This is a genomic window from Rhodovulum sp. HP10, assembly GCF_047553435.1.
Lineage (GTDB): Bacteria > Pseudomonadota > Alphaproteobacteria > Rhodobacterales > Rhodobacteraceae > Rhodovulum.
Window position 1 is genome coordinate 960,285 of sequence record NZ_CP180201.1, and the last position, 110,786, is coordinate 1,071,070.

The 110,786-nt window shown below is 66.9% G+C and carries 107 protein-coding genes, 1 other RNA gene, 4 pseudogenes and 1 riboswitch (1 of these 113 only partly in view); of the genes and pseudogenes, 45 read left to right on the forward strand and 67 right to left on the reverse strand.

What is annotated here, in order from left to right:
• Positions 1-121: 121 nt before the first annotated feature.
• From ACK8CO_RS04330 to ACK8CO_RS04375, 10 genes are all read right to left on the reverse strand, one after another.
• Positions 122-268: a hypothetical protein gene (locus ACK8CO_RS04330; protein ID WP_155773955.1), complete on the reverse strand. Its 147-nt coding sequence runs from the start codon at positions 266-268 to the stop codon at positions 122-124.
• Positions 269-417: 149 nt separating this feature from the next.
• Complete coding sequence (locus ACK8CO_RS04335) at positions 418-1,404, reverse strand: ABC transporter substrate-binding protein (protein ID WP_414898274.1); 987 nt, start codon at positions 1,402-1,404, stop codon at positions 418-420.
• Positions 1,405-1,441: 37 nt separating this feature from the next.
• Positions 1,442-2,284: an ABC transporter permease gene (locus tag ACK8CO_RS04340; protein ID WP_414898275.1), complete on the reverse strand. Its 843-nt coding sequence runs from the start codon at positions 2,282-2,284 to the stop codon at positions 1,442-1,444.
• Positions 2,281-3,156: an ABC transporter permease gene (locus tag ACK8CO_RS04345; protein WP_414898276.1), complete on the reverse strand. Its 876-nt coding sequence runs from the start codon at positions 3,154-3,156 to the stop codon at positions 2,281-2,283. Before ACK8CO_RS04345 ends, ACK8CO_RS04340 begins: the two co-directional genes overlap by 4 nt.
• Positions 3,149-3,349, reverse strand: coding sequence for a hypothetical protein (locus ACK8CO_RS04350; protein WP_414898277.1), 201 nt, complete (start codon positions 3,347-3,349; stop codon positions 3,149-3,151). The genes ACK8CO_RS04345 and ACK8CO_RS04350 overlap by 8 nt, the downstream gene beginning before the upstream one ends.
• Positions 3,342-4,121 carry an ABC transporter ATP-binding protein gene (locus ACK8CO_RS04355; protein ID WP_414898278.1) on the reverse strand — a complete coding sequence of 260 codons (780 nt, stop codon included), beginning with the start codon at positions 4,119-4,121 and terminating at the stop codon, positions 3,342-3,344. The genes ACK8CO_RS04350 and ACK8CO_RS04355 overlap by 8 nt, the downstream gene beginning before the upstream one ends.
• A 104-nt stretch (positions 4,122-4,225) precedes the next feature.
• Positions 4,226-5,680, reverse strand: a complete 1,455-nt coding sequence (hydA, locus tag ACK8CO_RS04360) for a dihydropyrimidinase (RefSeq protein ID WP_414898279.1) — start codon at positions 5,678-5,680, stop codon at positions 4,226-4,228.
• Between the two features lie 16 nt (positions 5,681-5,696).
• Entirely contained in the window at positions 5,697-6,191 is a 495-nt protein-coding gene (locus ACK8CO_RS04365; protein WP_414898280.1) for a hypothetical protein, read from the reverse strand.
• Complete coding sequence (locus ACK8CO_RS04370; protein ID WP_414898281.1) at positions 6,188-7,438, reverse strand: Zn-dependent hydrolase; 1,251 nt, start codon at positions 7,436-7,438, stop codon at positions 6,188-6,190. Before ACK8CO_RS04370 ends, ACK8CO_RS04365 begins: the two co-directional genes overlap by 4 nt.
• Before the next feature lie 376 nt (positions 7,439-7,814).
• On the reverse strand, positions 7,815-9,143 hold the full coding sequence (locus ACK8CO_RS04375) for an aspartate aminotransferase family protein (protein WP_080615617.1): 1,329 nt from the start codon (positions 9,141-9,143) through the stop codon (positions 7,815-7,817).
• A gap of 241 nt (positions 9,144-9,384) precedes the next feature.
• Between ACK8CO_RS04375 and ACK8CO_RS04380 the strand changes: the two genes are divergently transcribed.
• Positions 9,385-9,999: a TetR family transcriptional regulator C-terminal domain-containing protein gene (locus ACK8CO_RS04380; RefSeq protein WP_080615616.1), complete on the forward strand. Its 615-nt coding sequence runs from the start codon at positions 9,385-9,387 to the stop codon at positions 9,997-9,999.
• 127 nt (positions 10,000-10,126) lie between these two features.
• On the forward strand, positions 10,127-10,465 hold the full coding sequence (locus ACK8CO_RS04385; protein ID WP_080615615.1) for a hypothetical protein: 339 nt from the start codon (positions 10,127-10,129) through the stop codon (positions 10,463-10,465).
• 1 nt (position 10,466) lies between these two features.
• Here ACK8CO_RS04385 and preA read toward each other — a convergent pair whose 3' ends face one another.
• Both preA and ACK8CO_RS04395 read right to left on the reverse strand, forming a co-directional pair.
• Positions 10,467-11,786: an NAD-dependent dihydropyrimidine dehydrogenase subunit PreA gene (preA, locus tag ACK8CO_RS04390; RefSeq protein ID WP_414898282.1), complete on the reverse strand. Its 1,320-nt coding sequence runs from the start codon at positions 11,784-11,786 to the stop codon at positions 10,467-10,469.
• Between the two features lie 3 nt (positions 11,787-11,789).
• Positions 11,790-13,130 (reverse strand): NAD(P)-dependent oxidoreductase, encoded by a 1,341-nt coding sequence (locus tag ACK8CO_RS04395; protein WP_414898283.1) that lies wholly within the window; start codon positions 13,128-13,130, stop codon positions 11,790-11,792.
• A gap of 372 nt (positions 13,131-13,502) precedes the next feature.
• Here ACK8CO_RS04395 and accB point away from each other — a divergent pair, with 372 nt between their 5' ends.
• Genes accB through aat form a run of 3 tightly spaced genes read left to right on the forward strand, consistent with a single transcriptional unit; the run spans position 13,503 to position 16,034 of the window.
• On the forward strand, positions 13,503-13,997 hold the full coding sequence (gene accB, locus ACK8CO_RS04400; protein ID WP_080615611.1) for an acetyl-CoA carboxylase biotin carboxyl carrier protein: 495 nt from the start codon (positions 13,503-13,505) through the stop codon (positions 13,995-13,997).
• A 13-nt stretch (positions 13,998-14,010) separates the two neighbouring features.
• Positions 14,011-15,360 (forward strand): acetyl-CoA carboxylase biotin carboxylase subunit, encoded by a 1,350-nt coding sequence (gene accC / locus ACK8CO_RS04405; protein ID WP_080615610.1) that lies wholly within the window; start codon positions 14,011-14,013, stop codon positions 15,358-15,360.
• A gap of 29 nt (positions 15,361-15,389) precedes the next feature.
• Positions 15,390-16,034 carry a leucyl/phenylalanyl-tRNA--protein transferase gene (aat, locus tag ACK8CO_RS04410; protein ID WP_414898284.1) on the forward strand — a complete coding sequence of 215 codons (645 nt, stop codon included), beginning with the start codon at positions 15,390-15,392 and terminating at the stop codon, positions 16,032-16,034.
• Here aat and ACK8CO_RS04415 read toward each other — a convergent pair.
• From ACK8CO_RS04415 to lepA, 4 genes are all read right to left on the reverse strand, one after another.
• Positions 15,998-16,549, reverse strand: a complete 552-nt coding sequence (locus ACK8CO_RS04415; protein ID WP_231119240.1) for a DUF2155 domain-containing protein — start codon at positions 16,547-16,549, stop codon at positions 15,998-16,000. The two genes, aat and ACK8CO_RS04415, sit on opposite strands and share 37 nt — an antisense overlap.
• The gene (mlaD, locus tag ACK8CO_RS04420) at positions 16,546-17,046 is read right to left on the reverse strand and encodes an outer membrane lipid asymmetry maintenance protein MlaD (protein WP_414898285.1); all 501 of its coding nucleotides are present in this window, start codon (positions 17,044-17,046) and stop codon (positions 16,546-16,548) included. Before mlaD ends, ACK8CO_RS04415 begins: the two co-directional genes overlap by 4 nt.
• A 2-nt stretch (positions 17,047-17,048) precedes the next feature.
• Positions 17,049-17,432, reverse strand: a complete 384-nt coding sequence (locus ACK8CO_RS04425) for an NADH:ubiquinone oxidoreductase subunit NDUFA12 (RefSeq protein ID WP_080615607.1) — start codon at positions 17,430-17,432, stop codon at positions 17,049-17,051.
• 261 nt (positions 17,433-17,693) lie between these two features.
• Positions 17,694-19,496 (reverse strand): translation elongation factor 4, encoded by a 1,803-nt coding sequence (gene lepA / locus ACK8CO_RS04430; protein ID WP_414898286.1) that lies wholly within the window; start codon positions 19,494-19,496, stop codon positions 17,694-17,696.
• 241 nt (positions 19,497-19,737) lie between these two features.
• On the opposite strand from lepA, the gene ACK8CO_RS04435 reads away from it, so the two are divergent.
• The 5 genes from ACK8CO_RS04435 to ACK8CO_RS04455 all read left to right on the forward strand — a co-directional run bounded on the left by ACK8CO_RS04435 (position 19,738) and on the right by ACK8CO_RS04455 (position 22,354).
• Positions 19,738-20,010 carry a hypothetical protein gene (locus ACK8CO_RS04435; protein WP_414898287.1) on the forward strand — a complete coding sequence of 91 codons (273 nt, stop codon included), beginning with the start codon at positions 19,738-19,740 and terminating at the stop codon, positions 20,008-20,010.
• Positions 20,003-20,803 carry a hypothetical protein gene (locus ACK8CO_RS04440; protein ID WP_414898288.1) on the forward strand — a complete coding sequence of 267 codons (801 nt, stop codon included), beginning with the start codon at positions 20,003-20,005 and terminating at the stop codon, positions 20,801-20,803. The genes ACK8CO_RS04435 and ACK8CO_RS04440 overlap by 8 nt, the downstream gene beginning before the upstream one ends.
• Before the next feature lie 65 nt (positions 20,804-20,868).
• On the forward strand, positions 20,869-21,147 hold the full coding sequence (locus tag ACK8CO_RS04445; RefSeq protein ID WP_414898289.1) for an acylphosphatase: 279 nt from the start codon (positions 20,869-20,871) through the stop codon (positions 21,145-21,147).
• Between the two features lie 117 nt (positions 21,148-21,264).
• A complete protein-coding gene (gene trhA / locus ACK8CO_RS04450) occupies positions 21,265-21,918 on the forward strand; it encodes a PAQR family membrane homeostasis protein TrhA (protein WP_414898290.1) in 654 nt (217 codons plus the stop codon).
• A gap of 130 nt (positions 21,919-22,048) precedes the next feature.
• Positions 22,049-22,354, forward strand: coding sequence for a hypothetical protein (locus ACK8CO_RS04455; protein ID WP_080615603.1), 306 nt, complete (start codon positions 22,049-22,051; stop codon positions 22,352-22,354).
• Positions 22,355-22,901: 547 nt separating this feature from the next.
• On the opposite strand, the gene aspS is transcribed toward ACK8CO_RS04455, so the two are convergent.
• The 4 genes from aspS to ACK8CO_RS04475 all read right to left on the reverse strand — a co-directional run bounded on the left by aspS (position 22,902) and on the right by ACK8CO_RS04475 (position 28,146).
• Positions 22,902-24,800: an aspartate--tRNA ligase gene (gene aspS / locus ACK8CO_RS04460; RefSeq protein ID WP_414898291.1), complete on the reverse strand. Its 1,899-nt coding sequence runs from the start codon at positions 24,798-24,800 to the stop codon at positions 22,902-22,904.
• Between the two features lie 305 nt (positions 24,801-25,105).
• A complete protein-coding gene (gene bchJ / locus ACK8CO_RS04465; RefSeq protein ID WP_080615601.1) occupies positions 25,106-25,702 on the reverse strand; it encodes a bacteriochlorophyll 4-vinyl reductase in 597 nt (198 codons plus the stop codon).
• A gap of 1 nt (position 25,703) precedes the next feature.
• The gene (gene bchE / locus ACK8CO_RS04470) at positions 25,704-27,341 is read right to left on the reverse strand and encodes a magnesium-protoporphyrin IX monomethyl ester anaerobic oxidative cyclase (protein ID WP_080615600.1); all 1,638 of its coding nucleotides are present in this window, start codon (positions 27,339-27,341) and stop codon (positions 25,704-25,706) included.
• A 127-nt stretch (positions 27,342-27,468) separates the two neighbouring features.
• Positions 27,469-28,146 (reverse strand): CPBP family intramembrane glutamic endopeptidase, encoded by a 678-nt coding sequence (locus tag ACK8CO_RS04475; RefSeq protein ID WP_414898292.1) that lies wholly within the window; start codon positions 28,144-28,146, stop codon positions 27,469-27,471.
• A 283-nt stretch (positions 28,147-28,429) separates the two neighbouring features.
• Here ACK8CO_RS04475 and carB point away from each other — a divergent pair, with 283 nt between their 5' ends.
• Positions 28,430-31,723 carry a carbamoyl-phosphate synthase large subunit gene (gene carB / locus ACK8CO_RS04480; RefSeq protein ID WP_414898293.1) on the forward strand — a complete coding sequence of 1,098 codons (3,294 nt, stop codon included), beginning with the start codon at positions 28,430-28,432 and terminating at the stop codon, positions 31,721-31,723.
• 63 nt (positions 31,724-31,786) lie between these two features.
• On the opposite strand, the gene dgt is transcribed toward carB, so the two are convergent.
• Entirely contained in the window at positions 31,787-33,112 is a 1,326-nt protein-coding gene (dgt, locus tag ACK8CO_RS04485) for a dGTP triphosphohydrolase (RefSeq protein WP_414898294.1), read from the reverse strand.
• Positions 33,113-33,350: 238 nt separating this feature from the next.
• A riboswitch (cobalamin riboswitch) is annotated at positions 33,351-33,545 on the forward strand.
• Positions 33,546-33,636: 91 nt separating this feature from the next.
• Between dgt and ACK8CO_RS04490 the strand changes: the two are divergent.
• The 10 genes and pseudogenes from ACK8CO_RS04490 to ACK8CO_RS04535 all read left to right on the forward strand — a co-directional run bounded on the left by ACK8CO_RS04490 (position 33,637) and on the right by ACK8CO_RS04535 (position 46,391).
• A pseudogene (locus tag ACK8CO_RS04490) lies at positions 33,637-35,847 on the forward strand (ribonucleoside triphosphate reductase).
• Entirely contained in the window at positions 35,840-36,493 is a 654-nt protein-coding gene (locus tag ACK8CO_RS04495; protein WP_414898295.1) for an anaerobic ribonucleoside-triphosphate reductase activating protein, read from the forward strand. Before ACK8CO_RS04490 ends, ACK8CO_RS04495 begins: the two are co-directional and overlap by 8 nt.
• 147 nt (positions 36,494-36,640) lie before the next feature.
• Complete coding sequence (locus ACK8CO_RS04500; RefSeq protein ID WP_414898296.1) at positions 36,641-38,941, forward strand: methyl-accepting chemotaxis protein; 2,301 nt, start codon at positions 36,641-36,643, stop codon at positions 38,939-38,941.
• 955 nt (positions 38,942-39,896) lie between these two features.
• Positions 39,897-40,562, forward strand: coding sequence for a GntR family transcriptional regulator (locus ACK8CO_RS04505; protein ID WP_080615593.1), 666 nt, complete (start codon positions 39,897-39,899; stop codon positions 40,560-40,562).
• Positions 40,563-40,739: 177 nt separating this feature from the next.
• A complete protein-coding gene (locus tag ACK8CO_RS04510) occupies positions 40,740-41,492 on the forward strand; it encodes an aspartate/glutamate racemase family protein (RefSeq protein WP_414898297.1) in 753 nt (250 codons plus the stop codon).
• 73 nt (positions 41,493-41,565) lie between these two features.
• The gene (locus tag ACK8CO_RS04515) at positions 41,566-42,555 is read left to right on the forward strand and encodes a TRAP transporter substrate-binding protein (protein ID WP_414898298.1); all 990 of its coding nucleotides are present in this window, start codon (positions 41,566-41,568) and stop codon (positions 42,553-42,555) included.
• Positions 42,556-42,608: 53 nt separating this feature from the next.
• On the forward strand, positions 42,609-43,103 hold the full coding sequence (locus ACK8CO_RS04520) for a TRAP transporter small permease (protein ID WP_414898299.1): 495 nt from the start codon (positions 42,609-42,611) through the stop codon (positions 43,101-43,103).
• A complete protein-coding gene (locus ACK8CO_RS04525) occupies positions 43,100-44,380 on the forward strand; it encodes a TRAP transporter large permease (RefSeq protein ID WP_080615589.1) in 1,281 nt (426 codons plus the stop codon). Before ACK8CO_RS04520 ends, ACK8CO_RS04525 begins: the two co-directional genes overlap by 4 nt.
• 2 nt (positions 44,381-44,382) lie before the next feature.
• Positions 44,383-45,744, forward strand: coding sequence for an amidohydrolase family protein (locus ACK8CO_RS04530; RefSeq protein ID WP_414898300.1), 1,362 nt, complete (start codon positions 44,383-44,385; stop codon positions 45,742-45,744).
• A gap of 440 nt (positions 45,745-46,184) precedes the next feature.
• On the forward strand, positions 46,185-46,391 hold the full coding sequence (locus ACK8CO_RS04535) for a TOBE domain-containing protein (protein WP_042459925.1): 207 nt from the start codon (positions 46,185-46,187) through the stop codon (positions 46,389-46,391).
• Positions 46,392-46,503: 112 nt separating this feature from the next.
• On the opposite strand, the gene ACK8CO_RS04540 is transcribed toward ACK8CO_RS04535, so the two are convergent.
• Positions 46,504-46,974: an SAM-dependent methyltransferase gene (locus ACK8CO_RS04540; RefSeq protein ID WP_414898301.1), complete on the reverse strand. Its 471-nt coding sequence runs from the start codon at positions 46,972-46,974 to the stop codon at positions 46,504-46,506.
• Positions 46,975-47,296: 322 nt separating this feature from the next.
• On the opposite strand from ACK8CO_RS04540, the gene ACK8CO_RS04545 reads away from it, so the two are divergent.
• Positions 47,297-48,082: a TOBE domain-containing protein gene (locus ACK8CO_RS04545; RefSeq protein ID WP_414898302.1), complete on the forward strand. Its 786-nt coding sequence runs from the start codon at positions 47,297-47,299 to the stop codon at positions 48,080-48,082.
• Between the two features lie 112 nt (positions 48,083-48,194).
• On the opposite strand, the pseudogene ACK8CO_RS04550 reads toward ACK8CO_RS04545, so the two are convergent.
• The 8 genes and pseudogenes from ACK8CO_RS04550 to ACK8CO_RS04585 form a co-directional block, all read right to left on the reverse strand.
• A pseudogene (locus tag ACK8CO_RS04550) lies at positions 48,195-49,186 on the reverse strand (transposase).
• A 107-nt stretch (positions 49,187-49,293) separates the two neighbouring features.
• Complete coding sequence (locus tag ACK8CO_RS04555; protein WP_414898303.1) at positions 49,294-49,818, reverse strand: DUF2478 domain-containing protein; 525 nt, start codon at positions 49,816-49,818, stop codon at positions 49,294-49,296.
• Between the two features lie 172 nt (positions 49,819-49,990).
• Complete coding sequence (locus ACK8CO_RS04560) at positions 49,991-50,767, reverse strand: cell envelope integrity protein TolA (RefSeq protein ID WP_414898304.1); 777 nt, start codon at positions 50,765-50,767, stop codon at positions 49,991-49,993.
• Positions 50,764-51,174 (reverse strand): ExbD/TolR family protein, encoded by a 411-nt coding sequence (locus ACK8CO_RS04565; RefSeq protein ID WP_080617954.1) that lies wholly within the window; start codon positions 51,172-51,174, stop codon positions 50,764-50,766. Before ACK8CO_RS04565 ends, ACK8CO_RS04560 begins: the two co-directional genes overlap by 4 nt.
• On the reverse strand, positions 51,174-51,548 hold the full coding sequence (locus ACK8CO_RS04570; RefSeq protein WP_414898305.1) for a biopolymer transporter ExbD: 375 nt from the start codon (positions 51,546-51,548) through the stop codon (positions 51,174-51,176). The genes ACK8CO_RS04565 and ACK8CO_RS04570 overlap by 1 nt, the downstream gene beginning before the upstream one ends.
• Entirely contained in the window at positions 51,541-52,197 is a 657-nt protein-coding gene (locus tag ACK8CO_RS04575; protein WP_080615582.1) for a MotA/TolQ/ExbB proton channel family protein, read from the reverse strand. Before ACK8CO_RS04575 ends, ACK8CO_RS04570 begins: the two co-directional genes overlap by 8 nt.
• Entirely contained in the window at positions 52,194-52,634 is a 441-nt protein-coding gene (locus ACK8CO_RS04580; RefSeq protein ID WP_414898306.1) for a hypothetical protein, read from the reverse strand. Before ACK8CO_RS04580 ends, ACK8CO_RS04575 begins: the two co-directional genes overlap by 4 nt.
• Positions 52,635-52,997: 363 nt before the next feature.
• Positions 52,998-53,288, reverse strand: coding sequence for a hypothetical protein (locus ACK8CO_RS04585; RefSeq protein WP_414898307.1), 291 nt, complete (start codon positions 53,286-53,288; stop codon positions 52,998-53,000).
• A gap of 208 nt (positions 53,289-53,496) precedes the next feature.
• Here ACK8CO_RS04585 and ACK8CO_RS04590 point away from each other — a divergent pair, with 208 nt between their 5' ends.
• Both ACK8CO_RS04590 and ACK8CO_RS04595 read left to right on the forward strand, forming a co-directional pair.
• On the forward strand, positions 53,497-53,925 hold the full coding sequence (locus tag ACK8CO_RS04590) for a VOC family protein (protein ID WP_080615580.1): 429 nt from the start codon (positions 53,497-53,499) through the stop codon (positions 53,923-53,925).
• Positions 53,926-54,087: 162 nt separating this feature from the next.
• Positions 54,088-54,294: a hypothetical protein gene (locus ACK8CO_RS04595; RefSeq protein ID WP_414898308.1), complete on the forward strand. Its 207-nt coding sequence runs from the start codon at positions 54,088-54,090 to the stop codon at positions 54,292-54,294.
• A gap of 458 nt (positions 54,295-54,752) precedes the next feature.
• Here the strand turns inward: ACK8CO_RS04595 and rpmG are convergent, their stop codons facing one another.
• The 7 genes from rpmG to gatC form a co-directional block, all read right to left on the reverse strand.
• Complete coding sequence (gene rpmG / locus ACK8CO_RS04600) at positions 54,753-54,920, reverse strand: 50S ribosomal protein L33 (protein WP_042459900.1); 168 nt, start codon at positions 54,918-54,920, stop codon at positions 54,753-54,755.
• Positions 54,921-55,066: 146 nt separating this feature from the next.
• The gene (locus ACK8CO_RS04605) at positions 55,067-55,783 is read right to left on the reverse strand and encodes a tellurite resistance TerB family protein (RefSeq protein WP_414898309.1); all 717 of its coding nucleotides are present in this window, start codon (positions 55,781-55,783) and stop codon (positions 55,067-55,069) included.
• 147 nt (positions 55,784-55,930) lie between these two features.
• Positions 55,931-56,312: RNase P RNA component class A (rnpB, locus tag ACK8CO_RS04610), an RNA gene on the reverse strand.
• A gap of 11 nt (positions 56,313-56,323) precedes the next feature.
• A complete protein-coding gene (locus ACK8CO_RS04615; RefSeq protein WP_414898310.1) occupies positions 56,324-57,103 on the reverse strand; it encodes an N-acetylmuramoyl-L-alanine amidase in 780 nt (259 codons plus the stop codon).
• Positions 57,045-57,698 carry a hypothetical protein gene (locus tag ACK8CO_RS04620; RefSeq protein WP_414898311.1) on the reverse strand — a complete coding sequence of 218 codons (654 nt, stop codon included), beginning with the start codon at positions 57,696-57,698 and terminating at the stop codon, positions 57,045-57,047. Before ACK8CO_RS04620 ends, ACK8CO_RS04615 begins: the two co-directional genes overlap by 59 nt.
• 46 nt (positions 57,699-57,744) lie before the next feature.
• The gene (gatA, locus tag ACK8CO_RS04625) at positions 57,745-59,226 is read right to left on the reverse strand and encodes an Asp-tRNA(Asn)/Glu-tRNA(Gln) amidotransferase subunit GatA (RefSeq protein WP_414898312.1); all 1,482 of its coding nucleotides are present in this window, start codon (positions 59,224-59,226) and stop codon (positions 57,745-57,747) included.
• Positions 59,227-59,230: 4 nt separating this feature from the next.
• Positions 59,231-59,518 (reverse strand): Asp-tRNA(Asn)/Glu-tRNA(Gln) amidotransferase subunit GatC, encoded by a 288-nt coding sequence (gatC, locus tag ACK8CO_RS04630; RefSeq protein WP_414898313.1) that lies wholly within the window; start codon positions 59,516-59,518, stop codon positions 59,231-59,233.
• Between the two features lie 223 nt (positions 59,519-59,741).
• Here gatC and purU point away from each other — a divergent pair, with 223 nt between their 5' ends.
• Both purU and ACK8CO_RS04640 read left to right on the forward strand, forming a co-directional pair.
• On the forward strand, positions 59,742-60,602 hold the full coding sequence (gene purU, locus ACK8CO_RS04635) for a formyltetrahydrofolate deformylase (protein WP_414898314.1): 861 nt from the start codon (positions 59,742-59,744) through the stop codon (positions 60,600-60,602).
• Positions 60,603-61,123: 521 nt separating this feature from the next.
• A complete protein-coding gene (locus ACK8CO_RS04640; RefSeq protein ID WP_080615572.1) occupies positions 61,124-61,342 on the forward strand; it encodes a hypothetical protein in 219 nt (72 codons plus the stop codon).
• A gap of 93 nt (positions 61,343-61,435) precedes the next feature.
• Here the strand turns inward: ACK8CO_RS04640 and ACK8CO_RS04645 are convergent, their stop codons facing one another.
• Positions 61,436-62,089 (reverse strand): hypothetical protein, encoded by a 654-nt coding sequence (locus tag ACK8CO_RS04645; protein ID WP_414898315.1) that lies wholly within the window; start codon positions 62,087-62,089, stop codon positions 61,436-61,438.
• 89 nt (positions 62,090-62,178) lie between these two features.
• On the opposite strand from ACK8CO_RS04645, the gene ACK8CO_RS04650 reads away from it, so the two are divergent.
• Entirely contained in the window at positions 62,179-62,871 is a 693-nt protein-coding gene (locus ACK8CO_RS04650) for a metal-dependent hydrolase (protein WP_080615570.1), read from the forward strand.
• A 70-nt stretch (positions 62,872-62,941) separates the two neighbouring features.
• Here the strand turns inward: ACK8CO_RS04650 and ACK8CO_RS04655 are convergent, their stop codons facing one another.
• Positions 62,942-63,394: a nucleoside deaminase gene (locus tag ACK8CO_RS04655; protein WP_414898316.1), complete on the reverse strand. Its 453-nt coding sequence runs from the start codon at positions 63,392-63,394 to the stop codon at positions 62,942-62,944.
• Between the two features lie 76 nt (positions 63,395-63,470).
• On the opposite strand from ACK8CO_RS04655, the gene ACK8CO_RS04660 reads away from it, so the two are divergent.
• The 11 genes from ACK8CO_RS04660 (at position 63,471) to pdeM (ending at position 75,199) form a co-directional block, all read left to right on the forward strand.
• On the forward strand, positions 63,471-64,370 hold the full coding sequence (locus ACK8CO_RS04660) for a pseudouridine synthase (protein WP_414898317.1): 900 nt from the start codon (positions 63,471-63,473) through the stop codon (positions 64,368-64,370).
• Between the two features lie 165 nt (positions 64,371-64,535).
• Positions 64,536-65,432 carry a 5-bromo-4-chloroindolyl phosphate hydrolysis family protein gene (locus ACK8CO_RS04665; protein ID WP_414898318.1) on the forward strand — a complete coding sequence of 299 codons (897 nt, stop codon included), beginning with the start codon at positions 64,536-64,538 and terminating at the stop codon, positions 65,430-65,432.
• Complete coding sequence (locus ACK8CO_RS04670; protein WP_414898319.1) at positions 65,429-66,610, forward strand: toxic anion resistance protein; 1,182 nt, start codon at positions 65,429-65,431, stop codon at positions 66,608-66,610. The genes ACK8CO_RS04665 and ACK8CO_RS04670 overlap by 4 nt, the downstream gene beginning before the upstream one ends.
• A gap of 7 nt (positions 66,611-66,617) precedes the next feature.
• Positions 66,618-67,559 (forward strand): DUF2927 domain-containing protein, encoded by a 942-nt coding sequence (locus tag ACK8CO_RS04675; RefSeq protein ID WP_414898320.1) that lies wholly within the window; start codon positions 66,618-66,620, stop codon positions 67,557-67,559.
• A complete protein-coding gene (locus tag ACK8CO_RS04680; RefSeq protein WP_414898321.1) occupies positions 67,556-68,239 on the forward strand; it encodes a DUF6338 family protein in 684 nt (227 codons plus the stop codon). Before ACK8CO_RS04675 ends, ACK8CO_RS04680 begins: the two co-directional genes overlap by 4 nt.
• Before the next feature lie 151 nt (positions 68,240-68,390).
• Complete coding sequence (locus ACK8CO_RS04685) at positions 68,391-69,515, forward strand: SPFH domain-containing protein (protein ID WP_414898322.1); 1,125 nt, start codon at positions 68,391-68,393, stop codon at positions 69,513-69,515.
• A gap of 7 nt (positions 69,516-69,522) precedes the next feature.
• On the forward strand, positions 69,523-70,623 hold the full coding sequence (locus tag ACK8CO_RS04690; RefSeq protein WP_414898323.1) for a TFIIB-type zinc finger domain-containing protein: 1,101 nt from the start codon (positions 69,523-69,525) through the stop codon (positions 70,621-70,623).
• A gap of 61 nt (positions 70,624-70,684) precedes the next feature.
• Positions 70,685-71,611, forward strand: a complete 927-nt coding sequence (locus ACK8CO_RS04695) for a carbohydrate kinase family protein (RefSeq protein WP_414898324.1) — start codon at positions 70,685-70,687, stop codon at positions 71,609-71,611.
• On the forward strand, positions 71,608-72,045 hold the full coding sequence (gene dtd / locus ACK8CO_RS04700; RefSeq protein WP_080615562.1) for a D-aminoacyl-tRNA deacylase: 438 nt from the start codon (positions 71,608-71,610) through the stop codon (positions 72,043-72,045). Before ACK8CO_RS04695 ends, dtd begins: the two co-directional genes overlap by 4 nt.
• 49 nt (positions 72,046-72,094) lie before the next feature.
• Positions 72,095-74,497, forward strand: a complete 2,403-nt coding sequence (locus tag ACK8CO_RS04705; RefSeq protein ID WP_414898325.1) for a ligase-associated DNA damage response DEXH box helicase — start codon at positions 72,095-72,097, stop codon at positions 74,495-74,497.
• A 39-nt stretch (positions 74,498-74,536) separates the two neighbouring features.
• Positions 74,537-75,199 (forward strand): ligase-associated DNA damage response endonuclease PdeM, encoded by a 663-nt coding sequence (gene pdeM / locus ACK8CO_RS04710; RefSeq protein WP_414898326.1) that lies wholly within the window; start codon positions 74,537-74,539, stop codon positions 75,197-75,199.
• 12 nt (positions 75,200-75,211) lie between these two features.
• On the opposite strand, the gene folD is transcribed toward pdeM, so the two are convergent.
• From folD to ruvC, 16 genes are all read right to left on the reverse strand, one after another.
• Positions 75,212-76,114: a bifunctional methylenetetrahydrofolate dehydrogenase/methenyltetrahydrofolate cyclohydrolase FolD gene (folD, locus tag ACK8CO_RS04715; RefSeq protein WP_414898327.1), complete on the reverse strand. Its 903-nt coding sequence runs from the start codon at positions 76,112-76,114 to the stop codon at positions 75,212-75,214.
• Positions 76,111-76,419 carry a chorismate mutase gene (locus ACK8CO_RS04720; RefSeq protein WP_414898328.1) on the reverse strand — a complete coding sequence of 103 codons (309 nt, stop codon included), beginning with the start codon at positions 76,417-76,419 and terminating at the stop codon, positions 76,111-76,113. Before ACK8CO_RS04720 ends, folD begins: the two co-directional genes overlap by 4 nt.
• A 74-nt stretch (positions 76,420-76,493) precedes the next feature.
• Positions 76,494-78,170 (reverse strand): formate--tetrahydrofolate ligase, encoded by a 1,677-nt coding sequence (locus ACK8CO_RS04725; RefSeq protein WP_414898329.1) that lies wholly within the window; start codon positions 78,168-78,170, stop codon positions 76,494-76,496.
• A 311-nt stretch (positions 78,171-78,481) separates the two neighbouring features.
• A complete protein-coding gene (gene ftsH, locus ACK8CO_RS04730) occupies positions 78,482-80,389 on the reverse strand; it encodes an ATP-dependent zinc metalloprotease FtsH (protein WP_080615556.1) in 1,908 nt (635 codons plus the stop codon).
• A gap of 79 nt (positions 80,390-80,468) precedes the next feature.
• Positions 80,469-81,737: a tRNA lysidine(34) synthetase TilS gene (tilS, locus tag ACK8CO_RS04735; RefSeq protein ID WP_414898330.1), complete on the reverse strand. Its 1,269-nt coding sequence runs from the start codon at positions 81,735-81,737 to the stop codon at positions 80,469-80,471.
• Positions 81,728-82,570 carry a tol-pal system protein YbgF gene (ybgF, locus tag ACK8CO_RS04740; RefSeq protein WP_414898988.1) on the reverse strand — a complete coding sequence of 281 codons (843 nt, stop codon included), beginning with the start codon at positions 82,568-82,570 and terminating at the stop codon, positions 81,728-81,730. Before ybgF ends, tilS begins: the two co-directional genes overlap by 10 nt.
• A 16-nt stretch (positions 82,571-82,586) precedes the next feature.
• On the reverse strand, positions 82,587-83,090 hold the full coding sequence (gene pal / locus ACK8CO_RS04745) for a peptidoglycan-associated lipoprotein Pal (RefSeq protein WP_080615554.1): 504 nt from the start codon (positions 83,088-83,090) through the stop codon (positions 82,587-82,589).
• 101 nt (positions 83,091-83,191) lie between these two features.
• The gene (gene tolB, locus ACK8CO_RS04750) at positions 83,192-84,520 is read right to left on the reverse strand and encodes a Tol-Pal system beta propeller repeat protein TolB (RefSeq protein ID WP_080615553.1); all 1,329 of its coding nucleotides are present in this window, start codon (positions 84,518-84,520) and stop codon (positions 83,192-83,194) included.
• On the reverse strand, positions 84,517-85,680 hold the full coding sequence (locus ACK8CO_RS04755; RefSeq protein WP_414898331.1) for an energy transducer TonB: 1,164 nt from the start codon (positions 85,678-85,680) through the stop codon (positions 84,517-84,519). Before ACK8CO_RS04755 ends, tolB begins: the two co-directional genes overlap by 4 nt.
• A gap of 9 nt (positions 85,681-85,689) precedes the next feature.
• Positions 85,690-86,166, reverse strand: coding sequence for a protein TolR (gene tolR, locus ACK8CO_RS04760; protein WP_414898332.1), 477 nt, complete (start codon positions 86,164-86,166; stop codon positions 85,690-85,692).
• A 3-nt stretch (positions 86,167-86,169) separates the two neighbouring features.
• Positions 86,170-86,865 carry a protein TolQ gene (gene tolQ / locus ACK8CO_RS04765; RefSeq protein ID WP_075781562.1) on the reverse strand — a complete coding sequence of 232 codons (696 nt, stop codon included), beginning with the start codon at positions 86,863-86,865 and terminating at the stop codon, positions 86,170-86,172.
• Positions 86,866-86,918: 53 nt separating this feature from the next.
• A complete protein-coding gene (gene ybgC, locus ACK8CO_RS04770; protein ID WP_414898333.1) occupies positions 86,919-87,368 on the reverse strand; it encodes a tol-pal system-associated acyl-CoA thioesterase in 450 nt (149 codons plus the stop codon).
• Entirely contained in the window at positions 87,365-88,021 is a 657-nt protein-coding gene (locus tag ACK8CO_RS04775; RefSeq protein WP_414898334.1) for a hypothetical protein, read from the reverse strand. Before ACK8CO_RS04775 ends, ybgC begins: the two co-directional genes overlap by 4 nt.
• Positions 88,022-88,082: 61 nt before the next feature.
• Positions 88,083-89,126 (reverse strand): Holliday junction branch migration DNA helicase RuvB, encoded by a 1,044-nt coding sequence (gene ruvB, locus ACK8CO_RS04780; protein WP_080615547.1) that lies wholly within the window; start codon positions 89,124-89,126, stop codon positions 88,083-88,085.
• 11 nt (positions 89,127-89,137) lie between these two features.
• A complete protein-coding gene (gene ruvA, locus ACK8CO_RS04785; protein WP_414898335.1) occupies positions 89,138-89,833 on the reverse strand; it encodes a Holliday junction branch migration protein RuvA in 696 nt (231 codons plus the stop codon).
• Positions 89,830-90,336: a crossover junction endodeoxyribonuclease RuvC gene (ruvC, locus tag ACK8CO_RS04790; RefSeq protein ID WP_080615545.1), complete on the reverse strand. Its 507-nt coding sequence runs from the start codon at positions 90,334-90,336 to the stop codon at positions 89,830-89,832. The genes ruvA and ruvC overlap by 4 nt, the downstream gene beginning before the upstream one ends.
• Before the next feature lie 323 nt (positions 90,337-90,659).
• Here ruvC and ACK8CO_RS04795 point away from each other — a divergent pair, with 323 nt between their 5' ends.
• On the forward strand, positions 90,660-90,863 hold the full coding sequence (locus ACK8CO_RS04795) for a DUF1127 domain-containing protein (RefSeq protein ID WP_080615544.1): 204 nt from the start codon (positions 90,660-90,662) through the stop codon (positions 90,861-90,863).
• A gap of 614 nt (positions 90,864-91,477) precedes the next feature.
• Here the strand turns inward: ACK8CO_RS04795 and ACK8CO_RS04800 are convergent.
• The 8 genes and pseudogenes from ACK8CO_RS04800 to ACK8CO_RS04835 all read right to left on the reverse strand — a co-directional run.
• Positions 91,478-92,085, reverse strand: a pseudogene (locus ACK8CO_RS04800) (IS5 family transposase); the annotation flags it as partial.
• An 825-nt stretch (positions 92,086-92,910) separates the two neighbouring features.
• A complete protein-coding gene (locus ACK8CO_RS04805; RefSeq protein WP_414898336.1) occupies positions 92,911-93,504 on the reverse strand; it encodes an ATP-binding cassette domain-containing protein in 594 nt (197 codons plus the stop codon).
• Positions 93,501-94,235, reverse strand: coding sequence for an ABC transporter permease (locus tag ACK8CO_RS04810; protein ID WP_414898337.1), 735 nt, complete (start codon positions 94,233-94,235; stop codon positions 93,501-93,503). Before ACK8CO_RS04810 ends, ACK8CO_RS04805 begins: the two co-directional genes overlap by 4 nt.
• A complete protein-coding gene (locus tag ACK8CO_RS04815) occupies positions 94,232-95,137 on the reverse strand; it encodes an ABC transporter substrate-binding protein (protein WP_414898338.1) in 906 nt (301 codons plus the stop codon). Before ACK8CO_RS04815 ends, ACK8CO_RS04810 begins: the two co-directional genes overlap by 4 nt.
• 1 nt (position 95,138) lies before the next feature.
• Positions 95,139-96,143 (reverse strand): class I SAM-dependent methyltransferase, encoded by a 1,005-nt coding sequence (locus tag ACK8CO_RS04820; RefSeq protein ID WP_414898339.1) that lies wholly within the window; start codon positions 96,141-96,143, stop codon positions 95,139-95,141.
• Positions 96,137-98,230 carry a TonB-dependent receptor gene (locus tag ACK8CO_RS04825; protein ID WP_414898340.1) on the reverse strand — a complete coding sequence of 698 codons (2,094 nt, stop codon included), beginning with the start codon at positions 98,228-98,230 and terminating at the stop codon, positions 96,137-96,139. Before ACK8CO_RS04825 ends, ACK8CO_RS04820 begins: the two co-directional genes overlap by 7 nt.
• 89 nt (positions 98,231-98,319) lie before the next feature.
• The gene (locus tag ACK8CO_RS04830; protein ID WP_414898341.1) at positions 98,320-99,240 is read right to left on the reverse strand and encodes a helix-turn-helix domain-containing protein; all 921 of its coding nucleotides are present in this window, start codon (positions 99,238-99,240) and stop codon (positions 98,320-98,322) included.
• 728 nt (positions 99,241-99,968) lie between these two features.
• Positions 99,969-100,381 (reverse strand): annotated as a pseudogene (locus ACK8CO_RS04835) (integrase core domain-containing protein); the annotation flags it as partial.
• Positions 100,382-100,702: 321 nt separating this feature from the next.
• Here ACK8CO_RS04835 and ACK8CO_RS04840 point away from each other — a divergent pair.
• The 4 genes from ACK8CO_RS04840 (at position 100,703) to ACK8CO_RS04855 (ending at position 103,451) form a co-directional block, all read left to right on the forward strand.
• Positions 100,703-101,782: an NAD(P)/FAD-dependent oxidoreductase gene (locus tag ACK8CO_RS04840; protein ID WP_414898342.1), complete on the forward strand. Its 1,080-nt coding sequence runs from the start codon at positions 100,703-100,705 to the stop codon at positions 101,780-101,782.
• Entirely contained in the window at positions 101,782-102,462 is a 681-nt protein-coding gene (locus tag ACK8CO_RS04845) for a DUF938 domain-containing protein (RefSeq protein WP_414898343.1), read from the forward strand. The genes ACK8CO_RS04840 and ACK8CO_RS04845 overlap by 1 nt, the downstream gene beginning before the upstream one ends.
• Positions 102,463-102,516: 54 nt before the next feature.
• Positions 102,517-102,873: a carboxymuconolactone decarboxylase family protein gene (locus tag ACK8CO_RS04850; protein ID WP_080615535.1), complete on the forward strand. Its 357-nt coding sequence runs from the start codon at positions 102,517-102,519 to the stop codon at positions 102,871-102,873.
• A 104-nt stretch (positions 102,874-102,977) separates the two neighbouring features.
• Positions 102,978-103,451 carry an EF-hand domain-containing protein gene (locus ACK8CO_RS04855; RefSeq protein ID WP_414898344.1) on the forward strand — a complete coding sequence of 158 codons (474 nt, stop codon included), beginning with the start codon at positions 102,978-102,980 and terminating at the stop codon, positions 103,449-103,451.
• Positions 103,452-103,475: 24 nt separating this feature from the next.
• On the opposite strand, the gene ACK8CO_RS04860 is transcribed toward ACK8CO_RS04855, so the two are convergent.
• From ACK8CO_RS04860 to ACK8CO_RS04875, 4 genes are all read right to left on the reverse strand, one after another.
• Positions 103,476-105,965, reverse strand: a complete 2,490-nt coding sequence (locus ACK8CO_RS04860; protein WP_414898345.1) for a GcvT family protein — start codon at positions 105,963-105,965, stop codon at positions 103,476-103,478.
• Between the two features lie 113 nt (positions 105,966-106,078).
• Positions 106,079-107,554 (reverse strand): ArnT family glycosyltransferase, encoded by a 1,476-nt coding sequence (locus tag ACK8CO_RS04865; RefSeq protein ID WP_414898346.1) that lies wholly within the window; start codon positions 107,552-107,554, stop codon positions 106,079-106,081.
• The gene (locus tag ACK8CO_RS04870) at positions 107,551-109,023 is read right to left on the reverse strand and encodes a glycosyltransferase family 39 protein (protein WP_414898347.1); all 1,473 of its coding nucleotides are present in this window, start codon (positions 109,021-109,023) and stop codon (positions 107,551-107,553) included. The genes ACK8CO_RS04865 and ACK8CO_RS04870 overlap by 4 nt, the downstream gene beginning before the upstream one ends.
• A gap of 10 nt (positions 109,024-109,033) precedes the next feature.
• Positions 109,034-110,020, reverse strand: coding sequence for a 2-hydroxyacid dehydrogenase (locus tag ACK8CO_RS04875; RefSeq protein WP_414898348.1), 987 nt, complete (start codon positions 110,018-110,020; stop codon positions 109,034-109,036).
• Between the two features lie 96 nt (positions 110,021-110,116).
• On the opposite strand from ACK8CO_RS04875, the gene ACK8CO_RS04880 reads away from it, so the two are divergent.
• Both ACK8CO_RS04880 and ACK8CO_RS04885 read left to right on the forward strand, forming a co-directional pair.
• A complete protein-coding gene (locus ACK8CO_RS04880; RefSeq protein WP_080615529.1) occupies positions 110,117-110,638 on the forward strand; it encodes an SH3 domain-containing protein in 522 nt (173 codons plus the stop codon).
• Between the two features lie 61 nt (positions 110,639-110,699).
• Positions 110,700-110,786, forward strand: partial view of a cation diffusion facilitator family transporter gene (locus ACK8CO_RS04885; protein WP_414898349.1) — the 5' end (the start) only. The gene runs 786 nt beyond the window's last position; 87 of the gene's 873 nt are visible here — the first part of the coding sequence; its start codon is at positions 110,700-110,702; its stop codon lies off the right edge, out of view.

Sequence of the window (110,786 nt, forward strand, 5' to 3'; positions counted from 1 at the left end):
GGGCCGGTGGCGATCCACCGGCCCTTGTCTTGTTCCGCCGATCCTCCCCCGCCGCGACAACGACAGGGCCGACTGCCGGCAAGGATCTCGCGGGCGCCAGTCCAGGCTTTCGCCCGGGCGCTCAGCAGCCCGGCGCCGTGACCGTGGCCATCTCGCTGATATTGCTGACCCCGGGCTCGCATTCCTCCGGCTCCCCGGCACAGCCCGCCAGCACCGCCATCAGCCCCATCCCGAGCACCAGCCCCGGCAGTTTCTTGCATTTCCGCATGTCTCTCTCCCTTTCAGCGACGGCGATCCGGCTCCGCCGGACCTGAACTGCACGGTCGAGTAAATCACATTCGCGCATCCGATCAAGACGGATGGGACGCCCTTGCCCGCCCCGTGCGAGAGGCCGGGAAAGCCCCGGCCGCCAGCGGTCTAATTCAGCGCTGCGTCGGAAATCGCATGGGTCCAGGCGCCCTCGGGTTCCCTTGTGATGACCGGGTCCGAGCCGCCCGACAGCAGCGTCTCGACCGTGCGCCGATAATCCTCGGGATCGAGCACGCCGGTCGAGCCTGCGGTCAGCTTGGCGACCTCGCCCATCATCCGGATCTGGTGCTTTTCGGTCTGCGCCCCGGTCTCGTCATGGTCGAGCACGATCATCGCGGCCTCTTCGGAATTGGCCTCGGCCCATTTCCACCCTTTCATCGAGGCCCGCACGAAGCGCGCCAGCTTGTCGACCTCGGCCGGATCGGCCAGCTTTTCCTCGAGCACGTAAAGCCCGTCTTCCAGGGTCGCGACGCCCTGATCCTCGTATTTGAAGGTGATCAGCTCGTCGGGCGCAATCCCCGCATCGAGCACCTGCCAATATTCGTTATAGGTCATGGTCGAGATGCAGTCGGCCTGCTTCTGCAGCAGCGGATCGACGTTGAAGCCCTGTTTCAGCACGGTCACACCGCCCTCGGAGCCATCGGTCGGAATGCCCAGATGCGCCATCCAGCTGAGGAAGGGATATTCATTGCCGAAGAACCAGACGCCCAGCGTGCGGCCCGGGAAATCCGCTGGGCTGGCAACGCCGGTTTCCTTCAGGCAGGTCAGCATCATGCCAGAGGACTTGTAGGGCTGGGCGATGTTGACGATGGGCAGCCCCTTCTCGCGCGCGGCCAGCGCCGAGGGCATCCAGTCGATCATCACATCGGCACCGCCGCCCGCGATGACCTGGCTTGGCGCGATGTCAGGTCCGCCGGGCTTGATCGTCACGTCGAGGTCTTCCTCGTCGTAAAAGCCCTTGTCGAGCGCGACGTAATAGCCCGCGAACTGGGCCTGGGTCACCCATTTGAGCTGAAGCGTGACCTCGTCGGCGGCCTCTGCCGCCCCGGTCCCGAGAAGAAGCGCGGCCAGCGCCCCTGTCAGTTTCACGTCCATCCTTACCTCCTGTCGGGTCATTCGACCTTTGTGTTTGTCAAAGGCCCCGCTGCGACGGGTGCCAGAAGGTGACGGCGCGTTCGCACGCCGCCACCGCGCCGTAAAAGGCCGAGCCGGCCAGGGCCGCCACGGCGATCTCGGCCCAGACCATGTCGAGCGCGAGCCGCCCGACCTCGGTCGAGATCCGGAAGCCCATGCCCTGGATCGGGCTGCCGAAGAACTCGGCCACGATGGCCCCGATCAGGGCCAGGGTGGTGGCGATCTTCAGCCCGTTGAAGATGAAGGGCATGGCCGCTGGCAGCCTGAGCCTTGTCAGCGTCTGGAGGTAGCTTGCGGACCAGGTCTTCATCAGATCGCGCTGCATGGCATCGGCGGCCGCCAGCCCCTGCAGCGTGTTGACCATGACCGGGAAGAACACCATGGCCACCACCACCGCCGCCTTCGACTGCCAGTCGAAGCCGAACCACATCACGAGGATCGGCGCGGTGCCGATGATGGGCAGGGCCGCGATGAAATTGCCCACGGGCAGCAAGCCCCGCTGCAGGAAGGGCGAGCGGTCGATGGCAATGGCAGTCAGCACGCCTGCGCCGCAGCCCAGCACATAGCCCGACAGCGCGCCCTTGACGAAGGTCTGGACGAAGTCGCCCCAGAGCACCGGCAGGCTGATCGCGATCCGCGCGCCGATGGCCGAGGGCGGCGGCAGGATGACGGCGGGCAGGTTCAGCCCGCGCACGAGACCCTCCCAGACCACCAGCAGGGTCAGCCCGAAGAGGGCTGGCATCAGAAGACGCAGCCCGCGCGTGGCCCTGAGCCGCGCGAGCCGTACATTCACCACCCAGGCGACGGCCCAGAAGACAAGCGCGCCGAAGACCCAGATCATCGCACCATCCCCATCCGTTTCAGCGTGATCCGCTGCACAAGCCCCACCAGCCCGACCAGCAGAGCGGCAAGGATCGCGGCCGCGAAAAGCGCGCTCCAGATCTGCACGGTCTGGCCGTAATAGCTGCCCGCCAGAAGCCGCGCGCCAAGGCCCCGGATCGCGCCCGTCGGAAGTTCGCCAACGATGGCACCGACAAGGCTCGCCGCCATCGCGACCTTGAGCGAGGTGAAGAGATAGGGCATCGAGGCGGGCCAGCGCAGCTTCCAGAAGATCTGCCCCGCGCGCGCGCCCCAGGTCCTCATCAGGTCGAGATCCATCGCATCGGGGCTGCGCAGCCCCTTCACCATGCCGACCGCGACCGGGAAGAACGAGAGATAGGCCGAGATGATGGCCTTGGGCAGCAGCCCGGTGATGCCGATGGAATTCAGCACCACGATGATCATCGGCGCGATGGCGAGGATGGGGATGGTCTGCGAGGCAATCGCCCAGGGCATCACGCTTCGGTCCATCGCGCGGTTATGAACGATCCCGACAGCCAGCAGGATGCCCGCGCCAGCACCGATGGCAAAGCCCAGAAGCGTGGCCGAGAGCGTGACCCAGCCGTGATAGATCAGGCTGCGCTTCGAGAAGGCCCGGCCCTCCAGCGCCATCGCCCCGGTCGTCTTCCAGAGCTCGGCCCCCACCTGATGCGGCGCGGGCAGCTTGGGGCGCTCCTGCCGCATCGTGTCCGAGACGATCTGGCCGAGCGTCAGCTCCTGTCCCGCGCGCGCCGCCTGATCGAGCGCCCAGCGTGCGTTCAGCGCCACCGCCGCCCCGTACCAGAGCGCGAGGATCGCCAGCACCACCGTCAGGATCGGCAGGACATTACGCATCGCGCCGCCCCTTGCGGGTCAGCCGCCGCGCCAGAAGATGCATGCCCCAGAGCAAGGACGCCAGGATCAGAAGGAAAGGCCCCCAGCCCAGCACCGGCACCGCCATCACCGAGGGCAGGAAGATCCAGACCAGAAGCCCCGCCAGCCACAGCCCGGCCAGCCCCGCCCCCGTCAGACGCTGTTTCCTAGTCATAGGCATGCCCCACGCGCAGCCCCTCGCGGACGCGATGGGCGATTTCCAGGAATTCCGGCGTGTCGCGGATGTCGAGCGGCCGCTCCTTCGGCAGCGGGCTGTCGATCACATCGGCGATCCGCCCCGGGCGCGGGCTCATCACCACGATCCTGGTGGACAGGTAAACCGCCTCGGGGATCGAATGGGTAACGAACAGGCAGGTCTTGCCGGTCCGCGCCCACAGCGCCAGAAGCTGTTCGTTCAGATGGTCTCGCACAATCTCGTCCAGCGCGCCGAAGGGTTCGTCCATCAGCAGGATATCGGCATCGAAGGCCAGCGCGCGGGCTATGCTGGCGCGCTGCTGCATGCCCCCCGAAAGCTGCCAGGGAAACTTGTTGCCGAAGCCCGCCAGATCGACCAGCTCCAGCACCTTCTGCACCCGCGCCGCCTGTTCGGCCTTCGGATAGCCCATGATCTCGAGCGGCAGCCGGATGTTCCGGGCGATGGTCCGCCAGGGGTAAAGCCCGGCCGCCTGGAAGACATAGCCGTAGCTGCGCTCCATGCGGGCAGTGTCGGGGCTCATCCCGTTGACGCTCAGGCGGCCGCCGGTCGGATGTTCCAGCGCCGCCACGCAGCGCAGGAAGGTGGTCTTGCCGCAGCCCGAGGGGCCGATGAAACTGACGAACTCGCCGCGCCCGACATCGAGCGACACATCGCTCAGCGCCTGCACGGGTCCGTCTGCGGTCTGGAACACCAGATCCACGTTTTCCGCCTTGATGACCGGTGTCTTCACGTCACGTCCCTTGCCTGCGGGGCGCGCGCATGTGCGGCCCCGCCCCTCACATCCGGGCGCGGGATCGACCCGCACCCGCCCTCTCGCAAAGGGGCGCCCGGCCCTCAGACGCCGCTGGCCGGGATGCCCGCCCGTTCGATGGCCCGCGGCGCGGTCAGCGCCTTCCAGGAGGACAGCGCCTTGTTGACCGGCCCGTTCGGCGGGCGACTGACGAACTCGCCCCAGCCCTCCTGCGGCGTCACCTCGTCATCGGCGACGGCGACGCGACCGCGGCTCAGCGTGTAGCGCGGCAGGCCCCTGACCTCCTTGCCCTCGAAGACGTTGTAATCGATGGCCGATTGCTGGGTCGCGGCGCTGATGGTCCTGGTCTTCTCGGGGTCCCAGACGACCAGATCGGCGTCCGAGCCGACCAGCACCGCGCCCTTCCGGGGATAGAGGTTCAGGATCTTGGCGATATTGGTCGAGGTCACCGCCACGAATTCCTCAGGCGTGATCCGCCCGGTGCCGACGCCATGGGTCCAGAGCATCGGCAGCCGGTCCTCGAGCCCGCCGGTCCCGTTCGGGATCTTCGTGAAATCGCCGACACCATAGCGTTTCTGATCGGTGGTAAAGGCGCAGTGATCGGTCGCGACGCAAGACAGCGAGCCCGAGGCAAGCCCCGCCCAAAGGCTGTCCTGATGCTTCTGGTTCCGGAAGGGCGGCGACATCACGCGCCGCGCGGCATGATCCCAGTCGGCGTTGAAATATTCGCTCTCGTCCAGCGTCAGATGCTGGATCAGCGGCTCGCCCCAGACCCGCTTGCCCTGCATCCGCGCGCGCCGGATCGCCTCATGGCTCTCCTCACAGGAGACATGCACCACGTAAAGCGGCACCCCCGCCATGTCGGCGATCATGATCGCGCGGTTGGTGGCCTCGCCCTCGACCTGGGGCGGGCGCGAATAGGCATGGGCCTCGGGGCCGGTATTGCCCTCGGCCAGAAGCTTGGCCGCCAGCTCGGCCACGACATCTCCATTCTCGGCATGGACCAGCGGAATGGCCCCCAGCTCGGCGCAGCGGCGGAACGAGGCGAACATCTCGTCGTCATTCACCATCAGCGAGCCCTTGTAGGCCATGAAATGCTTGAAGCTGGTGATGCCGCGCTCTTTCACCACCGTCTCCATCTCGTCGAAGACCTGCCTGTCCCACCAGGTGATCGCCATGTGGAAGGAATAGTCGCAATGCGCCCGGGTCGACTTGTTGTCCCACATCTTCAGCGCATCGAGCAGCCCCTGACCCGGCGAGGGCAGCGCGAAATCGACCACCATCGTGGTGCCGCCCGCCAGCGCCGCGCGGGTGCCGGATTCGAAATCATCCGAGGAATAGGTGCCCATGAAGGGCATCTCGAGATGGGTATGCGGGTCGATCCCGCCCGGCATCACATAGCAGCCGGTGGCGTCCAGAACCTCGTCGCCCGAAAGACCGGGGCCGATGTCGGCGATCTTCCCGCCCTCGATCAGCACATCCGCCTCATAGCTCAGATCGGCGGTCACAATGGTGCCGTTCTTGATGACTGTGGTCATGTCCTTCTCCCTGCGTCTAGCTTTTCCCTGGCGCTTTCAGGTGATTGATCTCCACCTCGTTGCGCACAGATCGTCTGTCCGCCTCTTGGCTTTGCCGGAACGAGAGCCAGGCAATCAGCAAACCGGCTGCCGCAAAGCCGATTCCCAGTCTTGTCATCCACTTCTCTTCGTTCCGGGCCTTCTGTTCTACGGCATACCGGTCTTCGAGAACGGCACGATCCAGCAGTCGGCTTGCCTGGGTTTCCGAAAGCGTTCCACAAACGTGATTTTCGCAAAGGGTGCCCAATATCTGCTGATCCATGAGGGCCTGCAAACTCGAAGCTTCGAAGCTCTTTCGAAGGCTCTTCGCTTCTTCCTCTATGCTCTCCGGATACCCGCACCCTCCACAACCGTCGCCTCCAGCACTACCAAACTCACCGCCATAATCTGAACCACCGCCCCCCCAGCCGAACACCGTGCTTGGCAAAGCACAGATTAAGCCTACGGCAAGAAACCTTCCCGCCGTATTCACTCGACGATCCCCGCCGTTTCCAGCACCGCATGGCACAGCACATCGGCCCCGGCCGCGGCCCAGTCCTTCGAGATCTCCTCGGCCTCGTTATGCGAGAGTCCGCCGACGCAGGGGCACATGATCATCGTGGTGGGCGCGACCCTGGCGGCCCAGCAGGCATCGTGTCCCGCCCCCGAGACGAGATCCATATGCGAATAGCCGAGCTTCCCGGCCGCGCTCCGGACCGCGCTCACCAGATCGGGGGTGAAGGTCACGGGGTCGAAATGGCCGACCGGCTCGACCGAACAACCGACGCCCAGATCCTCGCAGATCGCCGCCGCGCGGGTCTCGATCTCGGCCCGCATCCGGTCGAGCTTGGCCTGATCGGGGGTGCGGATATCGACGGTGAAGACCACGCTCCCGGGAAGCACGTTGCGCGAATTGGGCGAGAACTGCATCTGGCCCACGCCGCCCACGGCATTGGGCTGGGCCGCCATCGCGACCTCCTGCACCATCTCTAAGATGCGCGCCGCCGCCAGCCCCGCATTCACCCGCATCGCCATCGGCGTCGAGCCGGTATGCGCCTCACGGCCGGTCAGGGTGAATTCCAGCCACCACAGCCCCTGGCAATGGGTGACGACCCCGATCTCCTTGCCCTCGGCCTCGAGGATCGGGCCCTGCTCGATATGCAGTTCGTAATAGGCATGCATCTTGCGCGCGCCGACCTCTTCCTCGCCCTTCCAGCCGATCCGGGCCAGCTCGTCGCCATAGCGGAGCCCCTCGAGATCCTCGCGCGCATAGGCATAGTCGAGCGTATGAACGCCCGCGAAGACGCCCGAGGCCAGCATGGCGGGGGCAAAGCGCGCGCCCTCTTCATTGGCCCAGTTGGTCACGACGATGGGATGCTTCGTGCGGATCCCCAGATCGTTCATCGTGCGCACCGCCTCGAGCGCGCCCAGAACCCCCAGCACCCCGTCATATTTCCCGCCCGTGGGCTGGGTGTCGAGATGGCTGCCGACATAGACCGGCAGCGCATCCGGATTCTCGCCCGCGCGGGTCGCGAACATCGTGCCCATCCGGTCGACACCCATCGTCAGCCCGGCCTCGTCGCACCAGCTCTGGAACAGCGCGCGGCCCTCGGCATCGGCATCGGTCAGGGTCTGGCGGTTGTTGCCGCCCGCGACGCCGGGGCCGATCTTGGCCATTTCCATCAGGCTGTCCCAGAGCCGGTCGCGATTGATGCGCAGATTCTCTCCCGGGGTTGTCATCGTCTTACCTCACCTGTGTTTTCTTGTTTGCCGTCAGGGCCGCAGACGCACCCCCACCCCGCTGCGCGCCTCTGCGGCACCGGGAACAATGTCACTCGACCGTCCGGCGGATACGGTTGGGCCTCCCGCACAGGCGGGACGGCCCATGATCCTGCCGGACAGCCGCCCGGCTCTCACGCATCTCCACGAAAGCGCGTGATCCGGGGACTTCCGAAAGGCCCCGGTGACGGGATGCCCGGCCTTCCGGCCCTTGCAGACAGGCCCGGGACCGGCCCCGCGTCCGAGCACGCCCTCCCCGGAGCGCCCCGGGGCCGGGACGGTCGGGGCCGTATCTGCGCCCGCCGGACCGCTCCGGCGGGCGGGCTGGTGAAAAAGCTCAGTCCAGCGCCTTGAGGACATCGGTGAGCTTGCCGAAGAGTTCGTCGATCTGCGCCTTGTTGATCATCAGCGGCGGCGACATCGCGATGATATCGCCGGTGGTCCGGATCATCAGGTCCTTCTCGAAGGCATCGAGGAAGGCCGTGAAGGCCCGCTTGGTCGGCTCGCCCGCGATCGGCTCGAGCTCGACCGCGCCGACCAGACCCATGTTGCGGATGTCGATCACATGCGGCAGCCCCTTCAAGGAATGCAGCGCCTCTTCCCAATAGGGCGCGAGGGCGGCGGCATTCTCGAACAGCCCCTCCTCGCGATAGATCCCGAGCGTCGCGAGCCCCGCGGCCGCGGCAATCGGGTTGCCGGAATAGGTATAGCCGTGGAAGAATTCGATGAGATGGTCGGGCCCTTGCATGAAGGCGTCATGCACCGCGGCCGTGGTCAGGACCGCGCCCATCGGGATTACCCCGTTGGTCAGGCCCTTCGCGGTGGTCATCAGATCGGGAAGCACCCCGAAATGCTCGGCCGCGAAGGACGAGCCCAGCCGCCCGAAGCCGGTGATGACCTCGTCGAAGATCAGGAGAATGCCGTGCTTCTTGGTGATCTCGCGCAGCCGTTCCAGATAGCCCCTGGGCGGCAGCAGCACGCCGGTCGAGCCCGACATCGGCTCGACGATGACCGCGGCGATGGTATCGGCGCCATGGAGCGCGATCAGCCGTTCCAGATCCTCGGCCAGATGGGCGCCATGCTCGGGCTGGCCGCGGGTGAAGGCGTTCTGCTCGGGCAGATGGGTATGGGGCAGATGGTCGACCCCGGTCAGGAGCGTGCCGAACATCTTGCGGTTGGGACCGATGCCACCGACCGAGATGCCGCCGAAATTCACCCCGTGATAGCCGCGCTCGCGCCCGATCAGCCGGGTGCGGGAGCCCTCGCCCCGCGCCCGGTGATAGGCGAGGGCGATCTTCAGCGCGGTCTCGACGGATTCGGAGCCCGAATTGGTGAAGAAGACATGCTCCATCCCCTCGGGCGCCATGTCGCGCAGCGCGCTGGCAAGCTCGAAGGCCCTGGGATGGCCCATCTGGAAGGCGGGCGCATAATCGAGCTCTGCCGCCTGCTTGGCGACCGCCTCGGTGATCTGCGGCCGGCAATGGCCGGCATTGCAGCACCAAAGCCCCGCCGTGCCATCCAGCACCTGGCGGCCATCCGCGGTGCGGTAATACATGCCCTCCGCACCCACCAGCATCCGTGGCGCCGCCTTGAACTGCCGGTTCGCGGTGAACGGCATCCAGAAGGCCGAAAGGTCATTGGGACCGGAATTACGATCGAGCGCCATGGGAGCCTCCCCCTGATTTCCACCCTCCGCCTGCGCAAAGGCGAAAGATCCAAAACAATTGACCAAACGGTCAGGAGCACGCTAGCAGAGGTCGAAGACCAGTCAACATAACGGTCCCGGCTCCGGCCCGGGTCGATTTCCGGGTGTCTGACCGAATGGCGGTTTCTGCCATCAGATGATGGGATTTTGCGCAATCGATGGAAAGTGAAATTCACCGACGCGTCCATTTCCGGAGCCCCGCATGACACCTTCGCCGCCCCGCACCCGCATTCAACGCCGGAATCGCGAGACCATCCTCGAGGCCGCGCTGGACGTCTTCTCGAAACAGGGTTTCCGCGGCGCGACGCTCGACCAGATCGCCCGGAAGGCCGGGCTTTCGAAGCCGAACCTGCTTTACTACTTCCCCTCCAAGGAGGCGATGCACGAGGCGCTTCTGGCGGGCCTGCTGGACACCTGGCTGGCGCCGCTGCGCGCGCTCGATCCGGAGGGCGAGCCGCTGGACGAGCTTTTGGGATATGTCCGCCGCAAGCTGGTGATGAGCCGCGATTACCCGCGCGAAAGCCGGTTATTCGCCAATGAGATCTTGCAAGGCGCCGGGCATATCCGGCCGACCCTCGAAGGCGAGCTGAAAAGCCTTGTCGATCACAGCGCCGCAGTGATCGAGGGCTGGGCGCGCGCGGGCCGGATCGCGCCGGTAGACCCCTATCATCTGATCTTCTCGATCTGGGCGCTGACCCAGCATTACGCCGATTTCGACATTCAGGTGCGGGCCGTTCTGGGCGAGGGCAAGGACGATCCGTTCGATGGCGCCGAGCGCTATCTGACGACGCTGTTCCGCCGCCTGCTCACCCCCTGATCGCCCGCCTCCGTTCAGACATCGTTAACCTCGACACCAGAAATACGGAGCTTTCCTCTTCTCAACGCCGCCCTTTCGGTGCATATTTCTCGATGGTGGTGGGGGCCTGAGCTGGAGCTTGGGTGACATGCAAATTATCGCTCCCATTTCGGTGGGTGGTGTGCACGATGTGGCGCCGACCACCGTCGCCCCTGCGGCGCCGACGGCGCCCGTTGCCGCTGCCCAATCCGGTGGCGGCGCAACCCAGACCCGCGCCGAGACCGGGCAACGCGGTCAGACGCCGATACGTCAGGAATTTCCCGCGCCCGATCCCGACCGCCCTGCTGGACCGCCGCCTGCCTTCGACACGACGCCGCTTCAACTCGAAGCCGAACGGCGCGTGAGCGAGGCTTCGGTCTTCTGGCGGGGTGAAGTGGTCACGGATACTGCCGAGCCGGCCCCGCGCCAGCTCGACATCGAAATCTGACCTATCCCAACCCCTGTTCCGCGGCGTTTTTCCGTCCGGGATTGTTGGGGTGGGTCGTCCAATTCCCGTAACTGGCGGGAACCTCCTTCCCCGTGCGCAGATCGACTTCGCCCGGGGAAAGTTCTCGCATGTCGATACAGCCCTCCACCGGACAGACCTCCACACAGAGATTGCAGGCCACGCAGTCTTCGTCCCTGACCAGGAAGGATCGGTCCGCCGTCATCTCGATGGCCTGATGGCTGGTATCCTCGCAGGCCGCATAGCAGCGGCCGCATTTGATGCAGGTTTCCGGGTCGATCCGCGCCTTGGCGATGTAGTTGAGGTTCAGATACTGCCAGTCGGTCACGTTGGGCACCGCCATGCCGACGAAATCGTCCAGCCGTGCGTGCCCCTTGCGCTCCATCCAGTCCGACAGCCCCGCCTTCATCTCCTGCACGATCCGGAACCCGTAGGTCATCGCCGCGGTGCAGACCTGCACATTGCCCGCCCCCAGCGCCATGAACTCGGCCGCATCCTTCCAGGTGGTCACCCCGCCGATGCCCGAAATCGGCAGCCCTCGGGTCGCCGGGTCGCGGGCGATCTCGGCCACCATGTTCAGCGCGATGGGCTTGACCGCCGGGCCGCAATAGCCGCCATGGGTGCCCTTGCCGTCGATGGTGGGCTCTGGCGCCATCAGGTCCAGATCGACCGAGGTGATCGAGTTGATGGTATTGATCAGGCTGACCGCATCGGCGCCCCCCTTATGCGCGGCGCGGCTGGCCAGGCGGATATCGGTGATATTGGGCGTCAGCTTCACGATCACCGGCATGCGCGTATTCTGCTTGCACCAGCGGGTGACCATTTCGACATAATCGGGCACCTGCCCCACCGCAGCCCCCATTCCGCGTTCGCTCATCCCGTGCGGACAGCCGAAATTCAGCTCGACGCCGTCGGCGCCGGTGTCCTCGACCCGGGCGAGAATGCGCCTCCAGGCCTCCTCCTCGCAGGGCACCATCAGCGACACGACCAGAGCCCGGTCGGGATAGTCCCGCTTGACCGCGGTGATTTCGCGCAGGTTCACCTCGAGCGGCCGATCGGTGATCAGTTCGATATTGTTCAGCCCCAGCAGCCGCCGGTCGGCGCCGTGGATCGCGCCATAGCGGGGACCGTTGACATTGACGACCGGCGCGCCGTCCTCGCCCAGCGTCTTCCAGACCACGCCGCCCCAGCCCGCCTCGAAGGCCCGGCGGACATTGTATTCCTTGTCGGTCGGCGGCGCCGAGGCCAGCCAGAACGGATTCGGGCTTTTGATACCGACGAAATCGCAGGAAAGATCGGCCATCGCTCAGCCCTCCGTCATCAGCGTTGCGTGAATGTCCTCGGCGGCGTCGCGGCCCTCGGCCACCGCCGTCACCGTCAGATCGTCGCCACCTGCGGCGCAGTCGCCCCCGGCCCAGACCCCGACCAGAGAGGTTCGCCCAGGCCCGGTCACCGCGATCTTGCGCCCCGCGATCTCGATCCCCTCGGGCGCGCCCTCGAGCTTCTGACCGATGGCCTTCAGCACCTGATCGGCCCGGAGCCGGAACGTCTCGCCGGTCAGCTCCAGCCCGGCTTCGGTCTCACGGGTATAGGCGAATTCCACCGCCTCGACCGCGCCCTCGCCCAGCAGGCGCAGGGGTGCCGCGCCCGTCACGATCCGCACGCCCTTGGAACTGGCCAGATGCTGCTCTTCCTCCGAGGCGCCCATCGCGGCGCGGCCGCGGCGGTAGACCATGGTGACGGTATCGGCCCCCAGAAGCTTCGACTGCACCGCCGCGTCGACCGCCGTCATGCCGCCGCCAATCACCACCACATGGCGCCCGACCGGAATGGAGGACAGATCCCCCGTCTGGCGCAGACGGGCGATGAAATCGACCGCATCCACCACCTGCGCCTTCTCCTCGCCCTCGGCGCGCAGCGCGTTGACACCGCCAAGCCCGATGGCAAGGAACACCGCGTCATGCCCGGCGCGCAGCTCGTCCAGCGTGATGTCACGCCCCAGCGCCTTGCCATTGGTCACCGCGATGCCGCCGATCCGCAGCAGCCAGGCCACCTCGGCCTGGGCATAATCGTCGACAGTCTTGTAGGCAGCGATGCCATATTCACTGAGCCCGCCCGCCTTGGGCCGTGCGTCGAATAGCTGCACCTCATGCCCCTTCATCGCCAGCCGGTGGGCGCAGGCCAGCCCCGCGGGCCCGGCCCCCACCACCGCGATGCGCCGCCCGGTTGGCGCCGCGCGAGGAAAGGGGTGGCCTTCGCGCGCCATCAGCCTGTCGGTGGCAAAGCGCTGCAGCCGGCCGATCTCGACCGGGCTGGCCTCGGCCACCATCCGCACGCAAGCCTCTTCGCAAAGCTGTTCGGTCGGACAGACCCGGGCACACATGCCGCCCAGGATGTTCTGCTGAAAGATCGTCCGTGCCGCTGCGGCGGGCGCACCGGTCGCGATCTCGCGGATGAAAAGCGGAATGTCGATGGCCGTCGGACAGGCCTCGACACAGGGCGCATCATGACAGAAATAACAGCGATCCGCCGCCACCGCGGCCTCGTGGTCACTGAGCGGCGGCGCCTTTTCGGCAAAGTTCCGGGTATAGTCTTCTGGCTGCAGACGCCCGGGAACCACGCCCGGGCTGAGTGGCGAATTGGCCATTCCGGCTCTCCCTGACCTCGTCTCCAGGCAAGCCTGCCACATGGTCTGATTTGATCAAAAGATAAATTTTCCAGCCTGCCGCTTTGCCGCAGATACGGGCCGTTCCGGGGCGCCTTCGCCCAGGGAAAGGGCACGTGTCGAAGAGCGTCATGCGAGAGCGCACGCGGAGCGGCACCATCCCGGCCGCCGTACGCCCGGGCATTGTCGGAACCTGCGGCATCTTTGACGGCCCGCCAGCCCCCGGCCCGGGCGCACCGCGAAAACCGGCCGCACCGCCTTTCCATGGGGGTTCCCCTCGCGTATAAGCGCCTCAATTCTCTTACCGCGGCCCTACGCTCCGGCGCGGGGCCGCGTGACCGATCGAGGACAGGCATGACCAAGACTTCCCACGAGGCGGATGTCGCCTTCATCCAGGCGCTGGCCGAGCTTCTGCGCGAACACGACCTGACCGAATTGCAGGTCAAGCGCGAATACGGCGAGGACGACTCGCTGGACGTGCGGGTATCGCGCTCGCAGCCGGCCCCCGTCGTCGCACAGGCGCCGACGATGCAGATGCCCGCCTATGCCCCGGCCCCCGCCGCGGCAGCGCCCGGCACCACCGTCGAAGTCAGCGCAGAGGATCCCGCCCAGCACCCGGGCGCCGTGACCTCGCCGATGGTCGGCACCGCCTATCTGCAGCCCGAGCCCGGCTCGGACGCCTTCGTCAAGGTCGGCGACAGCGTGACCGAGGGCCAGACGCTTCTGATCGTCGAGGCCATGAAGACGATGAACCACATCCCCGCCCCGCGCGCCGGTACCGTCAAGCGCATCCTCGTCGAGGATGCCTCGCCGGTCGAATACGGCACGCCTCTGATGATCATCGAATAAGGCGCGGCGGATCATGTTCGACAAGATCCTCATCGCCAATCGCGGAGAGATCGCGCTTCGCGTGATCCGCGCCTGTCGCGAAATGGGCATCCATTCCGTCGCGGTCCATTCCACCGCCGATGCCGATGCCATGCATGTCCGGATGGCCGATGAAAGCGTCTGCATCGGCCCGCCTTCGGGCACCGAAAGCTATCTGTCGATCCCCTCGATCATCTCGGCCTGCGAGATCACCGGGGCCCAGGCGATCCATCCGGGCTACGGCTTCCTGTCCGAGAATGCCCGCTTCGTGCAGATCGTCGAGGATCACGGCCTGACCTTCATCGGTCCCTCGGCCGAGCATATCCGGATGATGGGCGACAAGATCACCGCCAAGGAGACCATGAAGGCGCTGGGGGTTCCCTGCGTGCCCGGTTCCGACGGCGGCGTGCCCGATCTCGAGACCGCGAAGACGGTCGCGGCCGAAATCGGCTATCCTGTCATCATCAAGGCCACCGCCGGCGGCGGCGGGCGCGGGATGAAACTTGCCAAGACCGCCGCGGACCTGGAACAGGCCTTCCAGACCGCGCGGGCCGAGGCCAAATCGGCCTTCGGCAATGACGAGGTCTATATCGAGAAATATCTCGGCCGGCCCCGCCATATCGAGATCCAGGTCTTCGGCGACGGCAAGGGCAATGCCGTCCATCTGGGCGAACGCGACTGCTCGCTGCAGCGCCGTCACCAGAAGGTTCTCGAAGAAGCCCCAGGCCCCGTCATCGACCCCGAGACCCGCGCCCGCATCGGCAAGGTCTGCGCCGACGCGGTGGCCCGGATCGGCTATTCCGGCGCCGGAACAATCGAATTCCTCTATGAGGATGGCGAGTTCTACTTCATCGAGATGAACACCCGTCTTCAGGTCGAGCATCCGGTGACCGAGGCCATCTTCGGCGTCGATCTCGTGCGCGAACAGATCCGGGTGGCCGAGGGCCTGCCGCTCTCGTTCACGCAGGACGAGCTTCAGCTGAACGGTCATGCCATCGAGGTCCGGATCAATGCCGAGCGGCTGCCGAATTTCGCGCCCTGCCCCGGCAAGATCAGCGCCTATCACGCCCCGGGCGGCCTTGGTGTCCGGATGGATTCGGCCCTTTACGACGGCTATTCCATCCCGCCCTATTACGACAGCCTGATCGGCAAGCTGATCGTGCGTGGCCGCGACCGGAACGAGGCTCTGGCGCGGCTGGACCGCGCGCTGGGCGAGCTGATCGTCGACGGGGTCGAGACCACCGCGCCGCTGTTCCGGGCGCTTCTGATGGAACCGGACATCCAGAGCGGCAATTACAATATCCATTGGCTGGAACGCTGGCTGGAGTCCGGGCCCGAGCTCTGACCGGCGCGCCCCCGGCCTGGGGAGCGATGATGGATGCCGACCGGCTCACGCCACTGACCCTGCTCAGGGCCTATGCCATGGGGATCTTCCCCATGGCCGAGTCGCGGCATGATCCGCGGATCTTCTGGGTCAATCCGCGCAAACGCGGCATCTTCCCGCTCGACGGCTTCCACATCTCGAAAAGCCTCGCCCGCACGATCCGCCGTGCCCGCTTCGCGATCCGGACCGATACCGCGTTCGAGCATGTCGTGGAATGCTGCGCCGACCGGCCAGAGACCTGGATCAATGCAGAGATCTTCCGGCTCTACCGCCAGCTCTTCGAGCTTGGCCATGCCCATTCGCTGGAGGTCTGGCAGGACGACATCCTGGTGGGCGGGGTCTACGGCATCGCGCTTGGCAGCGCCTTCTTCGGCGAAAGCATGTTCTCGCACCGCACCGACGCCTCGAAAGTGGCCCTGGCCTATCTGGTCGACCGGCTCCGGATCGGCGGCTTCACGCTTTTCGACACCCAGTTCCTGACCGACCATCTGGCCAGCCTCGGCGCCGTGGAGATCGAGCGCGAGGACTATCTTTCACGGCTGAAGCGGGCGGTGAACCAGAACGCCACATTCGACCACGCAGGGCCGATCCCCGCGCCTCAGCTGCTTTTGCAGCGCAGCACCCAGACGTCGTAGCGGGCATTGTCGAGCGGGTTCAGGGCCGGGCTCGACGCGATCATCCAGCCCGAGAACAGGTGGCTGCCGCGGCTCGGATCGGAGATGTCGAGATGGGCGAAGGCGTCCGAGGCCGGGTTGTCGGCCGGAAAGCGGCATTCGTCCAGCGTCACCGTCAGCCGCCAGACCCGGCCGGTTTCGCCCGGGGCCAGCGTCAGATCGACCGTGTCGCCCGAGAGCTTGTCGAGCCCGCGCAGCACCGCGCCCCGAGGCGCCGTCTCGGTCACGGCCGCGGTCCGGGTCTCGGTCCGGGGGTCCTGCAACGCCAGTGGATCGGGCCGGGACACAAGCGGCAGCGGGCGGTCCGCCAGCGTCGTGTCGCCCAGCCCCAGCGCATCCATCATCTCTTCGGCGCGGGGCATCTCCTCAAGCGGCGCGACCGTCCAGCCATCCGGGGTCCAGCCCTCGGGGCTCCATTGCTGCTGCGCCAGAAGCGGGGTCGCGATCAGCGCCAGGGCCAGCGCCGCTCGGATCATTTCGGATCGTCTCCGCCATCCGCTGCGGCATCCGCGCCGCCCTTGTCGCCACCGCCGCCGACGAATTTCATCAGAAGCGAGATCAGCCCGACCGCCCCCTGGGTGTCGAGCACCTCGGCGCCCGGCTCGAGATTGAAGGGCGAGCCGCCCGGCACCAGTTCGAGGAAGGTGCCGCCCAGAAGCCCCTCGGAGCTGACCGACGCGGTGCTGTCATCGGGGATCTCGATGCCGTTGCGGACGGTGAAGCGAGTATCGGCGCGGAAAGTCTGCGGGTTGAGCTCGAGCCCGGTCACGGTGCCGACCTTGACCCCGGCCAGCCGGACGTCGGTGCCGAGATTAACGCCCTCGGCAGACCGGAAGCTCGCGCTCAGCTCGTAATGCTGCTGGCCGGGACCGCCGATCATGCCGGTCGCATTCGAGGCATAGACGAAGAAGCCGGCAGCCAGGGCCAGCACGGCGGCGCCGGTGAGGATTTCGGTCGGACTGTTCTCTGCCATGGTTATTCCGGTTGCCAGGCCTCGTAATCGCGCCGCGGCGCGGGCTCGGGCCTGCGGATCGAGCCCGGCGGTGCATAGGCCAGGGGCGTGCCGGTCAGGTTTTCCTGATGCGGCTTCTCCCAGGCCCGGTGGGGCAGCGGCGCCTCGGTCGGCGGCGCGTCATAGGTGTGGTGCAGCCAGCCATGCCAGTCGGGCGAGATCCGGCTTGCCTCGACCTCGCCATTGTAGATCACCCAGCGACGCTTGCCGTCCTTCGAGCGGTAGAACACGTTTCCCTGCGCGTCCTCGCCGACCTTCTGACCATTGCGCGCGGTCCAGAGCCGCGTGTTCACGGTCTGGCCGTTCCACCAGGTCACATAGCTGAGAAAACTGTCGACCACGCCCATGCGTCCCTCCTGACCGGTTTCGAGTTGGTATGACCCAACTCGGCGCCGAGGTCCAGAGCGAGGGCGGGGCCTCACGCAGTCGCGACCGGCTCCGTCCCGCAATGGCAAGCCCGCGCCACAGAACAGCCGCAAGGCTGCCGCGCCCCGCAGCCCCTGCCCGGCCCTGAAGCCCTCAAGTCCGCTTCCCGGTTCCGGCCGGGTCGAATCGGCCCCCGGATCACGACCTCGAAACACGGGACTTCCGGGAGCCCCGCAGAAAGCTCAGTCGTCCATCTTGAGCGCGTTGATGAAGGCCTGCTGCGGGATCTCGACCTTGCCGAACTGGCGCATCTTCTTCTTGCCGGCTTTCTGCTTTTCCAGAAGCTTCTTCTTCCGCGTCGCGTCGCCGCCATAGCATTTGGCGGTCACGTCCTTGCGCAGCGCCGCCAGCGTCTCGCGCGCGATCACCCGGCCGCCGATGGCCGCCTGGATCGGGATCTTGAACATGTGGCGCGGGATCAGCTCTTTCAGCTTCTCGCACATCGCCCGGCCCCGCAGCTCGGCGCGGTCGCGATGGACCATGACCGACAGCGCATCGACCGGCTCGTCATTGACGAGGATCTGCATCTTGACGAGGAAATCGGCGCGATAGCCCGAGATCTGGTAGTCGAAGCTGGCATAGCCCTTGGTCACCGATTTGAGCCGGTCGTAGAAGTCGAACACCACCTCGTTCAGCGGCAGGTCATAGACCGCCATCGCGCGCGAACCGGCATAGGTCAGGTCCAGCTGCTCGCCGCGGCGGTCCTGGCACAGCTTCAGGACGTCGCCCAGATATTCGTCGGGCACGAGGATAGTCGCCTTGATCCGCGGCTCCTCGATATGGTCGACATAGGTCAGGTCGGGCATGTCGGCGGGGTTGTGCAGCTCGCGCACCTCGCCGTCCTTCATGTGGATCTTGTAGATCACCGAGGGCGCGGTGGTGATCAGATCGATCCCGTATTCGCGCTCGAGCCGGTCGCGCACGACCTCGAGATGCAGAAGCCCGAGGAACCCGCAGCGGAAGCCGAAGCCCAGCGCGGCCGAGGTCTCCATCTCGGAGGTGAAGGAGGCGTCGTTCAGCGCCAGTTTCTCGATGGCGTCGCGCAGATCGTCGAAATCGTTGGTATCGACCGGGAAGAGCCCGCAGAACACCACCGGCTGGCTGGGCTTGAAGCCCGGAAGCGGCGTCTCGCAGCCCTTCTTCTCGGTCGTCACCGTATCGCCGACGCGGGTGTCGCGGACCTGCTTGATCGAGGCGGTCAGGAAACCGATCTCGCCCGGGCCCAACTCGTCGACATTCTGCATCGCGGGCCGGAACACGCCGATCCGGTCGACCGGATAGACGCCCCCGGTCCTCATCATCCGGATCCGGTCGCCCTTCTTCAGCATGCCGTCGATGATGCGCACCAGAACAACCACGCCCAGATAGGGATCGTAATAGCTGTCGACCAGCAGCGCCTTCAGGGGCTTCGTCGGGTCGCCCTCATGCGGCTGGGGCAGGCGCTTGACGATGGCCTCCAGCACATCGGGAATGCCCAGCCCCGTCTTGGCGCTGATCTCGATCGCTTCCGAGGCGTCGATGCCGATCACATCCTCGATCTGTTCCTTGACGCGGTCTGGTTCGGCCGCGGGCAGGTCGATCTTGTTCAGGACCGGCACGATCTCGTGATCGGCATCGATGGCGGTGTAGACATTGGCCAGCGTCTGCGCCTCGACACCTTGCGTCGCATCGACGACCAGCAGCGAGCCCTCGACCGCGCGCATCGAGCGCGAGACCTCATAGGCGAAGTCGACATGGCCGGGGGTGTCGATCAGGTTCAGCACATAGGTATGGCCGTCCTTGGCCGGATATTCGATCCGGACGGTATTGGCCTTGATGGTGATGCCGCGCTCGCGCTCGATATCCATCGCGTCGAGCAGCTGCTCCTTCATGTCGCGTTCGGCGACAGTGCCGGTCAGCTGGATCAGCCGGTCGGCAAGGGTCGATTTCCCGTGGTCGATATGGGCCACGATGGAGAAGTTGCGGATGTATCTGAGCTCGGTCATGCGGGCGGATATGCGGTGCTTTTCGGAGCCGGTCAATGGGCTGTTTCGGGTCGGCGCTCCGGGCGGGCCGGGGCCGGGAGAGAGCGGTGCGGGGGCCAGATATACCACGTCCGCACGGAAACGCACGCAGGCTGTTGAGGCAAGGCGGATGCAGGGGCGCGAAGGCAGTCGCAAAGGCCGCACTTACCGGCTTGATCGGGCGGAAGAGGCCCCCAGACTGGCCCTCACAGGGAGGGGGGCGATGCCGATTATCGACTGGAAGAGTGCCGAGACCTGGCTGAAGACCCAGCCGCACGAGGTCCAGTTTGCCTTTGACACGCGCTGCGCCTTGCGCGCGTTGCCCGCGGTGACGACTGCCAGAGATGAGGTTTTATCAGGGATCGTTTTGTCCGTCCTGCGCGCCATATTGGCGTCGGGAAGTGCGAGCTTCCCCATACTCGAGGAAGAGTCTTCCCGCGAGATTGAGGGCCGTTGCCGCTGCCGACAGAGCTGTAGCGGCCGCAGGCATGGCTAAGGCGGCAGCCGCTGTGGCGGCCGCCCGTGCTGCCGCCGACCGTGATCCCCTGGATGCACGATTGGAATGCAGAAGTGCCGTCGGCGCCGTATCAAATGCCAGCGATGCCGCCTTTGTGGATGCAGACACTTTGTCCAGAACGAAGCCGGCTGACCCTTTCCGCCGACCGCTCTGGCCGGAGGGGGAACTTCCCGAGCTTCGGGCCCAGGACTACGATAAACTCCGCGCCTTCTGGCAGCAGGACCCACACGTCTGGACCTTCTGGGAAAGCGGGTATGCGGACATGCTGGCGGGCCGCCCCGTCGACTGGGACCTCCTGCGGCGGGTCGTTCTGCTCCCCGACGAGGATTGGAATGCCGGGCCCGAGCGGATTGCGGACCGGATCGAGGAATTGCGGGCGCGCATCGGGCTTCAACGGCGGATCGAAGAGCTTGAACGGCAGCTTGCGGCGGCCGCGCGGGATCGGACCGGCATCGGGGGCAACAATCCGCCGAAGCCTATCGAGACCGAGGCGGAGCTTCGGCGCGAGTTTGTGATCGTATGGCCGCCGCTGGAAGAGCTCAAGGCCGAAGCGGGACGGGAGATTCCGGATAAGGACAAGATTCGCTCTGCCATCAGTGCCTTGAGTGGGGTTATGGCAGAGATCGGGAAATGGACCGGCGGAAAGCTCGACCGGGCCGTTGACAAGGCCATCGACTGGAGTGTCCCGGCGGGCCTGGGGTATCTCGCCTTGCATGTAGCGGAGATCCGGCAGGTGATCGACGCAGCCGAAGCCTGGCTGAAAACTCTTTAAGGCATCGGCTCTCGAAACCTGCGCCTTCGCTCCTAGATGGACTCAAGGGGACAACTGAAATGCCGATGACCGACCAGATCGCTGTCCGGGTCCGTATCGCGGGCCGGGTGCAGGGCGTGGGCTTCCGCGCCTGGACCTTGTCGCGGGCGACCGAGCTGGACCTGTCGGGCTGGGTGCGGAACGAAGCGGACGGAACGGTTCTGGCACTGCTTGCGGGGCCGGAAGACCGGGTGGCGCGGATGCTCGATGCGCTGCAAGAGGGGCCAGCTTCGGCGCGGGTCGCGGCCGTCGAGACCATGCCGGGCGAGCGGCCCGAGGGATCCGGTTTCCGCATCTCGCGCTGACCGGCGCTGCGTGCCGGACAGCAAATCAGGGCGGGCGGCACGGTTTTGATGCGTCTTTAACTCAGATTCGCTTAAATTTGCGATGAACCTGCAGGAGGACAAGTTTTGGAGGCCGCCATGCAACGGATGCCGGAACATCCTCGCGACTACACCCGGGCCGAACGCCGGTCTGACGCCATCGTGCATGTGACCGGGCTGACCGCCGCTGCGCTCGGCGTACCCGCCCTCGTCATTCTGGCCGTGGTGATCCGGGGCGATCTGTCCGCCATTGTCGCCATCGCGATCTACGGCGTCGCGCTCTGTGCCATGCTGGGCTTCTCGGCGCTATATCACATGGTCCGGCATCCCGGCTGGACGCCGATCTTCCGGCGGCTCGACCATTCGGCCATCTACTGGAAGATCGCGGGCACCTACACGCCCTTCACGCTGCTGTCGGGCCATGGCGTAACGCTGCTGGCCGGGCTCTGGGCCGCAGCCATGGCGGGCACGGGCCTGCGCGTCTTCGCGCCCTACCGGTTCCGGGCCGTCAATCTGACGCTCTACCCGGCCATGGGCTGGGCCGGCGCCGTCGCGGGCTGGAGCATATTCGCGGCACTGTCGGCCCCGGTTCTGGGCCTCGTGATCGCGGGCGGCAGCCTCTACACCCTGGGCATGATCTTCTACCTCTGGGAAAAGCTGCCCTATCACAACACGATCTGGCATGTCTTCGTCCTGATCGCCAGCATGCTGTTCTTCGCCGCCATCACCACCCATGTCGTCCAGACCGCCTGAACAGGGCCGGACGCTTATCACGTCTGCGTCGGCCCGGTTGCGGCGATGCAATTCCCTGCGCTAATCTCCCGCAAACAGATGCGGCCGGAATCGGAAGAGCAGTCCGCCACCCGGCCCGGGAGAACGACAGATGACAGTGAAGCTTTTCGCAACCGCGGCCGTTCTGGCCGGCCTTTCTGCAATGACAGCCAATGCAGGCCAGATCGAACGGGCCTGCCTCGCCTCGGACCGCCCCGGCGTGACCCGTGGGCTTTGTGGCTGCATCCAGCAGGCCGCCGACATCACCCTGACCCGCGGCGACCAGAGCCGCGCGGCCGGTTTCTTCCGCGACCCGCATCAGGCCCAGGTGGTGCGCCAGTCCGACCGTCAGCGCGACGCCGAATTCTGGCGCCGTTACAAGCTTTTCGGCGAGACCGCTGCAGCCTATTGCAGCTAGGCCGCGCCCCATGACGGGGCAGCTGCCGCCATTATTAATGCGTCTTGCCCGATAACGGAAACGGGCCAGGCTGGCTTAGGCGCTTGTTTCGATCCGGCCGCCTCTGTCCGTTGCGCGCGCCGATACGGGATGACAGGCCAGCCATAAACCGCCCAAAGGCCGGTTCATGGCCGTGACCAGTGCCCTTTGCGATCCCGGGCCACCGAGAAGCCCACGGAGAAGCCCAGGACACACTCCCCCTGGCTGAAGCCCCGGCCCCTATCTCGCCGCATTCGTCCGTTATCGATTTTTTAACCACTGCCCTGCCAGAATAAGGACAGGATGACCGCCTGTCCCGGGACCTCGGTCGACAGGACCATCACCGGGACGGGGCCATGTCCTTCTCCGTGGCCATCGCCCTGAGCGACACCGTGGCCGTCATCTGAACCCTCTGGCCGCTCCGCTCCCCCTCGGAGCGGCCAGTTCCCAAGTCTCGACACATCACTCACGACAAAGAAAAGGCCCTGGCAGGATCCGCCAGGGCCTTTTCGATCAGCCCCGAAGGGCCTCACTCCTGCGGGATCACACGCAGAGAGAGTTCGCGAAGCTGGTCATTGCTGGGCTCGTTGGGCGCGCCCATCATCAGGTCCTCGGCACGCTGGTTCATCGGGAACATGATGACCTCGCGGATGTTCTGCTGGTCGGCCAGCAGCATCACGATCCGGTCGATCCCGGCCGCGCAGCCGCCGTGGGGCGGCGGGCCGAAGCGGAAGGCGTTGACAAGGCTCGGGAAACGCTTGCGCACCTCGTCCTCGGCATAGCCCGCCAGCGAGAAGGCCTTGAACATGATGTCCAGACGGTGGTTCCGGACCGCGCCAGAGACCAGCTCGTAGCCGTTGCAGGCCAGGTCGTACTGGAAGCCCTTGACGGTCAGCGGGTCGCCGTCGAGCGCCTCCATGCCTCCCTGCGGCATCGAGAAGGGGTTGTGTTCGAAATCGACGGCGCCGGTCTCGTCATCCTTCTCGTACATCGGGAAATCGACGATCCAGCAGAAGGCGAAGCGGTCCTTCTCGGTCAGGCCCAGCTCGTCGCCTATGACGGTGCGCGCCTTGCCCGCGACGGTCTGGAAGGACGAGGCCTTGCCGCCGAGGAAGAAGGCCGCGTCGCCCACGCCGAGCCCCAGCTGCTGGCGGATCGCCTCGGTGCGTTCGGGGCCGATATTCTTGGCCAGGGGGCCCGCGGCTTCGAGTGCCGGTCGCTTTTCCCATTGCTCTGCATTTTCAATGGGGGCGGCAGTATCAACCCACTCCTCGCCTGCGAGCAGCCCGGCATAGACCTCCAGCGGAGTCTTCTGAGGCGCTGACTTTTTGACCATCAAAGTACCTTCGCGCCAGAAGATGTAGCCCATCCCGGGCAAGCCTTCCTTCTGGGCAAAGGCGTTCATCCGGTCGCAGAACTTGCGGCTGCCGCCCTTGGGCGCGGGGATCGCGCGGATCTCGGTGCCGTCCTGCTCCAGCAGTTTCGCGAAGATCGCGAAGCCCGAGCCGCGGAAATGCTCGGAGACATCCTGCATCCTGATCGGGTTCCGGAGGTCCGGCTTGTCGGTGCCGTACCATTTCATCGCATCGGCATAGGCGATCTGCGGCCAGTCGGCATCGACCTTACGGCCGCCGCCGAATTCCTCGAAGATGCCCGCGATCACCGGCTGGACGGTGTCGAAGACGTCCTGCTGCTGGACGAAGCTCATCTCCATGTCGAGCTGGTAGAAGTCGGTGGGCGAACGGTCGGCGCGCGGGTCCTCGTCGCGGAAACAGGGCGCGATCTGGAAATAGCGGTCGAAGCCCGAGACCATGATCAGCTGCTTGAAGATCTGCGGCGCCTGCGGCAGCGCGTAGAACTTGCCCGGGTGCAGCCGCGACGGCACCAGGAAGTCGCGCGCGCCTTCGGGGCTGGAGGCGGTGATGATCGGGGTCTGGTATTCGCGGAAGCCCTTGTCCCACATCCGCCGCCGGATCGAGGCCACGACATCCGAGCGCAGGGTCATGTTGGCCTGCATCGCCTCGCGGCGCAGGTCGAGATAGCGATAGCGCAGCCGGGTTTCCTCGGGGTATTCCTGATCGCCGAAGACCATCAGCGGCAGTTCCTCGGCCTGGCCGAGCACTTCGAGCTCGCGGACGAAGACCTCGATCTCGCCGGTGGGAAGCTTCGGGTTCACCAGATCCTCGGAGCGCGCCTTCACCACGCCATCGATGCGGATGCACCATTCCGAGCGCACCTTCTCGACAGCGGCGAAGGCCGGGCTGTCGGGATCGGCCAGCACCTGGGTGATGCCGTAATGGTCGCGCAGGTCGATGAACAGGATGCCACCATGATCGCGGACGCGATGGACCCAGCCCGACAGTCGCACGGTCTCGCCCACATGGGACTTGTTCAGGTCGGCGCAGGTATGGCTGCGATAGGCGTGCATCAGACGATCCTCGGGGCTCGTGTCTTCGGTTCGGGCCGATACACCCCCGATGGCCCGCGAAGTCAAGGGGAGCGTCGAGAGCGTCGGCCATCGCCTGCAGCTTTGCCCCCTAAGGCCGCTCGAAACCTCAAGGCGGGGCGCGACACCTCGTCCCCCGCGCTGACGGAGGAAGGCGCCGCCGTACCCTCCGGCGTGCCGCCCTGCCCCATGAAGCCATCGCAGCCCGCCCACGCGGCCGCGAAATACCCAAGGCCCGGCCGGGGGCCGGGCCGGATTGGATCGGGGAAACCGGACCGGGGCGGCGCTCAGCCGCGGGTGATCTCGAAACGGCAGACCGCGCCGCCGCTGGCCGAGCAGCTCTGCTCGCGGGTGCGCAGGCGGCGGTCGACAAGGGTCTGGAACAGCCGGTCGAACACCGCCTCATGCCAGACGCAGATCGGATGGGGAGCGCTCTCGCCGCGGATCAGGGGATTGTCGGTCAGTTCGAACACCAGCGGGCGGGTCGAGACCACGCGGAAGGCGCCCGACCCGGCGAAGGTCCAGCTGTGCTTGGCGATGGCCCTGGCGAGAATCGGCGCCGCCAGCGCGGGCGGCAGCAGCTTCAGCACCCGCTGCGCCAGCGCCGGGATGCGATGGGCAAGAATGTAATCCCCGGTCCGCGCGCCGGCCTCCCGCAGGAGGTCGGGCGCGCGGCCGGGCAGGCGTCGGCGCAACGCGCGATGCATGGCGGCGGCCGGTCCCTCGTCCATCAGGCCGGTATCGGACGGAGGCGTCGACAGGCCCGCCGCATCAAGCATCTCGTCGCGAAGCGCCGCTCCGCCCGCCGCCTCCAGCACAGGGAGGAGCTGGAGAACGGCATTCGGTCCGATCCGGCCCGCGCGGCCGGACAGGTCGTCCTTCATGTCAGACTTCTTCCATCTGCTGATCGCCGCCACCGCAGGCCTTCACCTGCGAAGGATCGTCGGCGGGCATCTTGAAGCTGGTATCCTTGGACTTGCGCCGGGCCGCGGCCTGGGCCGCGCGGTCGGCATTCGATTCCCAGTCCTCGATCTGCGCGGCGGCAGGTTTGCGAGACATGTCGAAATCGAAATGCACCTTGTCCTTCGATTGCGGACCCCAGTAGTTGTTCTTGCCGAGGTCATAGAAGGACCGGCCCACGCCCGCCTTGAGGAAGGCCTTGAGGCAGCCCAGCAGGTAGCGCCGGCGGAAGCCGTTGCCGCGCCAGGGATAGTGGAACAGCGCCTTGCGCATGTAGAACCGGCGATAGTTGTGCATCACCCGGTCCAGAAGCTGGGCCCGGTCCATCGCCTCGGGCTTCATGATCGGGTTCACGAAGTTGTAGCGGCTGTAATCGAAGACCTCGACCTTGTTATGCAGCTCCTGGAAGAGCGGCGTGAAGGGCCAAGGCGTGTACATCGCCCAGTTGGCGAGATCGGGCTGCCAGTCCCAGCAGAGCTGGAAGGTCTCTTCCAGCGTTTCCTCGGTCTCGTTGTCCATGCCGACGATAAACTGCGCCTCGGTCAGGATGTCGGCCTCGCGCAGAAGCTGGATCGCGCGCTTGTTGTCCTCGACCCGGGTTTCCTTGTTGAACTGGTCGAGCTTGAGCTGCGCTGCCGCCTCGGTCCCGAGCGAGATATGGACGAGCCCCGCCTTGCGATAGAAGGGCAGAAGCTCCTCGTCGCGCAGGATGTCGGTCACCCGGGTGTTGATGCCCCATTTGACCTTGTCGGGCAGGCCGCGGTCGATCAGCTCCTGGCAGAAGGCGATGAACTTCTTGCGGTTGATGGTCGGTTCCTCGTCGGCGAGGATGAAGAAGCCCACCTTGTGGTTCTCGACCAGGTCCTCGATCTCGTCGACCACCTTCTTGGGGTCGCGGATCCGGTAATCGCGCCAGAACTTCCATTGCGAGCAGAACGAACAGGTGAACGGGCAGCCCCGCGCCATGTTCGGGATCGCGACCCGGCAGTTCAGCGGGATGTAGATGTACTTCTCCCATTCGAGGATGGTCCAGTCGGGCTTGATCGAATCGACATCCTTGATGGTCGGCGCGGCGGCGGTCGCCACGATCTCGTCACCGTCGAGGAAGGCGAGCCCCTTGATGTCGCGGCGGCTTTCCGGCCATTTGCCGTCGCGGATCGCGTTCATCAGGTTGACTACGATCTCTTCGCCCTCGCCCCGCACGATGACGTCGATCCAGGGCGCCTCGGACAGGACCTGCTTGAACATGAAGGTCGCGTGGATGCCGCCGAGGACACGGACCGCGTTCGGCACCTCTTCCTTGGCGATCTCCATCAGCCGCTCGGCCGCGTAGATCGAGGGCGTGATCGAGGTGGTCGCGATGACGTCGGGCTGCAGCGCCTTCAGTTGCTTGCGGACCTCGTCCTCGGAAATGTCGTTGGTCATCGCGTCGATGAACGTGATGTCGTCATATCCCGCCGTCCGCAGCGACCCGGTGAGATAGGCCACCCAGGCCGGCGGCCAGTTGCCTGCGATCTCGGCGCCGCCGGACTTGTAGTTGGGATGAATAAAGACAATGCGCATGGATCGACTCCCCGTGTTTCGCGGGGAACATGACACATCCCCTGTCAATCTAAATTGACACAAGTCAAATCGCCGCCTCCGGGTTCCGCGGCCCGGAACACGCCCCGGGACCGGCCAGGGAACCGCCTTAGAACGGGCGCACCACATTGCCCGAGTGAAACAGGACCCCGAGCCCACCGGTGAACAGGATCCAGCCGGCGACCGCATGCAGGATCACCGCCAGCGGAAAATTCCGGCGCGCCTCGCAGGCCCAGGCGAAGACCAGCCCGCCGAGAAAGCTCAGCCCGCAGACGACCGCGTTCCAGTACATCAGATGGGCAAGCGAGAAGAGCCCTGCATTCAGCACCATCGCCATGCGCAGTCCCGGCAGGATCGGCCCGTAGCGTCGGAAGAACAGGACCCGGAACACGATTTCCTGCGGCAGCGCCGAGAGCGGCGGGTAGAACAGCAGAATCGAGGCCAGCAAGAGCGGATTGCCGCGCACCAGCGCCAGCGCGTCCTGCGGCACCACCAGAACCGTCAGCGTGCCGACGATCGCCGTGGTCACGACCGCGAAGCCCAGCACCAGCCACGGGTCGATCCCGCGCAGCCCGCGGATCAGGTCGGACCAGCAAAATCCTTCGGTCTGCCACAGCAGCCCCAGCCCGACCGCGGTCAGGCTCAGAAGCACCGGAAACAGCGCCTGCGGCGGCATGAACAGCGCCATGGCCAGCGGGGTCCCGACATAGAACAGCAGGAATTCACCCCAAAGCCTGCCGCGTCGGAGCACGCGGCGTTCCAGTGCGAGATCGAGCGTCCAGGCCATGTCTTCACTCCTCGTCTCAGGGCCTTTCCCGGGGCGGCGCGGTTTCGCCTGCGGGACCGGCGGACCCCGCAAAGGCGTCCGGCCCTCCAGCCTGGCAGTAAAGCCGGGCCGGGCCGGGGCAACGTTCCGGCATCATGCAGGCAGATCGTTCACAAATGCGGTACGGCCTGCACCGGTTCCACCGGTCCCGCAGGCGCACGCGCCGATTTTCCCTCGCCCACCCTTGCACCCCAAGGCCGCTTGGCTATAACGCCGAGCAATTTGCCAAAACTGAGAGCGGGACATGCCGAAGAGAACCGATATCAAGTCCATCATGATCATCGGCGCGGGTCCCATCATCATCGGGCAGGCCTGCGAGTTCGACTATTCCGGCGCCCAGGCCTGCAAGGCCCTGCGCGAGGAAGGTTACCGGGTCATCCTAGTCAACTCGAACCCGGCCACGATCATGACCGATCCCGAGCTGGCCGACGCCACCTATATCGAGCCGATCACCCCCGAGGTCGTCGCCAAGATCATCGAGAAGGAACGCCCCGACGCACTTCTGCCGACGATGGGCGGACAGACCGGGCTGAACACCTCGCTGAAGCTCGCCGACATGGGCGTGCTGCACAAATACGGGGTCGAGCTGATCGGCGCCAACCGCGCCGCCATCGAGATGGCCGAGGACCGCAAGCTGTTCCGCGAGGCGATGGACCGGATCGGGCTGGAAAACCCCAAGGCCACCATCGCCAACAACATGGAAGAATGCATGGCCGCGCTCGAGCATGTGGGCCTGCCGGCGATCATCCGGCCCGCCTTCACGCTGGGCGGCACCGGCGGGGGCGTGGCCTATAACCGCCAGGAATTCGAATATTACTGCAAGAGCGGGCTCGACGCCTCGCCGGTCAGCCAGATCCTGATCGACGAAAGCCTGCTGGGCTGGAAGGAATTCGAGATGGAGGTGGTCCGCGACAAGGCGGACAATGCCATCATCGTCTGTGCCATCGAGAATATCGATCCGATGGGCGTGCATACGGGCGACTCGATCACCGTCGCACCGGCGCTGACCCTGACCGACAAGGAATACCAGATCATGCGCAACGGCTCGATTGCCGTGCTGCGCGAGATCGGGGTCGAGACCGGCGGCTCGAACGTGCAATGGGCGATCAACCCCGAGGACGGCCGCATGGTCGTGATCGAGATGAACCCGCGGGTGTCGCGCTCCTCGGCGCTGGCCTCGAAAGCCACCGGCTTTCCGATCGCCAAGATCGCGGCCAAGCTGGCGGTGGGCTACACGCTTGACGAGCTCGACAACGACATCACCAAGGTCACGCCGGCGAGCTTCGAGCCGACCATCGACTATGTCGTGACCAAGATCCCGCGCTTTGCCTTCGAGAAATTCCCGGGCTCGAAGCCCGAGCTGACCACGGCGATGAAATCGGTCGGCGAGGCCATGGCCATCGGCCGCACCATCCACGAATCGCTGCAGAAGGCGCTGGCCTCGCTGGAAACCGGCCTGACCGGCTTCGACGAGATCGCCATTCCCGGCGCGCCCGACCCGGCCCAGATCGTCGCCGCGCTGACCCGGCAGACCCCGGACCGGCTGCGGGTCGTGGCCCAGGCGATGCGCCACGGGCTCAGCGACGACGAGATCCATGCCGCCACCAGCTACGACCCCTGGTTCCTGGCCCGCATCCGCGAGATCGTCGAGGCCGAGGCACGGATCCGCAAGGACGGCCTGCCGCTGACCGAAGAGGGGCTGCGCCAGCTCAAGATGATGGGCTTCTCGGACGCGCGTCTGGCCAGGCTCACCGGCCGCGACGAGGATCAGGTGCGCCGGGCGCGCGACAATCTGGGGGTCCATGCCGTCTTCAAGCGGATCGACACCTGCGCTGCCGAATTCGAGGCGCAGACGCCTTACATGTACTCGACCTACGAGACCCCGGCGATGGGCGAGACCGAATGCGAGGCCCGTCCCTCGGCCCGCAAGAAGGTGGTCATCCTCGGCGGCGGCCCGAACCGGATCGGTCAGGGGATCGAGTTCGACTACTGCTGCTGCCATGCCTGCTTTGCGCTGACCGAAGCCGGGTATGAGACCATCATGATCAACTGCAACCCGGAAACGGTCTCGACCGATTACGACACCTCGGACCGGCTCTATTTCGAGCCGCTGACCTTCGAGCATGTGATGGAGATCCTCCGGGTCGAGAAGATGGCCGGCACGCTGCATGGCGTGATCGTGCAGTTCGGCGGCCAGACGCCGCTGAAACTGGCCAATGACCTCGAGGCCGCGGGCATTCCGATCCTGGGAACCACGCCCGATGCCATCGACCTTGCCGAAGACCGCGAGCGCTTCCAGGAACTGGTCAACAGGCTCGGCCTCAAGCAACCCCGGAACGCCATCGCGGCCTCGGCCGCGGCCGCGATGAAAGCCGCCGAGGAGATCGGCTATCCGCTGGTGATCCGGCCCTCCTACGTGCTGGGCGGCCGCGCCATGGAGATCGTCCGCGACACGCCCCAGCTCGAACGCTACATCAACGAGGCGGTGGTGGTTTCGGGCAAGTCGCCGGTCCTGCTCGACAGCTATCTCTCGGGCGCGACCGAGGTCGATGTCGACGCGCTTTGCGACGGCGAGAAGGTCCATGTCGCGGGCATCATGGAGCATATCGAGGAGGCGGGCGTCCATTCGGGCGACAGCGCCTGCTGCCTGCCGCCGCACAGCCTGCCCAAGGAGATCGTGGCCGAACTGAAACGCCAGGCCGAGGCGCTGGCCCTGGCCCTCGGCGTGGTAGGGCTGATGAATGTGCAATTCGCGGTCAAGGATGGCGAGGTCTATCTGATCGAGGTCAACCCGCGCGCCTCGCGCACCGTGCCCTTCGTCGCCAAGGCCACCGACAGCGCCATCGCCTCGATCGCGGCGCGGCTGATGGCGGGCGAGAAGCTGTCGGCCTTCCCGATGCGCGCCCCCTACCCCGCCGAAACCAGCCCCGACACGCCGCTGCCGTTGGCCGACCAGATGTCGCTGGCCGACCCGATCATGCCCTGGTTCTCGGTCAAGGAGGCGGTGATGCCCTTTGCCCGCTTCCCCGGCGTCGACACGCTGCTGGGGCCGGAAATGCGCTCGACCGGCGAGGTCATGGGCTGGGACCGCTCCTTCCCGCGGGCCTTCCTCAAGGCCCAGCTCGGGGCGGGCACCGATCTGCCGCGCGAGGGTCAGGTCTTCCTGTCGATCAAGGACGCCGACAAGACGCCCGCGCTGGTCGAGACCGCCAGGGTCCTGGTCGATCTGGGCTTCCGCATCCTCGCGACGCGCGGAACGGCGGGCTTCCTGGCCGAGAACGGGATCGAGGCCACGCTGGTCAAGAAGGCCTATGAGGGCGGACGCACCATTGTCGACGTGATGAAGGACGGGCTGGTCCAGCTGGTGATGAACACCACCGAGGGCAACCGCGCGGTCGAGGACAGCCGCTCGATCCGGAATGTCGCGCTGATGGACCGCATCCCCTATTTCACCACCGCGGCGGGCTGCCATGCCGCCGCCCTGGCGATGAAATCGCGCGAGGAAGGCGAAATCGGGGTGCGCAGCCTGCAGGGCTGATCCGCAACCGCCTGACGATCCGGCGCCCGGGCAGTCCCTGCCCGGGCGCCTTGTCTTACGGGCTCAGAGCCCCAGCGGCCGCGCCATCTTCACCGCGTAGCGGTCGGTCATGCCCGAGACGAAATCGGTCAGGGCATGAAGCCCCGAATAGGGGTCGCGGACATCGCGCAGATCCATTCCGGCCGAGGCGACCAGCTTGCGCAGATAGGGTTTGTCCTCCTCCATCGCCGCGACATTCCAGCCATGGCGGGCCAGCTCCTCGATCACCGCAAGGAAGCGGTCGAGCAGCGCAAAGATCAGATCGCGCCCCGCCACTTCCAGCTCCATCTTGCGCGACGAGGGGAAGATCCGCTCATTCGCGACATCGGAAATCGCCGCAAAGGCCTCCTTCAGCGCGAAGACATCGGTCAGCTCGGCCGAGAACCGGCCCGCGAGAATGTCGTCATGGTGGTCCAGAAAGGCCGCGACACTGGCGCGGATGGCGCCATGGACGGCCCGGGCGCGCAGATGGCCCACATGCTCGGCGTGCGTCCCGCCGGGGACGGGCGCGACTTCCTTGCCGATCAGCGCCTCCAGCAGCGGCCGCACCTCGCCATGGGACAGGACGCCGGTGGTAAAGGCATCCTCGAGATCGAGGATGTTGTAGCAGATATTGTCCGCCGCCTCGACGAGGAAGGCCAGCGGGTGCCGTTGCCAGCCGGCATCCCGGGGAATCAACCCGGTGCTTTCGGCCATCCCGGCCAGATGCGCGGCCTCTGCCTCGAAGGCCCCGTATTTCTTCAGGCCGATGGTGGGCGCGTCCCGGCCCAGCGCACCGTCCTTTGCGAGGCAGGGATATTTGGTGAAGGCGCCCAGAACGGCATGGGTCAGCCGCATGCCGCCCTCGAGCCGGTACATCTCCAGCCGGGTCAGGATCCGGAAGCCCTGGGCATTGCCCTCGAAATGCTCGAACTCCCGGCGCTGGCCCGGGCTCAGATCGGCCTCGAAGGGGCGCCGGGTCGCGAACCACTCCGAGATTGCATCCTCGCCGGCATGGCCGAAGGGCGGATTGCCGATATCATGGGCAGCACAGGCCGCCTGCAGGATATAGGACAGCTCGTGGCCCGCCCCTTCGGACAGGATGCCCCGCGCGGCCAGCGCCTGCCCGACCTCGAACCCCAGCGAGCGGCCCACGCTGCTGGTCTCGAGGCTGTGGATCATCCGGTGATGCAGGTGGTCGTTCTCGTAAAGCGGATGCACCTGGGTCTTGTTGGCAAGCCGCCGGAATGGCTGCGAGAAGATCACCCGGTCGAGATCGACCAGGAAGGCGGGCCGCTCGGGCGCATCCACGATCTCCGACTGTCCGTGCCGGCTTCTGGTCAGAAGCCGTTGCCATTCCATGTATTCCATCGCTTTCCCCTTCGGCCGGTCGGCGCCAGCATAGCGGCTTCGGCTTGCGGCGACAGCGCCGATCGCCTACCCCCTTCCCCGGGGCTGGCCCGTGATGGCGCCCGGGCGCTGGCAGGAAGACGTCTCCGCCTCCCGCCTTGCCGCAGGCATAGGCGCGCGGCGGCAGGGCCCGATGGCGGCACCCGAGGGTGCGCGAAGGTCGCACCCACTACATATTGACAAAATATCCCCATCGGCATCAATATCATGTTGCTTTGGTTCCCGCGGTTCATCCCGTGGGCGAAGAGGGAAGCCGGTGAGAATCCGGCACTGCCCCCGCAACTGTCAGCGGCAAGCTGCGGCCCCGTGATCCACTGGCGCAAGACGCCGGGAAGGAGGGCCAGGGCGTCCGAGCCGCGAAGTCAGGAGACCTGCCAGAGCGGACCGAACGACCGCGAGCGGTGGGCTCGGGTGCGTGCGTCGGACCGGCGGGTCCGCGTGCCTCCCTGCCTGCCGCCCCTGACCAGAACCGAAAGCGAACCGCCATGACCGCCCCCTCGCCCCGTTCCGTCGCCAACCGCGACGGCCAGATCGTTCCCTTCGACCCCGGCCGGATCGCCCGCGCCATCGCCCGCGCGGGCGAGGCCACCGGCGAATTCGGCGCCGAGGAGGCCGCGCATCTCACCGCCCAGGTGGTGCGGGTGCTGAGCTTCCGACACGCGGACGGCGCGCCCGATGTCGAGGAGATCCAGGATGCCGTCGAACAGGCGCTGATCGGCGCCAACCGGATCGCGACGGTGCGCGCCTATGCGGTCTATCGCGCCCAGCATGCGCGGCTGCGCGAGGACCGCCGGGTGCTGGTCGATGTCGAAAGCTCGATCAACGAATATCTCGACCGCTCGGACTGGCGAGTGAATGCCAACGCGAATCAGGGCTATTCGTTGGGCGGGATGATCCTGAACACCTCGGGCAAGGTGACGGCGAATTACTGGCTGAGCCATATCTACCCGCCCGAGGTCGGCCAGGCCCATCGCCAGGGCGACATCCATATCCACGATCTCGACATGTTCGCGGGCTATTGCGCGGGCTGGTCTCTGAGGACGCTGCTGCGCGAGGGGCTGAACGGCGTGCCCGGCACCATCGAATCCGCCGCGCCGATGCATCTGACAAGCGCCCTGGGCCAGATCGTGAACTTCCTCGGCACGTTGCAGAACGAATGGGCCGGCGCCCAGGCCTTCAGCTCGTTCGATACCTATCTGGCGCCCTATGTCCGGCGCGACGGGCTCGATTTCGCCGCCGTCCGGCAGGCGATGCAGGAATTCATCTACAATCTGAACGTGCCCTCGCGCTGGGGCACGCAGACGCCCTTCACCAACCTGACCTTCGACTGGACCTGCCCGGAAGACCTGCGCGATCAGGTGCCGGTGATCGGCGGGCGCGAGGCGGAGTTCACCTATGGCGAGCTGCAGTCCGAGATGGACATGATCAACCGCGCCTATATGGAGGTGATGACCGCGGGCGATGCCAGGGGCCGGGTCTTCACCTTCCCGATCCCGACCTACAACATCACCCCCGATTTCCCCTGGGACAGCGAGAATGCCGGTTATCTGTTCGAGATGACGGCGAAATACGGGCTGCCCTATTTCCAGAACTTCGTGAATTCGGAGCTCGAGCCGCATATGGTGCGCTCGATGTGCTGCCGCCTGCAGCTTGACCTGACCGAGCTTCTGAAACGCGGCAACGGTCTGTTCGGCTCGGCCGAGCAGACCGGCAGCCTTGGCGTCGTCACCATCAACTGCGCCCGGCTCGGCCATCTGCACAAGGGCGACGAGGCGGGGCTTCTGGCCGCGCTCGACCGGCTGGCGGGGATCGCCCGCACCAGCCTGGAGCTCAAGCGCAAGGTGATCGAGCATCATATCGAGGCCGGGCTTTTCCCCTATACCAAGCGCTACCTCGGCACGCTCCGGAACCACTTCTCGACGCTGGGCGTGAACGGCGTGAACGAGATGATCCGGAACTTCACCGACGACCGCGAGGACATTGCGACCGAGGCGGGCCAGGCGCTTGCCCTCAGGCTGATGGATCACCTGCGCGCCCGGATGGTCGAGTTCCAGGAAGAGACCGGGCACATGTACAATCTAGAGGCCACGCCCGCCGAGGGCACGACCTACCGCTTTGCCCGCGAGGACCGGAAGCGCTTCCCGGGCATCCTGCAGGCGGGCACCGACGATCAGCCCTATTACACCAACTCGACCCAGCTTCCGGTCGGATATACCGCCGACCCGTTCGAGGCGCTCGAACATCAGGAGCCGTTGCAGGCGCGCTATACCGGCGGCACGGTCCTGCATCTTTACATGGGCGAGCGGATCTCGTCGGCCGAGGCCTGCAAGAAGCTCGTGCGCCGGGCGCTGTCGTCCTTCCGCCTGCCCTATATCACCGTGACGCCCACCTTCTCGATCTGCCCGAAACACGGGTATCTCGCGGGCGAGCACGAATTCTGCCCGAAATGCGACGCCGAGCTGATCGCGGCGAAGCGCGCGAAAGCCAGCTGAAGGAGCGATCCGATGACCATGATCGACAAGGACATGACGACCCGGGATGCCGAAATCGTCCTGACGGACGAAGAGCGCACCCGCTGCGAGGTCTGGACCCGGGTGATGGGCTATCACCGCCCGATGTCCTCCTTCAACACCGGCAAGAAGGGCGAGGCCGCCGAACGGGTCTATTTCGACGAGGCGAAGGCGCGGCTTGGCTGAGCTTGCGATCTCCGGGCTGGTCCGGCATTCGAGCGTCGACTGGCCCGGCGAACTGGTGGCGACGGTCTTCTGCCAAGGCTGTCCCTGGGCCTGCCGTTATTGCCACAACACCGAGCTGCTGGCGGCGGGGCCGGGCCGGATCGGCTGGGACGCGGTCCTGGCCTTTCTCGACCGCCGGCAGGGGCTGCTTGACGGGGTGGTGATCTCGGGCGGGGAACCCTTGTTGCAGAAGGGCCTGCCCGAGGTGCTTGCCGAGCTTCGGGCGATGGGCTTTCGCACCGGGCTCCATAGTGGCGGCGCCTATCCCGCGCGCTTCGCCCGGGCGCTGCCGCTGCTCGACTGGGTGGGGTTCGACGTGAAGGCCCCCTTCGATGCCTATGACCGGATCACCGGCGCCCCCGGCAGCGGCGCGAAAGCGCGTGAAAGCTTGGGCCTGCTGCGCGACAGCGGCGTTACCGCCGATCTGCGCTGTACGGTTCATCCCGCCCTGCTGAGCCCTGCCGATCTGGCCCGGATGGACGACGACCTCGCGGCACTCGGCCTGCCGCCCGCGCGCCGACAGTCGTTTCGCGCCGAAGGCTGCACCGATCCCGCACTCTGCCGGACACCGGAAAGCCCATCGCCGGCCACGCTGCCGCCTAGATAAAATCCGACGGTCTTTCCTGCTTGCGGAGCCGGTCTTTCGGAACCGGGGTAAGGGAATCTTTGCGGCTTTGTCGCCAAATGCCCCTATCCGCTGCATCACAGCTTCCAGCACAGACAGGCCAAGGGGACGATGAAACGAATTCTGCAAATGCCAATCGGGCCGCGTCTCACCATGATGATCGCCGCCATCATGGTCGTGTCCATGTCAAGCATGGGTGGCTTTCTCTACAACCGCGCCTATGAGTCGAGCTATAGCAACGCCGTCGCCGATCTCGAGGGAATGGCCCGCGACCAGGCCACCCGCGTCAGCGAGTGGTTCGCCGACCAGCGACAGGCGCTTGCGGCACAGGCCGCGAACCCCTTCATCGCCCGGGCGCTGAGCGAGTTTCGAACGGCCCTCGATGCGGCCCCGGATGGCGTTGCCCCGGTTCTCTCGGCCTATGGCAGCAACAATCCCTATCCGTCTGGCGAACACCAGAAGCTGGCCGATGCCGGAGACGGGTCGGATTACAGCCGCATCCATGCCGGTATCCATCCCGGTTTCGAGCGGATGCTCGAGTCTTTCGGCTTTTACGATGTCTTTCTCATCGCCCCCAATGGACAGGTGATCTACTCGGTCGTCAAGGAAGCCGATTTCGGCGAGGATCTCGCGACCGGTCGCTATTCGGGAACGGCTCTCGGCCAGGTCTTCGAGCGCGCCTCCAAGGCCCCGGCCGGCACATCCTTCGTCTCCGACATCCAGGAATATGCGCCCAGCGCCAACGCCCCGGCTGCCTTCATGGCCGCGCCGGTCTTTGCCGAGGATGGCACCCGGCTCGGCGTTCTCGCGATTCAGGTTCCGATCGGCAAGCTCTCGGCCATGGTCACGATGGCCTCCGCCCTCGGCCGCTTAGGCGACATGTATATCGTCGGTGGCGATGGCCGTGCCCGTACCTATTCGCGGTATGAGAACCGTTTCAATGTGCTGAGCCCTCTGCCCGAACGTCCCTTCATCACCGCGCTCAAGACCGGCCAGAGCGGACTTTTTTCGCCGGTCGAGGGCATCACCGGCACCGACAGCATCGTGTTCACCACGCCGGTCGGGGTCGATTTCGCCAACTGGACCCTGGTTGTCGAACTCGACCGCTCCGAATTCCTGGCCGCGCTGATCGCGTTCCGAAACAGCGTGATCGTCTTCCTGCTGATCGGGCTTGCCGCCGGCCTCGCCGTCAGCGTGCTGGCCGCCCGTACGATCACCACTCCGCTGAAAAGCTTCATCGCCTCGATGAATGAGGTCTCAAGCGGCAATTACGCCAAGAAGATCGACGTCGCCGACCGCCTGGACGAGATCGGGGCGATGGGACGGGATCTCTCCGCCTTCCGGGATCGGCTGGCCGAAGCCGACCGCCAGTCGCAGGAACAGGAACAGCGCCGGGCAGAGCAGAAAAAGGTCGTCGACAGGCTGGGCGGCGCGATCCGCGCCCTGGCCGACGGAGATCTGACCGAAACCGTGCAGGAGAAATTCCCCGACGAATACGAGGCGCTCCGCCACGACTTCAACAGTTCGATGGCGACGATGGGCGACCTTATCGGAGCGGTTCAGATCAACGCCCATGCGGTTCAGAAACTTGCCGAGGAAATCAGCGACTCGTCCGAAAATCTCGCCCGGCGCACCGAAGGCCAGGCTGCAACGCTGGAGGAAACCGCTGCGGCGATGGACGAATTGACCACCAGTGTCCGCTCAACCGCCGAGGGCGCAACCGAGGTCTCGCGCTACGTCGGCGAGGCGCAGAACCGGGCCCAGCAAAGCGGCCAGGTCGTCGACGAGGCGACCGGGGCGATGTCGGAGATCCAGCGTTCATCCGAAGGCATCACACAGATCATCGGCGTGATCGACGACATCGCCTTCCAGACCAACCTGCTGGCGCTCAATGCCGGCGTCGAGGCCGCGCGCGCGGGCGAGGCAGGCCGCGGCTTTGCAGTCGTCGCTTCCGAGGTCCGTGCCCTCGCCCAGCGTTCCTCCGAAGCTGCCAAGGAAATCAAGACGCTGATCGACACGAGTTCGACCCAGGTCGAAACAGGCGTCTCGCTCGTCAACCGCACGGGTGCCGCCTTGCAGGACATCGCCTCACGGGTGAGCAGGATTTCCGAACATGTCGAGGGCATTGCCACGGGGGCGCAGGAACAGTCCGTCGGGCTCGGCGAAATCAACGTCGGCGTCACCCAGCTCGACAAGGTCACCCAGCAGAATGCCGCAATGGTCGAAGAGGCAACAGCCGCCTGCGTCACCCTCAAACAAGAGGCCGACAAGCTCCTGGCCCTAGTGGCCCGGTTCCGGCTCGATGACAAGGCGATGGCGGCAATGACGGCGCCGTCTCGACGTCCCTCTGCTCCCGACGCCCTGGAACGGGCCTTGAACGAGAAGCCTGCGCCGCAGAGACCGATGTCTGCAGGCTGGACCGAGTTCTGAAACAGCTCGCGTACTGCGCGCCATAAGCGCGTTGACCGCGGCGGCAGACAACGATGAGTATTGTCATGCCGCCGCCCCAGCATCCTGAGAAGGGCTACGCTGTTTGTTGTTTCGGAAAGCCGGCGCAGATCGGACAATCATCCGGCGCCCGACGCGTCATCCTGCGTCGCTTGACGGGCAACCGACTGCACAGGTCAGGACCAATGCATCGCCAACCGGTATCCGACACGCCAAAGCAGAGTGTAGTGGGTCGCCGAAAGCCGTCCGCCCGCTAGGCCTGCGACTAACGCGTACGAGGACTGATAGTGTCGCGGCCAAGCGGCATAACGCGCCAGCGTCGCCTTCCAGGCGAAGCTGGCCCTTGAGGCGCTCGGGGACGATGCGATCATCGTCAAGCGGGAAGGGAACCGGGCAGGCATCAGGCGGATGCTCGATACCTGGAGCCGTAAGTCTCCAGATCACCCGGCATCTACCTAGGCCGGGGCCATTGCCGGGGAGCCAAGCGGGTCTCCAGCGTGATGGGGCTGTGGGCTATCCACCGCCCCGCCAGAATCAACGGGCCCCAACCGGATTTCGGTAACAACCCGTGTTTTCAGCGGAACATGGTGCTCGACTGCCCGAACCAGCAGTGGTTCGCCGACATCACGTTCATTTCGATGCGGCGGGGACTTCCACGCGCCAATGTCCTGAAAGCAATGGCGCACAAGACGCTCCTCGCCGCGATCATTGACGCCCCGCCATCCGGACCTGCCGGTTTCGTCCGGACGGCAGGCGACCTCGCAAGGAGACCGGCTCCATCGTCAAGCCGACGCAGGCGGACCGGCGCAACTGGGACAGTGCGGCACCGATACGGCGCCTGCAACAAGGTCGCGGGTGCCGAAGGCGAATTGTCTCCGCCTCGTGGGGCGGCAATAATGGCCCAGGCGCAGTATTCCCTTGCAAGGCCCACCCTGACATGTCCGACACCTCGCTCGACATCCAAGCCTCTGCCGAACGGGTAGCCGACTGCCTGCGCGACCGGATCGTCAAGGGAGAATGTCCTCCCGGATCCCGGCTGGTCGAACGCAGACTCTCGGCCGAACTGAATGTTTCGCGCACCCCGATCCGCGAGGCGCTGAAGCTGCTGCGCGCCGACGGGCTGGTCGAAATCTCGCTGCACCGCGGAGCGCAGGTGGTGGCCTATACCGCCGAAGAGGCCGAGAACCTGTTCGACCTGATCGCAGCCATCGAAAGCCTTGCCGCCGAGCGGCTGGCCGGGCGCATCAGGCCCGAGGTTCTGGCCCGGCTCGAGACATTGCACGAGCGCATGCTGAAGCAATATGCCGCGCGCGAGGCCTCGGCCTATTTCGACACCAATACCGAGATCCATGACAGCATCGTGCGCGAGGCGGGCAACCCGGTCCTGATCGACAGCCACCGGCGGATCGCGGTGCGGGCTCGGCGCGGTCGTTTCATGGCGATCTTCGATGCCGAACGCTGGCGCCAGTCGGTCGAAGAGCATGAGGGCGTCATGGCCGCCTTCCGCGCCCGCGACACGGCCGCCGCAGCGCGGATTTGGCGACTGCATCTGCGCCATAGCGGCGAATCGGTCGCCGAGACATTGCGACGTCAGGGCGGCTAAGCCCCGGGCCGCAGCCTCGAGCGCGCTCGAATCCCAGGCAAAAGCTGGCGCATATCGCCCATATTTCGGGCGGGCATACAAATGGCATGCCATTTCAGAGAAATGGAATGCCATTTTGCGCCGCTCGCCCCGCCATCTCCTATCGTTGGAGAGGATGACGGACAGCTTGGCAGGACGATGCGACTATTACTGGTGAACCCGAACATGACCGAGGCGATGACCGACCGCATGGCCGACATTGCCCGGCGTATTGCCCCGGCGGAGACAGAGATCCTGGCGCTGACCGCGCAAAGCGGATTCCCCTATATCGCCTCGCGCGCCGAGGCCCAGATCGGCGGCGCGCTGGCCTGCGAGATGATCGCCGACCACGCCGCCGGGGCCGATGCCGCGATCATCGCGGCTTTCGGCGATCCCGGCCTGGCAGGCGCCCGCGAGCTTTTCGATCTTCCCGTGGTCGGCATGGCCGAGGCGGCGCTGGTCTCGGCTGCGATGCTGGGCGAGCGGATCTCGATCGTCACCTTCTCGCCGGTGATGCGGCGCTGGTATCTGGATTCGGTCCGCGACGCGGGCCTGACCGCCCGGTTCGCGGGCGTACGCACCCCCGACGGCCACGCATCCGATCTGGGCAATGTGCAGCAGAACCTGCGCGCAGAGTTGATCCGCCTGTGCAACCGCGCCGTCCGCGAGGACGGGGCCGATGTCGTCGTGCTGGGCGGCGCCCCGCTGGCCGGGCTTGCGCCCGAGATCCGCGGCGAGGTCGAAGCCCCGGTCGTCGACCCGATCAGCGCGGCCACATTGCAGGCGCTGGCCCTGGCGGTGCTGGCGCCTCAGACGGGCTTTGCCGGGCGCGCGTCGAAACCGCTGGCCAAGACCGCAACCGGCCTGTCGCCCGCGCTGGCACGCCAGTTCGCCCACGAAGCCTCAGGCTGAGCGGCACGACAGGCATTGCGACCCGGGACAGCCCCATAATCACAATCGGATCAACAGGGAAAGGATCTGCCATATGAAACCCCTCCTTCAGCGGGCCTTCGGGCTCTGCCTCGGCCTGTCGCTTCTGGCCGGTGCGGCCTCGGCCCAGACCGTGCTGCGCGTTGCCGGCAACTTCCCCGAAGAACACAGCGCCACCGGCGCCATGAACGTGTTCAAGGAAGAGGTCGAGCGCCTGTCGGGCGGCGATCTCGTGGTGCAGAACTTCCCCGCCATGCAGCTGGGCGGCGCGCAGGAAAACGTCGACCAGGTGCGGTCGGGCGCGATCTTCGCGGTGTTCACCTCGATCGCCTATTTCACCCGCTCGGTCCCCGAACTCGAAGCCGTCAGCCTGCCCTTCCTGTTCGACAGCCGCGAGAAGGCCTTCGAGGTTATGGACGGCCCTGTCGGCCAGTTGATGGACGAGGCGTTGCAGGAACAGGGCTTCGTCAATCTCGGCTATGGCGAGCTCGGGTTCCGCCATGTCACCAACAGCGCCCGGCCGCTGAAGACACTGGAGGATTTCCAGGGCCTCAAGATCCGCCTGCAACCCAACGAGGTGCATCTGGAGACCTTCCGCGCGCTCGGCGCCAATCCGCAGTCGCTCGATATTTCCGAGCTTTACTCGGCGCTGCAGCAGAAGGTTCTGGATGGCGAGGAAAACCCCTATAACATCATCTATACCCGGCGCTTCTTCGAAGTGCAGAAATACCTGTCGGATACCGGCCACTTCTTCGACTTCATCAATGTCGTGGCCAACAGGAACGCCTTCGAGGCGCTGAGCCCCGAGAACCAGCAGGCCGTGCGGACCGCGATGCGCAGCGCCATCGAATGGCAGCGGGCAGAGGCGGCGCGGGTCGATCTGGAATTCCGCGACAAGCTGGTGGCCGAGGGAATGCAATTCGACGAGATCCCGTCAGAGGAACGCGCCCGGCTGCGCGCGGCGACCGCCGCCATCGCCGAAAGCCTGAAGGAGCGGGTCGATCCCGAGGTGATCGATCTCGTGCTTGAACAGGCCGCGCAGTGAACTGTCCGGGACACCCCGCGCCCGGGCCGGCATCCGCCGGCCCGCTGGCGCTTTTGCGCAAAGCGGTCGATCTGACCGACGCGCTGTCGCGCTGGATCATCGTGGCCGCGATGGCCGCCATGGCGCTTCTGATTTCGGCGCAGGTGTTCCAGCGCTATGTCCTGAGTTCGTCCATCGACGCCGCCGACGAGCTGTCGCGCCTGTTCTTCGTCTGGTCGATATTTCTGGCCATTCCGCATGGCATCCGCCGCGGCGTGCATGTCGGCATCGACATCGTTCTGCGTCTCATGCCGGGCCGGGCCCAGGATATGTTGCAGCGTGGCTCGGCACTGGCGGGGCTTGCGCTGATGGCGGTGGTCTTCGTCACCGCGCTCGGCGCGGCCGAAGACAAATGGGGCGAGCTGATGCCGACCCTGCCGGTGACCGCCGCACTTTACTACATCCCGGTCTGCATCTGCGCCCTGCATTCGGCTCTGCATCTGTTGTTGTTCGTCCTCGGCGGGCCCGCGATCTGGGGCGACGATGCCTGGAAGGAAACCACGTCATGAGCGCCCTTGCCGTCTCTGTCTTTGCCATTCTTGCCCTGATCGGGGCGCCCCTGGCCTTCGCCATCGGGCTGGGCGCGGTCGCGGCGCTTTACATGGGCGGGTTCGATCTGGTGGTGCTGCCGCAGCGGATGATGTTCGCGGTCAATTCCTTCCCGCTGATGGCGATCCCGCTTTTCATGCTGGCGGGCGAGCTGATGGTGAGGGCGGGCATCGTCGACCGGCTGGTCAGCTTTGCCAATTCGCTGGTCGGCCGGGTGCCGGGCGGCATCGCCCATGTGACGATCGTCGCAGGCATGGTCTTCGCCTCGGTCAGCGGTGCGGCCGTCGCCTCGGCCAGCGCGCTGGGTTCGACGCTGGTGCCCGCGCTCCGCAAGACCTACCCTGACGGCTATTCCAGCGCGGTGATCGCCTCGGCCGCCAATCTGGGCCCGGTCATCCCGCCCTCGAACGCAATGATCGTCTATGCGCTGATGGCGGGCTCCTCGGTCTCGGTCGGCGGCATGTTCATGGCCGGGATCGTGCCCGGCATCATCCTGGCGCTCGGGTTCATGGCGCTGGCCACGCTGATCGCCAAGCGCCGGGGCTATGCCCTCAGCGGCACTCCCTTCTCGCTGCGGAACGCCCTGATCGAGACCCGCCGCGCGGGCCTGATCCTCCTGATGCCGGTGATCGTCGTGGGCGGCATCGTCGGCGGCATCTTCACCGCGACCGAGGGCGCGGCCATCGCCGTGGTCTATGCGCTGGTGGTCGGCCTCTTCGTCACCCGCAGGCTGCGGGTCGCCGATCTGCCCGGCTGCCTGTTCCGGGCCGCGGTGATGGCCGCCATGGTCGGCGCGCTGATCGCCTTCGCCTCGGTCGTGACCTTCGTCTTCACGCTCGATCTGGTGCCGATGCGGCTCTCGTCCTGGATCCGCGACCTGACCTCGGACCCGATGACCTTCATCCTCTTGGTGATGGCGATGCTGCTTGTCGTCGGCATGCTGATCGAGTCGAATGCGGCCTATATCATGCTGGTGCCGCTCTTTGCACCGATGGCGATCAGCTACGGCATCGACCCGCTCTTCTTCGGCTTCCTGTTCATGTACAACCTCGTCGTGGGCATGATGACGCCGCCCGTGGGCGTGCTGCTCTTCGTCATGAGCGGGATCACCCGCGTGCCCATGGGCCAGCTCACCCGCGAGGTGGCGCCTTTCGTGGCGCTGCAATTCGGTGTGCTGGCGCTCTGCGTCGTCTTTCCGCCGCTCGTGCTCTGGCTGCCCTCGCTGTTCGGATTCTGAAAATGACACCACCCTCCCCCGACCTTCTCGTCGACGGCGCCACGATCCTCACCTCGGACCCGGCCCGGCCCTTCCTGAAAACCGGCTGGGTCGAGGTCACGGCCGGACGCATCACCGCCATCCGCGACACCCGCCCCGAGCGGATCGCCCCCTCGACCCGCATCATCCCCGGCGACGGCCGGGTGCTGACCCCCGGTTTCGTCAATGTCCATACCCATGCGATCCTCAGCATGGTGCGGGGCGTGGCCGAGGATATGGGCTTTGCCCCCGCCTATACGATGGGCGTGCCCCATGGCCATGACATACGCCCTGACGAGGCCCATGCGCTGGCCCGGCTCGGCGCGCTCGAGGCGCTTTCCTTCGGCTCGACCCTGATCAATGACAGCTTCACCCATCAGGAGATCGCGCTGCCCGCCATGGCCGGGACCGGCATCCGGGCCTTCGGCTGCGGGCGCATCCACGATGTCGACTTCACCCGCGTCCATCTGGGCGACTGGCGCTATGACGATGCCATCGGCGACTGGACGCTGGGGCTGGCGGCTGACCTGATCGCGGCCTTCCATGACCCCGGGGGCCTCAGGACCGGCGTCGTGCTGGCCCCCCATGCCCCCGATACCTGCTCGCGCGCGCTGCTGGACCGGGTGCGCGAGTTGCGCGACGCGCATGGTCTGAAGATCAACACCCATGTTTCGCAAAGCCGGGTCGAGGTCGATTTCATCCGCGAGCGCGACGGCATGACCCCGCCAGAGCTGCTGGACGAGGTCGGCCTTCTCGACGACAGCCTGATCGGCGCCCATTGCATCCATCTGACCGAAGACGACATCGCCCGGCTGGGCCGGGCGGGGGCGCATCTGGCGCATATCGCCAAGGGCAATCAGACCCATGGCTGCCTCGCGCCAACGGCAAAGCTGCGCCAGGCTGGCATGAACCTGGCCCTGGCCACCGACAACATGCATGCCGACATGGTCGAGGTGATGCGCTGGGCGCTGGCCACGGGCCGCCTGCAGGAGGGCGGCGTCGGCGAGACCTGGCAACCCGCCGCGATGTTCGAGGCCGCCACCATGGGCGGGGCCCGGGCGCTGGGGCTCGAGGCCGAGATCGGCTCGATCGAGACCGGCAAGCGCGCCGATCTGGTGCTGTTCGATTTCCGGCGCCCCCATCTGCGGCCGCTGACCAACGTTCTGGGGACCCTGGTCCATACCGGACAGGGCCGCGATGTGGAAACGGTGATCGTCGGCGGCGAGGTGGTGATCGCAGAGGGCGAGCCCCTGCGCGTCGACCGCATGGCAGTGCTCGACGCCGCCGAGACCGCCGCCGCCGCGCTCTGGGACCGCGCCCGGAACGAAGCCGCGCGCCCCCTCTGAACCGGCGCCTCTCGGGGCCTCTGCCAGGGCCGTTGGGCAGGGGCAACGTTGGGGCGCGCGATTGCCACGGCGGCAGGGCGGACGACGCTCGGCCCTGCCGCCGCAAGGCTCGGGCGCGCGCCCGGCTTCACGGTACAGGCCGACATGCCGCGAAGCAGGTCGGGCGAGACCGGCGAGGCGGACCCAGGAGCATCACCCCCGGATCGCAACCGAGAATGGTCCCGAGATCCTGTCCCGAAAAATGGAACCTTATACCCTGAAGACACCGGGCCGAGGTCACCCCCAGCGCCGTGCCGCCGTCAGATGCACTATGCCGGCATCCCCCGTTATGTAGTTTTTTCTCATATTGCAAAGCGACTTGGAGAGGATGATCCTGAGTCCCCGGCTTCCTGCTGGCCGGGCCGCCGCGAATGGCGCGATGTATCGGAAAGGACGTAAAGATGAAACTCAGTGCAAGAAACATCCTCGAAGGGACCGTGAGCGCGGTCGAAACCGGGACCGTCACCACCCATGTCAAGATCGATATCGGCGGCGCCACCGTCACCGCCTCGATCACCAACGAGGCCGCCACGGATCTGGACCTGAAGGTCGGCGACAAGGCCAGCGCCATCATCAAGTCCTCCGACGTTCTGGTCGGCAAGGACTGAGCCTGCAGGGCGGGGCGGACCGGTTACGACCGCCGCTGCCCCGCACCGCCCTCTCGCACAGCCGCCCTGCACCGGCGCCTCCGGCGGCGACCGATGCGGAAGCCGCGCGAAATCAGTGCTCGGGACAGGGCCGCCCGGCGTAATCGGGCTTGAGATCGATCAGCGGCGTTCCGTCGACGCAATCGAGCCCCCGCACCAGCAGCACGTCGCCCTCGCGCCCCAGAAACGTCACCACCGAAGAGGCCACCGGATTGGGCCGGTTGGGCGAACGCAGCGCGAATGTGCCCGTGGTCTCGCCGTCATTGCGCGGGCTCTGGCGGACAAGGTCGCGCCGCGCACCGTCCATCCAGTACAGCAGCAACAGCCGCTCCTTGCGCTCGATCCCCGCCAGCGCCTCGACCCAGCGCGGATCGATCTCGATCCGGCAGACCGGCCCGGCCAGGGCATCGCCCTGCCGCGGACAGTCACGCGGGCTCTGCCAGGGCGTCCGCAGCCGTCCGATGAACCAGAGCGCGGCGTCGTCTCGCTCCGGAAGCGCCGTGCAGACCTCGCCGCGCCTGATCTCGGCCATCACCTTTTCCATGCCGGGTCCTTTCATTCCGGGCCGCACGGATCGGCGACCGCAGCTCCTTCGTTATAGTGGACAACGACATAACGCGAGACAAGATCGCCCGACCGACCGCGCGGCTTTGCGCGGGAAGTGCCGCCTTTTCCCGCCATGCCGACTGGCGGCGCCCGTGAAAGCGGCAGCGGCAGATCCCGCGGCCCGTCGGTTCGCCCCCGGCAGCTTCCCCATGGCAGGCCGCCCGCCCGCAGCGGAGGGAGGCCGCGCGGCACTCGACAGTGGCGGGCCGGCCGGCTTCGCGCTAAGACATGGCAATCTCGGCGGAAGGAGCAGGACGGCCATGCCGGTAGGATTGCGCAGTGCGTTGACGCTGGAACGGCCCGGGGCGCGGATGGGCGCCGACCGGGTTGCGCTTCTCGCGGCGATCGGCCGCACCGGTTCGATCTCGGCGGCCGCGCGCGAGGTTGGCCTGTCCTACAAGGCCGCCTGGGACGGGGTGCAGGCGATGAACAACATCTTCGCCAGCCCCCTTGTCAGCGCCGCCCCCGGCGGACGCGCGGGCGGCGGCGCCGTGCTGACGCCCGCCGGCGAGAAGGTGATCGCCGCCTTCACCGCGATCCAGGAGGGTCTGGAACGGGTGGTCGCCTCGCTGGACAGCCAGATCGATCTCGATCCCGGCGATATTCTCTGGAGCCTGATGATGAAGACCTCGGCCCGCAACACCTATCGCGCCACCGTGACCGCGGTCACCGAAAGCCCCGTCAGCGCCGAGGTGCAGATGGATATCGGCGGCGGCCAGACCCTGACCTCGGTCATCACCGGCCAGAGCGCCGCCGGGATGGGGCTTGCCCCCGGCATCGAGGTCTTCGCGCTGGTCAAGTCCAGCTTCGTCATCCTCGCCAAGGGTCGGGATTTCGGCCCGCTCTCGGTGCGCAACCGGCTGAGCGGCACCGTCACCGGCCGCACCGACGGGCCGGTGAACAGCGAGATCGTGCTCGATCTCGGCGGCGACAAGACGCTGGCCGCGACCATCACCCGCGAAAGCGCCGAGGCGCTGGCGCTTGCCCCGGGTGACAGCGCAACCGCGCTGATCAAGTCGAGCCATGTGATCCTGGCGCTGCCCTAACAGGGTGCTGAAATAGTCGATTGGTCGGAACGGCTTCCTCCGTTCCTGCCATTGCGCTGCTCCTATCCGCCGTCTTCCCGCCACGCGGCATGCTGGTCGGGAGTCTCCGCCCTCAAATCGCCAGTATTCGCGGCAGCCGGGCAAGATTTGCCGCCGCCAGGGCGAGGATGAAGCGGGACCGCACCCGCTCCACGCCGCGACAGGCCGTCTGCGCCGCGCCTCCCACCGTCTTGGACCAGCCGAAGAGTTCCTCGATCCGCTTCCGGTGCTTCTGCGACAGCGCATAGCCATTGTGCCGGGTGGTCCGTCCGTCGATGACGGAGGACCGCGCCTTCTGCGCGGGTCAGGTCGCCCTGGACGGCCAGCCCGCTGCGGTTCTCCATAAGTGCGCCCGATGAAGCATAGCATCGCGCCGGTGCCCGGAGATTTCCGGTAGAGCCGCGCAACAGCATCTGTCGTCGAGGCATGCGTCGCGTTCGTGCGCTTCTGACCCCGGAAATCGACTTCGGCATTGCGGCTGGCGGGAAGGGGCATCTGGCGGGTTTCCGGATCGGGCCGCGGGGAGGGGTCTTGCGGGGCGGCGTCCCCTGCCGGAGGATCGCCGGGATCGCCATCCTCTTTCGGCCTGACGCTCTTCATCGAGGCCCAGGCTTTCACCAGCGTGCCGTCGACCGAGAAGTGGTCGTCCGAAAGCGGCGGCGCGACCTCTCGGTGGGCCAGGATGGCAGCCATCACCTTGCGTGACATGTCGGTGGTCAAAAGGCGGTCGCGGTTCTTGCTGAACACGGTCGGGACCCAGACCTGGTCGTCGATGCCAAGCCCCACGAACCAGCGGAACAACAGGTTGTAGTCCAGCTGCTCCATCAGCTGCCGCTCGGAGCGGACGGAGTAGAGGATCTGCAGCAGGCTCGCGCGGATCAGGCGCTCCGGCGCGATCGAGGGACGGCCGAAGTCAGTGTAGAACACCTCGAATTCTGCATCGAGGCTGGCGAGCGCGTCATTCACCACCTGACGGATCTTCCGCAGCGGATGCCGGGCGGGGATGCGCACCTCGAGATCGACATAGCTGAACAGCGATCCGCTCGTCTCGTCTGCACCGCGCATGCCTGTATCCGCCGTTGATCCCCGGCGGATGAATCATGTTCTGCAACCGGCGTCGAGGTACGACTATTTCAGCACCCTGCTAGACCCGGCAGAGCCCGCGCGCCGCGTCAGGTGCGGACGCCCAGCCCCGCCCGGCACCACTCGAGAAGCGCGTCCCGGTCGGGGGCAAGCCGGTCGGCGGCCCCGCCGGTGAACGCCTCCCAGGCCTCGCTGCAATCGGGCTTGACCGCGACCAGCACCGGCACCTGCCATTCGCAGGCGCGCTCGATCACCGCGCGGAACCCCTGCCCCTCGACTTCGGCCTTGCCGAAACGCGGCAGGATCAGCAGATCGGGGCCGGTCTCCAGCGCGGCCAGCGCCGCGCAGGCGGCCTCGGCCAGGCCCTGCGGATCGAGGCTGCAGCCCTCCGAACCCGAGCCCAGCTGCTGCGAGATCGGGAAGACGCCGCCGCCGGTCAGATCCTCGACCGCCAGGCCGCCATCCGAACCGCGCTCCTGTCGGAAGCCCGCGACACGAACGCCCTCGGCGCGAAGCACCGCCACCACCGTCGCCAGCAACGGGTCGACAGACGGCTCTCGGGAAAGCGGGATCGCCGCCACACGAAAGCTCGCATCGTCGCCGGTCTCGCTCATTCGGGCCTCCTGCCGCCTTGCGACCGGAACCAAGGCTAGATAACGCCTCGCGCGCAGGCAATGGTCGCGCCTGCCCTCCAGGGCGGGACGCGACCATTCGCCCTGAAGGGCAGCGCGGTTTGCCGAAATCCGTGGCAGATCGCCTCGGAAACACGCGGCAGGCGCGCGCGCCTTACCGGCCCTCGATCCGGATCGAGAAGCTGCGCTGGGCACCGCGCGGGGGGGCCGGAAAGGGTGCGGCGCGTTCGACAAGGCGCAAAGCCGCCTGATCGAGCGCGGTCGAGCCCGAACTGCGCGCCACCGAAGCCGAGGCCAGGCCGCCATCCGCCGCGACCCGGAACGCCACCACCGCGGCGCCGCGTGCACGGATCCTGGGCTTCGGCACCCGCGACAGCGCCCGCATCACCAGCCCGGGATAGTTCGAGCTTGCGGCATTGCCCGACTCGGCCACGGCGCCGCCCCGGCCACTGGTCGCGGCCTCTGCGCGCTCATTGCCCGCCGCCTGACCGGCACGGGCGTTGCGGTCGGCATTGCCTCGCGCCACCGGTTTCTCTTCGGGCTTCGGTTCGGGCTTGAGCTTGGGCTTGGGCTTGGGCTCGGGTTCCGCAGTCACGGTTTCGGGCTCGGGGCTCTCCGCCACGACCATGTCAGGGACCGGCGCCAATGCCTGGGCAGGATCCGGCATGACGGTCTCGACCGGCTCGGGCCTGTCGGGAGGGAGCGGTTCGAGGGGTTGTTCAGGCTCGACCACATCCTCGACGCTCTCGGCATCGAGCCGTCCGGCCGCCATATCGGCGAAGCTCGAACCGATCGCCGCCTCGGCCGCGCCGTTACGGCCCTCCATCCTGATCTCGACCTCGGGGACGAGAACCAGGGCAAGCGCTCCATGCGCCCCGAGCGCGAGGCCACAGGCCAGCAGCTTGCCGAGGCGGGAACTTGGTATCGTCATTGCAGCCCCCGTTCGGTGACGATCACCACCCGTTCGGCCCCGGCTGCGCGCAAGGCCTGCCCAAGCGCCACAAGATCGGCTGCAGGCACGTCGCGATCGGGAACGACCCGGGCGATGGTGACGCCCGTCTCGGGCTTCTCAAGCCCGGCGACGAAGGCCTCGGGCGTCGTCGCCTGCTCTTGCAGCGTGATCCGCCCATCGGCATGCAGAACCAGCGCCTCGGCGGGCGCGGCCCCTTCCAGCCCCTCGGTATCGACCAGTTTCAGGGTCGCATCGAGCGGCGCCGCCAGCGTGCCTGCGACGAGGAAGAAGATCAGCAGCAGGAAGACGATATTGATCAGTGCGATGGTCGGCTCGCGCCCGGCACGGCGTGCCTTCGCAGCCCTGATCGCAGCTTGTCTGGCCATCATGTCGCCCCCAGTACAGTCACGCCCAGCCCCGGGATCGCGCGAAGCGCGACCAGAAGATCGGTCAGCCGCTGCGCACTGACCCCGCCGCGCAGCGCCACCAGCACGACCTGCCCCGGCTCGACCGGACCCAGCCCTTCGGCCAGTCCGTCAAGGTCAAGCGAGCGGCCGTTCAGCCGCAGCCGGTCGGGCTCGAGCTGCAGGAAAAGCGGCCGCGTCTCGCTGTCCGCCGCCGCCCCGCCCTGCCCGGCCGCCACGAGATCGACCTCGGCAAACCGGGTGAAGGTCGAGCTCAGCATGAAGAAGAGCAGCAGCAGGAAGATCACGTCGACCAGCGACGTGAGCGACAGCCGCCGCCGCCGCGGCCTAGCCATGATCCCGACCGTCCGACGCGACCGGTCCGGGCGCGCCGGGCGCATTGCCGGGGGCCAGAACGGTGTGAATGGCGGTCTCGGCCAGCACCCGCTCGGCCTCCATCCGGCCTTCGAACCAGCTCAGGATCAGCGCCGTCGGCATCGCCACGGCCAGACCGACCGCCGTGGTCAGAAGCGCCACCCAGATACCGCCCGCAAGGATCGACGGGTCGACCTGCGTGCCCGCCGCCTGCAGCGCCTGAAACGCCGCGATCATGCCCAGGACGGTGCCGAACAGCCCCAGCAGCGGCGAAAGCTGCGCGACCGAGTCGAGCAGCCGGAAGCCGCTTTCCAGCCGGGCAAAGCGGACCTCGGCCTCGGCCTCCAGCCGCTCGGGATCGGTCTGCCCCGACATCGCAAGATCGACCACCGGGCGCAGATAGCTGCGCGAACCCTCGAGCGCGGCCCGCGCCCGGTCCCTCTCGCCCCTGTCCCAATGCGCGACCGCCTCCGACAGCGCCCGGTGCCGGCCGACGCCCGAGGCCGCGAATTGCCAGAGCTTGTAAAGCACGACCGCCACCGTCAGGACCGAGACCCCGATCAGGATCAGAACCACCGGCCCGCCGAGATCGGCCACACGGCGCAAAAGCTCGATCACCGCGCCGATCATCCGATCAGCTCCACATCGGTGCGGCTGCTCAGCCCGAGCCCCTCGGTGCAGGCCGCCTCGCCCAGCGCTCCGGCCTCGCAGGTCGTCGCACCATTGATCAGGATCTGCCCCAGATCGCCGCAATCGAGCCCGGGAACGGAGAATTGCCGCATCCGCGGCCGCCCGGCGGGCAACGTCCCGAAATCGAACAGGCTCAGACGATCGACCTGGCCCTGACGGTCGATCAGCACGGTTTCGAAAACCGCCCGGTCGATGCCGGTCTCATGCCCGTTCCGGGCCAGAAAGCTGATCAGGCAACCGGTCTCGGCCGGTGCAACCGCATTCAGCTCGATCGAGAGATGCGACCCGGCCTCCTGCGCAGAGGCGCCGAGGGACGAGGCGAGAAGGCCGACCGCAGCCGCGGCGCCAAGGTGAGAGATGCCCATCGAGCGTTCCATTCCCTGAGATCCATTGATGCACTCTGTTCTCTGGCGGCGGGAAGGACCCGAAACTGGCTTGAGAAATCGGACGCAAAGAACCACAGCACGCCCGCAGGCACAATACCTAAGTAAAACACTCGGACCAATTCCGACCGTGACAACCAGAGCAGGACAGTCATAGCGGGAGGGGCCTCATCGGACAGGTCTCATCGGACGGGCATCGCGGGGCGCAGCCCCTGCAAGGCCGGGCCAATGGCCAGGACGTCCCGTTCGTCCCCGGAGCCGCTTGCCATGGGGCGCCCGAGATTTCCGCAGATCCGCAATCGCTTTCGCGAAGACCATGGCGTCGCCTCGAGCCAATGCCGGACCGCTTCCACAATCTTAATCGAGGATGGTCGGCGCGACCTTCGGTGCTGCGATATCTGAATGCGGGCGCATCCGGACAGTCCGCCGCGGCAGCTCGGCGCAGGCCGGATAACCGTTGCGGCCCAACACCTCGTCGCACATGAGGTCGCCGGGCACGAAGCCGGGTCCCAGCCGCCAGTTCGGTCCCCGCCACGGCCCATCGTAAAGCCCCGTCCGGAAGACCTCATCCTCCGGGGAATGGCCGTCGTCCTTGCCGGCATCGCAGCGCGTGCGGGTCCCTGCCAAGGACAGTGCACAGCCCTTCACCGGGCCGTCGCCGTTCCCGATCGCCGCGCAGGCCCGCGCCGGGCCTGATATCGAGCCTAGATATGTCAATCTCCGGAGGGTCAGAACGCGCGGCTGATGCTTGCGCCCCAAGACGCGGCGGATAGGCCCCTTGCCGCAGTTCCGCCCCCGGGCTCTTATCCCGGTGCCAGGGGGCGGTCCCCTCTGCTCGCCACCAAAAGGGAAGACCATGGCAGACCACCAGCTACACCGAGGGCGTTTGATCGATCACATTCAGCTTGTGGTCCGGGACCTGAATGCAAGCGAACGCTTCTACAAGGCAGTCCTGTCGGCCCTCAAGATCCCGGTCATCAGCACCGGGAACGGGTATTTCCTGGCCGATGAGCTTGTCGTGTCTTCGGCCGACAGCCCGACGGCTCTGGGGGAGTTGACAGGGCGGCACCATCTTGCCTTTCAGGCGAAAGACCGGGCCATGGTGGATGCCTTCCACAGCACCGCGCTGAAGAATGGCGGACGCGATAACGGCGCGCCGGGCCTGCGGGCCTATCATCCGGACTACTATGCCGCTTTCGTGCTGGATCCGGACGGGAACAACATCGAGGCCGTTTATCAGGGCGCGGCGAAACGCAACACGCCATCCGTCGTGATCGAGTTCTAGCTTCGCCGCGCCGACGTTAGCGCCGGGGATCTTGGGTCTGGTTCCAGTCCTTCGGAAAGCCCCCAGCGCCGCCCGGAACGACCGGTCATGGTCAGGCAGCCTCGAGAGGCCACTGACTTCCGCCTCGGACCCTCCTGCGGTCGTTGGCCGCATGGGGCATGGATGCCAGCCAGTGTCGGAACCGCCCCTCGCCGGCGCCTGTCTCTCGCCGCGCTGTCGAGCACGATCCCGCGACTTCGCGCCGATATCGCCGGACCGGAGCAGACGCACGGCACGGTCCTCGATCTCGGCCGGGACAGCATCGACGCCTTTCTCGGCGCACTCTTCCTCATCCGGGCCAGCCCACGCCGTCGGCCGGGCGCGCTGTGAGGACCCTGGCATTCCCCTGCGGGCAACGTCCCGCTTGCCGACCGGATCGCCGCCATCACGGTCGCATCGCGCCGTTCTCGTTCGCGCGTCCTGGCCTTGGGCCTCTCTGGCACCGATAAGCGGCACGGCCTGCACCCGAAGCTCGACATCCTGCGCAGGGTGGCAGGCCCGGCTGGCGGCCGCCGAGATCTCGCCCTTCGCGCGGGCAGCTTGAGACCCGGAGGGCAGGAGGAAGACCTCGCGCCGGAAACGGGAAAAGCGGTATCGGGAGTGAAGAGAGGAAAGCGACCGGCCCGCCACCGGACCCGCAGACGTTGCCTGCCGCTCGGACGGTTCCGGATGCAGGGCCGCGCCCCGGCGCGAGCGCCGTGCAAAAGAAAGAACGCAAAACGAAAGGCCGCCCCTTGCGGCGCGGCCCCGGTCTGACCCTTGCCGGGTAAAACCCGGAGGCGGCTAGATCACTTGATCTTGCCTTCCTTGTATTCGACGTGCTGACGCACGACCGGGTCGTATTTCTTGACCACCATTTTCTCGGTCATGGTGCGGGCGTTCTTCTTGGTCACGTAGAAATGGCCGGTGCCCGCGGTCGAGTTCAGGCGGATCTTGATGGTTGTCGGCTTCGCCATGTCTCATCTCCGTCGCGCGGGCGGCATTGCGCCCGTGAAGTTCTTGAAGCCCGCGTTTTAGCGATCCGCGCCCCCGAGTCAAGCGGGTTCTGGCCCTGCAAGCGCAAGCCGGCCAGCCCCCTGCCCGCGCCCCGGAGGTGCGTGGGTCAGGCCAGCACCTGCGGCAGCCGCATCGCCTTGTGGATCCGCTGGCGCGCGGCACGCCCGAGATGCAGCGCCTCGGCCAGACGATCAAGATGCGCGATCTCGGCCGGGCTGTCGAGCCTGGTCGTCACGACCGCCGCGGCATAAACCGCCGTGCGCTGATGATTACCGGTCTCGGCCGCAAGCGCCCGGATATCGATGGGCCGGGCCATCTCGGCCTCGACAAAGGCAAGCTCGTCGGCCGTGGCATCGCCCAGAACATCGAGGATCGCCGCGCGCTCGGCCGCGTCGATCTCGCCATCGGATTTCGCCGCCATCACCATCGAGCGGATCAACAGCCGCGCATTCTTCTCCATCGAGACATCGGGCGGCGCGACCTCGCCCATCGCATTCAGGATATCCCTGGCATTGACCGAGCCCGCCCAGGAGGCGCCGCCCAGCGCCGCCATCAGCCCGCCAAGCCCGACCAGCGCGTGATCGCCGGTCTCGCGCGCCTTCGTGCCCAGCCATTTGGCATTGGCCTTCAGCGCCGCCGCGCCCCCCGGCACCTGCATCCGCTCCAGGAGCGGCCCGATCTGGCTGCCGATCCCGGCCCGGGTCGCGGCCGATTTCACGGAATCAGCGATTCCCGCGCCACCGCCCATCTTCTGGAACCTCTCGAGCCCCCTGGCCGCCGCAAAGCCCACGGCAAGGGTGGCCATCGTCCTGACAAAACTCATCCGGTCCTTTGTCCCTCTGCTATCCCCTGTCCGGGGCAGCGCGCTTCCCGGCATCGAACCCTAGAGGTTTTCGGGCATTGGCCAAGGCCCAAAACCGCCCCTCCCGGCACCAGGCGGAAGGGCGGCTTGCGGAAATACAGGCAGGATATGCGCGGACGGCCTGTAAGCCGGATTCTGTCCGGGGACACGAGGCCCCCTGGATGACCATTCCTCTGGGCGTACCGTTACCGATACGCTCAAGCTGCCAACCCGGACCCCTGGGCCGAAGCCGCCCTGCAGGTCTGGCCTGCGCGGGGTCCCTATTCGGCATTGCTCCCGGTGGGGCTTGCCGTGCCGGTCCTGTTGCCAGTCCCGCGGTGGGCTCTTACCCCACCGTTTCACCCTTACCTCCGGGCGAAGCCGGAGGCGGTCTGTTCTCTGTGGCGCTTTCCCTGGGGTTTCCCCCGCCGGGCGTTACCCGGCACCGTTGCTTCGTGGAGTCCGGACTTTCCTCGAGGGCGTGCACCCCCGCGGCCATCCAGCCATCCGCGCGGGCCCGATCTAGGCGCCCGCGCGGCCGGGGTCAACGGGGAAGCGGCGGGCAAGATCGGCAATCACGGCCATATCGGCCGCGGCAAGCGGCCCCGCGGCCCAGGGCCGGAACCGCTGGCGCAGCGCGTCGAGTACATGCGCCGTCTCCCATCCGGCACCATAGCCGAAGGCCGTGGCCGCGTTGCGAAAGGCGATCTCGTCGGGCGCGGTTTCGGCAGCGGGCGCTGCCCCGGCCACGGTCGGGCCGGGCGAGGGCCAGACCGCCAGGCCCTGCCGCGCGAGCCTTCGCCAGTCGAAGCGCCGGCCCGGATCCCATTTGCGGTCGGGCGCCATGTCGGAATGCCCGATCACCCGCTCGGGCCGGATCGACCAGCGTGCAAGAATGCCGGGCAGAAGCGCCTCGAGCGCAGCCATCAGCGGTGCCGGGAACGGCCGGTCGCCCGGATTGTCGAGCTCGATCCCGATCGAGCGGGAATTGACATCCGAGACCGCACCCCAGCACCCGGCCCCGGCATGCCAGGCGCGGTCGGCCTCATCGACAAGCTGAAGAACCTGCCCATCACTGGCGATGAGGTAATGCGCCGATACCCCGGCCGCCGGGTCGCAGAGCCGGGCGAGCGCCGAGGCGGCATCGGCCATGGCGGTGAAATGCAGCACGACCATGTCGGGCCGCGCCCCGCCCCGCCGCGCCCCGCAATTGGGCGAGGGCCGCCAGAGCGGCGCCACGCCCCTAGCGTTCGGCAAGCCTGAACGGCGAGGGATCCCAGTAGCAGGCGAAACCGTCGCCATCGGGATCGATCCCCAGCCGGTCGCGCTCGGGCCCGCCATTCTTGAGGAAGGCTTCCTGGGCGTGATCGTCCGAGCCGTATTTGGCGCAGCGCCGGGCCAGCGTTTCGGGCGCAACGGCACGGCCGCGCTTGTAGACCTGCTGGCCGACCGGATTGCTGGTCCGCAGAGCGTATTCGATGATGCTGGCGCCATTGCCGCCCTCGCGCGGCGGAAGCGGCTCGGGCGGGATGACGGTATATTGCTCGCGCTGCTGCTCCAGCCGCTCGCGGTCGCTGGCGATGGTCTCGCGGGCACTGACGGCGGCAAAGCTCTGCTCGTCCGAGATCCGGGCATGGCTTTCCGCCTGCGCGCCGGGCGTGGCGGTGCCGTCGACGCTCTCGACCGCCGGAATCGGCGCGCCGGTCACCTCGGTCACGACATCCTGCGAGGGCGCCGCAGTGATCGGCTGGGCCGAGACCGCGCCCTGCAACACGCCTTCGCGATGGGCGCTGTAATCGGCGTAAGTGTCAAAGCCCTCTCCGGCCGCGGAATCGGGCAACTGCGTATTGCACGCAGCCAGCGCAAGAACCGCAATCGCGGAAGTCACGGCACGCATCGGGTCCATCCTGCTAATGGCGTCAATCCAAGTGATCCGGCGCGCCTTACCACCATTTCGCGGGCTTGAAAACAAATCCCGCGGCCTGCTCAAGAACATGTGCGGCATTCAGCAATTCGCCTTCGCCCCAGGGCTGGCCGATCAGCTGAAGCCCCAGCGGAAGCCCCTGGGCATCAAGCCCCGCGGGCACCGAGATCCCCGGCAGGCCGGCAAGGTTCACGGTCACGGTGAAGACGTCATTGAGATACATCGCCACCGGATCGGCATCGGCCATCTCGCCCAGACCGAAGGCCGCCGAGGGCGTGGCAGGCGTCAGGATCGCATCGACACCGCCTGCGAAAACCTCGTCGAAATCGCGCTTGATCAGCGCGCGGACCTTGCGGGCGCGGTTGTAATAGGCGTCGTAGAAGCCCGCCGACAGCACATAGGTGCCAATCATCACCCGGCGCTGGACCTCCTTGCCGAAGCCTTCGGCGCGGGTCTTCTCGTACATCTCGACGATGCCGTCGCCCTGCCCGAGCTTTGCCCGGCGGCCGTAGCGCACGCCGTCATAGCGCGCGAGGTTCGACGAGGCCTCGGCCGGTGCGATCACGTAATAGGCGGGCAGCGCGTATTTGGTATGCGGCAGGCTGATCTCGACGATCGAGGCGCCCGCATCCTTCAGCATCTCGGCGCCGTCGGCCCAGAGCTTCTCGATCTCCGCGGGCATGCCCTCCATGCGGTATTCCTTCGGGATACCGATGGTCTTGCCGCGGATATTGCCGGTCAGCATCGCCTCGAAATCCGGCACCGGAATGTCGGCGCTGGTCGAATCCTTCGGGTCATGGCCCGACATCGCGCCCAGCATGATCGCCGCGTCGCGCACCGTCCGGGTCATCGGCCCGGCCTGATCGAGCGACGAGGCGAAGGCCACGATCCCCCAGCGCGAGCAGCGCCCATAGGTCGGCTTGATACCGACGATGCCGGTGAAGGCCGCGGGCTGACGGATCGAGCCGCCGGTATCGGTACCGGTCGCCGCCATGCAGAGATCGGCGGCAACGGCCGAAGCCGAGCCCCCCGAAGAGCCGCCCGGGGTCAGCTGCCGGTCGTCGATCTTCCAGGGGTTGACCGCATTGCCATAGGCGCTGGTCTCGTTCGACGAGCCCATGGCGAATTCGTCCATGTTGAGCTTGCCCAGCATGACCGCGCCCGCATCCCAGAGATTCCGGGTCACGGTCGACTCGTATTCGGGCCTGAAGCCGTCGAGGATCTTAGAGGCGGCCTGCGAGGCCACGCCCTTGGTGCAGAAGAGATCCTTGATGCCCAGCGGCATGCCGCAAAGCGCGGGCGCCTCGCCCGTCGCGATCCGCTTGTCGGCAGCCCTGGCCTGCTCGAGCGCGATCTCGGGGGTCTTGTGCACGAAGGCGTTCAGCGCGTCCGCGCCGTCGATTGCCGAGAGATAGGCCTCGGTCAGCGCCACCGAAGTGGTCTCGCCCTTGCGCAGCGCGTCGCGCGCATCGGCAATGGTCAGCCTGGTCAGATCGCTCATGGCGTTACTCCACCACCTTGGGAACCGCAAAGAAGCCCTCGCGCGCATCGGGCGCGTTCGACAGGATCCGGTCCTGCATCTCGCCGTCGGTGACGATATCCTCGCGCCGCTTCAGCCGCATCGGCGTGACCCCGGTCATCGGTTCGACGCCGGTCACGTCTACCTCGTTCAGCTCTTCCATGAAGGTCAGGATGCCCGACAGCTCCTGCGCCAGCGCCGGCAGGTCGTCTTCCTGAACGGCGATCCGGGCGAGGTGCGCCACCCGCCGCGCGGTGTCGATGTCGATGGACATGGGGCCGCCTTTCCGTGCTCTTGAAATCCGTTCCCGCGTTTAGCCCTCTGCCGCGCATGCTGCAAGAGCGCGCCCGGTCGGCAGGCCGGCGCCCCCTGGCAATGTCGCGACCGGCCCCCAAAGCGGCGGCGCAGGAATGGCGCTTGCACTCGCGCCGGGCCTTTCTCCATAACGCAAGGCGCCGAAACGCGCGCCCAAGACATTCAAGGCAAGGACCCCGCCCATGGCCTCGACAGATTTCATCCTGACGCTCACCTGCGACGACCAGCCCGGGATCGTCGCCACCGTCGCCAATGCCGTCACCGCGCTGGGCGGGAACATCCAGGACAGCGCCCAGTTCCGCGACCCCGAAAGCAACCGCTTCTTCATGCGCGTGGCTTTCCACATCGCCGCGCCCGCCGAGGCCGAGGCCATCCGCGCCCGGCTTGCCCCCGCGATCAACGGCTATGGCATGGAGGCCGAGGTGGTCGATGCCGCGCGCCGGCCGAAGATCATCCTCATGGTGTCGAAATTCGACCATGCGCTGCTGCATATCCTCTACCAGATCCGGGTCGGCTGGATGGAGGCCGAGGTCGCCGCCGTGATCTCGAACCACGAGGACAGCCGCGCGACGGCCGAGGCCGCGGGCATCCCCTACTACTGCTGGCCGGTGACGAAGGAGACCAAGGCCGAGCAGGAGGCGAAAGTACTCGCCCTGGTCGAGGAGACCGGCGCAGAACTGGTGGTTCTGGCGCGTTACATGCAGGTGCTCTCGGACAAGCTGAGCCGGGCGCTGGAAGGCCGGGTCATCAATATCCACCATTCCTTCCTGCCCTCCTTCAAGGGCGCCAAGCCCTATCACCAGGCCCATGAGCGCGGCGTCAAGCTGATCGGCGCGACGGCACATTTCGTGACCGCCGATCTCGACGAGGGGCCGATCATCGAGCAGGAAACCGAACGGGTGAACCATGCGCTCTCGGCCGAGGATTACGTGGCCGTCGGCCGCGACATCGAAAGCCGTGTCCTGGCCCGCGCCGTGCGGCTGCACCTGCAACGCCGGGTGCTTCTCAACGGACACAAGACCGTCGTCTTCATGCCGGGCTGAAACGGACGGGCGCGCCCCCGCTCCACGCTTTCGGCCCAACGCCCCCGCACGGGCCGGCGCCCCCGTCCGGCGGGGGCGGTCCGGTTTCCCCGACCAGTCTCCGGTTTCTCCGACCCGCCTCCTGACGGGCCCGGTCCTGCCCGCGCGGGCCTCGGAGCAGTCGACCCCGAAGCGTTCCCTTTTCCGGGGCGCTCTCTTTGCGCTGACAAATCTCGACCGCCGCGAGAGACGACGCGCGGGATGACGATCATGCCCAGAGCGCATCTTGCAGGCATTCCGTTCATATTCCCCTTTAAACCGCCCCCACGAAATCTGACTATTTAATTAAAACTTACAGATAACTTGGCAGGCACGCCCAATAACTATGGAATACCCTACTTGCGGAAGAAGCCTTCTATTTTCCTCAAAAAAGCCGCCAAACACCACCCTCCCATCGCTACAAAATGCGAAATGGCCGCATTTTAATTCGACCTGAAACTGTGCCATTGTTTTCCCATTCTCGCGACAGGGGGCTTCCGGGGATGGATGTGATCGAGCGGATCAGAGGGTGCCGGATTTCTCTGGCGATCATTGCCATCGAGGCCGACGTTCCGGAAGACGAGATCGCTGCCGCCCTCGAAGGGACGCAGGCCCTGCGCTTTCTGCAGGAAAGCCGGATCGCGCGCTACCTCGACCGACAGAAGCCCTTGGAGAACCCCAGCTCCGGTTACCCCTGTCCCGGCCCCCGCCGAAGGCCTTGAACGGCGGCCGGATCGACCGGTCCCGATTGCGCGCCACACTGGTCTCGGCAGCACCATTCGCGGGGTACGCCATGCGCCTCCGGACATCCCCGGTCAGCCCGAGGACCGGCGTCCTATCTCATATCGGCGATAAACCTCGATCATCCATCCCAGCATCGCGGCATTTAGCACATGCCAGAGGAAATGCGTGCCAAGCGGCAAGGCCGCGCAGAGCGGCTGGTCGAGCGTACGGAACGCAAGCGAGATCGCCAGCAGGCCGACGCCGATCCCCAGCCCGGCCGCGACCCGAGGCAGGCGCCGGGCAAGCGCCAGGGCATAAAGGAGGATCAGCAACGCCACCGGCGCGTAGCCGGCCGAACTGCCGAGCCAGTCGAGGCGCGCGAAAAGCGATCCGGCCAGGGCCGCATAGGGAATGAACAGCACCGTCAGCCCCAGCGACGGCCAGAGCCCCAGCCCCCAATAGGCGCGATTGGCCGCGAAGATATAAAGCAGGATGAAACCGAGAATCGGCGCCACATCCGCCATTGACGCCCATTCGGTCGCCAGAGTGTGAAAGAGAAAGCTGCCGATGCCGATCAGGCCCAGAACGACGGCAAGCGCCCGGGCCAATGGCAGTCCGCCGCTCCGTCGCCACAGGATCACCGCCGCCAGCAGGAAGGCGGCGTTGGTCGCGGCATTCACCGGCTCGGACCAGAAGCCCGGATCGGTACGTTCGCAATAGGCGTCGATCTGTCGCGTCCAGTCCATGGGAATGCCCGCCCCGCTCTGCTACCTTTGCCGCAAATCTTGGGGCAGGTGGCCGGTGCGGCAAGGCCCACAGCAGAAGGAAACCGACCATGAAGATCGTCTGGCTGGGCCATTCCGGGTTCCGGATCGAAATCGAGGATCAGGTTCTGCTGATCGACCCGTGGCTTATGGGCAACCCGCTCTTTCCCGAGGAGAGACGGGCCGAGGCGATCGGCGGCGCCACTCATGTGCTCGTCACCCATGGCCATTTCGATCATGTTTCCGACACGATTGCGATCGCGCGGGAATTGTCGATACCGGCCGTCGGCATTTTCGACCTGATGAGCTGGTGGGAAGCCCGGGAGGGGCTCTCGGTGATCGGATTCAACAAGGGCGGGACCGTCCGGCTCGGCAATGTGTCGGTCACGATGGTCAATGCCACCCATTCCTCCTCGGTCCAGGGGCCGGAGGGGCCTGTCTATGCCGGAACCGAATCAGGTTACATGATCGCGGGCGAAGGCCATGTGATCTATGTCAGCGGCGATACCGACGTGATGGCCGACATGGAAATCTTCAACGACCTGCATGCGCCCGATATCGGACTGCTCTGCGCGGGCGGGCATTTCACCATGGACATGAAACGTGCGGCCTATGCGGCGCGGACCTTCTTCAATTTCAAAACGGTGATCCCCTGCCATTACCGGACCTTCCCGCTGCTCGAACAATCGGCAGAAGCGTTGAAACAGAACCTGCCAGGCGTCCGGGTGATCGAACCCGAGGTGCTGGCCCCGATCGAGATCTGAACCACAAGCCCCGGAGCCGGAGCCGGAGCCGATTTTTCGTCGAAAAATCGCGCGCGGCCCGCCGGTCGCTTCAGCGTCGTCCAGCGAAGAAGGCACGTAGCAACGCCTCGGATTCCGCCGCACCTATACCGTCGTAGATCTCGGGGACGTGATGGCTCTGCGGATGCCGGAACACCTGCGCGCCATGCGCGACGCCGCCCGATTTCGGGTCCGCCGCCCCGTAATAGAGCCGCGCGATCCTCGCCTGTCCGATCGCAGAGGCACACATCGCACAGGGTTCGAGCGTGACATAAAGATCGAAGCCCGGCAAACGCTCGGACCCGGCGGCGGAACAGGCCGCACGCAGCGCGAGGATCTCGGCATGGGCCGTCGGATCGCGCAGCTCACGGGTCCGGTTGCCCGCCGTCGCAACGACTCGCCCATCGGCCGAGACCACCACCGCACCGACCGGCACCTCGTCGCGGCCTGCTGCGGCGCGGGCCTCGGCCAGGGCCTGGTCCATATGGCTGCGAAACGGGCTCATCACCTTCTCTTGCCGCGCCGTCGCGCCCTGCGCAAGCCGCTTCCCCCGCCCTGCGATCCGGCGTAAACCCGGCCCCATGGACAAGACCGGACAAGAGGGCGAGCGGATCGCCAAGGTACTGGCACGGGCAGGCATCGCCTCGCGCCGCGAAGCCGAACGGATGATCGAGGCCGGACGGGTGACGGTGAACGGCCGCCGCATCGCGAGCCCCGCGCTCAATGTCGGCCCCGCCGACAGCATCGCCGTCGACGGCGCCCCCGTCGCGGCTCCTGACCGGCCGCGGCTCTGGCTTTATCACAAGCCCGCAGGGCTGGTGACCACGGCCCGCGACGAAAAGGGCCGCGAGACCGTCTTCGACAAGCTGCCCGAGGACATGCCCCGGGTGATGCCGGTCGGCCGCCTCGATCTCAATTCCGAGGGCCTGCTTCTGCTGACCAATGACGGCGCCATCAAGCGGCGGCTCGAACTGCCCTCGACCGGCTGGCTCAGGAAATACCGGGTCCGCGTCAAGGGCACGCCTGACGACGCGACACTGGCGCCGCTGCGCAAGGGGATCGTCATTGAGGGCGAGACCTTCCGGCCGATGGAGGTCACGCTCGACCGCCAGCAGGGCGCCAATGCCTGGCTGACCGTCGGTCTGCGCGAGGGCCGGAACCGCGAGATCCGCCGCACGATGGAGACGGTCGGGCTGGTCGTGAACCGGTTGATCCGGATCAGCTACGGCCCGTTCCAGCTGGGCGATCTGAAACCGGGCGAAGTCGAGGAATTGCGCGGCCGCGTGCTGCGCGACCAGCTCGGGCTCGCCGCCCCCGAGGGCGAAGCCACCGCAAAGCCGAAACCGCTGCGTCGCAAGGGACGCCCGCCGGTCGAGGCCTCCGGGCCGAAACCGGGACGCGGGCCGCGCCGCAACACGGGCCGACCGAGCCCCCTGACGGGTCCCGGAGGGCGTCCGCGCGGCAAGACCCCGCCCGACTGAATCGCGAAACCGGCCGGCACTTGCTTTTAACGGCGCTGTCGCATCCCATGTATAGGGGACGATCGTGAAGACAGAGGGGATAATGTCGAGCACTGGCTTGCAGAAACTGTCATTCTTGCTGCTCATCGCGCTGGTCCTTTACGTCACCCTGACGGGGGGCGCGTGATGGCGCATCGGTTCGGCGGCCGCTACAGCCCCGGCACGCCCGCTCCCCAGCGTTCCCCGTTCCGGGGGCGCCGTCCGGCCCGGGCGGCGGGGCGCGCCAATGCGATGTTCATCGTGCCGCTGCCACTTGTATTGCGGGGCTTCTTCTCGGATCCGGCCGGGCTGGCGCTTTCGCTGGCGGCCTTCGGCCTTCTGATGCTTGCCGCCTGGCTGACCCGCGAGGGGCTGCGCGCCGAGGATGCCTGGGCCGCGCGCAAGATCGCCCGCCGCCCGGCAGTGCCGCGCAAGATCCTCGGCTCGGTCCTGACGGGAGCCGGGCTTTTCCTTGCCGGGATGGGCGATGCGGGGGGCGCTCCGCTGATCTTCGCGGCACTGGGCTTCGTGCTGCACAGCCTGGCTTTCGGGATCGATCCGCTTTCGGACAAGGGGATGGAGGGCATCGACAGCTTCCAGAATTCCCGCGTCGCCCGCGCCGTGGAGGAAGCCGAGAAACATCTCGCGACGATGTCCGAGGCGATCCAGCGTACGGGCGAGCGCGGCCTCGTTGCCCGGGTCGAGCATTTTCAGGCCACCGTGCGCGAGATGCTGCGCAGCGTCGAGGAAGATCCCCGCGATCTGACCGCCGCCCGCCGCTATCTGGTCGTCTACCTGATGGGCGCGCGCGACGCGACGGTCAAGTTCGCCGATCTCTATCCGCGCAGCCGCGATGCCTCGGCGCGGCAGGATTACGAGACGCTTCTGGCCGATCTCGAAACCCATTTCGCCGCCCGGACCCGGGCGCTGATGCAGGACGACCGGACCGATCTCGACGTGGAAATCGAAGTTCTGCGCGACAGGTTGCACCGTGAAGGCATCGCCCCGGTGCCCGTCGCGCCCAAAACGGGAGAAACCGCATGATCTCGGACAACAGTCGCCGCATCGCAGCGCAGGATGTCGCCGAAGTTGAAAAAGTGACAGCCTCGACCCTGCCCGAGCCGGCGCAGGACCTGGTCGCGCTCGACCGCGCAGAGCCGCCCGTCGCCGAGGCGATCCGCTCGCGCATGGCCGAGATCGACATGAGCGACAGCAATTCGATCATCGGCTTCGGCTCGGCGGCGCAATCCGAGCTGCAGACCATCAGCCAGGCGATGCTGGCCGATGTGCGCAACAAGGAGGTCGGCCCCGCAGGCGACTCGCTGCGCGAGATCGTGACCACGATCCGGGGCTTCTCGGTGTCCGAGCTCGATGTCCGCCGCGAGGCGAGCTGGTGGGAAAAACTGATGGGCCGCACCGCGCCCTTCGCCAAATTCGTCGCGCGGTTCGAGACGATTCAGGGCCAGATCGACTCGATCACCGACCGGCTTCTGACGCATGAGCATACGCTGCTCAAGGACATCAAGTCGCTCGACAAGCTTTATGAGAAGACGCTCGATTTCTATGACGAGCTCGCGCTTTACATCGCCGCCGGCGAACAGAAGCTGACCGAGCTCGACACCAGGGACATTCCCGCCAGGGAGGCCGAGGTTGCCGCCGCGCCCGAGGCCGATCAGGTGATCCGGGCGCAGGAGCTGCGCGATCTGCGTGCCGCCCGCGACGATCTCGAGCGCCGGGTGCACGACCTCAGGCTGACGCGTCAGGTGACGATGCAGTCGCTGCCTTCGATCCGGCTGGTGCAGGAAAACGACAAGTCGCTGGTCAGCAAGATCAACTCGACGCTGGTCAATACCGTGCCGCTCTGGGAAACCCAGCTGGCGCAGGCCGTCACCATCCAGCGCTCGAAGGAGGCGGCCGAAGCGGTACGCGGGGCCAATGACCTGACCAACGAGCTGCTGACCGCCAATGCCGCCAATCTGCGTCAGGCCAACAAGACCGTGCGCGAAGAAATGGAGCGCGGTGCGTTCGACATCGAGGCGGTGAAGAAGGCCAATGCCGACCTGGTCGCGACCATTCAGGAAAGCCTGACCATCGCCGACGAGGGCAAGGCCCGGCGCGCCCAGGCCGAGCAGGATCTCAACAAGATGGAGGCCGAGCTGCGCGACACGCTGGCCTCGGCCAAGTCGCGGGCGCAGGGCGCCGGCGCCGTAACGGGGGTCTGAACGCATCGTGAGGCCCAAGCTGCGCCGTCTCTTTCAGTCGGGGCTCCTTCTCGGGGTGTTGACCGGGTGTCAGCTCGCGCCCGAGCCCCCCGTTACCCGTCCGGCGGTCCGGCCCGATGCCGGGAGCCCGCCGCAGCCCTCGGCCGACAGCGAGATCCTGGCCCGGCATTACGCCCGTGTTCAGAACGACCTGCTGTCCCGCGGGCTCTTGCGCAGCGATGGCGGCGAGGCCGATGTGCCCTTCACCCGTCACACGCTGGTCGAGGATTTCATCCGGGTCGCCCTGTTCGACGAATACGTCACCCGGGGCGGAAACCTGATCGCGCGCGAGACCGAAAGCCGCCTGCGCCGCTGGGAGAAGCCGGTGCGCTTCGGTCTCGTCTTCGGCGAAACCATACCAGCCGAACAGCGCGCCACCGACCGGGCCGAAATCTCGGAATATGTGCAGCGGCTGTCCCGGCTGACCGGGCTTCCGATGTCGATGACCGCCCCCGAACAGGCCAATTTCCAGATCTTCGTCGTCAACGAGGACGAACGCCGCCGCATCGGCCCCAAGCTGCGCCGCCTGATCCCCGGCATCGACATCGGCGCCGAAAGCACCATCGCGGTGATGCCCCGCTCGACCTTCTGCATGGTGCTGGCCTTCTCCGAGGGCAATGCCAGCACCTATTCCAGCGCGGTCGCGGTCATCCGCGGCGAGCATCCCGACCGGTTGCGCCAATCCTGCGTGCATGAGGAACTGGCCCAGGGGCTGGGCCTGGCCAATGACAGTCCCGCCGCACGCCCCTCGATCTTCAACGATGACGAGGAATTCGCGCTGCTGACCCCGCATGACGAATTGCTGCTGAAGATCCTCTACGACCGCCGCCTCCGTCCCGGCATGCGCCCGGCCGAGGCCCGCCCCATCGTCGAGGAGATCGTGGCCGAGCTGATGGGGGGCGAGAGTTGACCTTCGGGTCGCTCCTCAGCCCTGAAACATTCGAGTTCTTTGCGCGCTACCTGCTGGCGGGCTATGTCGTCATATTCGTGCGCTCCGCCTTCGTCATGGGCCTGAGACCGAAGCCCGCAGAGATCCTGATCGAGGCGATCATCCTCAGCCTCATCGTCCAGTTCATCGTCTATGTCCTGGCGGCATTCTATGGTTCAGTCGTCATCGCAAGCCTGTCAGAACACGACCTGCCGGACTGGTTAGTCGACCCTCCGGACATTCTTCATCTTGTTTTCATCGTCCTTGTGGTCCCGACGGGTCTCGGCTGGACACTGGGCCTTTTCCTCAGGTCGGATTGGCGCAACGGCCTGCTCCGCCGTCTGTCGCTGCCGGTCATCCATCCCGTGCAGCGCGCGCACGATTTCGCGTTCGGAGACAATCGAGCACCGGGTCTGGTCGAGATAACCTTCAATGACGGCACCAAGATCGGCGGCTGGTTCGGGGAAAAATCGCTTGCAGCTAGCGACGACAGCCGCAGCGACCTATATCTTGAAAGAGCTTACATCATCGACAAGAACGGTACATGGCACGAGCCAAGCCATAGAAGAGCAATCCTTCTCAATCTCAGAGACGTACGATCCGTAGAGTTTCTCATGGAGGAAAAGGCAGAAGATGGACCAGAAGGCGAAAATGATCGTTAACGGCTATCAGGCCAAGCCAAGAGAACGATCGGCAGGCAACGAACGTGGCTATCAGGCCGGTGCGAACCACAGCACCAGACCCCCGACAAGTTCTCAATTACCCAAGAACGCCGAGTCCACGGTTCGGTTGCCGCAAGACAAATAAGACGACATGGGCATTTTCGACTTTCTCTCCGGCGAGTTCATCGACGTCATCCATTGGGTCGACGACCGCCACGACACCATGGTCTGGCGCTTCGCGCGCGAGGGCCATGCCATCAAGTATGGCGCCAAGCTGACCGTGCGCGAGGGTCAGGCGGCCGTCTTCGTGCATGAGGGCCAGCTGGCCGATGTCTTCCGGCCCGGGCTCTACATGCTGGAGACCAACAACATGCCGGTGCTGACGACGCTCCAGCACTGGGATCACGGCTTCCGCTCGCCCTTCCTCTCCGACATCTATTTCGTCAACACCACGCGCTTCACCGACCTCAAATGGGGCACCAAGAACCCGGTGATGCTGCGCGACCCCGAATTCGGCCCGACCCGGATCCGCGCCTTCGGCAGCTACGCGATCCGCGTCACCGACCCGGCCCGGTTCATGGTCGAGATCGTCGGCACCGATGGCGAATTCACCATGGACGAGATCGGCTTCCAGATCCGCAACATCATCGTTCAGGAATTCTCGCGGGTGATCGCGGGCTGCGGCATTCCGGTGCTGGACATGGCCGCCAATACCGCCGATCTGGGCGCGCTCATCGCCACCGAAGTGTCGAAGACGCTCGAGGCCTACGGCCTGACCATGCCCGAATTCTACATCGAGAATATCAGCCTGCCGCCCGAGGTCGAGAAGGCGCTCGACCGGCGCACCTCGGCGGGGATTGCAGGCGATCTGGGCCGCTACACCCGCTATTCCGCGGCCGAAGCCATGGCCTCCGCCGCCGCCAACCCGGCAGGCGGCGGCATGGCCACGGGGCTTGGCGCGGGCATCGGAATGGCGATGGGCACTGGCATGGCGGGGGCGATGGGGCCCTGGGGCGCGCGCGCCGAACCAGCGGCAGCCCCGGTTCTGCCGCCCCCCCCGCCCCCGGTCGAACATGTCTGGCATATCGCCGAGAACGGCCAGATCTCGGGTCCGTTCTCGATGGCCCGGCTGGGCCGGATGGCGATCGAGGGCAGCTTCCGGCGTGACAGCCATGTCTGGACCCAGGGCCAGGACGGCTGGAAGCGCGCCGAGGATGTGATCGAGCTTGCCCGGCTGTTCACCGTCGCCCCGCCGCCGCCACCGCCGGGGGTATAGCCCGCCGATGACCGCCGCCGATCACCGCTTTCCCTGCGACCAGTGCGGGGCCGACCTGCGTTACTCGCCCGATGCGGGGCAACTCGTCTGCGACCATTGCGGCCATCGCGAGCCGGTCGAGGACGGCCCCGCCCCTGCCGAGGCCCTGGTCGAACTCGACTATCAGGCCACGCTCGACGCGATTCTGCCCGAGGCCGAGCTTGAGGAGATCCGCCAGACCAAGTGCACGAATTGCGGCGCCGAATTCGAGCTGGACGAGGCCACCCATGCCGCGGAATGCCCGTTCTGCGCCACGCCCGTGGTCACCGGAACCGGGCTCAGGCGGCGGATCAAGCCCAGGGGGGTGCTGCCCTTCGCACTGTCCGAGGCCGAGGCGCACAAGGCGATGACCGACTGGCTCGGGCGGCTCTGGTTCGCGCCGAACGGGCTTAGGGACTATGCCCGCAAGGGCCGCCGGATGCAGGGGATCTACGTTCCCTACTGGACCTTCGACGCCGACACGACCACGAATTACCGTGGCCAGCGCGGCACGGTCTATTACGAGACCCGCAAGGTGACGCGCAACGGAAAGACCGAGACGGTACAGGTACAGCGTACGCGCTGGCACTCTGTCTCGGGGCGGGTGGCGCGCGTCTTCGACGACGTGCTGGTGCTGGCCTCGACCAGCCTGCCCAAGCGCTATACCTATGCGCTCGAACCCTGGGATCTGTCGCTGCTGCAACCCTATCAGCCGCAATTCCTCGCGGGCTTCCGCTCGGAGGGCTACACCGTCGATCTCGAGGACGGCCTGATCGAGGCGCGCAAGATCATGGAGCAGGTGATCCGCCGCGACGCGGCCTTCGATATCGGCGGCGACCGCCAGCGCGTCGACTGGCTCGAGACCCGGATCTCGACGTTGACCTTCAAGCATGTGCTGCTGCCGGTCTGGCTGGCGGCCTATCGCTATCGCGGCAAGACCTACCGCTTTGTCGTCAACGGCCGCAGCGGCCGGGTGCAGGGCGAACGGCCCTGGTCGGCCTGGAAGATCGCCGTCGCGGTGGGGCTGACGCTGGCCGTGGTCGGCGGGCTGGCGGCGGGCATCGGCTATCTCTCGGGGCTCGAGCAGTGAGCCCTTGCCCCCTCTCAGGTCCCGGTCCGAGCCGTCAGGCAAACGACGGGACGCGACCCGGATGATCCTCTGCGCGGGCGAGGCCCTGATCGACATGCTGCCCCGGACCAGCACCGGAGGAGAGCCCGCCTTCGTCCCCCATCCCGGCGGCGCGGTCTTCAACACCGCCATCGCGCTGGGACGGCTGGGCGTGCCCACCGGCTTTTTCGCGGGCCTCTCGACCGATCTCTTCGGCACCCGGCTTGCCGAGGCGCTGGCCGCCTCGCGCGTCGGGACCGGGCTTTGCCCGCGCCCGGCCCGGCCGACCACGCTGGCCTTCGTCACCCTTGCCGAGGGCCAGGCGCGCTATGCCTTCTATGACGAGGCCACGGCCGGGCGGATGCTGGCCCCCGCCGATCTGCCCGCCCTGCCCGACCATACGCGCGCGCTGTTCTGCGGCGGCATCTCGCTGATGACCGAGCCCTGCGGCAGCGCCTATGAGGCGCTTTTCCTGCGCGAGGCCGGGGCCCGGGTGACGATGCTCGACCCGAATATCCGGCCCGGCTTCATCGCCGACGCCCCCGCCTATCGTGCCCGGATCGCACGGATGATCGCGGCCGCCGACATCGTCAAGATCTCGGACGAGGATCTGCACTGGCTCGAAGGCCCGGGCGAGCCCTGCGATCTGGCGCGCGGACTGCTGGGCCGCGGCCCGCGGCTGGTGCTGCTGACCCGGGGCGCAGGCGGCGCCCATGCCCTCGGCCGGGCAGCCGAGCGCTTCCTGCCCGCCCCCGCCATGCAGGTCGTCGACACCATCGGCGCGGGCGACAGCTTCAATGCGGGTTTTCTGGCTGGCCTTTCAAAAGCGGACGCCCTCGAGCGCGCGGCGCTCGCCCAAGGGCTGCCGGACAGCGTACTGGAGGCCGCGCTCTCGCTTGCGATCCGCGCCGCCGCCGTCACCGTCTCGCGCGCGGGCGCCAACCCACCCTGGATGGAGGAACTGGCATGAGAGCACTTGTCCAGCGTGTGAGCGAGGCCGCCGTCCGGGTCGACGGCGCCATCATCGGCGAGACCGGGCCCGGACTTCTGGTGCTTGTCTGCGCCATGACCGGCGATACCGGGGCCGAGGCCGACAAGCTGGCCCGGCGCATCGCCCGGATGCGGATCTTCCGCGACGAGGCCGGCAAGATGAACCGCTCGCTGCTCGATACCGGCGGCGCGGCGCTGGTGGTCAGCCAGTTCACCCTGGCTGCCGATACCGCCAGCGGCAACCGCCCCGGCTTTTCCCGCGCCGCCGCGCCCGATCTGGGCGAGAAGCTCTATCTGCGCTTTGCCGAGGCGCTGGCCGCCGAGGGTATCGAGGTGGCCACCGGCCGGTTCGGCGCCGACATGAAGGTTGCGCTCGTGAATGACGGGCCGGTCACGATCTGGATCGAGACATGACCGCGCCCGCCTCTTTCGCCCCGGCCCAGGCCTGACCGCCGCCACGCCGATGGCCCTGCCCGCCCCCTTCGCAGACTGGTTCGCCACCCGTGGCTGGCAGCTGCATCCGCATCAAGAAGCGATGCTGGAGCGGGCCGAAACCCCCGCGCTCTTGCTGGTCGCGCCGACTGGCGGCGGCAAGACACTTGCAGGATTCCTGCCTACCCTGGTCGATCTGGCCGAAAATACCCCCACAGGCTTGCACAGTCTCTACATCTCGCCGCTCAAGGCTCTCACGGCCGACATCCGGCGCAATCTCGGCCGCCCGATCGAGGAGATGGCGCTGCCGATCCGGGTCGAGGACCGGACCGGCGACACCCCGCAATCCCGCCGCCGCCGCCAGCGCGCCGATCCGCCCCATATCCTGCTGACAACGCCCGAAAGCCTCGCGCTGATGCTCAGCTACGAGGACGCGCCGCGCATCTTTGCCGGGCTCCGCCGGGTCATCGTCGACGAGATCCATGCGCTGGCCGACTCGAAGCGGGGCGACCAGCTGAGCCTCGCACTGGCCCGGCTGGACCGGCTCTGCCCCGGCTTCCGGCGCATCGGGCTGTCGGCCACGGTCGAGGACCCGCCCGCGCTTGGCCGCTTTCTGGCCCCCGCGGGCGCACCCTGCGACATCCTGACCGCCGATCCCGGCCCGCCCCCCGATATCGCCATGCTCGAGACCGGCGCACCGCCGCCTTGGTCCGGCGGCGGCGCGCGCCATGCCATCCCCGCCGTTCTGGCCGAGATCGCCCGGCACCGCACCACGCTGGTCTTTCACAACACCCGCGCGCAGGCCGAGTTGTTCTTCCGCGACCTCTGGCTTGCCAATGAGGCGAACCTGCCGATCGCGATCCATCACGGCAGCCTGTCGCGCGAAGCCCGTCTGAAGGTCGAGGCCGCGATGGCCGAGGGACGGCTGCGCGCGGCCGTCTGCACCGGATCGCTCGATCTGGGGATCGACTGGGGCGATGTCGATCTGGTGATCCAGGTCGGCGCGCCGAAGAACGTCAAGCGTCTGGTGCAGCGGATCGGCCGCGCAAATCACCGCTATAGCGCGCCTTCCAAGGCCCTGCTCGTGCCTGCGAACCGGTTCGAGGTGGTGGAATGCCTCGCCGCGCTCGAGGCGGTGCGGGCCCGCGATCTCGACGGCGCGCCGCGCGGCCCCGGTGCGCGCGACGTGCTGTGTCAGCATATCCTCGCCTGCGCTGCTGCCGGTCCCTTCGAGGCCGATGCGCTGTTCGACGAGATCCGCTCGGCCGGGCCCTATGCCGAGCTTCCCCGTGCCAGCTTCGAGGCCTGTCTCGATTTCGTCGCAACCGGCGGCTATGCGCTACGCGCCTATGACCGCTGGCAGCGGCTGAAGCAGGCACCTGACGGGCGCTGGGCGCTGCGCGATCCGCGCGCGGCCCGGCGCATCCGGATGAATCTCGGCACCATCGTCGAGGAGGAACGGCTGAAGGTGCGCCTCAAGCCCGCCCGCCGCGGCGCACCGCTTGGCGAGATCGAAGAGGCCTTCGCGGCCACGCTGACACCCGGCGACAGCTTTCTCATCGGCGGCCAGGTGGTGCGCTTCGAGGGGCTGCGCGAGATGGTGGTCGAGGTCAGCCCAAGCCCCGGCCGCAGGCCCAGGATCGCGGTCTTCGCCGGCACCAAATTCGCCACCTCGACCCGGCTCTGCGACCGCATCCTCGCCCTGCTGAACGCGCCCGACTGGCCCGGCCTGCCGCCTCATACCTCCGACTGGCTGAAGCTGCAGCGCAGGCTCTCGCGCCTGCCAGAGCCCGGCCGGCTGCTGGTCGAGACCTTCGCCTTCGAGGGCCGTCATCACCTCTGCATCTACGGCTTTGCCGGGCGGAATGCACAGCAGACCCTGGGGCTTCTGCTGACCCAGAGGATGGAGGAGGCCGGGTTTGCGCCGCTGGGCTTCGTCGCCGCCGATCATGCCACCCTTATCTGGGGCCTCGACCCTGTCGAGACCCCAGCCGACTTTCTCGATTCGAACGGGTTGCAGGCGGCCTTCGCCGATTGGCTTGCGGGAAACGCCGTCATGAAGCGCAGTTTTCGAACATCGGCCATCATTGCCGGGCTGATCGAGCGCAACCTGCCCGGCCAGCGCAAGACCGGGCGTCAGGCCACGTTTTCGTCCGATATTCTCTATGACACGCTCCGCCGCTACGACCCCGGCCATGTGCTTCTGGAGATTACCCGCGAGGAGGCGATGAAGGGGCTTGTCGATTTCGGCCGGATCGAGGAGATGCTGGACCGGGTGCGCGGCCGGATCGACCATATGCGCCTCGACCGCGTCTCGCCTCTGGCCGCGCCGCTTTTCCTTGAAGCCGGGCGGGTGCCGGTTCGGGGGACGGCCGAACAGCGCCTGATCGACGCCACCGCCGCGCGGCTGATGGCCGAGGCGGGCCTTGCCTGAGCGCTTGCCTTCCCGCCCCGGATCGGATCGAGAGACGCCATGACGGGACATGATTTCACACTCGCCGGGGCCCGGCTGAGCGCCCGCGGCTCGGGGGCGCTCTGGTGGGAGGACGAAGCGCTTCTGGCGGTCGCCGATCTGCATCTCGGAAAGGCCGAACGGGTGGCGCGGCGGGGCGGTGCCCTGCTGCCGCCCTATGATACCGACGAGACGCTGACCAGGCTGGCCGACGAGATCGCCGCGCTGTCCCCCCGAAGGGTGCTCTGCCTTGGCGACAGTTTCGACGATGACGCGGCGGCGCGCGCCCTGCCCGAGCCTGCGGCCCAGCGGCTGCTGGCACTGATGGCCGGCCGGCAGTGGATCTGGATCTCGGGCAATCACGACCCCGCCCCGGCCGCGCCCGGCGGCAGCGCGCTGGCAGAGGCCGAGATCGGCCCGCTGTGGTTTCGCCATATCGCCATTCCGGGCGAACGAAACGAGATTTCAGGGCATTACCACCCGAAGGCCCGGCTGTGCCTGGGCGGGCGCAGGGTCTCGCGACCCTGCTTCCTGATCGATCACGCGCGGGCGATCCTGCCCGCCTTCGGCACCTATACCGGCGGGCTTGCCAGCCGCGACCGGGTACTCGAGCAGCTCATGGGGCCAGAAGCCGTGGCCGTGCTGACCGGGCCGAAGCCGCTGGCGGTGCCGATGCGCGCCTGAACAGGGCGCGCCTCAGACGGCCAGCCCCTCGGGTTCGGCCAGGCCATGGGCGCGGCAGCAGGCGGTGACGGTATTGGCCAGCAGACAGGCGATCGTCATCGGCCCGACCCCGCCCGGAACCGGCGTGATTGCCCCGGCAACCTCGACCGCGCTGGCGAAATCGACATCGCCGACAAGCCGGGTCTTGCCCTCGCCCTTCTCGGGCGCCGGGATGCGGTTGATGCCGACATCGATCACCGTGGCACCGGGCTTGACCCAGTCGCCCGGGATCATCTGCGGCCGGCCGACGGCAGCGACGAGAATATCCGCGCCACGGCAGAGCTCGGGCAGATCGCGGGTGCGGGAATGCGCGACCGTCACGGTACAGCTTTCCTTCAGCAGCAATTGCGCCATCGGCTTGCCGACGATGTTCGAGCGCCCGACCACGACAGCATTCAGCCCCGACAGACTGCCCAGCCTGTCGCGCAGCATCAGCAGGCAGCCCAGAGGGGTGCAGGGCACCATCGACTTCTGCCCCGTGGCCAGCAGCCCGACATTCGAAATGTGAAAGCCGTCGACATCCTTGGCCGGGTCGATGGCATTGATCACCTTGGCCTCGTCGATATGGTCAGGCACCGGAAGCTGTACGAGAATTCCATGCACTGCCGGGTCGTCATTCAGCTGCGCGATCAGTGCCAGAAGCTCGGCCTCGGAGGTTTCGGCGGCAAGGCGATGTTCGAAAGAGGCCATTCCGACCTCTTTCGTCTGCTGGCCCTTGTTGCGCACATAGACCTGGCTGGCCGGATCTTCGCCGACCAGGACCACGGCCAGCCCCGGGGTCAGGCCGTGCTCGGCCTTCATCGCCGCGACATGGGCCGCGACCTTCTCGCGGATACTGGCGGCAAAGGCCTTGCCATCGATCAGGGTTGCCGTCATTGCGGCTCCTCCCCGGCCCCAAGGGCCATTTCCTCGCGCCCGATCGACCATTCGATGAGATCGCGCCACAGCTTTTCGGCCAGACCCGGATCGAGCCCCTCGACCGAGGCCCGGGCGCGGACATTCGCCACGACCTCCTCGACACGGTCATCGATCCGGGCCGGAAGACCGGCCCCGGCCTTGATCTGGGCGGCCCGCTCGATATAGCGGGCGCGCTCGCTCAGAAGGGAGACGAGACGCGCGTCGAGCGCGTCGATCTGGATGCGCAGGTCATCCATGCTGTGGCACTTGTCAGGAGCGATCATCGGGCCTCTCGCGTTCCGGGATCCGTCGGAGGCGTGTTAGCCCGCCCGCCCCGGGGGATCAATCCGTCTGCAGCTCAGAACAGCCCCTCGACCTGGCCCTCGGCATTCAGGCCGATGGTCTCGGCCGCCGGATGGCGCGGCAAGCCCGGCATGGTCATGATCCGGCCGCAGATCGCCACGACGAAGCCCGCCCCGGCCGCCAGGCGCACCTCGCGGATCGGCACATCGAAGCCCTCGGGCGCCCCGATCCGTTCGGGGTCGGCGCTGAAGGAATACTGGGTCTTGGCCATGCAGATTGGCAGATGACCATAGCCCGCCTCTTCCCAGGCGCTCAGCCGGTCGCGGATATTCTGATCGGCCACGACATGATCGGCGCGGTAGACCCGGCGCGCAATGGTCTCGATCTTCTGGAAAAGGCCCATCCCGTCGGGATAGAGCGGCGCGAAACCGCTATGCCCGGTCCCGGCCAGCGCCACGACCTTCTCGGCCAGCCGTTCGATGCCGGCACCGCCCTCGGCCCAGTGCCGGCACAGCACCGCCTCGGTCCCCTGCCCGCGCACGTAATCCTGCACCGCGGCGATCTCGGCCTCGGTATCGCCCGCGAAATGGTTGATGGCGACGATCGCGGGCACCCCGAAGGCGCGCATGTTCTCGATATGGCGCCCGAGATTGGCGCAGCCCGCCTGCACCGCCGCCACATCCTCGGCCTTCAGATCGTCCCTGGCGACGCCGCCATTCATCTTCAGCGCCTTGACGGTGGCCACGATCACCACCGCCGAAGGCGCAAGTCCGGCCTTGCGGCATTTGATGTCCATGAATTTCTCTGCGCCGAGATCGGCCCCGAAACCGGCCTCGGTCACCACGTAATCGGCCAGCCGCAGCGCCGTGCGCGTGGCGATGACCGAATTGCAGCCATGGGCGATATTGGCGAAGGGGCCGCCATGGACAAAGGCGGGCGTGTGTTCCAGCGTCTGCACCAGATTGGGCTGCATCGCCTCGCGCAACAGCGCCGTCATCGCTCCGTCGGCCTTCAGATCGCGCGCATGGACCGGCGCCGCGTCGCGGGTATAGCCGATGATGATGTCGCCCAGCCGGCGCTGCAGATCGGCCAGATCGGTGGCGAGGCAGAGGATGGCCATCACCTCGGACGCCACGGTGATGTCGAAGCCGGTCTCGCGCGGGTAGCCGTTGGAGGCCCCGCCCAGCGAGCACACGATGTCGCGCAAGGCCCGGTCGTTCATGTCCATCACCCGCCGCCAGGTCACGCGGCGCGGATCGATATCCAGCTCGTTGCCCCAGTGGATGTGGTTGTCGATCATCGCGGCCAGCAGGTTATGGGCCGAGGTGATGGCATGGAAATCGCCGGTGAAATGAAGGTTCATGTCCTCCATCGGCACGATCTGGGCATGGCCGCCGCCGGCCGCGCCGCCCTTCATCCCGAAACAGGGCCCGAGCGAGGCCTCGCGGATGCAGATCGCCGTCTTGTGGCCGAGCCGCGACAGCCCGTCGCCCAGCCCCACCGTCGTCGTCGTCTTGCCCTCGCCCGCGGGCGTGGGGTTGATCGCGGTCACGAGGATCAGGCGGCCTTCGGGACGCCCCTCGAGGCCGGCGATGTACCCGGCCGCGACCTTGGCCTTGTCGCGCCCATAGGGCAGCAGGGCCTCGGCCGGAATGCCGAGCCTAGCGCCGATTTCCTCGATCGGACGCTTATCGGCTGCGCGGGCGATTTCGATATCCGTCTTCGGCGCCATGCCGATCCTCCATAGGTTCCCGTTTTGCAGAGCAATAGCCGCTTGCCGGCGCGAGGGCCAGCGCCTCAGAGGCAGGAGAAAAGCGCCACGGCGCGAGCAGCGGAGCCACCTGCCGGTGGGACCGGAAAGGCGGCATCGACCTTCGGGCAGAGGATGCGATCCAGGCCCCGGCCGGAAAGGAAGCAAGGGTGGACGGAAAGCAGCCCGGGGGCTGCCATGTCGGCCAATGCCGGGGCCGCGCCCGGCTGAAAAGGAAAACCCCGGAACCTGTGGGGGTCCGGGGTCTTCGGTTCGGTCAGAGCCGCCCTGGCTCAGGCCATGGGTTCCGGCTCGAAGCCGGATTTGGGCCGCGGCTTGGTCTTCGGAATGGCCGTGACCGAGGGCGTGTCGCCGCCGGTGCCGGGCGTGTCGTCATCGCCCCGGCTCAGCGCCTCGCCGGCGATGACCTTGGTGATCTCGCTGCCGGTCAGCGTCTCGTATTCCAGAAGCCCCTGGGCCAGCCGTTCCAGATCCTCGCGCTTCTCGGTCAGGATCCGCGTCGCCGTCTGATAGCCCTCGTCGACCAGCGCCTTGACCTTGTCGTCGATGATCTTCTGGGTCGCGGTCGAATGCTTGGGACCGCTGTTATAAGACCCGAGATAGCTGTCCTGTTCATTGGCATAATCGACATAGCCAAGCTCGGGGTCGAAGCCGAACTGGGTCACCATCGCCCGGGCGATCCGGGTCGCCTGCTGGATGTCCGAGGAGGCGCCCGAGGTCACGTTCTCCCTGCCGAAGATGAGCTCTTCGGCCACGCGCCCGCCCATCGCCATGGCGATCTTGGACTTGTACTTGGTGTAGCTGACCGAGAGCTGGTCGCGTTCGGGCAGCGACAGAACCAGACCCAGCGCACGGCCGCGCGGGATGATCGTCGCCTTGTGGATCGGATCGTGCTGCGGGACATTGAGGCCGACGATGGCATGCCCGCCCTCGTGATAGGCGGTCAGCTTCTTCTCGTCCTCGGTCATGACCATCGAGCGCCGTTCGGCCCCCATCATGACCTTGTCCTTGGCATTCTCGAAATCCTCCATCGTCACGAAGCGCCGGCCGACGCGCGCGGCCATCAGCGCCGCTTCGTTGACGAGGTTGGCGAGATCCGCGCCCGAGAAGCCGGGCGTGCCGCGGGCGATGATGCGCAGATCGACATCGGGCCCCAGCGGCACCTTGCGCGCATGGACGCCCAGGATCTTCTCGCGGCCCTTGATGTCGGGGTTCGGCACCTGGACCTGACGGTCGAACCGGCCGGGACGCAGGAGCGCGGGGTCGAGCACGTCGGGGCGGTTGGTCGCCGCGACGATGATGATGCCCTCATTGGCCTCGAATCCGTCCATCTCGACCAGAAGCTGGTTCAGCGTCTGCTCGCGTTCGTCATTGCCGCCGCCATAGCCGACGCCACGCGACCGGCCCACGGCGTCGATCTCGTCGATGAAGACGATGCAGGGGGCGTTCTTCTTGGCCTGCTCGAACATGTCGCGGACCCGGGAGGCACCGACGCCCACGAACATCTCGACGAAGTCGGAGCCCGAGATGGTGAAGAAGGGCACGCCCGCCTCGCCCGCGATGGCGCGCGCGAGCAGCGTCTTGCCGGTACCGGGCGGACCGACCAGCAGAGCGCCTTTCGGGATCTTGCCGCCGAGACGCGAGAATTTCTGCGGATTGCGCAGGAATTCCACGATCTCTTCCAGCTCGTCCTTGGCCTCGTCGATGCCCGCCACGTCGTCGAAGGTGACGCGGCCATGCTTTTCGGTCAGAAGCTTGGCCTTGGACTTGCCAAAGCCCATGGCCCCGCCGCGTCCGCCACCCTGCATCCGGTTCATCAGGAAGATCCAGATCCCGATCAGGATGATGAAGGGCAGAAGCGTCCCGATATAGGCCAGAAGGCCGTTCTGTTCCTGCGGCTCGGCGGTGACATCGACGTTCTTGGCGAGCAATTGCTCGGTCACGTCGGTGCCGCGCGGCACGATCGCGGTAACGGTGCTGCCATCGGCTTCCCGGATCACCGCACGTTCGCCGTCAAGCTTGACGCTCGAAACCTGGCCGGCCTCGACGTTGCGGAGGAACTCGGAATAGCTGATGGTCTGCGAGGACATGGCCCCCTGCCCACCGCTGAACAGGTTGAACAGCGCCAGGATCAGCAGAAACAGGACGACCCAGAAGGCGATTTGTCGCGCGTTGCCCAAGGCGTACTCCTTGAATTTCGGTGTGCCGGGCAAAGGCGCGCCCGGCCATTGGTCTAAGATAGCGATTGAGGGCGCATGTTCAATGCGAGAGAAGATGGGCCGTGAAGGAAGGGTTTACCGCCGCGCTCCAGTTTTTTCCATACCCGGCCAGCGGTGCGGCGATCAGCGCGCCCCCCTGCCAGACCGAGGGCGAGGCGATCAGGGTCGTCCGCGGCAGCCCGGCCGCGCGCCAGTCCGGACAGGCGGCAAGCCCCTCCGCGCCCAGCGCACGGATCTCGAGCCCCTCCGGAGCCCCCTCACCAGAGCCTGCATCGGCCGGGCCGGAAAGCCGCCAGCGTCCGTCCCAGAGAGTTCCGGGCGCGCAGCTTAGCCCGGCCACGGCGGCGGGCTCGCGGCCGATCCGGATCCGCCCCCGGGCACGTTGCAGAAGACAGCCGTGAAGCGTGGCCCGGGGCCCGCGCATCAGCGCCGAGAGCGCGGCCTCGAGCCCCCGGGCGCGCGGCGGATAGCCCGCACCCGAAACCCAGCCGAGCCCCGCCAGGACCAGCCGGCGCGCGATCTCTTCGGGCAGCGCGGCAAGCCCCCCGGCCTCGATCAGCAGATCGCCCGCCTCTTCGCGCACCAGACGCGCGGCCGCCTCGGCGGTCGCGGCGTCCAGCGCGGCGCGGGCAGAGGCCAGCCGGGTCGCGGTCGCGGCCAGCCCCGCCGCACCGATCCCGACCGGGCGCAACAGCTCCAGCGCCTGCCGGACCCGCACCCGCTCGAAGCGCCGGTCGTCATTCGACGGATCCTCGATCCAGTCCTGCCCACATTCCTTGAGATAGCTGCGCAGATCGGCGCGCGGAATGCCGAGAAAGGGACGCAGCCAGCTCACGCCCCCGGCCCGCCGCTCGGGCGCCATCCCGGCCAGCCCGTCGACACCGGCCCCGCGCGCGAGCCGCATCAACACCGTCTCGGCCTGATCGTCGCGGGTATGCGCCAGCGCCACCCGACCGATGCCCCGTTCCCTGGCCCAATCCGCAATCAGCCGCAGCCGGGCATGCCGCGCCGCAGCCTGCAGGTTGCCCTGCCCGTCCCAGCCCTGCCAGACGAGGATGTCATGGGGAATGCCGCGGGTCGCGCAGATCGCGGCGACGCGGCGGGCCTCGGTGGCTGCTTCTGGCCGGAGCCCATGATCGACGGTCACCGCCGAAACCGCCGGCCCGGAGGCCCCCGCCCGCGCTGCCGCGGCCAGGAGCAGGGCAAGGGAATCTCCGCCGCCCGAAACCGCGACGGCCAGCGGTGCCGCGCCCGGACAGGCCCGCTCGAGCGCGGCGGCCAGCGTTTCGGCGCGGGCGCTCAGTTGCACCCGGCGGCCCCCATCGCCCCCTCGGCCTGCTGCGCCTCGGCCGACCCGGCGAAACGGTTGCGCACCTCGCCCAGCGTGACGCAGGCCTCACGGCTCTGGCCCAGCTCCTTCAGCGCCAGCCCGAGTTTGAGCAGCGCGGCCGGGGCACGCGGCCCCGAGGGGCTGCCCGAGAAGCTCTCGAGATAGGCCCGCGCGGCCTGCGAGGTCTCGCCCGCCGCGGACAGCGCCTCGCCGCGCAGGAACTGGGCCTCGCCCGAAAGCGGGCTGCCCGGATAGGTCTCGCCGAAGCGGGCAAGGATCTCGGCCGCCTTCGCGTTCTGTCCGGCTTCGAGCGCGGCCTTGCCCGCGTCGAAATCGGCACGCTCGCCGACCGCAAGCTCCATGCCGTCCGTGCTGCCGGTGCTGTCGGGCGCAGGCGTGATCGCCCGGGCGGGCGTCTGCGCTCCGGAACCGCCGCCCAGCGTCGAGGTCTGGCCAAGCTTCGAGACGTCGCCGCCCTCGAGCTCGACCAGCCGGAATTCGAGATCGCCGATCCGGCGGGTGCCGTCATCGACCACCTGCCGGATCCGGTGCTCGAGCTCTTCGGTCTTCGAGGTCAGCCGCTGAAGCTGTTCCTCGATCGCGTCGAGCCGCTGCAGCGCCGAGCCGCCGGCAGCCGTTCCCATGGCGCCGCCGGTGGTCGAGAACTCGCGCTTGAGCCCCTGCACCGAGACATTCAGCACCGTCAGTTCCTGGCGGATATCCGCCAGGGTCTCGTCGCGCGACTGGGCGGAGGCGGGCCCGCCCGCCGCCAGCCCCAGAGCCACCGTCAGGGCAAACGCCGCAATCCGCATCATCATCCTGTCCTCCTCAGAACCCCGCGGCCGGCGCGAGCACGCTCACCGCCCGCCGGTTCTTGGCATAGCACGATTCCGCCGAGCAGATCGCGAGCGGACGTTCCTTGCCATAGGTCACGGTCTGCAGCCGGTTCGGCGAGACCCCGCGCGAGACCAGGTATTCCTTGACCGCATTGGCACGGCGGGCACCGAGGGCAAGGTTGTATTCGCGGGTACCCTGCTCGTCGGCATGGCCTTCGATGGTGGCGGCATAGGCGGTGTTCTGGTTCAGCCAGTTGGCCTGGCCGTCGAGCGTGACGGTCGCGTCGGGCGAGAGCGAGCTCTGGTCGACGGCGAACAGCACGCGGTCGCCCACGGTCTGGTTGAAATAGGCCACCGAGGTCGGGTCGCTGGGCGAGCCGTTGGCGCCATAGGCGCCGGCGGCGCCGCCATTGGCCGAACCGAAGCGGTCGGCATTGGAACAGGCCGAGACGGCAAGCGCCGTCACCAGCAGAAGAGATGTGGCGATGCGGGTCATTCGAGAAGTCCTCTTTGTCGGGTCATGGCCGGCAGGTGGATCCTACCAGCGGGATCGGATGAGGCAAACGCGCCCGGGGCTCCGGGCGCGTCTGTGGGGGCTCAGGGCTGAAGCGGCGACCAGGATGGGTCGGAGCCCTGGCCCTGATAGGGAACCTTCCTGAGGTTCCGCCCGGTGATGTCGACGGTATAGAGCCCAGGCGCCCCGGCCGCGCCTGCGGTTTCGCGGGTGAACATGATCACCCGGCCATTCGGCGCCCAGGTCGGGCCCTCGTCGAGGAAGGAGGCGGTCAGCAGGCGTTCCTCGGACCCGTCGGTCCGCATCACGCCGATATGGAACCGGCCCTTGTTCTGCTTGGTGAAGGCGATGTAATCGCCGCGCGGCGACCAGACCGGGGTGCCGTAGCGCCCCTGCCCGAAGGAGATCCGGCGCGGCTCGCCGCCATTCGCGGGCATCACGTAAAGCTGCTGCTTGCCCGAGCGGTCGGATTCGAAGACGATCTGGCTGCCATCGGGCGAGAAGCTGGGCGCGGTCTCGATCGAGGGCGCATCCGACAACCGGGTGCGCCGTCCCGATTGCAGGTCGAGCTCGTAGAGATCGGTATTGCCGCCCTGCGACAGCGAGAACAGCACCCTCTGGCCATCGGGGGCAAAGCGCGGCGCGAAGGTCATGGTGCCGGGCTGGTCGTCGAGCATCCGGCGCTGGCCGGTCGCCACATCCAGCAGGTAGATCCGCGGAAAGCCGCTTTCATAGCTCGTGTACAGCACGCGGTCGCCCGTGGGCGAGAAGCGCGGCGCGATCACGATCGAATTGGCATCGGTCAGCGCCTGCATGTTGGCGCCGTCGTAATCCATGATCGCCAGTTGCTTCGCGCGCTCGTTCTTGGGGCCGCGCTCGGACACGAAGACGACACGGCTGTCGAAATAGCCGCCCTCGCCGGTGATCCGCGAATAGACCTGATCGGCCACCTTATGCGCCACCCGGCGCCAGCTTGCCGCAGCGCCGCCGAATTGCAGCCCGTCGCCCAGCGGCGCCTGCGCGTAGACGTCGTAGAGCCGGAACTTGACGCTGAGCCGCCCCGAGCCGTCGATACTTACCGAGCCGGTGATCAGCGCCTGGGCGTTGATCGCCTTCCAGTCTGAATATTGCACCGGGCTTGCAAAGCTCGTGACCGTCGACAGGAAGGCCTCGCGCGGGATCTCGCGAAACAGCCCCGTGCCCTCCAGATCGGCGGCGATCACCCGGGTGATGTTCTGGGCATATTCGGCCGCGGCCGCGTTCTCGGCCACGAATTCGGGCACGGCGAAGGGCAAGGGCTCGATCACCCCCTCGTCGATCACGATCCTCAACGGACCGTTCTGAGCCTGCGCCGGCAGCGCGGCATGTCCAAGGACCAGCGCAAGGATCGCGGTCAGAAGGCGCAGCATCATCGAATCCTCATCTTTCCTGGGTCGAAGGTCATCTCGATCTGACGCCACTGGTCGTATTTCTCGACCGGCAGCGGGAAACCCGACGACCCGCACATCACAATGGCGCGGCGCGCCGATTCGTAGATCTGGCGCGCGGCGGCTTCCGACCCGCCGGACCAGGAAATCATCCGGATCGACCCGATCCTGGGCTTTCCGGTCTCTTCCATGTCCACGCCGAGCACGACAGAGGTCTTCAATGCCTCGGTCGAGAGCGAGCCGACATTCCAGCAGCGCGAGACCGAGACGCGAAGCGCGTCGCGCTCGCCACCGGTCAGCGGCGGGCCGCTGGCGGCGCGCCCGGCCCCGCCAGTGCCCTCGGGCGCCGCGGCCGGTTCGGACATCGCATCGGCCAGGGCATCCGCGATCGCATCGGCCTGGCTGTCCTCTTCCGAGGCGGGCTCTTCGGGGGCCTCCGGCGCGGCGGCGGTCTCGGTGGGCGGCGGGGTCTCGCGCGGCGGTGCGGCGGGGCGGTTCGGCCGGGTCCGGGGCCGCGGCGAGGCGGCCATGGCGAGCCCGGTCTCGGGCTGTTCCTCGGCCTCTGTCACGGTCTGGGTGGCGGCCTCTTCGGGCGCGGCGTCATCGGCCTCGGGGACCGTGCTCTCGGAGGCCGGGTCGGGACGGGTCGCCTGCGACGGCTGCTCGGCCACGCGGGCATCCTCGGGCGGCGGCGCCGAGGGTTCGGGCGCAATCCGGGTCGAGGGGCGCGGCGGCGCGGTATCGGTCACCGGCGCCTCGGGGGCATCGGGGATCTCGGGCGCCTCGGGCGCGGTCACGGTCTCGGCGACATCCGCCTCGGCGGGGGGCTCGAGCGCCTCGGGCGCCGGATCGGGTTCGGCCGTTTCCTGCGGCACGGGCGGCGCGGGACGCTGGGGCCGGGCCTCGGGGGCTGGCGCCGGACGGGGAGAGCTGGGCAGAGAGGGGGCCTCGGGCGCAGCGATCTCCTGCGACGGTTTCGGCGCCGCGGCCGGAGCCGTCAGCGCCGCGAACTCGTCGCCGGACAGGATCGTCACGTCGCTCACCTCCATCGGCTTCGGCGGCGGGGCCTCGAACAGCCCTGCCAGCATCACCCAGGCGATCAGCCCCAGATGCGCCCCCCCCGAGATATAGGTCCCGGTGTTCATTTGGCCGCCCTACTCGTCCCGGCCATCAAGGCTCGGACCGCCGGTATCGGTCACCAGACCGATATTGCGGAACCCCGCGGAATTGAGCGCGCCCATCACCTGCACCACACGTTCATAGGGTATGGCACCATCGGCGCGCAGATAGACCTTGTCATCCTCGCGCTCGGCGGCCACCGCCTTCAGTTTCGGGATCAACGCCTCGGCGGCGATTTCGGTTTCCTTCAGGACGATCCGGCCATCGGCGGTCAGCGTGAGGGTCAGGGGCGCCTCCTGCTCGGCCGGCAGCGCGGTGGCGGCGGTCTTGGGCAGTTCGACCGGAACGCCCGCGGTCAGCAAGGGCGCCGCGACCATGAAGATGATCAGAAGCACCAGCATCACGTCGACCATCGGCGTGACGTTGATCTCGGACATCGCCGCAGGGTGGCGGCGGTGGCCGCGCACCCGCCGTCCGCCCGAGCTTTTGCGAGGGGTCAGGCTGGCACCCATGGCTCAGGCGTCCAGCTGGCGCGACAGGATGGTCGAGAATTCGTCGGCGAAGGATTCGTAGCCCCCGCCCAGCCGGTCGCTGTCGGCGGAAAGCTTGTTGTAGAAGACCACCGCCGGGATCGCGGCCAGAAGCCCCAGCGCGGTCGCCACCAGCGCCTCGGCGATGCCGGGAGCCACCACGGCGAGGTTGGTGTTCTGCTGCAGCGCGATCTGCTCGAAGGCATGCTTGATGCCCCAGACCGTGCCGAACAGACCGACGAAGGGCGCGGTCGAGCCCACGGTCGCGAGGAAGGAGAGCCCGGCATTCAGGCTGTCGGTCTCCTTGGCGATGGCCACATCCATCGAGCGGTCGATCCGGGCGGCGGCCCCCGCGATCAGCTTGCCGTCCTGACGGTGGCTGCGGCGCCATTCCATCATGCCCGCGGCGAAGATCCGCTCGGGCGCGGCCTGCGGCTCGGGGCCGATCTTGTCGAACAGCTCGTCCAAAGGCTCGCCCGACCAGAATTCCTCGTCGAAGCGCGCGGCCTCGGCCCGGGCCTTCCGGTAGGTGATGATCTTCTGGACGATGATCGACCACGACCAGAACGAGGCCACGATCAGCAACAGCATCACCAGCTTGACCGTGATCGTCGCGCGCAAGAAAAGGGCGAGCAAGGAGAAGTCAATCTCCTGCGCCATCGCAAGGGTATCGGTTTCCATTCTGCCTGCTCGTTGGATGGGTCCGGTTCTTCGGACCTGCGTTACACCGGACGCTAGCGCGTTTTAAGGGGGATTGCCAACACATCCGCGTCAGCGCGGGGCCCCGCCGGCCCGGTTTCGAGACTTCGGCGAAACTCTGCCGGAAGCCGGACCGGCCGCCCGCCGGGCCCGAGCGCGGCGAGCGTCACCCGGGCCTCGAACAGCCGGGTCCCGCCCCGCAGAACCGCCTGATCCAGCACCAGCCGCGCGGGCGTGAGCCGCAGCAGATCGGTCTCGACCATCAGCAGATCGTCGAACCTGGCCGGACTGAGATAGTCGGCCTCGACGCGGCGCACCGCGAAGACGGTGCCTGTTTCGGCCTTCAGCCGCAGCTGATCGATGCCGATCCCGCGCACCCATTCCGAGCGCGCGCGTTCTATGAACTTGAGATAATTGGCATAATAGACGATGCCGGCAAGGTCGGTATCCTCGTAATAGACGCGGAGGGTCAGCCGATGCGTCATTGTTCCTGCCCGAGTATCTGTATCTTTCCCAGGGTATGGCCGACACGGGCGGCGAGGCGCAGCGCATGGCTGGACTCGCGCGCGACCGCCGGCATCGCCGGGTCATAGCCCGCCCGGATCACCGCCGCAATCTCGGGCCGCAGGACCAGCATGCCGCCGGGCGCACGGGCCAACGGGCTGCGCTCGGCGAAGGCGGTATCGGACCACAGGAGGATCGTCTGCGCGATCTGGTTGAGCGCGATCGACTCGGCGGGCATCCGCGACAGATCGGGGTCCATCCGGATGAAGACGAAGGCCGCCTTGATCGCACCCTGTTCGTCGAAGCGGAAGAAGCGGTACTGGTTGGCTCCCGCCGCCTGCAGCCGGGCGACCCGGCGCGCCAGATCGGGCACCAGCCGGTCGAGATGCGGCACCTGCAACAGCTCGGTCCAGTCCTCGAAGAAGAAGACGATGAGATTGGAGCCAAGGTCGGGGTCGGTCTCGGCCATCTCGTGCCCGGCCAGCCCCACCACCGCCTCGCAGGCGCCCTTGAAGGTCGCCAGCGTGGCATCGTCGACCCCGAACACGACCGGCGCGATGGGGCGGCCCCAGCGCGCGAACAGATACTCGCCCTCCGACCGGGTAAACAGCGCGGTCACCTCTTCGGGCGTCATCTCGGTCTCCTTTCGGTTTCGGTCGCGGTCGCCTTGCACAGACCCCGCGACGCGGCTCCGGTCAGGCGCTCCCGTCAAAGAGGTCGGTCTGCGGGGTCTGCCCCGGCGCGCGTGGCGGCGCAAGCCCCAGATGGGTCCAGGCCTTCTGCGCCAGCATCCGCCCCCGCGGCGTGCGCTGGATCAGGCCCTGTTGCAGAAGATAGGGCTCGATCACCTCTTCCAAGGCATCCCGCGACTCAGATAACGCGGCAGAAAGCGTTTCGATCCCGACCGGACCGCCGGCATAGTTCTCGGCGATCAGACGCAGGTAGCGCCGGTCGGCCCCGTCGAGCCCGACCGCATCGACCTCCATCCGCGTCAGCGCATGATCGGCGACCTTGCGCGTGATCCGCCCGTCGCCCTCGACCAGTGCGAAATCGACCACCCGGCGCAAGAGCCGCCCGGCGATCCGGGGCGTGCCGCGGGCGCGCCGCGCAATCTCGCGGATGCCCTCGGGATCGGCCGGAATGCCCATCAGGCGCGATCCGCGCGCCACGATCTCTTCCAGTTCGGGCACGGTGTAGAATTGCAGCCGCACGGGAATGCCGAAACGGTCGCGCAGAGGCGTCGTCAGCAGCCCCAGCCGGGTCGTCGCGCCGACCAGCGTGAAGGGCTGCAGCTCGATCCGGACGGTCCGCGCGGCCGGGCCCTCGCCGATCACCAGATCGAGCTCGAAATCCTCCATCGCCGGATAGAGCACCTCCTCGACGACGGGCGACAGCCGGTGGATCTCGTCGATGAAAAGAACGTCGCGCTTTTCCAGATTGGTCAGGATCGCCGCGAGATCGCCCGCCTTGGCCAGCACCGGCCCCGAGGTCATGCGGAAATTGACGCCAAGCTCGCGCGCGACGATCTGCGCCAGCGTGGTCTTGCCCAGGCCCGGGGGCCCATGGAACAGCGCATGGTCCATCGCCTCGCCGCGCTGGCGCGCACTTTGCAGGAAGACCCGCAGATTGGCCCGCGCCTCGGCCTGGCCGATGAAGGCCTCGAGCGTCTCGGGGCGCAGCGCGCGGTCGGAATCCTCGGGGCGCGCCTCGGGGCGCAGCATTGGGTCGGGTCCGGTCATTCAGTCAGCCTTCAGTCCGCCTTGGGGGCCAGCAGCTTCAGCGCCGCGCGGATCAGCGCCGGGGTGTCGGCCCCGGGGGTTTCGCCCGCGGCCCGCGCCACCGCCTGGGCGGCTTCGGACGGAGCATAGCCGAGATTGCCCAGCGCCGACAGGGCATCGGCCTGGGCCGAGACCGAGGTCGAAACCGGGGAGGCGGCAGGAGAAGCGGCCGGAGCCTTGCCCCGGACAGTCGGCGCGGGAGTTGCGGGCGCGATCACCTCGCCCGCGGCAAGTTCGGCGGACAGCTGGCCGCCCAGCGCCATCACCGCGGGCGCCTTGTCCTTCAGCTCGTTGACCACGCGCTGGGCGATCTTGGGGCCGACGCCGGGCGCGGCCTTGACCGCACCCCAGTCGCCGAGCGCAATGGCCCGGCCGACGCCCTCGGCGCCGAGCGTGCCGAGAATGGCCATCGAGGCCTTGGCGCCGATCCCCTGCACGCCCATCAGGAGCCGGTGCCATTCGCGGTCATGCAGCGTCGGAAAGCCGTAAAGCTGCAACAGGTCCTCGCGCACCAGAAGATCTGTATAAAGCGCGACCGCCTCGCCCAGCCCCGGCAGCCCCATCAGGGTGCGGTCCGAGACATGGACGACATAGCCGACGCCGCCGACATCGATCATCACCTGATCGGCGCCCTTGTGGATCAGCCGCCCGGCCAGCCGCCCGATCATGCGCCTGCCCGGGCCAGCGCTGCCGCCAGCCGCGCGCCCCCCGCCAGATGGTGCGCGTGACACAGCGCGATGGCCAGCGCATCGGCGGCATCGGGACCTGCGATCTCGATGCCCGGGAATTGCAGCCGCACCATATGGTCGATCTGGCGCTTGTCGGCATGGCCGACACCGACAATGGCCTTCTTGACCGCGTTGGGTGCGTATTCGCCGACCGCGAGCCCGGCCTGCGCCGGAACCAGCAGCGCGATCCCCCGCGCCTGCCCCAGCTTCAGCGTGCCCGCCGCATCGCGGTTGACGAAGGTCTGTTCGACGGCCGCCGCCTCGGGGGCGTGGCGGGCGACGATCTCGGTCAGCTGGGCGTGCAGCGACAGAAGCCTCTCGGCCAGGGTCTCGCCCGAGGAATGACAGACGCCGTTGGCGATGTGACCGAGTCGGCTGCCCCGTTGCTCGATCATCCCCCAACCGGTGTTCCGGAGGCCCGGGTCGATGCCCAAGACACGCATGCTCGCCCCATTTCTTGTGGCATTTCGGACGCAGTAGCACGAAAAGCGAACATCGGCCAGATGCAATGCGGAAGCCCGGTTTCGACGTCCCCCCCGGAATGCGCCCCTGTCCAGAGCCGGAAAGCGGCTGTTCGAAGTCGAAAAGCGACCAGACGCGGAAGCAGTTTTTCCCTTTTCCGACAGGCAATTGCCGGGACCTTTCCGACATGCGTCGGATGCATGTATCGCATGCGGAAATGTCGGGTTGCCTCCCGCATTCCGGACGCCTAGCTGAGCTTTCATATCGTCGACGAACGACTCGCAGCGACGGAAGGACCCAAGAGATGGCCATGTTCGAAGTTTCGCATCCGCAACCGGCCCGCCTGCTGGCCGACGCGCCCCGGTTCGGCCTTGTGAGCGCCCTGTTCGCCCGTCTCCAGGCCTGGGACGAGGCCCGCCGCACGCGCAATGCGCTGTCGCGTCTGACCGATCGCGAGCTTGACGATATCGGCCTGTGCCGCGGCGATATCGACCGCCTTCTGAGCTGAGCGCCCTGCCCGCCCCGGCAGCTTCACGACAACCAGCCCCGACCCTTCCGGCCGGGGCTTTTTGACGGGGAAATCGAAGGGAGAAATTGCCGCCCGCGCCCGAACGGGGCCGCCCGGCATTTATCCCTTTCCCGCTGATTTTGCGGCAAGCTCGTCACGACGCCCGGATGCATGTCCCGAGCGGTTTCAAACCGGATGGGGCCCACGCAAATTACGGGGCGCAACGCATCGGCCGGATGGCAGCCCTATCGGTCATGCGACGCCACAACCGGCATGTCCGCCGATTGCCAGCGTTCCATTCCCTCCAGGGGGCAGATGCGCCGGATCCGTCCTGCATCCCGGGCTTGCGTCAAGTCTCTCTGCGTCAGGCCGAATGCGGGGTGATGGCATAGCCCGCCTTCCGGTTCCGCTGCATCGAATGGCAAGGCCTCGACATGTCTGCGAGGACAGCCGACGATCCGCGAGACGCGCAAAGGACCGTAGGCCAGGCCGGCGATACGATCCGGGGGTTCCGACCAGCGCCGCACCTTTGCATGTGCCCTGCATCCGGCAGATCGCATCCGCCATCAGCGCGCTGCCCCCTCACGCCCTGCCCCGAGGGAAGCAAGGAGAGAGATGCAAACCTTTATCTCTTTGTCTTTCAACGCTTCTCTGAACCAATCGGCATCATAGCCCCGATCGGCCAGAAGCCAGCCTGCCTTCGGCAGACTGGCCAACAGCGCCGCCGCGCCGGTATAATCGCTGACCTGCCCAGCCGACATGAAGAACCCGATCGAGCACCCCCTGGCATCGGCAACGGCGTGCAGCTTGGTGTTCATACCGCCCTTCGTCCGACCTATCTGGCGCTCGCGCCCCCCTTTTTCACCCCAAGGCTCGACGCCGTGCGCTGTGCCTTGAGGTAGGTTGCATCGATCATGATCGTCTTGTGTTCGGCGCTCTTGGCGGCCAGGCCGACCATGATCCGGGCGAAGACCCCGTGTTCGTCGCTTCTCTCGAACCAGTGGCGTTCAACCACTCACCTCCAGCGCTTCCAACGGTTATAGAGGGTCTTCGCCGGGCCGTATTCCTTCGGCGCATCGCACCAACGCAACCCATTGCGATTGATGAAGATTATGCCGTTGAGGACGCGACGATCATCGACGCGGGGCTTACCATGGCTCTTGGGAAAGAACGGCTTCAGGCGTTCCATCTGTGCATCGCTCAGCCAGTAAAGATTGCTCATCGATCAGGTCTCCTTGCGGAGCCTGAATCATGCCAAATGCCTGAAATTAATGGGGCTGCAGCCTAGCTTCCTCGCGCAGCGTCAAACGGTAAGGGCTCGGAACGGACCTGCGGCAGCGCAACATGGCGCTTGAGCGCCTAGCGCCACCCACTTCGGCGCTCGCTGCCGATAGCAGCCTTCGCACCAGGCGGGACGGATGACAGCAGGCAGCCCTTTGTGAAGGCGTTGCGAGGGACTGACTTGGGTCGAAAACGCTTGACGTTTGGGGTGCTTTTGCGTGACGCCGCCTGCCCATTTGATTCAGAAAAATAGCACCTGCTAGTCAGCAGTTGCGTGATATCCGGCACAAAATGTCCAACTGACAACTCACGACTTTTCCGGAAATGTTGCAACTTGCGCGGCAATCGTTACTATGTTCTATTCCTGTTCCCCCAATGACAGCCCGCCTCCGACTCGCCGGGCAAGTGTAGTGCTCGGTTTCCTTGAGGGCCTGATGGCCCAATCGATGCATCTCAACCGGCTGACCAAGCACCATTCCTCCGGTGGCAAGTGGCCATAACCGTATCGCTAGAGCCAGCAGGATGGCGCGAAACCCGCCCAAGGCCGGTTCAGTCCGGCAGGAATTCCAGCCTGCCCCAGAGAGTACCGAGAGCCCCGCGCGCCAAATGAAGACAGCCATTGCCGGTATCGCTCAGGCAGGCAGTTGCCTCCTGGAGCGCAAGCGGACCGCGAGGGGCAACCTGAAAGTCGATCGCCTTGGCTTCCCGGTCATCCGGGGATGGGCTCTGGACGCACCTAAGCCATATCTCCGGAAAACCGCAAAAGTCATCGCGGCACAGGGCGGAACGACATCACCCTGGCTTCCGGCATGATCAGCCGGGCCGGGTCATGGCTGATCTCGACGAGGGCAAAACCCGTCCGGGCACGCTGTGTCAGGATCAGGTCGCGGGCAGTTTGCCATGTCGCCATATCGAGCCCGCCAAGCGCTTCGTCGAGCAGCAGGATCTCGGGGCGGATCAGCAGGGCACGGATCAGTGCCACGCGCTGCGCCTGACCTTTCGAGAGGCTGTCTGCGGACGCATCCTGCAATGCCGCCATCTCCAGCCCCGCCAGCATGGCGCTTGCCTCGGCGCGGGCCCTGGGGGCGACGAACAACAGGTTCTCGATGGCCGAGAGGTCCGGAAGCAGGCGCGGCTCGGCAAAGGCCATGCCGATCCGGCGGGGCCGGAGGAGGATACGGCCCGATGTCGGGCGCTCCAGCCCGGCGATCACCCGCATCAGGCTGGTCTTGCCCGTACCGCTTGGCCCGCTCAGGCGGAGGCTCTCCTGCCCGCGGATGGTCAATGACAGGTCTCGGAAGACCGGGGCCGGGCGGTCGGGATACTGCAGGCCGATGTTTTCGGCGGCGAACAGGGTCATGGTCGTTTCTTCTCGCGGATCAGGACCGCAAGCGCGATCTCGGCCAGTCCGATCAGCGCGAGGATCACGAGAACCAGCGCAAACAGCCGGTCGGTCTGAAGCCAGCTTTGGGCACGTTGGACCGCGGCGCCAAGGCCCTCGGCCCCCGACAGAAGCTCGGTCAGCAGCGTCACGCGGATCGCGTTGGCAACCGCGATCCGCAATGCCGGGCCAAGTGCTGTCCAGAGTGCGGGCAGGATGATGCGGTGCAGGCGGCGGATCGGGGGCACGTCAAAGAGCCGTGCCATCTCTTCAAGCTGCGGCTCGATCGCGCTCATGCCTTCGGCGACGGCGATCTGGAATACCGGAACGAGCAGCGCCGCCACCGTCAGGATGGTCGTCGTGGTGCTGCCATCGAACCACAGGATACACAGGATGGCGAGCACCGGTGCGGGCAGTCCCATCAGGATCAGGCGCAAGGGAGCGAGCAGCGCCGAAACGACAGGCCAGCGCCACCCCGCAAGGCCGAGCGGCGCACCGATGGCGAAAGCCAGCGCCAGTCCGCCGGTGGCGCGCCCGAGGCTCGGCCCCAGGGTGCCGGACCAGAACCCCGGATCGCCGAGCAGCTGGCCAAGCGCCTTCAGGACCGCCAGCGGACCGGGCAGGATCGCGGGCAGGTTCGCCCGTGCGGCGAGCGACCAGAAAAGGACGATCGCCGCCACGCCGGTCAGGAAGGCCAGCTTCCGCGTCATCTTCCGTAGAAATCCCTGTCGGGCAGCCTGCCTCCGACCGCGTCAGGCTCGATCTCGAGGATCGTGGCATAGAAATCGATCAGAACATCTGCCTTTTCCGGCATGGGAAGGTCGATGGCCGCGATACGGGCAAAGCCGGCCCCTGCCTGCACCATCCCGGGGAAATGTGTGGCCAGCAAATCGGCCGCGCTGGCCGGGTCTGCGGCAAGCTTTGCGAAGGCCGCGTGATAGGCGGCGCGGATCTCGGGCCGGTCCGCGAATGCGGGATTGACGATGACCACTCCGGCAGGGGGGCAGTCTGCGAGTGCGGTTGCGTCCCGCCAGAGCGTGCAGAAATCCGCCCGGCGCGTCAGGTCCCGATCCTGTGCCAGAGCGAGTGTCGCCATCGGCTCGGCCAGCAAGGCGGCGTCGACACCCCGTTCAGCGAGCAGAAGCTGCATGCCGGCGATGAGGCTGCCGGTGTAATGCGGCTGCCATGTCTCCGGACCGGGGCGCGCGATGCGGCGCATCATCAGGTCGGGGAGGTAGCCCTTGAACGGCAGAGCGAGGCTTGCCCCGTGCAGACCGGCCAGGTCCGTCAGCTCGCCCCCCCGCCCGACGATCGAAAGACTGCCCTCGGTGATCGTCGCGGACATCACCTGCAACTCCATGCCGGTTGCATCGAAGATCGCTGCCGTGGGCGAGGGCGCGACCGCCATCAGCGGCCTGTCTGCGACGACCTGCTTGCGCAAGTCCTCGGGACTGGCCCAGGGACGAAAGCGGAAGGTGACCCCCTCGAGCGGCTGATCCTCGGCCAGCGCAATCAGAGGCGCAGTTTCCCAGATCGGCGGGCCGGAAAGCAGGATCTCTTCGGCGAGCGCGGGCAGCGGCAGAACCGCGACGAAAAGGGAAAGCAGACGCATATCAGATCTCCTTGCGGGCGGCATCCAGACGAAAGCGGCCAAAGGCCGTGGAAAGAAGCTGCGAGCTCGGACGCACGAGACCGGCCCCGGCCATCGCGTCGGCGATCTCGCCATCGGCGAAAGAGACGTCGCCCTGACGCAGCGCCGGCAGCAGCCGCCCCAGCACATGTTCGGAGGGCGCAGAACGGTGATCGCTCAGCGCCTCGTGGAAACTGACCATCACCCCGCCAGGCGCCAGCCGCTCGGACAGCCGGAAGATCAGCGCGGGCAGGCCCTTGTCATGGAAATAGAGAGACATCGAGCACCAGATGATGTCGAATTGCCCGCCGGGCAGGGTCTGGTTGTAGTTTCCGGGCAGGATGTCGAGCGGCAGGCTCCCGGCCTCGGCCCGGATCCGTTCGGCCACCGGCGGCAGGTCGAAAAGCGTGATGCGCAAATCGGGGCGCGCTTCCAGCAGTCGCGCGGCCAAGGCCGAGGAGCCGGGCCCGATATCCAGGAGGGTCCGGGCCTGGGCCCATTCGGGCAGGCCGGTCAGGCAGGGCATGGTTGCCTCGGTGGCAACCGCACGGTGAAACCCTGCGAGCGAGCGGTGATGCGCATCCCAATGCGCCTCGTCGAACAATCGCGCCCCGGAGCCGCTGGCCTTGCCCGCCACCAGCGCGCCGAACTGCTCGAGGCCCGCATGCCGGGTCCCGGCCATCATGCGCAGGGTCTCGATCATGTTGCACGGGCTGCCCGTCTTCACGAAGGGCAGGATGTCGGGGGCGGTGCGGAAACCGGACTCGTCCGCTTCCATGAAGCCCGCGGCCACCAAGGCACGGAGCGCAAGGCTCAGCGGGCCGACCGGCAGCTCCATGCGCTGGGCCAGCAGATCCGCGGCGACATGGCTTTCGCAAAAGCCGAACACCCCGCTATCCAGCGCCCAGTCGAGAAGCGCATAGCGGATCGGGCCTTCCAGTGTCTGCAGAAGAAGCCCGGCGCCCGACGAGCGATCCGGGCTCACCATGTCATCCTCCAGTTCACGCCGACTGTCCGCGGGCTGCCATCCTCGACCATCACGCCGCGGATCGTCGAGGAAGCGGTGCTGTAATATTCCTCATCCAGCAGGTTCTTCGCCCAGAGCGTCAGCTCGCCCTTCCCGAAGCGTCGGGAAATCTCGGCATCGACGGTCATGAAGCCGTCTTGCTTCACGCTGTTGCCCGGATCGAACCAGTAGCTGCCCGACCCGTGCAGGCTGATCCTTCCGCGCCAGAGCTCCGTCTGACGCGAGAGCGCAAGGCCCCAGCTCTCCTCTGGCGCCATCGGCAGGGCATTGCCCGACCAGTCGACCGGCACCAGCGATCCCGTAGTCAGATCCATCGAGGTGGTCCTAAACGCGCTTGCCCGTGCGCGCTGCCATCCGGCATTGGCAGAGAGTTCCCAGCCCGATCCCAGCGGCGCGGTCAATTCCGCCTCGATGCCGTAGCTTTTCGCCTCGCCGGCATTCGAGATATATTGCGAGGCCCCCGGAATTGTCTCGGTGATCTGCTTGTCCCTGACCGTGGTGTGGAAGGCCGCGAGGTTCAGCGCCGTGCCGGTCGCGAATTCATGCTTCACCCCGATCTCGGCGTTCCAGCTGTATTCGGCGTCATAGCTCAGGCTGTCGGCGCTGTTGGCAAAGCCGTAATTGTAACCCGCTGGCATATAGCCGCGTGCATAGCTGGCATGGATCGTGGTCCTGTCCGACAGGTCATAGGCCAGCGTCAGTTTCGGCAGCACCGTGGTCGAGCTGTCATCGCCCTCGTAGCGCATGCTCGCCATGGGCGAGGTGAAGCGCTGCCAGGCCTCCGACGAGACGTAATCCAGTCGGAGCCCGGCCCCCAGACGGAACCGCTCGCTGATCGCATATTCGCCGAAACCGTAAAGCGCCGCGCCTGTCTGGTCGATCTCGGTATGGCGGTCGGTCGACATGGCGCCAAGGTCGAAATCGGCATCGGTGCTTTGCCTGAAGGCATTGACACCGAGCACCCATTTCAACGGCCCCGCACCGGTCGAGGTCAGGCGGATCTCCTGCGAGAGGGTGCGGTCGCGGACATCCAGTTCCGTCACACCAAGGGTCAGCGGAGAACCGTCGAAATCCAGCACGAAATCGCGGTCGAAGGTGGTGAAGCCGGTGATCGCCGTCAGATCGAACCCGTCAAAACTGGTACCGTATTCCAGCGCGGTGACCGATATCCGGCGGCGCTCCCGTGACGGGTCTGAATAGACGCTTTCATAGCGCCCGGTGGCCAGAGGGCCGGAAATATAGCGGAACTGCTCCTTGTTGAACTTCTGATCCTCGGCCAGCGTGGACAGGCGCAGATAGCCGCCATCCTGCAACTCCCACTCGGCCGCCGCATAACCGGTGAGGCGCCGGTTCTTGTCGCCGTCATCCGCGCCGGAAACCGGGTTGGAGATCACGCCCGGATCGCGGGCATGTTCCAGTCCGAAGGACAGCGCAGGACCGTTTTCCGCGCGCCCGGACCACGACACCGACCCACTCCCGCCAAGCGGCGAGGCACCGGCATCCGATCCCGAAACGCCCAGGGTGATCTCGCCGCCCTCGCGGCTGCCGGGCCGGATCGTGTCGACGGCCAGCAGCCCGGCCTCGGAATTGCGCCCGAAGGTGGTGCCCTGCGGCCCCTTGAGCAGCGTCACATTGTCGGCTCCGAAGAAATGCGGCAGCTGGATCGTGCCCATCGGCAACGCCACGCCGTTCACCAGATAGCCGACCGGATCGGACAGCGCATTGTCGAAGGCCGACATGCCGCGCACGACCAGCCGTTCCTGCGAATTGGCGCGCTGGAAGACGGTATTGGCCGAACGCCCCGCCATGGCGTCGAGATCGGGGGAGACCGGCTGTGCCAGATCGCCCTCGCCCAGAACCGTTGCCGTCGCGGCGGATTTGCGGGCCAGTTCCTCCCAGTAATTGGCGAAGACGGTGATCTCGCCCAGATAGATCGTGTCCTCTGCGGCCCGCGCCAGGCCCGGGATCAGGCTGCCCGTCAATGCGGTGGACAGAGCGAAGAGCGCGATCCGGCTCGGGGCCGGGCGGGATGAAGAATGTCGGGACATGGGCGGCCTCCTTTTCGGGGCTCAGTGCCACGGCCCGGAGGCGGAATCTTGTAACTGACGAAAATACTCTTGAATTTACCGAAAGCGGGTCAGGTTTTCTTACGAACCTGCCGCCGCCACTCGCTTGCCGTCATGTCATGGTGCCTGCGAAAGACGTTCGAGAGATGGCTGGCATCGGAAAAGCCACAGTCTTCGGCGATCTCGGTAAAGCTGCGATCCGTGTGCCGGATCAGCCGTTCGGCGGCCTCCAGCCGCAGGCGGCGCAGATGCTCGAACACCGTCATTCCGGTCGCCGCGCGATAGATCTGATTGAGCGTGACATGGCTCATCCCCAGCTCCTGCGCGATCCCGGATATGGTGATCGGGTTGGCGAGGTTGTCAGAGAGAAAAGCGGTCACGCGCGCGATCAGCAGCCCGGGATCGCCCCGCGCGGCGCCCTGGTCCGGGGCGGCGGCGATCTCTTCCAGCGCATGCCCGATCAGTGCGAGACACTGGCCTTCCTTGCGCAGGAGCGCCGCCGGATCGGTGCGCCCGTCCAGCAGCGTCTTCAGCGTGGACTTGCCGGGGACCGGCAGGCGCAGGCAACGGAATTGCGCTGTTTTGGGCAACAAAGGCTCCAGCATGCCTGCCAGCGCGGGGGACAGCCGCGATACGGAAAGAGCGATGACAAGATTCGAGCAGCCATCGCCTTTTTCGACGATGCGTTGCACCCGTTTGCCACCCGAGCGGATGATCCAGCCCTGGCCACCGCTGATCTCATGCGCTGCGCCCTGCGGATCGATCAGCAACATCCGGCCCGAGAGGTTGAAGGTGAGGATCAACTGATCCTCCGGACGACGAATGTCGCCCACATGCCGGAGAGCGGCGGAGAAATGACTATGTGCCAGCACGAGGCCGGGTGTGATCCGCATGACGTCGACATGGGTGTTGCGGTGCAGCCCCGGGATCGTGACCGAGGTCGGGCTGCCTGCCTCGAAGGGCGTGAAGCGGTGCGGCTCGATCAGGGTCATGTCTGGCAGGCGTCGATTTTGAAGGGGATGTGGCGCAGGCGTGCATGCCCTCTAGCAGACGCGGATTGAGTGAACGAGCTTTCTTCCCCGACGATCACGCGGTTTTCCGCCTTCAGACACCGCCCCGGAAGCGAGGTCGCGGTCGAAACGAGAGACAGTGCCCTGAATTCGACAGTCGTATCACTCCCGGCCTCGGCGATGTCACCGAATGGTGCATGCACCTGATGCCGAAGGCCCGGAATGCGCCGCAGCTTATGCTGCCGAAAAAGGTCCGGTGCGCGGGGGATCGCAGGGACCGGGGCATAGGGTTCTGCAGGGGCGCCGCCGCATGGGGCAACAGTAAGGACCATCTGCCACGATCCGCAAGACAAGGTGATGGCTCTAGACAGACAGTAACTTACCTAAATAGTCAAGAATTGTGCCGATCCTGATGATGATCCTGATGACATTGCGATGTTGGAGCCCTCCCCTATGTGTCGGCCGTGCATGTTCATGCCTCGGGGCGATTTGCTACGGCACCCTGACAGGACCGAGCTGAACAAGCCGGTGTATCCCATGCAGACCGCGGCGGCATGGATGCGGAAGACCTCGCCGATGTCGATTTCCTGCAGAGATTGGATTTTGCATGCGCATCACGATGTGGGCTCGTCGCCAAGCCTGATCCGTGCCTTCGGCTTGTGCGGGCTTCGTGACGTGAAGACAGCCACGATCGAAATCTTCTCGGCTGCTTACGTATCCGCTTGACCTTCCTGACTGAGGAATGACGTGACAGTCTCGATGGGGCTGGGTCCCATGTTGCGATACCCCGGATGCGGGCGCTCGGTGTTGTAGTGGACGAGCCGGGCGCCGAGATCGGTCTGGAGCGCTTTGAGGGTCTCGTAGAAGGTCTTGCGCATCTTCACGCGGAAGAACTCCTCCAGCACTGTGCCGTTGAAGCGCTCGACGAAGCCGTTGGTCTTTCGGCGTTGCCCCTGGTGAGGCGGTGACCGATGACGTTGAGCTCGGGATAGAGCTCTCAGGGGTGCTTTTCGGTGCCGCAGAATTCGCGGTCGCCCGCCATCGGCCTCGAACCGGTGGCGTCTGCAATGGCTCGCCCGGTCAATACGGCTTTCACCGGCAGATCCAGATCGCAGTAGAAGGGTGATCACCTCCCCGCAAATCGGACAGCGACGGAAGCCAGGGGCGATGCACCGGGATCTGATGGCCCGGACCGATATGATATTTTTTGCGGAACAAGGCCCACGGCAGCCCTTGCCGGGCAGATCCCGGGGCGGGGCATGCGTTCCCTGACACCACCACGCGGCGCCGGTCTTCGGAATGTCGGGCCGGATCATGACAGTCGGGACAGTCGCGCATATGCCGAGGGCATGGGCAAAGACCGACCGCGCCCCCTCGCCCGCCGTCGCGAGAGCGACATGTGGCAGGGATTCCCTCTGCCGCGCGCTTGTGCTTATCTCGCATCATGAAGACGGATTTCATTGTCATCGGCGGCGGTATCGCCGGGGTCTCGGTCGGCGCACGGCTGTCGCATCTGGGCCGTGTCAGGCTTTTCGAGGCCGAGAAGGCCCTTGGCTACCATGCCTCGGGCCGGTCGGCGGCGCTGTACGACGAATGCCTCGGCGCGCCCGAAATCGTGACGCTGAACCGCGCAGGACGCGCCTATCACGAGACTGCCAATGGCGGCGTGCTGACGCCCCGGGACCTGATGGTGATCGCCCGGGCCGAAGACCGCGCCGCCTTCGAGCGGAATTGCCGTCAGATGGCGCTGGCACCGCTCTCTCCCGCCGAGGCCCGGGCACGGGTGCCGATCCTCGCGCCGGCGCCGCTCGCCTTTGCCGGGATCACCACGCGCGCCTGGGACATCGATACCGACCGCCTGCTGCAGAATTTCGCCCGCGAGATCCGCGCCCAGGGCGGCAGCATCGAGACCGGCCGCCGGATCACCGCCATTGCCCGGCTCGCGACCGGCTGGCAGGTCCAGGCCGGAGACGAGCTTGCCGAAGCCCGGATCCTGGTGAATGCCGCCGGCGCCTGGGCCGACGAGGTCGCGCGACTGGCCGGGCTGAGACCGCTGGGTTTGATCCCGATGCGCCGCTCGATGGCACAGCTTCCGGCCCCCGCAGGCCACGATATCCGGACCTGGCCGATGGTGATCGGCGCGGGCGAACGCTGGTATTGCAAGCCCGAAGCGGGCAAGCTTCTGGTCTCGCCCGCCGAAGAGGACCCGATGCCGCCGCATGATGCCTATGCCGACGACATGGTGCTGGCCGAGGGGCTGGACCGCTATCAGGAGATGGTGACCGAGCCGGTGACGCGGGTCGAGGCCAACTGGGCCGGCCTGCGCACCTTCGCGCCCGACCGGCTGCTGGTCATCGGGCCCGATCCGCGCGATCCGGACTTCTTCTGGCATGCGGGACAGGGCGGTTTCGGCATCCAGACCTCGCCTGCGGCCAGCGCGCTTGCCGCCGATATCCTCGGCGACCGCGCCTCCGAGCTTCGGCGCGCCCTCGAACCCGCTTTCAGCCCGGCCCGGTTCGGCTGATGCCGCGGCGGCTGGACCTGCCCGACAGCGCCTCGGCCGCGACGCCGGGCACGGACGGGCGGCTCAGCGCCCCCTCCGCCCGGCGCAATGCCGAGGCGATCTGCGCGGTGCTGGAACGCGTGGCGCCGGCCCGGGGCCGCGCGCTGGAACTGGCCTCGGGCACCGGCGAACATGCGGTGCGCCTGGCTGCCCGGCTTCCGGGCCTCATCTGGCAACCGACCGAGATAGACCCGTGGCGCCGTGCCTCGATCGATGCCTGGGCGGCGGACGCGGCGCGACCGAACCTTCGCCCCGCGCTGGAACTGGACGCCTGCCAGCCGGGCTGGGGCGCTGCCCGGGCCGGGCAGGACCTGATCTTTGCCAGCAACATCCTGCATCTGGTCTCCGATGCGGAGGCCCGGACCCTGATCGAAGAGGCCGCCCGGGCGCTGGCCCCCGGCGGCGTTCTGGCCCTCTACGGCCCCTTCCTGCGCGATGACGGTTTTGCCAGCCCGGGCGACGCGGCCTTCCATGCCAGCCTGATCGCCCAGGACCCCGATATCGGCTACAAGCCGGTGGCCTGGATCGCGGCGCGCGGCGGGGCGGCAGGGCTGACGCTTGAGGCACAGATTTCCATGCCTGCGAATAACCTGACAATAATTTTCCGCCAGCCCCCTGTGATCGCGCAACGGAACCGTTAATTAGGTCAGTGTAAATCGCATTTCCGACTCATCTTCGGAGCAGAGGAGACAGACATGGACTGGACCGCAAAACGCGATGGCACCAAGGATCAGCTGCGCCGGCTGAACAAGGCCCTTCCAGACCAGACCAAGGCGTTCGGAGCGCTTGGCAAAGCCGTGAAGGAAGGCGGCGAGCTCGACTTCAAGACCAAGGAATTCATCGCCCTCGGCATTGCGATCACCCAGCGCTGCCAGGCCTGCATCGTGCTGCATATGGAGGCCCTGGTTCGGGTCGGTGCCAGCCGCGAAGAGGTCGGCGATGTGCTGGCCATGGCGATCCAGATGGGCGGCGGTCCGGCCATGATGTACGCGGCCGAAGCGATGGAATGCTACGACCAGCTGACCGAGGAAAAGGCGCAGGCCGCCGAATAGGCCCGAAGGGGCCGGGGCGCCTCGGGGCGCCCTGCCCCGGTTGCAGTTGCCGCAGGCCCCGGATGCGACTACCTCTTGGACACAGCGTTCCAAGGAGTCCTCCGATGCGCCGCCCCACCCTTTCCGTCCTTGCCCTTCCGGGCCTCGTTCTTGCCCTTGCCGCAGGCTCCGCCAATGCGGCCGGTGGTGTGGCCAATGCTGCGGGCGCCGAGCCCCAGCGCGCTCCTATTCTCTACGAGAAATGGGATGCCAACCGCAGCGGCACGATCTCCCGCTACGAATTGCAGGCCCAGGCGCGCCGGATCTTCGCCAGCTTCGACACCAATGGCGACGGCCGAATCGACGCCGCCGAGGCCGCGGATTTCGATCATGCGCGCGGTCCGCTGGCCTATTTCCGCGGCGATCAGGCCTCGGAGCGCAGGGTCATCGTCATGGGGCAGAAGCTGATGCGCAACGATCTGAATGGCGACGGCCTCATCGATCTCTCCGAGTTCCGGCTGGCCGCCTATGAATGGTTCGCGATGCATGACCGCGACGGCGACGGGCGGCTCACGCTCTGGGACGTCTCCGCCCGCTGACCGGCGGGACCGGCGGCGAGACGGCTAGCCGTCCGCCCGGATCCGCGCGTTCGACGGGTCGTGGGGGCTGTCCCCGACCACCTCGGCCGTCCAGAGCGCATCGAACATCCTGACGCTCAGACGCGTACCCGGCTTTGCCAGATCGGGCCGCACATAGCCCATGCCGATGGACTTGCCGAAAGCCACCGACCAGCCGCCCGAGGTCAGCCGTCCGACCCGGATCTCGCCGTCATATAGCGCCTCGCGCCCCCATGGGTCGGCATCTTCGGGTCCGTCGATCAACAGCGTGACGCATGTCGAGCGGATGCCCCTGGCCTGCATCGCCGCCTTGCCATGGAAGTCCTTCGTGAGATCGACGAAGCGGTCGAGCCCGGCCTCGAGCGGCGTCGCATCGCGCCCCAGTTCGGTGCCGAAGGCGCGGTAGCTTTTCTCCTGCCGAAGCCAGTTCTGCGCCCGCGCCCCCACCGGTTTCAGCCCATGCGCGGCGCCCGCTTCCATCAGCCGGTCGAAGAGATGGTTCTGCATCTCGATCGGGTGGTGCAACTCCCAGCCCAGCTCGCCGGTATAGGCCACCCGAAGCGCGTTGACCGGGACCATGCCCAGCTCGATCTGCCGCGCCGACAGCCAGGGGAAGCGCTTGTTCGACAGCGCCGTCGCCGGGTCGGCATCGCGGATCAGGCCGGTCAGGATCGCCCGCGCATTGGGTCCTGCCAGCGCGAAGACGCCATGGCGCGTTGTGACGTCCTCGACGATCACCGTACCGAACTCGGCCGCCTTGTCCTCGACCGCCTTCAGCAGGAAATCCTCGTCATAGGCGTGCCAGGCCCCGGCCGAGACCAGATAATAGAAGTCCTCGGCCTGACGGACGATGGTGTATTCGGTCCTGACCGTGCCTGCGACGCTGAGGGCATAGGTCAGGTTGACCCGCCCAACCTTCGGCAACCTGTTGCAGGTGAACCAGTCGAGGAAGGCCGTCGCTCCGGGACCGCGCACGACATGCTTGGCAAAGGCGGTGGCGTCGATCAGCCCCGCCGTCTCGCGGATCGCCCGGGCCTCGGCCTCGGCATATTGCCACCAGCCGCCGCGCCGGAAACTGCGCGCGGCATGGTCGTCGAAGCCTTCGGGGGCGAAATAATTCGGTCGCTCCCAGCCATTCACCTGCCCGAACTGCGCGCCCAGCGCCTTCACCCGGTCATAGCAAGGTGCGGTCCTCAGCGGCCGCGCGGCGGAGCGTTCCTCGTCGGGATGGTGCAGGATATAGACATGCTCATAGGCCTCCTCGTTCTTGGCGACGGCATAATCGGTCGTCATCCAGGACCCGTAGCGGCGGGGGTCGAGCGCGCCCATGTCGATCTCGGCCTCGCCCTCGGTCATCAGCTGCGAGAGGTAATGCCCGCTGCCCCCGGCAGCGGTGATCCCGAAGGAAAAGCCTTCGGCCAGCCACATGTTGCGACGCCCCGGCGCCGGCCCCAGGAGCGGGTTGCCATCGGGGGTATAGCAGATCGGGCCGTTGAAATCGTCCTTGAGCCCCACCGTTTCCGAACTCGGGAGCCGGTGGATCATCGACATGTATTCCTCCTCGATCCTCTCCAGATCGAGCGGGAACAGATCGGCGCGGAAACTGTCGGGGCAGCCATAGGCAAAGCGCACGGGCGCGCCGCGTTCATAGGGGCCGAGGATCCAGCCACCGCGTTCCTCGCGCACATACCATTTGGCATCGGCATCGCGCAGGACAGGGTGTTCGGGATTGCCGGCCTTGCGCCATGCGACCAGAGCCGGATCGGGTTCGGTCACGATATACTGATGCTCGACCGGAATGGCCGGGATCTTCAGCCCCAGAAGCCGCGCCGTGCGCTGGGCATGGTTGCCGGTGGCGGTGACGACATGTTCGGCAGTGATGACTGTCTGTTCCCCGGTGGGGACGAGGTTCCCGCCCCTCTCGGCCATCTTCGTCAGGCTCACCCGCCATTCCGACCCGGTCCAGTCATAACCGTCGACCTGCCATTTGCGCTCGATCAACGCGCCAAGCTGGCGCGCGCCCTTGGCCATCGCCTGGGTGACGTCGGCAGGATTGATATAGCCGTCGGTCGGATGGAAGATCGCCCCCACCAGATCCTCGGTCCGCAACAGCGGCCAGCGTTCCTTCATCTGGACGGGCGCGAGCCATTCATAGGGCACGCCGCAGGTTTCGGCCGTGCTGGCGTAAAGCCTGTATTCGTCCATCCGTGCCTGGGTCTGCGCCATGCGCAGGTTGCCCACCACGCTGAAGCCGGGGTTCAGACCGGTCTCGGCCTCGAGCGTCTTGTAGAACCTGATCGAGTAGTCATGGATATGGGTCGTCGCGAAGGACATGTTGAAATAGGGCAAAAGCCCCGCCGCATGCCAGGTCGACCCCGAGGTCAGCTCGTCGCGTTCCAGCAGCATCGTGTCCCAGCCTGCGCGGGCGAGATGATACGCGATCGAGGTTCCGACGGCACCGCCGCCGACCACCAGGGCTTTGACATGGGTCTTCATCGGCCTTCACTCCTGCTTGCCGCGCCATTGCTCCAGTTAGGCAGGATTCGGCGCGCAGGGCGGAGGCCATCCGACCCCAAATGGCCAGAAACCGACGCGTCAGGCCGCGCGGCTCAATGGCGCGTCGGGCCGAAGTCGAAAAGCGTAAGCCTCAGCCGGCGCGGCGCGGCGTCCTCGAAGCGGTAGGGAATGAGAACCTCGCGGCTGAGCACGGGCGCCGGAAGGGTCGCGCCGCGATAGCCCTGCTCCCGCAGCAGACCCAGCACCTCATCGGGCCGCTTGCGCTCCTCGATCACCAGCACGCGTCCGTGCGGCATGATCAGCCAGTCGGTCGGATAGGGCGGAAACGCCGTCCAGCCGGGCCGGTGCAGCAGCAGGTTTCCGGTATAGTAATGCGGCCCCAACAGCCGCGGCACATCGGGAACGGTCTCTTCGATGACCTCGGCCAGCCGGTCGACCCGAAGCGAATCGCTACCCGCGCCGCGCAACCGCGTATCGGCAATCGCGGCCAGAACCAGCAGGGCCAGACCGGCCATCGCCCGGACGACATTGCGCCGGGTACGGCCCGATGCATCGGCCAGAAGCGTCATCATCGCGGCAGGCAGCCCCAGAATGAACAGCGGCAACAGCCAGCGCGGCCGGAAAAAGCCGGTATCCGTCACCACCACGCCCAAAGCGACCAGCCCCAGCCCGATCAGCGCCGCGCGCATCAGAACGGCCGCCTCGGGCCGGATATGCGGCAGCCGCCGCATCGCCCGCCCGCCAAAAGCCAGCGCGGCCGCCGCCATCAACAGCGCCGGCACCGCCTCGATCAGGGCCGATTGCGCGACATAGGCCAATCCCTTCGGCCACATCGCCTGCGCGGCCCCTCCCGCACCCGCCCGGAACTCCCAGGTATCCGAGAAGGTGGCAAGCGGCGCGGCCAGCATCGCGGCATAGGGCGCCGCGATCACCGTCAGCGCAACCGCTCCCGACAGCCACAGCCGCCGGTCCCAGAGCACGCCCCGCCAGACCGGCATGCTGAGCCCGGCCAGGATCAGCGCGGGCGGCACCATCCAGTAATTCGGCTTGGCGAGCCCTCCAAGCCCGATTGCCAGCCCGAACAGAAGGTAACGCCCCCGCCCCGGTGCGCGCAGCAGGTGGAGGAAAGCCGCGACCGTCAGCGTCGTGGTCAGCGCCAGAGCGATGCTGTGCGAGCCGGTGCGCTGCGACCACCAGGCCAGGGTCGGGATCAGCCCCAGGGCCAGCGCCCCCAGCATCGCCGGCCGCACACCAGCCAGCGGCCGGAGCGCGAGAAAGGTGACGGCATAGGTGGCACAGAGCATCAGGTTCTTGGCCAGGACAAGACCCAGGGTGCCGACCCCGAAGAGCTTGAAGAAAAGCGTCTGATACCAGTTGTAAAGCGGCGGCTGCGACCCCGAGGCGAAGTGCCAGTCGCGCGCCAGCACCACCATTTCGGCCTCGTCGCCCTCGAAACTGCCGCCAAGCGCGACCCTGAGGCCGACCTGGGCCGCGAAATAGGCGCCGAGCGCCAGAAGGAACACGGTGGCGATCCGCCGGTCCGAAGCCGGGGCGTGATTGTCGGTCATGGCAGCGCAGGCATCCTTGCAAGCACGTAGCGGAACGGCATCTCGGCCGACGAGCCGCGATAGGGCAACGAGAAGGCGCCTTCCTGCAGGCGTTCGATCCCGGACCCGGCCCCTGATCCGGCTGGCCAACCCGCCTGAACTGCCCCGATCTCGAGACTGGGCGGCACATGCTCGCGGAACAGAAACAGTACCGGTCCGGCCCCGAAGCGATGCGCGGCGAAAGGCAGATAGGGCGCGATCTGAAGGCCGGGCGCAAGGGCGGCAAGATTGCCGGCAGTGTAGAATTCGGCGATCACCGGCACGCCCTCGGCCCCGTCGATCTCCGCCAGTCGCGCGGGCAGGCTGTCGAAGACGACATCGCGCCGGGCGCCGTCCTTGAAGCGGTCATAGCCGAGCCCGGCCATCACCAGGAGCGCCAGAACCGCCATCAATGCGAACACCGTGGTCCGTCCGCGCGCGGCCAGGCGTGGCGCAAGCGCCGTGAAAAGCCCCGGCACGGCCAGGAAGGCAATGGGCAGAAGCCAGCGCGACGTGATCGTCCCGGCATGGGCCGCCCAGATCCCGGCCGCTGTCAGAACCACGGCAAAGAGCGCGGCCCGCAGCAAGAGCGCGGGAAGCGGGCCGGCGCCGGTTTCCGCGCGGCGCCGCCCAAGGCTCAGCCCCCAGGCGATCAGGGCGACCAGAAGCGGCAGCGCCATGAGCGCCAGAAGTCCGCCCGGCAATTGCGACAGGCCCTCTGGCACGAGACGTCCGGGGGCCGCGCCCGCGTCGATATGCAGCTTGCCGAGCGAGGAGAAGGCGAGATCGCGGTTTTGCAGCATCCAGGCATAGGGGGCTGCAAGGATGAGACCGGCCAGCCCCGGCGCGATCAGCGCACGGCGCCGCAAAAGCGCACCCCGCATCGGTGCCAAGGTCAGCGCGGCAAGGCCCAGCGCCACCGGCACCAGGAAATAGTTGTACTTGGCCAACCCGCCCAGCCCGATGGCCAGCCCCAGCACGGCCCAGGACAGGAAGCTGCCGCGCCGCATCGCCCAGAGGAAGGCTGCGAGCGTCGCCGCCGAGGTCGCAAGCAGCATGTTGGAATGGGTCGTCGCCCGTTGCGCCTCCCAGGCCAGATCGGGGATCAGGAACAGCGAAAGCGCGCCAAGCGCCGCCGTGGCCGCAGGCAGCCAGAGTCGCAGCCCCAGAAAGACCGCCAGATAGGTCGCCCAGAGCAACAGGTTCTTGAGCAGTGCCAGCGCCGGCAGCCCACGCCCGAAAAGTTCGAAAAAGCCAAGTTGCAGCCAGTTGTAAAGCGGCAGTTGCGGGCCGTATCCCAGCCGCAGCCCCGGCGTCATCACCAGCATCTCGGCCTCGTCCGTCTCATAGGCGCCGCCCAGCGCCAGACGCAGACCGGCCTGGACTGCGAAATAGACCGAGATCGCAAGAAGGAAGATCGCCGTCCGCCGCCGATCGGCCGCATCATCCATGACCATGCGCCTAGAGCATGCTCGGCACGACCAGATCCGGCGGTCGGTGCCCATCGGCGAAGGTCTTGATATTGATGATCACCTTTTCCCCCATCTCGCCGCGCCCCTCGATGGTGGCCGAGCCCATATGCGGCAGAAGCACGACATTGGGCAGCTCGCGGAGCCGCGGGTTGATCTCGTGGCCGCGTTCGAAGACGTCAAGACCGGCGCCCGCGATCTCGCCCGCGCGCAGCATCCGGGTCAGTGCATTCTCGTCGATCACCTCCCCCCGCGACGTGTTGACGATGACCGCATCCGGCTTCATCAGCTTGAGCCGCCGTGCATTCATCAGATGGAAGGTCGAAGGCGTATGCGGGCAATTCACGCTGATCACGTCCATGCGGCTGACCATCTGGTCGAGGCTCTCCCAGTAGGTCGCCTCGAATTCCTCCTCGATCTCGGGACGGAGCCGCTTGCGGTTGTGGTAATGGATCTGCATGCCGAAAGCGCGGGCGCGCCGGGCGACGGCCTGACCGATCCGGCCCATGCCGAGGATCCCGAGCCGCCGGCCGCCGATCCGCCCGCCCATGAAGGCCGTGGGCGCCCAGCCGCGCCATTCGCCCGCCTGCATCACATGCAGCCCCTCGGGAATGCGGCGCGTCACCGCCAGCATCAGGGCCATCGTCATGTCCGCCGTGTCCTCGGTCACGACCCCGGGCGTGTTCGAGACCAGAATGCCCCGCTGCCGCGCGGTCTGGACATCCAGATGGTCGACCCCGGCGCCGAAATTGGCGATCAGCTTGAGCCGGTCGCCGGCCTGGGCCAGCATCGCCTGGTCGATGGCGTCGGTCACGCAGGGCACCAGCACATCGGCCCGGCGCATCGCCTCGACAAGTTGTTCGCGGCTCATCTTGACATCGGCCTCGTTCAGCTCGACATCGAAAAGCTCTTTCATCCGGGTCTCGACCGGCGCGGGCAACCGTCGCGTCACGACCACACTGAGGCGTTGTGCCGGCATCGCTGGGCCTCCCTGCTTTTCAACCGGTTGCGTCAGTGGCAAACTGTCCGAGATCGGGGCGCGGCACAAGACCCCGAAACCAGCTGGCAGGACGTTATGCGGGCAGTACTGCGCAGATGCGCATCCTTGACGATCATCCTTCTGTTTCTCATCGGATCTTTTCCCTGGGCCGGGCCAGCCCAGGCGACAGAGCGCGGGCGCGTGACCAATTTGCCGCTGCCGCGCTATGTCTCGCTGAAGGCCAGCGAGGGCAATGTGCGCCGGGGACCGAGCCTCAGCCACCGGATCGACTGGGTCTATACCCGGCGCGGCATTCCGCTGCAGATCACGGCGGAATTCGGCCATTGGCGGCAGGTCCGCGACCGCGACGGCGCCGGGGGCTGGGTGCATTACTCGCTGCTGTCGGGCGTGCGCACCGTTCTGGTCGATCAGGACATGCTGCCGCTCTTGCGTGTCCCCCGCCCCGATGCCGAAGTGCTGGCCCGGGCCGAGATCGGCGTGATCGCCCGGCTGGAGGAATGCACGCCCGACTGGTGCCGGATCAATGCCGATGGCGGATCGGGCTGGGTGCCCAAGACCGCGATCTGGGGGGTCGACGCCGACGAGATCCGCGAGTGAGCTTGCCCCTCCGGGCGGAGTGCTGCTAAGCGGAGCCCATCAGCTTACCGAGCCTGCGGCCATGACCAACATCTCCCGCCTGAACCTCTCTGCCGGGCTTGCCTCTGTCGCGACCGCGATCGCGCTGGTGGCCCTGAAGCTCTGGGCG

What these genes read in the sequence shown, in the direction of transcription:
- hydA (WP_414898279.1), bottom strand. Translation starts at nt 5,680, where the DNA reads ATGACCACAGTCATCAAGAACGGCACCATTGTGACCGCCGATCTGAGC.
- ACK8CO_RS04555 (WP_414898303.1), bottom strand. Translation starts at nt 49,818, where the DNA reads ATGAGCGAGACCGGCGACGATGCGAGCTTTCGTGTGGCGGCGATCCCG.
- ACK8CO_RS04540 (WP_414898301.1), bottom strand. Translation starts at nt 46,974, where the DNA reads ATGGAAAAGGTGATGGCCGAGATCAGGCGCGGCGAGGTCTGCACGGCG.
- gatA (WP_414898312.1), bottom strand. Translation starts at nt 59,226, where the DNA reads ATGAGCGATCTGACCAGGCTGACCATTGCCGATGCGCGCGACGCGCTG.
- ACK8CO_RS04650 (WP_080615570.1), top strand. Translation starts at nt 62,179, where the DNA reads ATGAAGATCGTCTGGCTGGGCCATTCCGGGTTCCGGATCGAAATCGAG.
- preA (WP_414898282.1), bottom strand. Translation starts at nt 11,786, where the DNA reads ATGGCCGATCTTTCCTGCGATTTCGTCGGTATCAAAAGCCCGAATCCG.
- ACK8CO_RS04850 (WP_080615535.1), top strand. Translation starts at nt 102,517, where the DNA reads ATGGACTGGACCGCAAAACGCGATGGCACCAAGGATCAGCTGCGCCGG.
- ACK8CO_RS04830 (WP_414898341.1), bottom strand. Translation starts at nt 99,240, where the DNA reads ATGACCCTGATCGAGCCGCACCGCTTCACGCCCTTCGAGGCAGGCAGC.
- purU (WP_414898314.1), top strand. Translation starts at nt 59,742, where the DNA reads ATGGCCTCGACAGATTTCATCCTGACGCTCACCTGCGACGACCAGCCC.
- pal (WP_080615554.1), bottom strand. Translation starts at nt 83,090, where the DNA reads ATGACCCGCATCGCCACATCTCTTCTGCTGGTGACGGCGCTTGCCGTC.
- dgt (WP_414898294.1), bottom strand. Translation starts at nt 33,112, where the DNA reads ATGGAATACATGGAATGGCAACGGCTTCTGACCAGAAGCCGGCACGGA.
- ruvB (WP_080615547.1), bottom strand. Translation starts at nt 89,126, where the DNA reads ATGACCGGACCCGACCCAATGCTGCGCCCCGAGGCGCGCCCCGAGGAT.
- ACK8CO_RS04825 (WP_414898340.1), bottom strand. Translation starts at nt 98,230, where the DNA reads ATGTCCCGACATTCTTCATCCCGCCCGGCCCCGAGCCGGATCGCGCTC.
- ACK8CO_RS04330 (WP_155773955.1), bottom strand. Translation starts at nt 268, where the DNA reads ATGCGGAAATGCAAGAAACTGCCGGGGCTGGTGCTCGGGATGGGGCTG.
- bchJ (WP_080615601.1), bottom strand. Translation starts at nt 25,702, where the DNA reads ATGAAGGACGACCTGTCCGGCCGCGCGGGCCGGATCGGACCGAATGCC.
- tolB (WP_080615553.1), bottom strand. Translation starts at nt 84,520, where the DNA reads ATGATGCTGCGCCTTCTGACCGCGATCCTTGCGCTGGTCCTTGGACAT.
- ACK8CO_RS04500 (WP_414898296.1), top strand. Translation starts at nt 36,641, where the DNA reads ATGCCAATCGGGCCGCGTCTCACCATGATGATCGCCGCCATCATGGTC.
- dtd (WP_080615562.1), top strand. Translation starts at nt 71,608, where the DNA reads ATGAGAGCACTTGTCCAGCGTGTGAGCGAGGCCGCCGTCCGGGTCGAC.
- ACK8CO_RS04645 (WP_414898315.1), bottom strand. Translation starts at nt 62,089, where the DNA reads ATGGACTGGACGCGACAGATCGACGCCTATTGCGAACGTACCGATCCG.
- ACK8CO_RS04375 (WP_080615617.1), bottom strand. Translation starts at nt 9,143, where the DNA reads ATGGCGCTCGATCGTAATTCCGGTCCCAATGACCTTTCGGCCTTCTGG.
- ybgC (WP_414898333.1), bottom strand. Translation starts at nt 87,368, where the DNA reads ATGACGCATCGGCTGACCCTCCGCGTCTATTACGAGGATACCGACCTT.
- ACK8CO_RS04415 (WP_231119240.1), bottom strand. Translation starts at nt 16,549, where the DNA reads ATGATCCGAGCGGCGCTGGCCCTGGCGCTGATCGCGACCCCGCTTCTG.
- gatC (WP_414898313.1), bottom strand. Translation starts at nt 59,518, where the DNA reads ATGTCCATCGACATCGACACCGCGCGGCGGGTGGCGCACCTCGCCCGG.
- ACK8CO_RS04595 (WP_414898308.1), top strand. Translation starts at nt 54,088, where the DNA reads ATGCCAGCCAGTGTCGGAACCGCCCCTCGCCGGCGCCTGTCTCTCGCC.
- ACK8CO_RS04640 (WP_080615572.1), top strand. Translation starts at nt 61,124, where the DNA reads ATGGATGTGATCGAGCGGATCAGAGGGTGCCGGATTTCTCTGGCGATC.
- accC (WP_080615610.1), top strand. Translation starts at nt 14,011, where the DNA reads ATGTTCGACAAGATCCTCATCGCCAATCGCGGAGAGATCGCGCTTCGC.
- ACK8CO_RS04565 (WP_080617954.1), bottom strand. Translation starts at nt 51,174, where the DNA reads ATGGCCAGACAAGCTGCGATCAGGGCTGCGAAGGCACGCCGTGCCGGG.
- ACK8CO_RS04615 (WP_414898310.1), bottom strand. Translation starts at nt 57,103, where the DNA reads ATGGCGACGGTTTCGCCTGCTACTGGGATCCCTCGCCGTTCAGGCTTG.
- ACK8CO_RS04605 (WP_414898309.1), bottom strand. Translation starts at nt 55,783, where the DNA reads ATGAGTTTTGTCAGGACGATGGCCACCCTTGCCGTGGGCTTTGCGGCG.
- ACK8CO_RS04855 (WP_414898344.1), top strand. Translation starts at nt 102,978, where the DNA reads ATGCGCCGCCCCACCCTTTCCGTCCTTGCCCTTCCGGGCCTCGTTCTT.
- ACK8CO_RS04370 (WP_414898281.1), bottom strand. Translation starts at nt 7,438, where the DNA reads ATGACAACCCCGGGAGAGAATCTGCGCATCAATCGCGACCGGCTCTGG.
- ACK8CO_RS04425 (WP_080615607.1), bottom strand. Translation starts at nt 17,432, where the DNA reads ATGGGCGTGGTCGACAGTTTTCTCAGCTATGTGACCTGGTGGAACGGC.
- tolQ (WP_075781562.1), bottom strand. Translation starts at nt 86,865, where the DNA reads ATGGAAACCGATACCCTTGCGATGGCGCAGGAGATTGACTTCTCCTTG.
- trhA (WP_414898290.1), top strand. Translation starts at nt 21,265, where the DNA reads ATGCAACGGATGCCGGAACATCCTCGCGACTACACCCGGGCCGAACGC.
- ACK8CO_RS04875 (WP_414898348.1), bottom strand. Translation starts at nt 110,020, where the DNA reads ATGCCGGCACAACGCCTCAGTGTGGTCGTGACGCGACGGTTGCCCGCG.
- aat (WP_414898284.1), top strand. Translation starts at nt 15,390, where the DNA reads ATGGATGCCGACCGGCTCACGCCACTGACCCTGCTCAGGGCCTATGCC.
- ACK8CO_RS04445 (WP_414898289.1), top strand. Translation starts at nt 20,869, where the DNA reads ATGACCGACCAGATCGCTGTCCGGGTCCGTATCGCGGGCCGGGTGCAG.
- ACK8CO_RS04335 (WP_414898274.1), bottom strand. Translation starts at nt 1,404, where the DNA reads ATGGACGTGAAACTGACAGGGGCGCTGGCCGCGCTTCTTCTCGGGACC.
- ACK8CO_RS04840 (WP_414898342.1), top strand. Translation starts at nt 100,703, where the DNA reads ATGAAGACGGATTTCATTGTCATCGGCGGCGGTATCGCCGGGGTCTCG.
- ACK8CO_RS04695 (WP_414898324.1), top strand. Translation starts at nt 70,685, where the DNA reads ATGATCCTCTGCGCGGGCGAGGCCCTGATCGACATGCTGCCCCGGACC.
- ACK8CO_RS04340 (WP_414898275.1), bottom strand. Translation starts at nt 2,284, where the DNA reads ATGATCTGGGTCTTCGGCGCGCTTGTCTTCTGGGCCGTCGCCTGGGTG.
- accB (WP_080615611.1), top strand. Translation starts at nt 13,503, where the DNA reads ATGACCAAGACTTCCCACGAGGCGGATGTCGCCTTCATCCAGGCGCTG.
- ACK8CO_RS04720 (WP_414898328.1), bottom strand. Translation starts at nt 76,419, where the DNA reads ATGATCGCTCCTGACAAGTGCCACAGCATGGATGACCTGCGCATCCAG.
- ACK8CO_RS04505 (WP_080615593.1), top strand. Translation starts at nt 39,897, where the DNA reads ATGTCCGACACCTCGCTCGACATCCAAGCCTCTGCCGAACGGGTAGCC.
- ruvA (WP_414898335.1), bottom strand. Translation starts at nt 89,833, where the DNA reads ATGATCGGGCGGCTGGCCGGGCGGCTGATCCACAAGGGCGCCGATCAG.
- ACK8CO_RS04475 (WP_414898292.1), bottom strand. Translation starts at nt 28,146, where the DNA reads ATGGCCTGGACGCTCGATCTCGCACTGGAACGCCGCGTGCTCCGACGC.
- ACK8CO_RS04350 (WP_414898277.1), bottom strand. Translation starts at nt 3,349, where the DNA reads ATGACTAGGAAACAGCGTCTGACGGGGGCGGGGCTGGCCGGGCTGTGG.
- carB (WP_414898293.1), top strand. Translation starts at nt 28,430, where the DNA reads ATGCCGAAGAGAACCGATATCAAGTCCATCATGATCATCGGCGCGGGT.
- ybgF (WP_414898988.1), bottom strand. Translation starts at nt 82,570, where the DNA reads ATGCGGATTGCGGCGTTTGCCCTGACGGTGGCTCTGGGGCTGGCGGCG.
- ACK8CO_RS04545 (WP_414898302.1), top strand. Translation starts at nt 47,297, where the DNA reads ATGCCGGTAGGATTGCGCAGTGCGTTGACGCTGGAACGGCCCGGGGCG.
- folD (WP_414898327.1), bottom strand. Translation starts at nt 76,114, where the DNA reads ATGACGGCAACCCTGATCGATGGCAAGGCCTTTGCCGCCAGTATCCGC.
- ACK8CO_RS04805 (WP_414898336.1), bottom strand. Translation starts at nt 93,504, where the DNA reads ATGACCCTGTTCGCCGCCGAAAACATCGGCCTGCAGTATCCCGACCGC.
- ACK8CO_RS04560 (WP_414898304.1), bottom strand. Translation starts at nt 50,767, where the DNA reads ATGACGATACCAAGTTCCCGCCTCGGCAAGCTGCTGGCCTGTGGCCTC.
- ACK8CO_RS04655 (WP_414898316.1), bottom strand. Translation starts at nt 63,394, where the DNA reads ATGAGCCCGTTTCGCAGCCATATGGACCAGGCCCTGGCCGAGGCCCGC.
- pdeM (WP_414898326.1), top strand. Translation starts at nt 74,537, where the DNA reads ATGACGGGACATGATTTCACACTCGCCGGGGCCCGGCTGAGCGCCCGC.
- ACK8CO_RS04385 (WP_080615615.1), top strand. Translation starts at nt 10,127, where the DNA reads ATGCAAATTATCGCTCCCATTTCGGTGGGTGGTGTGCACGATGTGGCG.
- ACK8CO_RS04705 (WP_414898325.1), top strand. Translation starts at nt 72,095, where the DNA reads ATGGCCCTGCCCGCCCCCTTCGCAGACTGGTTCGCCACCCGTGGCTGG.
- ACK8CO_RS04345 (WP_414898276.1), bottom strand. Translation starts at nt 3,156, where the DNA reads ATGCGTAATGTCCTGCCGATCCTGACGGTGGTGCTGGCGATCCTCGCG.
- ACK8CO_RS04535 (WP_042459925.1), top strand. Translation starts at nt 46,185, where the DNA reads ATGAAACTCAGTGCAAGAAACATCCTCGAAGGGACCGTGAGCGCGGTC.
- ACK8CO_RS04590 (WP_080615580.1), top strand. Translation starts at nt 53,497, where the DNA reads ATGGCAGACCACCAGCTACACCGAGGGCGTTTGATCGATCACATTCAG.
- ACK8CO_RS04725 (WP_414898329.1), bottom strand. Translation starts at nt 78,170, where the DNA reads ATGGCGCCGAAGACGGATATCGAAATCGCCCGCGCAGCCGATAAGCGT.
- ACK8CO_RS04440 (WP_414898288.1), top strand. Translation starts at nt 20,003, where the DNA reads ATGGCTAAGGCGGCAGCCGCTGTGGCGGCCGCCCGTGCTGCCGCCGAC.
- ACK8CO_RS04575 (WP_080615582.1), bottom strand. Translation starts at nt 52,197, where the DNA reads ATGATCGGCGCGGTGATCGAGCTTTTGCGCCGTGTGGCCGATCTCGGC.
- ACK8CO_RS04620 (WP_414898311.1), bottom strand. Translation starts at nt 57,698, where the DNA reads ATGCGTGCCGTGACTTCCGCGATTGCGGTTCTTGCGCTGGCTGCGTGC.
- ACK8CO_RS04380 (WP_080615616.1), top strand. Translation starts at nt 9,385, where the DNA reads ATGACACCTTCGCCGCCCCGCACCCGCATTCAACGCCGGAATCGCGAG.
- aspS (WP_414898291.1), bottom strand. Translation starts at nt 24,800, where the DNA reads ATGCACGCCTATCGCAGCCATACCTGCGCCGACCTGAACAAGTCCCAT.
- tolR (WP_414898332.1), bottom strand. Translation starts at nt 86,166, where the DNA reads ATGGGTGCCAGCCTGACCCCTCGCAAAAGCTCGGGCGGACGGCGGGTG.
- ACK8CO_RS04795 (WP_080615544.1), top strand. Translation starts at nt 90,660, where the DNA reads ATGGCCATGTTCGAAGTTTCGCATCCGCAACCGGCCCGCCTGCTGGCC.
- ACK8CO_RS04530 (WP_414898300.1), top strand. Translation starts at nt 44,383, where the DNA reads ATGACACCACCCTCCCCCGACCTTCTCGTCGACGGCGCCACGATCCTC.
- ACK8CO_RS04515 (WP_414898298.1), top strand. Translation starts at nt 41,566, where the DNA reads ATGAAACCCCTCCTTCAGCGGGCCTTCGGGCTCTGCCTCGGCCTGTCG.
- rpmG (WP_042459900.1), bottom strand. Translation starts at nt 54,920, where the DNA reads ATGGCGAAGCCGACAACCATCAAGATCCGCCTGAACTCGACCGCGGGC.
- lepA (WP_414898286.1), bottom strand. Translation starts at nt 19,496, where the DNA reads ATGACCGAGCTCAGATACATCCGCAACTTCTCCATCGTGGCCCATATC.
- ACK8CO_RS04395 (WP_414898283.1), bottom strand. Translation starts at nt 13,130, where the DNA reads ATGGCCAATTCGCCACTCAGCCCGGGCGTGGTTCCCGGGCGTCTGCAG.
- ACK8CO_RS04775 (WP_414898334.1), bottom strand. Translation starts at nt 88,021, where the DNA reads ATGACGCCCGAAGAGGTGACCGCGCTGTTTACCCGGTCGGAGGGCGAG.
- ruvC (WP_080615545.1), bottom strand. Translation starts at nt 90,336, where the DNA reads ATGCGTGTCTTGGGCATCGACCCGGGCCTCCGGAACACCGGTTGGGGG.
- ACK8CO_RS04845 (WP_414898343.1), top strand. Translation starts at nt 101,782, where the DNA reads ATGCCGCGGCGGCTGGACCTGCCCGACAGCGCCTCGGCCGCGACGCCG.
- ACK8CO_RS04870 (WP_414898347.1), bottom strand. Translation starts at nt 109,023, where the DNA reads ATGGATGATGCGGCCGATCGGCGGCGGACGGCGATCTTCCTTCTTGCG.
- ACK8CO_RS04880 (WP_080615529.1), top strand. Translation starts at nt 110,117, where the DNA reads ATGCGGGCAGTACTGCGCAGATGCGCATCCTTGACGATCATCCTTCTG.
- ACK8CO_RS04865 (WP_414898346.1), bottom strand. Translation starts at nt 107,554, where the DNA reads ATGACCGACAATCACGCCCCGGCTTCGGACCGGCGGATCGCCACCGTG.
- ACK8CO_RS04820 (WP_414898339.1), bottom strand. Translation starts at nt 96,143, where the DNA reads ATGGTGAGCCCGGATCGCTCGTCGGGCGCCGGGCTTCTTCTGCAGACA.
- ACK8CO_RS04510 (WP_414898297.1), top strand. Translation starts at nt 40,740, where the DNA reads ATGCGACTATTACTGGTGAACCCGAACATGACCGAGGCGATGACCGAC.
- ACK8CO_RS04685 (WP_414898322.1), top strand. Translation starts at nt 68,391, where the DNA reads ATGGGCATTTTCGACTTTCTCTCCGGCGAGTTCATCGACGTCATCCAT.
- ACK8CO_RS04435 (WP_414898287.1), top strand. Translation starts at nt 19,738, where the DNA reads ATGCCGATTATCGACTGGAAGAGTGCCGAGACCTGGCTGAAGACCCAG.
- ACK8CO_RS04665 (WP_414898318.1), top strand. Translation starts at nt 64,536, where the DNA reads ATGGCGCATCGGTTCGGCGGCCGCTACAGCCCCGGCACGCCCGCTCCC.
- ACK8CO_RS04860 (WP_414898345.1), bottom strand. Translation starts at nt 105,965, where the DNA reads ATGAAGACCCATGTCAAAGCCCTGGTGGTCGGCGGCGGTGCCGTCGGA.
- ACK8CO_RS04455 (WP_080615603.1), top strand. Translation starts at nt 22,049, where the DNA reads ATGACAGTGAAGCTTTTCGCAACCGCGGCCGTTCTGGCCGGCCTTTCT.
- ACK8CO_RS04570 (WP_414898305.1), bottom strand. Translation starts at nt 51,548, where the DNA reads ATGGCTAGGCCGCGGCGGCGGCGGCTGTCGCTCACGTCGCTGGTCGAC.
- ACK8CO_RS04810 (WP_414898337.1), bottom strand. Translation starts at nt 94,235, where the DNA reads ATGACGCGGAAGCTGGCCTTCCTGACCGGCGTGGCGGCGATCGTCCTT.
- ACK8CO_RS04815 (WP_414898338.1), bottom strand. Translation starts at nt 95,137, where the DNA reads ATGCGTCTGCTTTCCCTTTTCGTCGCGGTTCTGCCGCTGCCCGCGCTC.
- ACK8CO_RS04660 (WP_414898317.1), top strand. Translation starts at nt 63,471, where the DNA reads ATGGACAAGACCGGACAAGAGGGCGAGCGGATCGCCAAGGTACTGGCA.
- ACK8CO_RS04670 (WP_414898319.1), top strand. Translation starts at nt 65,429, where the DNA reads ATGATCTCGGACAACAGTCGCCGCATCGCAGCGCAGGATGTCGCCGAA.
- ACK8CO_RS04690 (WP_414898323.1), top strand. Translation starts at nt 69,523, where the DNA reads ATGACCGCCGCCGATCACCGCTTTCCCTGCGACCAGTGCGGGGCCGAC.
- ACK8CO_RS04580 (WP_414898306.1), bottom strand. Translation starts at nt 52,634, where the DNA reads ATGGAACGCTCGATGGGCATCTCTCACCTTGGCGCCGCGGCTGCGGTC.
- mlaD (WP_414898285.1), bottom strand. Translation starts at nt 17,046, where the DNA reads ATGGCAGAGAACAGTCCGACCGAAATCCTCACCGGCGCCGCCGTGCTG.
- ACK8CO_RS04755 (WP_414898331.1), bottom strand. Translation starts at nt 85,680, where the DNA reads ATGAACACCGGGACCTATATCTCGGGGGGGGCGCATCTGGGGCTGATC.
- bchE (WP_080615600.1), bottom strand. Translation starts at nt 27,341, where the DNA reads ATGCGCATTGTCTTTATTCATCCCAACTACAAGTCCGGCGGCGCCGAG.
- ACK8CO_RS04525 (WP_080615589.1), top strand. Translation starts at nt 43,100, where the DNA reads ATGAGCGCCCTTGCCGTCTCTGTCTTTGCCATTCTTGCCCTGATCGGG.